The organism is Aquirufa ecclesiirivi (genome assembly GCF_011250515.1).
GTDB classification, from domain to species: domain Bacteria; phylum Bacteroidota; class Bacteroidia; order Cytophagales; family Spirosomataceae; genus Aquirufa; species Aquirufa ecclesiirivi.
Genome location: NZ_JAANOP010000001.1, coordinates 1 through 115,343, shown reverse-complemented (window position 1 = coordinate 115,343; position 115,343 = coordinate 1). Strand labels below are relative to the sequence as shown.

Below are 115,343 nucleotides of genomic sequence, written 5' to 3'. Positions count from 1 at the left end.
GAGATCAAATGGAGGTAAAGAAGGAAATTGGGGATCTGTTTCTGCATTTGGTTTTTTACAGTAAAATAGGTTCTGAAAGTCAAGCTTTTGATGTCAAAGATGTGTTAGACAGCATTGCTGAAAAGTTGATTTCCAGACATCCGCATATTTATGGAGATACTAAAGCTGAAACCGAGGAGGAAGTGAAAGCTAATTGGGAGGCTTTAAAGTTAAAAGAAGGAAATGAATCTGTATTATCAGGTGTTCCAGGGTCATTGCCTGCCTTAGTGAAAGCGATGCGTATTCAAGAAAAAGCTAGAGGAGCTGGTTTTGATTGGGAGGAAAAGGAACAAGTTTGGGCCAAAGTGGAAGAAGAATTAGGGGAGTTTAAAGAAGTATTTGTTGGGAAAGAATTGTCTTCAGGACAAAAAGAGGAGGCAGAAGGAGAGTTAGGTGATTTGATATTTAGTTTGGTCAATTTTGCTAGGTTTATTGACATCAATCCAGAAACGGCTGTTGAGCGAACCAATCGCAAGTTTATTTATCGGTTTCAATATTTGGAAAAGAAAGCAAAAGAAGCGGGTAAAAGCCTATCTGAAATGACACTGGCCGAGATGGATGTGTATTGGGAAGAGGCTAAAAAAAGCAACGCTGGCAAGGTTTAAAACCTTGACAGCGTTAAGCTAACGAATGAGATTCGTTAAATAGTATATCTTATTTATGAGTAAACTGATAAACTGTTTTACTCGCATAAGTTTGCCCAGGACGTAAAACAGTGCTAGGGAAACTAGGGTGATTAGGAGAATCTGGAAAATGCTCAGTTTCTAAACAAAAGCCCATTCTTTTGGTATAATTGACACCATATTTACCGCTGTAAGTACCATTTAAAAAGTTTCCTGTATAAAATTGCGTGGCTGGTTCTGAAGTGGATAATTCCACACTTCTGCCTGAAACAGGGTCGGTGACTTTTCCTACTTTGGCAAAAACACCTGGAGCTTTATCAAATACCACGCAGTGGTCATAACCTCCTCCTCGTTTAATTTGAATATCATCGGCATCTACACGTTCCGAAATAAGGTGTGGCTGTAAAAAATCAAATGCTCCACCTTTTACGTCCAATAGTTCGCCCGTTGGGATTAAGGTTTCATCCACAGCTACCAATTTGTTGGCATTTAATTGAACTTGATGTCCAGTAATGTCTCTTTTGGTATTACCTGATAAGTTAAAATAGGTATGATTGCTTAAATTAAGTACGGTGGCTTTGTCGGTGGTGGCTTTGTATTCAATCCCCAATTCATTGGCAGGACTTAAGGTATAAGTAACTTGAACTTGTAAATTACCAGGATAACCTTCCTCTCCGTCTTTTGAAAGGTATGACAAAACCAATTTGGAACCTTTGTCATCGCCTTCGGCTGCTAGGACTTTCCAGACTACTTTATCAAAGCCTACTTTACCGCCATGCAGGTGGTTTCCCATGTTTTGGGTGTAGAGTTCATAGTTTTTACCATCTAAACTGAATTTACCTTTGGCAATTCGATTCCCATATCTTCCAATGATGGCTCCAAAATAGGGTGAACCTTTTTCATATTCTTGAAGAGTTTCGTAGCCTAGGACAACATCTTCCATTTGATTGTTTTTATCAGGGCATAAAATTTTGGTGATGATGCCACCGTAATTCATGATCTGAACTTCCATGCCGGATGTGTTTTTTAAGGTATAAAGGGTAACAGGTTTTCCGGCTTGTGTTTTACCGAATGGTTTGGATGTAAGGGACATAGGGCCTTTAGTAGGTTTTGCGAATAAAGAAATAGATAAAATTTGAATACAAAGGAAGGCAATTGGGAGCCAAATGGCGAGTTTTTTCATGTTGTTATGGTCTTGAGGCTTCTAATTTAAGGAATTCAGTTGAAATTGAAATTATTTTATTTATCTTTGCACCCCGTTTAAAAATTAATTATTAATCTAAATTTCAACGTGTTAGCCCAGCATGTTGATGTACCTAGGGCAAAAATTATGTCTAATAAACAAAAAGATTTCGACTGGGATCAGATCGATGGTAAAGGTTTCGGTGGTAATTATACTGCTGAGCAAAAGAAACAAATGGAAGCAGCCATTGAGGCTACTTTGAATTCGGTGACTGAGAAGGAAGTGGTGAAAGGTATTGTTGTGAGCAAAACAGACCGTGAAGTTATTGTAAACATTGGATTCAAATCGGACGGTTTGGTATCTGCTTCTGAGTTTCGTGATATGCCGGATTTGAAGGCAGGTGACGAAGTAGAAGTATATATTGAAAACCAAGAAGATTCAAATGGCCAATTGATTCTATCTCGTAAGCTTGCGAAAGTAATGGGAGCTTGGATCAACATTGAGCGTGCTTTAGAAGAAGATACCATTATCAATGGTTTTGTAAAGCGTCGTACCAAAGGTGGTTTGATCGTGGATATTTTTGGAATCGAGGCTTTCTTGCCAGGTTCTCAAATTGACGTTAAGCCTATCCGTGATTTCGACATTTTTGTTGGAAAGAACATGGAGGTTAAAGTGGTTAAGATTAACCATACAAATGACAACGTAGTTGTTTCTCATAAAGTATTGATCGAAAAAGATCTTGAGGAGCAGCGTCAATTAATCTTGAACAACTTAGATAAGGGTCAAGTATTAGAAGGTGTGATCAAAAACATGACTAATTTCGGTGTGTTCATCGACTTAGGTGGTGTAGATGGTTTATTGCACATTACAGATATCTCATGGGGTCGTATCAACCACCCACAAGAGGTGTTGAAATTAGATCAGAAGATTCAAGTTGTCGTATTAGATTTCGACGAAAACAAGAAGCGTATTTCTTTAGGTATGAAGCAGTTACAAGCTCATCCTTGGGAAGCATTAGCTACTGATGTTGAAGTTGGTTCTAAAGTAAAAGGTAAAATCGTCAACGTAGCAGATTACGGTGCATTCTTAGAAGTGTTACCTGGTGTTGAAGGTTTAATCCACGTGTCAGAAATGTCATGGTCTCAGCACTTACGTAATCCACAAGATTTCTTGAAAGTAGGCGATGAAATGGAAGCAGTTGTGTTAACATTAGATCGTTCTGAACGCAAGATGTCTTTAGGTATCAAACAATTAACGGAAGATCCTTGGACTAAAACTGATTTATTGTCTAAATATGCAGTAGGTACTAAGCACAAAGGAACAGTTCGTAACTTGACTAACTTTGGTTTATTCCTTGAGTTAGAAGAAGGTATCGATGGTCTTGTTCACGTATCTGACTTATCTTGGACTAAGAAAATCAAACACCCATCTGAGTTTGTGAAAGTGGGAGATTCATTGGATGTTATCGTAATCGAATTAGATGCTGATAACCGTCGTTTGGCTCTTGGTCACAAACAATTAGAAGAAAACCCTTGGGATACATTTGAAAGTGTATTCACAGTAGGTTCTTCTCACAAAGCTACTATCATCTCTAAAAATGATAAAATGGCTGTGTTAGAATTGCCATACGGTATCGAAGGTTTATCTCCTTTGAAGCAATTGACTAAAGCAGATGAATCTGTAGCGGAAGTTGGTGAGGCTTTGGATTTCATCGTTACTGAATTCCAAAAAGATGATCGTAAGATTATTCTTTCTCACACACGTACTTTCACTGCACCAACTGCAGAGGAAACAGCTGCAGCTGCTAAGCCTGAAAAGAAAAAGGCAGCGGCTAAGTCTTCAGAAAAGACCACAGTAACAGCTGAGAAATCTACTATGGGTGATATCGGAGCTTTATCTGCCTTGAAAGAGCAGATGGAAGGTGCTGAGCGTGCTCAAGCGATCAAAAAATTGGAGAAAAAATCCAAGAAAGCTGAATAAGTAAATTAAGGTTTGCTTGAAGGGGTTTGCGAAAGCAAGCCCCTTTTTTTGTGCCAATGAATTTGATAGTCTAAATCAATTGATTGATAAAAGCATGGAATTAGTAAAATATCAAGAAATAGATTTGTCATTTGAAGTTTTTTTGACAATTTTACTAGGCTAAATGCAGATTTGTCAACGTTTCAAACGTTGACAAATCTTTGATAATTAATAACCTTTAAAACTAGCAAATACTATGAGTAATCATTCTAGGCGAGATTTTATAAAAAATGCGTCTGTCGCAGCTGCCTCGTTTTACATTGTCCCACGCCATGTACTTGGAAAAGGATATCAAGCACCATCCGATAAATTGAACATCATGGGTATTGGTGGAGGAGGAAAAGGATATAGTGATATCATGAACTCCTACAACAAAGGTGCTGAAAACATTGTAGCAGTCGTGGACGTAGATGATCGCCAGGTGGCTAGAATTAAGAAAGACTTACCTAAAGCGAATTTTTATAAAGACTTCCGCACGGCCTTAGACAAAGAAGGTAATAATATAGATGCAGTCATCGTATCTACTCCTGACCATACGCACGCTACCATAGCCATGGAGGCTATGCGCCGTAAGAAGCACGTATATGTTCAGAAGCCTTTGGCACATGACATTTATGAGGCACGTATTATCGCTGAAAAAGCTCGTGAAATGCAAGTGGTTACCCAAATGGGAAATCAAGGGTCATCAGGTGACGGTGTTAGAACCATGATTGAATGGTTCGACGGAGGTGTTATTGGTAAAGTTCACTCCGTACAAGTTTGGACCAACCGTCCCGTTTGGCCACAAGGAATTAAATACCCATCTGCTGGTTTTGAAGTGCCTAAAGAATTAGATTGGGACCTATGGTTAGGGCCAGCTAAATACCGTGAATATAATCCAGCTTTATTGCCATTTAAATGGAGAGGTTGGTGGGATTATGGTACTGGTGCTTTGGGAGATATGGGCTGCCACTTATTAGATCCTCCTTTTAAAGTATTAGGTATCCGTGATGCCATTGATGTGGAATGCTCCGTAGGATCCGTATTCCTGAATGATTGGGTTCCTGAGTGGATTCCAGAAGGATGCCCACCTTCGTCTATGGTGACTTTACATTATGGTGCTACCAAACGTAATCCTTCTCCTGTAACCTTAACTTGGTATGATGGTGGTTTACGTGCTCCTCATCCAGATGGTATTCCATCAACAGAGACCATCGGTGATCCTGATGGAAGTAATGGTGTCATCTTAATTGGTTCCAAAGGTATCATGACCTGTGGAACTTATGGTATGTATCCTAAAGTTTACAAAAACGGCAAGCAAGTGCCAGCGGAAGAACTTCCAAAAGCCAAATTACCTCGCGTAGTAGGTGGAGATGGTGGACATAATACCCAGTGGGTAGAAGCTTGTAAAGCAGGTTTTGGTAAAATGGAAGTTAGCTCTCCATTCGACTATGCTGGTCCATTTACTGAATCTGTTTTGATGGGTAACTTAGCGATTCGCTCTTATATGTTACGTGAAGGCGAAGGCCGTACAGCCAAATATATTGGTCGCCAAAAATTAAATTGGGATGCAACCAACATGCGCATTACCAATTTTGACCCAGCCAATCAATTCGTAAGAAGAGAGTATCGTGCTGGTTGGACGTTATAATAAGTTTTTAATAGGATAATGATGAAAGGACGGGTAAATCCCCGTCCTTTTTTTATTTTTGCCTAGCAAAATTCCACTCTATGAAATTCGATTCCAATTTACCCAAATTAGCTGTTTTACAAGAAGTTCAAGCTTACGTAGAAGAGGCGGGATATCGAATCGTAGATCAAGATTTTACCAGACCCTGGGGAGGTTTTTTTGTATTGGATGAAAGTCAAGTAGCAAAATTCGTATCTCAATATTTTCCTCAATTGAGCCTTGATGACATTCAAATTACCCAGAAACTAAGCCCTAAATTTCTAGTAGTCGCCCCACATCAACGCCTCTCTTGGCAATACCATTTTCGTCGGGCAGAAATTTGGACAGTTGTTCATGGGCCCATTGGCGTAGCCATTTCAACTACAGATGAACAAGGGGATTATGGCGTGTATGAAGAATCAGATGTTATTGTATTACCCACTGGTCGAAGACACCGACTGATTGGTTTGGATCAATGGGGTTTAGTAGCAGAAATTTGGCAACATACTGATTTGGCGAATCCATCCGATGAATCCGATATCGTTCGTTTGCAAGACGATTTTGGTCGGTAAACGGCATGCCGTTCATCATTTATCCAAACCGATAATCTAAAAATAATACAAAAAACTTTGTAGCATTCAAAAGTTTCCTTAGTTTTGTGCTCTCGATTTTAATTAAAATTACGAGCATGAAAGTTAGAATACTTGAAAAGGGGACAGAATTATACTTCAGATACGGGGTTAGATCCGTAACGATGGATACGATTGCTTCAGAATTGGGCATTTCTAAAAAAACGATTTATCAACATTTTCCTGATAAAGACGCCATGGTGTATCAGGTATTGGAATCATTCATTCAAAATGATTTTTGTAAATGGGAAGAGTTGAATAAAAGCTCGAAGGATGTGATACATAAAACGTTACAATCCTTGGAAATCATGAAGACCACTTTATCTGAAATGAACCCTCGTTTGTTGTTTGAAGTGAAGAAGTATTTTCCCAAAGCTTATGAATTGTTTACGAAGTACAAGGAAGATTGCATCATGAATAGCCTCAAGGTTGATTTGAAAACGGGGATCGAGCAAGGTTATTTCCGTCCTGAAATTGAGGTGGATTTAATTGCTCGCCTTCGTATGGGAGAAGTGGATTTGTCCTTTGACCCCAACTTTTACACGCATAGTAAACTTTCTTTTTTTGATACACAACAAATTTTATTGGACCATTTTATGCGAGGTATTCTCACAGAAAAGGGTCTCTCTCTCTATTTATCATACCAAAATAACAACTAACATGATTCGCCAAAAACTCTATTTTATCGGGCTATTTTGTTTCTTGTCATTGACGGGGATGGCTCAAAGTTTCAGTCTTAAAGAGGCTGTTGACTATGCTATCATCCACCATGTACAAGTGAAAAATAGCCAATTGGATTTGCAAAATGCGAGTGCAAAAATTAATGAAATTAAAGCTATCGGTTTGCCTCAAGTGAATGCAGGGGTTACGTATACCAATAACTTAATCATTCAAAGGATGTTTATCCCTGCCAAAACCTTTAATCCTAGTGCTGCTGATGGAGAAATCGTTGCTGCAGAATTTGGAGTGAAGAATTCAGGTATGGCCAATGTCGGCTTAAGCCAATTGGTTTTTGATGGTACATACTTACTTGGCTTAAAAGCATCGGAAGTATATAAAGAATTGTCGACCAAGAGCTTAGTCCAATCCAAACAACAAGTAGCAGAAGGTGTGATGAAAGCCTATTACGGTATTTTGGTTAACGAAAAGCGTCTTCAGATTTTACAAGCCAATGTGGGCCGGTTGGATTCTTTACTAAAAGAGACCAGAGCGCTAAATAAACAAGGCTTTGTGGAGAGAATTGATGTTCAACGTTTGGAAGTACAATCGAATAACTTAAAAACGGAATTGGACAATGTGATTCGTATTCAAGATTTGGGATATTCTCTCTTGAAATTTCAAATGGGCTATCCTATGGAAGAGCCGATTCGTTTGTCGCTAACCTTAGAACAAGTGGATTTGAAGTTTAACTCCATCGATGAAAACTTGCCTTTCAATTATGGTAACCGCATTGAATATTCCATCTTAAAAACACAAGAAGGATTAGCTGAATTAGATGTTCGTAGTCAAAAAGCTGGTTATTTACCACGATTGTTGTTCAATTTGAACTATGGCTTTACAAACGGTCGCAAAACATTTGGGGATTTAATTAGCCAATCTTGGTTTGATAATTCTACTTTAGGTTTTACGCTTCAGATTCCTATTTTTGATGGTTTCTCCAAGAAATACAAAACCATTCAATCGCAAAATAATCTTCAAAAGGTTCGTCAAAGCTATGATTTAGTGAAGTCTTCCATTGATTTACAGCGAAGCCAGTCCTTGATTACCTTGAAAAATTCTTTGGAATCCCTGAAGGAACAAAAATCTAATTTGGATTTAGCAAATGAAATTTCTCGCGTGACTCGTGTGAAATATCAACAAGGAGTGGGTTCTAATCTCGAAGTATTGAATGCAGAAACTTCGATCAAAGAATCTCAAGCTAACTACTTTACCTCTCTTTACAATGCCTTGATTGCTAAGGTAGAATTAGAAAAGGCCAACGGTACATTATATTCAGAATAACACGATTTTAACAAATATCTTATGAAAAATCTTACCATTTTATTAGCCGCCGTATTATTGGTAGCATCTTGCTCCAAGTCAGTAGATAAAAAACAAGAGTTAGCTGATTTGAAAAAGCAAGCTCAAGAAATTAATGCTCAAATCGTTGCCATCGAAAAGGAGATTGGCAAAGAGAATCCAAAAACCGCTGAAAAAGTAGTGGCCGTAGGAGTAAGCCCCATTCAAGCTCAAACATTCAATCACTTTGTAGAAGCACAGGGCTCTGTATTGGCAGAAAATACCGTTTTAGTAAGCCCTCAAACAGCTGGAGCTATCCTTACTTTACCCGTTGTGGCTGGACAAGCCATCAAAAAAGGGCAATTGATTGCCACCTTGGATAACAATATTTTGAAGGAATCCATGGAAGAAGTAAGACATCAATTGTCTTTGGCTAAGATACTTTTCGACAAACAAAAGTCTTTGTGGGATCAGCAGATTGGAACAGAAGTACAGTATTTGAGTGCTAAATCAAATAAGGAATCTTTGGAAAAACGCTTGGTTACTTTACAGGCTCAATTGGCCATGTCGAAAGTAATTGCACCTATTTCAGGAACCATTGAAATCGTGCGCCAAAAGGCAGGTGAAATGGCTTCTCCAGGTTTACCCATCGTTCAGATAGTAAATTTAGGCAACTTGAAAGTAGCAGCTAAAATTTCTGATACCTACGTGGGATCGGTCAAAGTGGGTGATCCTATCGTGATTAAATTTCCAGATATCAATAAAGAAGTGAAGGCTCGTATTACTTTGGTTTCTCAATTAGTGAATCCATTGTCTCGTACTTTTGATATCGAAGCCCGTATTCCCAATGTGGGAAATGAGTTGAAGCCCAATCAATTAGCCGTGATCAACATCAATGATGTTTCTAAGGCGAACGCCATTGTATTGGATGAAAATCTAATCCAAAAAACAGAAAAAGGAAACTTGATTTACGTGGCAGTTGATGAAGCTGGGAAGAAAGTAGCCCGTGCACGTCAAGTGTCAATTGGCTTATCTTATAACGGTCAAGCTGAAATCACTTCTGGCATTAAGGCTGGTGATCAAATCATCACCCAAGGTTACCAAGATTTAGTTGACGGTCAAGCCATTTCATTCTAATCTGAAAGAATCCACAACATGGAAAAAAATATAAAAAACGAGCAACTGCCCGAAGGAAAAGGACTAATCTATAATATGATAGAATGGTTGGGGCATAATCGTACGACCATTTACATCTTTACCTTCATTATTTTTGTGGCAGGTATGGGTATCTACAAACAATTGCCTAAAGAGCAATTTCCAGATATCGTAGTTCCACAAATGGTGGTACAAACGGTGTATGCAGGTACTACACCTACAGACATTGAAAACGTGATCAATAAACCCATTGAAAAGCAATTAAAAGCAGTAACAGGGGTTAAGAGTGTTAAATCGAATGCCTTACAAGATGTTTCAGTAATCATTGTAGAGTTCAATACGGATGTCACGGTACCAGTTGCGAAACAACGTGTACAAGATGCTGTAGATAAGTCCATTGCGGATTTGCCTAAAGATTTGACTAGACAACCCTCTGTGGCTGAGGTGAACTTCTCTGAGTTCCCTATCATGAACATCAACATAGCGGGAGATTATCCTTTGGATAAACTGAAAAAATATGCTGAAGATTTGCAAGATGAGATTGAGGGAATGCCTGAAATTAATCGTGTGGATATCATTGGAGCTTTAAAACGTGAGATTCAAATCAATTTGGATTTAGCGAAAATGCAGAGTTATGGCCTTACTTTCTTTGATATACAATCTGTTGTACAAGGAGAAAATGTGAATATATCGGGAGGAGAGCTTCCTGTCAATGGAGTAAGACGGTCATTGCGAGTAACTGGAGAGTTCAAAAGCATGGAGCAGTTGTCGAACATCATCATTCGTTCTAGTACAGGTGCTGTCGTTCGTTTAAAAGATGTAGCTGATGTACAAGATAGTTTTGAAGAGAAGCAAGATTTTGCACGTTTAAATAATAAGTCAGTAATTACCTTAAACGTGATCAAACGGGCTGGAGCTAACTTAATTGATGCTGCTGACCGTATTGAAACAACCATTGAGGATTATAAAGAAACACGTTTTCCTAGTGGTTTAACCGTCTCTATTACGGCAGATCAGTCTGAAAGAACTCGTGGAGATATTGCGGATTTGATTAATACGGTAATCTTGGGTTTCGTTTTCGTAGTAATCGTATTGATGTTCTTTATGGGTGTGCGTGATGCAGCATTTGTGGGATTATCTGTACCATTATCGGCCTTATTGACATTCTTGTTCATGCCGGGCTTTGATTTCACCCTGAATACCATTGTGCTTTTTGCTTTCTTATTGAGCTTAGGTATTGTGGTGGATGATGCCATTGTGGTGATTGAAAATGCTCACCGTTTGTTCAATAATTTCAAAAAATTGAGTATTGTGGAAGCCGTTAAATTAGCTGCTTCAGAAGTTTTTGTCCCAGTATTATCGGGTACATTAACTACGATTTCTCCATTTTTGCCATTATTATTCTGGCCGGGTATTGTGGGTGAATTCATGAAATTCTTGCCAATTACGTTGATCATTACCTTGTTTGCTTCCTTATTTGTGGCTTATGTGATGAATCCTGTATTTGCCATGTCATTCATGAAGCGTCACGATGAAGAGATGAATGATGTGAAGAATCCTAAATTTTCGGACATCCGCAAGACCGTATTTATACTACTGAGTCTGACAGTCGGGGGATATGTTTTAGGCTTCCAATTGGGCCATTTTGGGTTTGGAAATTTCTTCTTATTTGCGGTAATTATTTATGTGTTCAACCATTTTGTGGTAACACCGAAATGGATTGTGCCTTTTCAGGAAAAAACGTTACCTGCCTTTAAAAATGCTTACCGTAGAATAATTTCTTGGGTATTGGAAGGGGCTAGACCTATTTATGCTGTGTTAGCTTCTTTTGGTCTATTGGTATTCTCTTTTGTTTTATTTGGTATCGTAAAGCCAAAGGTGATTTTCTTCCCTTCGGGTGACCCAGATTATGTATATATCTATGCCAAAATGCCTATTGGGACGGATGCTGTCGTGACAGATTCCATGACTAAGGTCATCGAAGGACGTGTATTTTCTTTCTTGAAGAAAGAACAAGCGATGAAAATCGTCAATTCCGTGATATCCAATGTCGGTAAAAATGCGGGAGACCCAATGAACCCGGATCGCAGTGCTACTCCTCATAAAAGTAAAGTGACGATTGCGTTTGAGAAAGTTCAAATGCGCGGGGGCTTGTCAACACAAGATTTATTGACCAAACTTCAAAACTCGTTCAAGACAAATCCAATTCCTGGAGTGGAAATGGCGATTGAGCGTGAAAGAAATGGTCCTCCCACTGGTAAGCCTATCTCTATTGAGATTTCAGGGGATGATTTTGGGGTATTATTGGAATTAGAGAAAAAAGTGTTGAATGCAATTCAAAAAGCAGGTGTTCAAGGTATCCAGGAATTAAAGTCGGATTTGGTAACCAACAAGCCTGAAATTATTGTGGATGTGAATCGTGAAAAAGCTAGTAGAGAGGGGATTTCATCTGCTCAAGTGGCCATGGCTATTCGTGGAGCTTTGTTCGGTGTTGAAATTTCTAAATACCGTGATGTGAAAGATGAGTACCCTATACAATTACGATTGAAAGGTAACTCGAGAAATCAAATAGAAAAATTACTTTCCATGAACATCACTTACCGTGATATGAATTCTGGAGGATTGTTGCGACAAGTACCATTGAGCTCAGTAGCGGATATTCGTTATGCTTCTTCGTTTAGTCAGATCAACCGTAAAAACCAAGAGCGTGTAGTAACCCTAGGTTCCGATGTGATTGAAGGCTACAATGCCAATGAGATTGTGGCGGAATTGAATGGCTTATTTGAAACCATGGAATTACCGCAAGGCTACAAGATTAAAATGGGTGGAGAGCAAGAGCAACAGCAAGAAACAGGTGCATTCTTAGGAATTGCCTTTATTTCTGCCTTGATTTTGATATACTTAATCTTGGTGACTCAATTTAACTCAGCCGTGAAACCACTTATTATTTTCGCTACTATTTTACTTTCCTTGGTAGGGGTTATTTTAGGATTCTTAGCTTTTGGTATGACCTTCTCTGTATTGATGTCGGGAGTTGGTGTGATAGCCTTAGCAGGTATCGTGGTGAAAAACGGTATTCTTTTGATTGAGTTTATCGAGGAATTACGATTCAAACGAGGATATGATTTGAAAGAAGCCATCATTGAAGGAGGAGGCATTCGTTTAACACCAGTATTATTGACGGCATCAGCTGCGGTTTTAGGTTTGATACCATTAGCCTTAGGTTTGAGTATCGACTTTGCTGCCATGTTTACGGAATTGAATCCACATATTTTCTTTGGGTCGGATTCAGCTGTATTCTGGGGAATTTTAGCTTGGACTATTATTTTCGGTTTGACTTTCTCCACGGCATTAACATTGATAATCGTACCATGTATGTATTTCTTGTCGGAACGTATCAAACAAAAATTCCGTAAAACAGCATAAAACGATTTATTGTACATAACTATTTTGGGGATTAATAGAAAGACCTCGGACATTGTCCGAGGTCTTTTTGTTTCTTTATGCAAGTGAATTTTAGACGCATTCCTTATCGTGTAAATGGGCCAATGATACCTATTTTATTATCAATTTCTTGGACAATATAATTGAATTTTCAATCGTTAAAACGCAACGCTGTCAAGGTTTCGAACCTTGCCAGCGTTAAGGCTAGATACACCCACATAAATAATCAAATTAATCTCATTAAATTGAAAGACTTAAAAACGCTTTCATCATGAAAAAACTACTATTATTCCTTTTATTCCCTTTAAGTATCCTGGCCCAAGATCGGCCGTATGGTAAATTATGGGCGACTCGTTCTGAGGTCATTGCTCAAAACGGAATGGCAGCTACTTCCCATCCTTTATCTACGCAAGCGGCTTTAGATGTATTAAAAGCCGGAGGAAACGCCATTGATGCCGCCATTGCCGCCAATGCCATGGAAGGTGTCGTAGAACCACACGTTAACGGAATTGGTGGTGACTTATTTGCCATCGTTTGGGATGCTAAAACAAAAAAACTATATGGATTGAATGGTTCAGGTAGATCACCTAAATCCTTAACCTTGGCAGAATTGAAAAGGCGTGGTTTAAAACACATTCCCAGTGTAGGTCCTCTTCCAGTAAGTGTACCCGGTTGCGTGGATGCATGGTTTGAGCTACATAAGAAATTTGGTTCTATGCCCATGTCTAAAGTATTGGAAAAAGCAGTATCCTATGCTAGGAATGGCTTCCCCGTTCATGGGGAATTGGCATCAGCCTTGCTGCGCGTAGAGGCAAACTATGGACGCTTTCCTAATGTTGCACAGCATTACTATCCCAATGGCAAAGCACCTGTCCTAGGTGATGTATTCAAAAACCCTAACTTAGCCAATACCTTAGAGCGAATTGGAAAGGAAGGTCGAGATGCCTTTTACAAAGGTGACATGGCCAGAACCATGGATGCTTTCATGAAGAAAAATGGCGGTTTCTTGAGCTATGAAGATTTGGCGACTCATACCTCCACTTGGTTAGATCCCGTTTCAGTTAATTATCGCGGATATGATGTTTGGGAATTACCTCCAAATGGACAAGGTATAGCGGCATTGCAAATGTTGAATATTTTGGAAGGTTATGATTTCTCTAAAATCAAGCATGGTAGCGCAGAACATATTCATTTGTTTACCGAAGCCAAGAAATTGGTATTTGAAGATCGGGCTAAATACTATGCAGACCCTGAATTTGCCAAAATACCCGTGGCTAGTTTAATCTCAAAATCTTATGCGGCAGAGCGTAGAAAATTGATTCAAGCAAACCGTGCCGCTAAGCATTATGATGCCGGAAATCCAGCCTTGAAAGATGGGGATACGATTTATTTGACCATCGCCGATAAAGATGGAAATATGGTTTCTCTGATTCAAAGTAATTACCGAGGATTTGGTTCAGGCATGATGCCCGATGGTTTAGGTTTTATGTTTCAAGATCGTGGGGAAATGTACAGCTTAAATGAGGGAGAAAACAATACTTTTGCCCCAGGGAAACGTCCTTTTCATACCATTATCCCTGCCTTTGTCACGAAAGATGGACAGCCTTTCTTAAGCTTTGGTGTCATGGGTGGAGCTTTTCAGCCTATGGGTCACGTACAAATTGTGATGAATGTGGTCGACTTTGGTATGAATATCCAAGAAGCAGGAGATGCTCCCAGATTAAACCACGAAGGTTCTTCTGAGCCTACTGGAGAAGCGATGGAATTGACCGGAGGTACCATTACCTTGGAAAGTGGATATCCCTATGAAGTGATTCGGGAGTTATTGCAAAAAGGACATCAAGTAGGTTTTATGAATGGAATCTATGGTGGGTACCAAGCCATTCGTTGGGATCCAATAAGAAAAGTGTATTTTGGCGCGTCAGAATCTAGAAAAGATGGACAAGCCGCAGGTTATTAAATTAAGTCAATGGTTATTTTAGCAAAACGAGTTTTTACAGGCTACGAGTGGTTGGTAGATCAACAAATCCATGTTCATCAAGGCCGGATTCAGGAAATAAAATCAGTAGAGGGAGACCTTCAAGGAAGCGGCTTTATCTGCGCTGGTTTCATTGATTTACAGGTGTATGGGGGTGGAGAACTTTTGTTTTCTAACCATCCAACGGAAGCATCTATAGCTAAGACTTTTGAAGAACATCATCAAACAGGAACTACCCATTTTCAAATTACGTTGAATTGCTCTCCTAAAGAAACGATGTGGAGGGCGATTGACTCTTGTAAAGCTTATTTGGCACAAGGAGGAAAAGGTTTGATCGGATTGCATTTGGAAGGGCCATTTTTTAATCCTATTCGTAAGGGTGCTCATAAAGAGGAGTATGTCCAAAAGCCTAGTGTGGAGTACATTCAAGAAATTGTACAACGGGCTGGAGATTTGCCCATTTATATGACCATAGCTCCTGAAATGTTTTCTGAGGAGGAATTGGACTATATCATCAAAAGCCCCATTATGGTGTCTTTAGGGCATTCTGATGCGACTATTGACCAAGCCAATCAGGCATTAGCCAAAGGCGCAAATCGGATTACGCATCTATTTAATGCCATGTCTCAATGGCAAAGTAGGGCACTTGGTTTAGTGGGCGCGAGCTTGTCGAGTGAAGCTTGGACTAGCATCATAGTAGATGGTTTGCACTGTGATTTCCGTTCGGTGAAATTGGCCAAGGAATTGAAGAAACAACACTTATTTCTGATTACGGATGCAGTAACCCACGATGTGTCTGGGCCGTATTTATTTGAGAAAAAAGACGGCAAATTTACGAATGAGTCGGGGACCCTTTCAGGTTCTGCCTTGACCATGGAACAGGCTATTCAAAATTGTGTTTATCAGGTGGGAATGGATGTCGAAGAAGCGATTCGTATGGCCACACTTTATCCAGCTCAAGTAGCTAATTTAGAACAAGATTTAGGGACTGTTGAAGTGGGAAAAAAGGCCTGCCTGATTCATGTGAGTGATGATTTTAAAGTCCAACAAGTGTGGTTGGATGGTGAACCTTTGATGGATTAATATGATTCGTTTTCCTTCCAAACAAGCGCAAGTTCAAACCACTATTTTTACAAAAATGTCGGCTTTAGCGGCTGAACATGGGGCTTTGAACTTGTCTCAAGGCTTTCCTGGATTTGATTGTTCTGATGAACTTCAGACTCTATTGGCCTTTTATTCCAAAGGCCATAATCAATATGCTCCTATGGCTGGAGTGCCCGTTTTTAAGCAAAGTATTGCCGATAAAACCAGTCTTTTTTATGGTATTGATATCGATGCAAACAAAGAAGTCACCGTTGTTTCAGGTGCTACCGAGGCCTTATTTTGCGCCATACATTGTTGTGTGTTCCCGGGAGACGAAGTCATCATGTTTGACCCAAGTTATGATGCCTATGACCCAGCTGTTCGATTGGCGGGTGGAGTCCCCATTCATTTATCCATGGATGCCCAAAATGGCTTTCAGATTGATTGGGAAGAGTTAGCTCGTTCCATTACTCCTAAAACCCGGGCTATCATGGTGAATAGTCCACATAATCCCACAGGCTCCATTTGGACGGAGAATGATCTAGATGCTTTGGCCGAAATAGTGAAGGGTACCAACATCCTGATTATTTCAGATGAGGTGTATGAACACATCGTTTTTGATGGAAAAAAGCATTATTCGGTACTACTCCATCCTGAGTTACGTCAACGGAGTTTTGTTTGTGGCTCTTTTGGAAAAACCTATCATATTACAGGTTGGAAGATTGGCTATTGTTTAGCTCCTGAATATTTAACCAAGGAGTTTCAAAAATTACACCAATGGGTGACTTTTTCCAGTGCTACCCCTTTGCAGTATGCTTTGTCAGACTATTTAAAAGAACCAGCTCATTATTTAGGTCTTTCGAATTTTTACCAAAGAAAGCGGGATTTATTTGCCTCAGCTTTTGAGGGTAGTAAATGGAAATTATTACCCAGTCATGGGAGTTTTTTCCAATGCATGGATTATCGAGAAATTAGTGATGAAAAGGATGTGGATTTGGCAGAAAGGCTGACCAAAGAAATCAAAGTAGCCTCCATTCCCATTTCGGTATTTTATGAAAAAGCACCCGGAGATACCATCTTACGCTTTTGCTTTGCCAAATCAGATGAGGTTTTATTGGAAGCGGCACACCGACTGGTTCAATTATAGCATTATATTTTCCCCAATCCTTCTCAAATGTGATGCCGCTTGGCTAATTGCCTCCTCTAAACTCATCGGTGGAACCAAAATGGGATAAACCGGAATATGCTGCATGGATGTAGGTATTTTGTTTACATCTTGTAGTCCCCCACAAACCAGTATGATGGGTTTTTGAAGCACTTGGCTGCGTTGAATGACTGTAGAGATTAATTTCCCTTCCCAAGATTGTACGTCGATTTTCCCCTCACCACTGATGATGACGTCGGCTTGTGCAGCATGCTGATCGAATGAAACTAGATCCAAAATCCATTCCGATGCCAAATGTATACTAGCTTGAAGGAAGAACATCGCTCCAGCCCCTAATCCTCCTGCTGCTCCTGCTCCAGGGCTTTGGGCAATTTCTTTATTGGTGAAGAATGTTGATAAATTAATTAAACCATTGTCTAATTGTCTAATCATATCGTCGTCTGCTCCTTTTTGTTTAGCAAAAACATGGGCAGCACCCTGTGGCCCGTGCAGCACATGGCGTACATCGGTGGCAACTTGAAACTGGATTTCCCTTAATTTCGCTTCTATTGGACTAGGTATGATTTGACGGATATGTACCAAATTTTCACCTATGGCCACTAATTCATAGCCTTGTTCATCTAAGAAACGATAGCCTAAAGCTGCTGCCATTCCCATACCAGCATCGTTAGTAGCAGATCCCCCAACCGTTAATGTGATTCGTTTTGCTCCTTGATTTATGGCATCTAAAATGAGTTCACCCGTGCCCCAAGTGCTCGTTAATGCCGGATTTCGCTCCTCATTTGTGAGTAATTCGATTCCAGATGCTCGCGACATTTCGATGAAGGCCTGTCGACCTTCCTCTACCCATAAATAGGGTGCTTCTATCGGCCTAAAAAGGGGATCTTTTACCAATACCTTCACCCAATCTCCCCCAAATATTTCTCGAATAACATCCAAGGTCCCTTCTCCTCCATCAGCCAAAGGCAATGACTGTATGATAGCCTCGGGATGGGACTTTTTAATCCCTTGGGCTAAAGCATCACAGACTTCAGCAGCGGTAAGGGAATCTTTAAATTTATCGGGACAAAGTAGTACGCGCATCACTTGAATTTGATTTGAATTTACCAACAATTTGCCTAAATCCATGAATTTATTCCCCATAGCTTTCCTGTCGGGATTCCTTTCTGTATTTTTGGTTTTTCAAACAGAGCCCTATGTCTTCATCAATCCGTTTTTATAGTTTTTTTGTACTGTTAGGACTTTTGGCATCTTGTACCAAACAGCCCGATTTAACAGGTTTTGACGTAGAAAAATTTGTACAAGATGAAGCTGGCTGTCTAGGAAGTAGAATGTCTCAAGCGGCTTGGTTAAAGTCGCACAAGGAGAATTTAAAGGGGGTTAGTTCCAATGATATTGAGGATATATTAGGCAAACCCGATATCCAACAGTTGGCAGATCGAAATCAAGAATACTACGTGTATTTCTTGGAAAAAGGGCCGCATTGTGATAAAATCACGAATCCTTCGCAAGCTTATTGCATGGCTTTCCGATTCAGTGCCATAGGATTGGCTACAGAAATCACCTTTCAAAACGGTTTGCCTTGATTATTTGGTAAACCAACCCACCACGGTACTCGCGAAACTTACCAGAAAGCTGAAGATCAAAGGAGCCACAAAACCGCTCACCTGAAATCCAGGAACATAAAGTTCCGTTAAGTAGACTATCGCCACATTGATCACCAAGGAAAATAAACCCAATGTCATAAAGGTGATAGGGAAACTAATGATGTGTAGGAAGGGCTTAACAAAGGAGTTTAGGAATCCCATGACCAATGCCACGAGCAGTGCCGTAGTGAATCCATCCACGACTATCCCTTTTAAATACCGAGGAATGATTAAAATCACTCCTGCTATGATGATGTAACGAATGATGAATCCAATCATGTTATTTGGCGTGTCTTTGTTGTAGCAATTTAACAATTTCTTCTAAACCAATTCCTCGGTCTTCAAGCAATACCAATAAGTGAAAAACTAAATCAGCCGCTTCGCCTTTGAATAGTTCATCATTGTTGGACATGGCCTCAATCACCAATTCCACCGCTTCTTCACCTACTTTTTGAGCGACTTTATTGGTGCCTTTTTGGAAAAGAGATGCCGTATAGGACGTGTCTGCAGAAGCTCCTTTTCTTGAACGAATGATGTGTTTTAAATAATCCAACCAAGCCGCATTATCTTGATTGGAGGTATTGAAACAGGTATCTGCACCGGTATGACAAGCCGGTCCAACGGGATCTACTTGGATTAACAAGGTATCTTGGTCGCAATCCAATAAGATGTTTTTGACATGAAAGAAATTGCCAGAAGTTTCACCTTTTGTCCATAAGCGCTCTTTTGAACGGGAATAAAAAGTAACAATATTCTCTGCCTGTGTTTTCAAATAGGCTTCCTCGTTCATATATCCAAGCATTAATACTTGCAACGTGGAGGCATCCTGAATAACAGCAGGTAGTAATCCTTTAGAAAAATCGGGGCTTGAGTTCATTTTATCAAAAATTCTTGTGAATGTATTAAATACGCATCGGAATTCCTTTGCTGGCTAGGTAATTCTTTAAATCTAAAATGCCTATTTCTTTGAAGTGAAAAATACTGGCCGCTAAGCCAGCATCGGCTTTTCCTTCAGTGAAAACTTCATAAAAGTGTTCCATGCTACCCGCTCCACCTGAAGCAATGATGGGTATGGAAGAATTTGATGAAATAGTGGATGTTAAGGCATTGGCAAAACCGGCTTTGGTACCATCTGCATCCATGCTCGTCAATAGGATTTCTCCTGCTCCTCTATTCTCTACTTCTTTGGCCCAAGGAATGGTTTGAATATCCGTAATTTTTCTTCCTCCATGGGTATGTACCCAATCGGTTCCGTCTACCCAACGGGTATCAATGGCCACAATAATGCATTGTGATCCAAATTGTAAGGCTAATTCATCAATTAAATCTGGATTTCTAACCGCTGAAGAATTGATGGATACTTTGTCTGCACCCGCATTTAACAAGGCCGAAACATCTTGAATGGAAGATATACCTCCACCCACCGTGAATGGGATATTGACATGTCTAGCAACTTCTCGAACCAAATTAACCAAGGTTTTTCGGTCGTCTACCGTAGCCGTGATATCCAAAAACACCAATTCATCAGCCCCTTCTTGTGCATATAAGGCTCCCAATTCTACGGGATCTCCCGCATCACGCAAATCCACAAAGTTGGTCCCCTTAACGGTTCTCCCATCTTTGATGTCCAAACAAGGAATGATTCTTTTGGTTAACATGCAGATTCTTTGGCAAAGGTGGCTAATTCCGCTAAACTAATTCGCCCTTCATAAAAGGCTTTTCCAACAATCACGCCAAAAATATTCATGTCGCGCAGTCGGTATAAATCATCTAAACAAGCCACACCTCCACTCGCAATAAGCTGTAATCCGGGTTCTTGTGCTTGAATTTTTTCGTATAAATCAAAACTCGGTCCTTGTAAAAGTCCATCTTTGGCCACATCAGTCGAAATCACATATTTCACTCCAGCAGCACAGTAATCTTTTAAGAAATCATAAATGGAGATGTTGGAATTTTCCTGCCAGCCCGACACAGCAATTTGCTCGTTGTGGGCATCAGCTCCTAAAATGATTTTATCTGCACCATATTTTTTTAACCAAGCTCTGACTAATTCGGGTTGTCGAACGGCAATACTTCCTGCGGTAATTTGTTTGGCTCCAGCAGAAAAGGCGATATCAATCATTTCATCCGATTGAACCCCTCCTCCAAAGTCAATATGAAGGTTGGTTCCATGCGCAATTCTTTCCAATACATGCGCATTGACGATTTTTTTGGCTTTTGCCCCATCTAAATCCACCAAATGCAATCGCTGGATTCCTGCTCCCTCAAATTCTTTCGCAATCTCCAAAGGATCGGAATGGTATACTTTTTTCTGGGCATAATCACCCTGGGTCAAGCGTACACATTGGCCTCCTATTAAATCAATGGCTGGAATAAGTTGGAACATCATTTATAAAGCGAGAAAATTTTCAATAATTCGTTGGCCAGCCATTCCACTGATTTCTGCGTGGAATTGGGCAGCATAAAAATTGTCCTGATGAAGCATGGCAGAAAACGGCTGTACATAGTCACATACGGCCGTTGTCAAAGGATTTACTGGCACATAAAAGGAGTGTACAAAGTAGACAAACTCTTCTTTTTTTAGGCCTTCCATCAAAGGATTATCTTGACTTGCTTGGATGGAATTCCAACCGACATGCGGGATTTTTAATTCATGGGATTGAAAGCGTTTAACTTCCACATCAAATACGCCCATGCAGGTAGTATCATTCTCCTCTGAATGCTTACATAGTAATTGCATACCAATGCAGGTGGCCAAAACGGGTTGCTTTAATTGAGGGATAAGCAGGTCAAGTCCTTTTTCTTTCAAATGAGCCATCGCTGTACTGGCCTCACCCACCCCAGGAAAGATTATTTTATCTGCCTGACGTAGCACGGACTCATCGTCTGTCCAAGTATACGGCACTCCGATTCGATCGAGTGCGTACATCACGGAGGCAACATTCCCTGCATTGTATTTAACGATGGCAATTTCCATGGGCTTTCTTTCTGGGTAAATAGCCTTGCAAAGGTAGGCAAATAGGCTGGATTATGAAATTCCCCTATCTTTGATGTTATATCACTTTCCACATGCGCTTCCGTAAAAAACTCTTTTTAGAAATTGCTTACCTGCTGTGGATGGGTTTACTACCTTTTATTTCGAGCATTGCTTTGGGCTATTTGGCTGTTTCCAATCCGAGCTTTTTTCTACATTTGAGTCTTATCCAGCAAGTCTTTTTTTGGCTTGCCACGGTATTTGTGATGGGTTTAGCGCTATGCCCCACGACCTTTCTGGCTTTGTTTGTAGGCTACATTTGGGGTTTTCAAGGTATTTGGCCATTGATTGTGGCCTATAGCTTAGCTTCCATCTTGGGTTTTGGCATGGCTAAACTCTGGAAAGGTCAAGCAATGATTCGTTGGATTAAACGCACGAAAAAAGGAGCTCAGTTTTTGTCCAATGTTCAGGCACAATCATTTTCTTGGGTTTTTCTGGCCCGACTGTCGCCCATATTTCCCTTTGCCATCACGAATGCCATGATGTCCTTTTTAGGTGTTAGCTTCTTGGATTTTTGTTTGGCAGGTATGATAGGTATGCTACCTCGAACTGCCTTGGCTGTTTGGACAGGTACGCAAGCTAAGAGTTGGGAATACCTGTTGCATCATCCGGAATCATTTTCTTGGCAGGATGGAACTAGTGTCGTATTATTGATTTTTTCTGGGCTTGGGATGTATTTCCTAGCCAAAAGGCAGGTCAAAGCCTAGTCTATAGGGTCTCCATTCTTAAAAAGAAAGAAATGTGAGATTTAAGGCGTAAATTTGCCTTTCCAATTCCATCTTCGGAAGCGGCATCATTTTAATTATTCTATTTTGACATTTAAAGAATTAGGTCTGGCCGACAGCCTTTTAGCAGGAATTGATTCCATGGGCTACAAGACCGCTACCCCCGTTCAATCGCAAGTTATTAAACCGATTTTGGAAGGGAGAGATATGATTGCTTCAGCACAAACAGGTACAGGTAAAACGGCCGCATTTTTGCTGCCTATTGTGAATAAAATTATCACAGAACCACATGCTGAAAACAAAATCAATGCTTTAATCATCGTTCCTACCCGTGAATTGGCAATCCAAATTGCGGATAACATGGAAGGTCTAGGGTATTTTACCAATGTATCTTGCATTGCCGTATATGGTGGTGGAGATGGTCAATCTTTTACAACAGAGAAAACAGCCTTAACCAGTGGTTGCGATATTGTTGTTTGTACTCCTGGCCGAATGATTGCCCACTTAAATATGGGTTATGTCAATCTCAAAGAAGTCAAGTATCTCGTACTAGATGAAGCAGACCGAATGCTGGATATGGGATTCCAAGATGATTTAATCAAAATCACGTCTTTTTTAAGTCCAGAGCGTCAAAATCTCTTATTTTCAGCTACTATGCCGCATAAAATGCGAGAATTGGCTAGAAAACTATTGAAGAATCCGGTTGAAATTAATATAGCCGTTTCGAAACCCCCAGAGCAAATTGTTCAAGAGGCTTTTGTGGTATTTGAAGAACAAAAATCCCCTTTAATCAAGCATTTGCTACGTTTGAAGGACTATAGTCGGGTCATTATATTTTGTTCTCGAAAGCAAAATGTGAAAACGCTGACTACAGATTTAAAAAGAGCCAAATTTAAAGTAGAAGAGATTCACTCCGATTTGGAACAGGATGTTCGTGAGCAGGTATTACAAGATTTTAGAAATAAAAAGACAACGATTTTGGTGGCCACTGATATTTTAAGTCGGGGCATTGACATCGACGAAATAGAATTAGTTATCAATTACGATGTGCCCAATGATGGTGAAGATTACATCCACCGCATTGGTCGTACGGCTAGAGCAGAAAGTCAAGGTACAGCTTACACACTTATCAGCCCTGCTGAACAGCGGAAATTTGCTACTATTGAAAAACTACTAGAAAAAGAAGTCACGAAATCACCTATTCCGGAAGAATTTGGAGCTGGCCCCGCTTATGAGCCAGCCTTACAAAAGGCCGGCGATAAGGGGCGAAATTTTTCTGGTCCCAAAAAGGGTGGTAAGAAGTTCTGGGGCAAAAAGAAATAGAAACCTTATTTCTGTGCTTTTACTCCAGTCGTTCCTCCTTGAGCTAAGGTGATGTCAACGGGTGTATTGGACTTCCAACTGCCTCGTGTAAAATCAGGGACATTCATGGAGCGAGATCGGTTTTTAACGGACATTTCACTCAATGGTCCTATTGCACTCCAAGAAGCTGCATCATAGACGTTTTGATCTAAAGGCAATCCATTGCGCAAGCAATCGATCAAGCGCCAATCCATCATAAAGTCCATTCCACCATGTCCTCCAATTTGCTTGGCTAATTCACCAATCTTGGCTACAATGGGTGGCGCATATTTTTTCTCCAATTCAGCCATATCTGCTGCCGAAATCCAGTTGTGGTGGTGATCCGAAATTTTAGCATCTGGATATTTTACAGCCATGCCTTTGGTCCCACTCAATAAGTGAATGCGTGAATATGGGCGTGGAGTAGAAACGTCATGTTGTACCATCATCGTTTTACCTTTTACAGTTCGGATGGTGGTGGTATTCATGTTTCCACGGAAACTCTTATTGGTAAACTGTTGGTAGAAAGAGTCTTTCGCTGCCAATTCCACGGCACGTGCGTGCATGGAAAAATCATTTGTCGAAGTGGAAACCAAATAATCCATTTGATCCCCTCTATTGATATCCAATAATTGACAAATTGGACCTAAACCATGTGTTGGATATAAATTGCCATTGCGCAAGTTTTCTTTCAAACGCCAGCTTTGGTAATAGGTGCTTTGGGTAAAATTATGATCTAATAAATCATGTAAATAGGCTCCTTCTGCATGGATAATTTCTCCGAAATAACCTTGACGAGCCATGTTGAGCGTCAATAATTCAAAGAAGTCATAGCAACAGTTCTCCAGCATCATACAATGCTTTTTGGTCTTTTCTGAAGTCTCGACCAATTGCCAGCATTCTTCTAAGGTAGTGGCTGCCGGCACTTCTACGGCCACATGTTTTCCTTGTTTCATGGCATAAACGGCCATAGGAGTATGTAGATGCCATGGAGTAGCAATGTAGATTAAATCGATATCAGGACGGTCGCACATGGCTTTCCATGCTTCCTCTTTTTCGGTATATACGATGGGTTGAATACCCATTTTACCTAGGGCATTTAGAGCGGCGTCCGTTCTTTCTTTTCGAATATCACAAACAGCAACAGTCTTCACCCCATCTATTCGATTAACGCGTGTGATCGCTCCAGAACCACGGTTTCCTAAACCAATAAATCCGATGCGGACTGTTTCAATTTTAGGGGCAGCATAACCCGACATGTTAAAAGCTTGTTTGCCTTGCTCTACCCTCATGCTGGTAGCCAAGTCTTTGATTTCCCATTTGGCAGATCCACCTAATGCGGCTAATCCACTCAGTTTGAGGAAATCTCTTCGATTATTATTCATAGTTTGATAGGTTATAGGTCAAATTAAATAGCTTGAGAGTCAATTACTTGAACTTTCCCCCAAAGGTGCTTGTTGTCATCAATGAACTTCTTGTGCAAAGGATGGTATAAATATTCTTTTTCTTTTTCAGCATCAGCAAAAGTCAATACCACCGAAAAAGTATAACTTCCCTCAGTAACAGATTTATCGAAATCCGTAATGATGGGTTTGCCAACATGGGCAGTTTGAATCATAGGAAGACCTCCAAGAGATTTGAGGGCTTTAAACAGTTGGGTTTTTTCGGCCTCGTTGTTTGGGTTTTTAGCCCAAAACAATACGTGATGGATGAAGTTCATAGAAGGGGTAGCTACGGAACCTGTTAGTGCCGAACCAGCAGCTAAAAGTCCAGATTGTTGTAAAAATTCGCGACGATTGTTCATGTGTTCATTTAAATTTAAACTCGATTATTATAATTCAATTCTACCATGAAAAATTCAAAAATCAAAGTAATCGTAACGGGGGTTACCGGTATGGTGGGAGAGGGTGTCATGCACGAATGTCTACTTTCACCTCATGTGGAAGAAGTATTGGTCATTAGCCGTCGCCCTTCAGGTAAATCTCATCCCAAATTAAAAGAGATTATTTTGAATGATTTTTTTCAAACGGATGATCTAGTAGAGCAAGTCAAGGGCTATGATGCCTGTTATTTCTGCTTAGGAGTAACGTCCATAGGTAAAAATGAAGCAGTATATACTAAGTTGACCTACGACTTGACATTAGGCTTTGCTAAATCCCTTGAAAAAAATAATCCGCAACTAACCTTTGTATATGTTTCGGGGAAAAGTACGGATGAAACGGAAAAGGGGGCTTTGATGTGGGCGAGGGTCAAAGGAAAGACAGAAAATGACCTTAGAAAATTGAATTTTAAGGCTGCTTTTGCCTTTCGACCGGGAATGATACATCCTACGCCAGGTTTGCAACATGCTTTACCGTTTTATAAATACATCAATTGGATGTACCCATTTTTACGTTGGGCAGCACCGAATATGGTATGTACCTTGAAGGAACTAGGACAAGCTATGATTGCCGTTGCCATTCAAGGTTATGACAAAAGCGCCATTGAAGTGGCAGATATTGTTCATTTATCAAAAGTTCTCGAAGAAGAATAGCCAATATTTTCCCTGAATTTGGCTAATTTTATAGGAAATAAATGTAATACCGTGAATAAGAAAGTTGTACTGATGATATTAGATGGTTGGGGCATTGCTACCAACCCAAAGGTTTCTGCTATTGATGCAGCCAATACCCCCTTTGTTAATTCCTTATATACCCAATACCCACATTCCAAATTAGAGGCATCTGGTTTAGCTGTTGGCCTTCCAGAGGGTCAAATGGGAAACTCAGAAGTAGGCCACATGAATTTAGGGGCTGGTCGTATTGTCTACCAAAATCTGGTAAGAATTAATAAGGCAGTGACAGAAAATACGCTTGGGCAAGAGCCTGAATTAGCGAAAGCTTTTGACTATGCCAAAAAAGAAGACAAGGCAGTACATTTCATGGGTCTTGTATCTGATGGCGGTGTTCATGCCCATATTGAGCATTTAAAATCATTGTTGAGCACAGCACAAGAGGCGCAATTGCCAAAGGTTTTTGTTCATGCATTTACGGATGGACGTGATACAGACCCTAAATCTGGCTTGAAGTTCATGACAGATTTAGTTCAACATTGCGATAAAACGGGTGCTCATGTTGCTTCGGTGACTGGCCGTTATTTTGCTATGGATCGCGATAACCGTTGGGAGCGTGTGGCATTGGCTTACCATGCCATGGTGGATGCAGAAGGTCATTTGACACAAGATGTGATTCAGTCCATTAAGGATAGTTATGCGGCTGATGTAACGGATGAATTTATCAAGCCCATTATTGCAACAGATACCAATGGAACCCCATTAGCTAAAATAGCGGAAGGAGATGTCGTGATTTGTTTCAATTTCCGCACTGACCGTGGACGAGAAATAACCCAAGCTTTGACGCAGAAAGATTTCCATGAGGAAAATATGCATCGCTTGAATTTGTATTATTTGACGATGACGGAATACGACAAAGAGTTTAACAATGTACATGTCATATTCAATGATTCTAATTTACCGATGACATTAGGTGAGGTGTTGGAAGGAGCAGGTAAAAAGCAGATTCGTATCGCAGAAACCGAAAAGTATCCGCACGTAACCTTCTTCTTTTCAGGAGGTCGCGAGACACCTTTTGTGGGTCAAACGAATATCTTAAGAAGTTCTCCCAAGGTGGCTACTTATGATTTACAGCCTGAAATGTCTGCTGCGGATTTGAGGGATGCGTTGATTCCTGAATTGGAGAAAGAGGAAGTAGATTTTGTGTGTTTGAATTTTGCTAATCCTGACATGGTGGGCCATACAGGAGTTTTTCCAGCCGTAGTAAAAGCGGTAGAAACGGTAGACCAATGTGCGGAGGCAGTAGTGAAAGTTGGTTTAGCTCATGGATATAGCTTCATTATCATTGCTGACCATGGTAATGCAGATGTTATGATTAATGAAGATGGATCGCCTAATACGGCTCACTCCACCAATTTAGTACCATGTATTTTAGTAGATGCCCATGATCATCCAACCTTGTCGAACGGTAAATTAGGAGATATTGCACCCACCATCTTAAAGTTAATGGGGGTAGAACAACCTAAAGAAATGACAGGAGTAGCTTTATTTTAAATATTTTCTGTCACATTTACGTTTTGTGTTTGTATCATTGGATCGATTGAATATATGGGAAAGGTTATCATTTTTGGAAATACACAGTCAGCTGAATTAGCTTTATATTATTTGCAGAACGATAGTGAACATGAAGTAGCAGGTTTCACTGTGGAGGAACAGTATATCAAAGAGCCTGAGTTTCATGGATTGCCTTTGGTTCCATTTGAAACGGTGGAACAACTATTCCCTCCTTCGGACTATTTGTTTTTTGCGCCAATGACGGCGACTGGGATGAACCAAGTTCGGGCTAGGGTTTATGAGCAAGGTTTGGAGAAAGGCTATAAGTACATTTCATATATCAGTTCTCATGCCACCGTTTTAACGGATAAAATTGGAGAAAACTGCTTTATTCTAGAGGATAATACCATACAGCCTTATGTGCAGATTGGCAACAATTGTGTATTATGGTCGGGGAATCACATTGGTCATCATAGTCGAATTGGAAACCATGTATTTTTTACATCACAAGTAGTGCTTTCTGGTAATTGCCAAGTAAACGACTATTGTTTCTTTGGAGTTAATGCCACTATCCGCGATAGCTCCGTGATTGGCGAAGGAACCTTTGTTAGCATGGGTGCTACGGTCATGAAACAAAGAACAGAACCATGGAGTGTGTGGAAAGGAAATGCGGCAGAGAAATCAACCATTTCCAGCAAGGATTTGAAGTTTTAATTTCCTAACGCTGGCAAGGTTCCAAACCTTGACAGCGTTGTGGAAAACGATTAAAATTTCGCCTTATTGTCCAAGAAATTGATAATCAAATTCAACGAATTTTAGGTAGAGATAAATTAAAAGACATAAAAAAAGCTCCCATCAAATGGGAGCTTTTTTATTAGGGTTCCAAAGGTTTATTTTCCTCATCGACGATGACAAAAATATCTTCATTGGGTCGTTTCATTAAATACTTTTCACGCGCATATTTTTCCAACAAGGCTGGATTTCCGACCACCATACGGCGCTCTTTTTCCAGTTCTTTTAATTTTTGTTGGTAAAAAGCTTTTTCATTCTTCATTACTCTAAGCTCGTTCCAAAGTCGATATTGTACCCGAAGGTCATTGGTATCTAAAAAGAACATCCATACCAACATAATGCACGTTGAAATGACATAGAAGCGATGTTTTCCAATAAAAAGCTCTTTAACGCGATCCATGATCTTAGAAATTCAAACCTGGGAAATAAGCGTTAGCGCCCAATTCCTCCTCTATACGAAGCAATTGGTTGTATTTAGCCATACGGTCAGAACGTGAAGCTGAACCAGTTTTGATTTGACCTGTATTTAAAGCTACAGCCAAGTCAGCGATAGTTGCATCTTCTGTCTCTCCTGAACGGTGCGACATGATGTTTTTGTATGAATTACGTTTCGCCAAGTTTACTGTATCAATTGTTTCAGTTAATGAACCGATTTGGTTTACTTTCACCAAAACAGCATTAGCGACACCTTGCTCAATACCTTGTTGTAAACGCTTTACATTGGTTACAAATAAATCGTCACCAACTAATTGACATTTAGAACCGATCAATTTAGTTTGCTCAGCCCAACCTGCCCAATCATCTTCTGCCATACCATCTTCAATCGAAATGATTGGGTATTTGTTCACCCAAGTCTGCCAATAAGCGGCCATTTCCATGTTGTTCAATTGTTTTCCGTCAGACTTTTTGAAGGTATACAATCCTGTTTTCTCATCAAAGAATTCAGAAGAAGCGGCATCCATTGCGATGAAGATTTCCTCACCTGGTTTGTAACCTGCTTTTTCGATGGATTGTAATACAATTTCTATGGCCTCTTCGTTCGACTTGATGTTTGGTGCAAAACCACCTTCATCACCTACGTTAGTTGAATATCCTTTGCTTTTCAATACTCCTTTCAAAGCATGGAAAACTTCTGTACCCATACGTAATGCATGTGAGAAACTTTCGGCCTTAGCTGGCATTACCATGAACTCTTGGAAGTCGATGCTATTGTCTGCGTGTGAACCACCATTTAAGATGTTCATCATAGGCACAGGAAGCGTGTTCGCGTTTACTCCACCGATATAACGGTAAAGAGGAAGACCAGCTTCTTGAGCTGCTGCTTTAGCAACGGCCATTGAAACACCTAAAATAGCATTAGCTCCTAATTTACCTTTGTTATGTGTACCGTCTAATTCGATCATCAAACGGTCGATCATGTTCTGCTCAGATACCTCTAGGCCCCATAATTCCTCAGCGATAGTTGTGTTTACGTTTTCTACGGCTTTTAAAACGCCTTTTCCTACATAAACAGATTTATCATCATCGCGTAATTCCACTGCTTCATGGATACCTGTTGAGGCTCCAGAAGGAACGGCTGCACGACCGAAAGCGCCATCTTCTGTCTTGATGTCTACCTCGATTGTGGGATTTCCACGTGAATCTAAAATTTGTCTTGCGTGAACGTACTGTATTGCACTCATCGTATAATTATTATTGTGAATAAATGGATTACGTTGTAATTGATTAAATTGCCCTGCAAAATAACGTAATTTTTAGATAAAATCACTGATTTACCGAAAGTCGGCTGCTTAAATCGCTGATAATTAATGAAATAATAATGAAAGCTAAATTCCTTTTTTCCTCACTTTTCACTTTTTCACTTCTTTTTTCATCGCAGATTAATGCGCAGACAGCAGAAGTAGAGGTCTTTGAAAAAAAGATTCAAGAGACTCCTAATGCCATATTGTTGGATGTGCGCACAACTGGCGAATTTGGTGGAGGCCATTTGCCCAAGGCATTGAATATCGATTTTCGTGCTGCCGATTTTGCAGAACAAATCAAAAAATTACCTAAAGAAAAGCCAGTTCTTATATATTGTCTCTCCGGTGGGCGCTCAGCACAAGCTGCTGAATTAATGCGTAAAGAAGGATTTCAAGTGACTGAATTGAAGGGAGGGTATTTGAAATGGACAACCAAATTGAAACCTTTGGAAGGTGTGCCCAATGTAGCTCATGACAAAGGTTGGGATCTAGCCGAATTTACCAAGAAAGTACAAAGTGAAAAGGCGGTTGTCGTGGATTTTTATGCCAAATGGTGTGCTCCTTGTTTGAAAATGATGCCTACTGTTGACAAACTTACCCAAGATTATTCAGGTAAAGTGACGGTGTTGAAAGTGGAAGCTGATGGCAACCAAGCCATTTTACAATCTTTTGGAATAGACGAAATCCCGAGCTTTTTGGTTTTCCAAGGTGGAAAATTACTCCAAAAAACTTCGGGATTCCGAGAAGAAGCTCAATTAAAAGAGCTCTTTGATCAATCTATTGGGACCACTCGGTAGGCTGTCTTTCCCAACGGTGTTGTTTTAGTTCTTCCAATAGGTTTGGTGCAAGACCTTGTCCGTCAGAAGTACCAATGTTACTTTTCACGTGCTTGATTTTTCTCATTCCTGGAATAATCGTCCCCACGGCTGGATTCGACAAGATAAAGCGTAGAGCCATCTCGGGCATATCCATGTTCGCTGGAACTAATGGTTTTAATGCATTCGCATGGTCCACACTAGAGGTTAAATTTTCCGGTACGAAATAAGTGGAACGCCAATCGTCGGCAGGGAAAGTAGTAGTATAATCCAATAAGCCAGTTAAGCTTCCTTCATCTAAAGGTACACGAGCGATGACGCCGATGTCTAATTTTTGACAAAGTGGGAACAATTGATCTTCTGGGTTTTGGTCAAAGATGTTGTATATCACTTGAACAGAAGAAAACAAGTTAGTCTCTAATGAACGAAGGCAATTATTGGGTTCCCAACGGTTAACAGAAATTCCCCAATGCTTTACTTTACCTTCTTGCGTTAATTTTTGAACAGCCTCTTTCCAATCATCATTGTTTGCCCAAGCATCTTCCCAAACGTGGAATTGTTGCAAATCAATTTGCTCCACGCCCAAGTTTTTCAAGCTTTTTTCCGTGTATTCAATGATATGTTGAGCAGGGAAGCAATCCTTTAATTCAAAATGCGATTTGGAAGGCCAAATGAAATTTTTGGGTGGAATTTTCGTAGCAGCATATAACTGTTTGTCGGCATGCTTTTTTAAAAGCTTACCTAAAATTTGTTCTGATAAGCCTTCACCATAGCCCCAAGCCGTATCGAAGAAATTACAGCCTAATTCAACGGATAATTCTAAGGATTTTTGAACTTCATTATCGTCGGAACCAGTCCAACCAGCTAGGCCCCACATACCATAACCCACTTCACTTATTTGCCAATTTGTTTTGCCAAAACGTCTGTATTTCATGTTCTTTTTTTTCTTAAAGGTAAGGATTTTCTCAAAGCTCCTTGACCTGTAAATTAGTATTTGGGTTTATTTTATCGAGTAAACAAATCAAGTTTAGAGGAAAATGTTCTATGATTTATGTTTGAACAGATTATGAAATATGAAATAATTGTTAAAATAAAATAGCCTATATGTTATTTAAAAGCGTTAATAACACAAATAACGTGAATTATGGATTTTTATTTAAGAACAATGGCTAGTTTTGTATTGTAAATGTTCCCTGTGTCCGATTAATCTAATCAATTTATGAAAAATGTTAAACCTGTTTCTAGCGACGAAAAGCTGCTGATAAATTTAGGAACCTTCAAAGTTTGTCCTACTTGTATTTTGTTTATCCGCGGAGAAGGCAATTATTCCAATATTTTTTTGAAAGATGGTCGCAAGGTTCTTTCCTGTCGGACTTTGAAATTCTTTGAAACGCTATTGCAAGATTATGGATTTATTCGCCCTTCCAAATCGGCTTTAGTTAATCCCACCTATATATCGTCTATTGATTTAAAAATTGCGAAAGTCATTAAGTTGAACAATGATGTCAACATCTCGATCTCCCGTCGCCAAGTAAGACCTTTGCGCGATTTTTTTAGTAATAAGCATGCTTTGGTGGGAGTGTCCTAAAGCGATTTAATCCACAAAAGTTTCCTGTACTATTTTTTTTAGTTGGATAATTTCATTGACTTCTAGAAATTCCATTGTTTTGATGATACGCTTTCTATCAATAGTGCGGATTTGATCCAATACGATCCAGCCTGGAGTACCTTGGTGCTTGATTTTGACACGAGTGGGATATTTTTCAGGCTTGGAATTAAGTATTTGCTAGCATTTATATCATCTATATTGATTTGACTATTGACTTCGGCAAATCATCATAAAGCAATAGTTACATAGTCATCTTCTAGTTTAACATTAAAGTTGATTTCTGCTTTTAGTGCTTTGAATACTTTGATAACGGTGTCAATCGTGGCACTATTCGCACTGCTTTCGAGTTTTGAAATTTGCGCTTTCTGAACGCCAATCAACTTACCAAGTTCTTCCTGTGTCAAGTGTCGCTCTATTCGCGCGGTTTTAATCATTTTGCCTAATAGGTCCATTCGAAGTTCATATTCAAAGTCGTCACGTTTTTTAGTCCCAACTTTACCGATATACTTATCTTTCATTTCGGAAAGCGAATAAGTTTTCATTTTTTCAGTTGCCATGTGATTATTTTTTTGTTTGCCTCCTCCATAAATCGCATCTCGAAAAATCTCATGATAGTTTAGCGGCTAGACTATTCATCTTGGACAAAAGTAACAAAAGTTTCTATATTTAGATACTTGATTTCGAAGTGCTTAGATTTAATCCACAAAAGTTTCCTGTACTATTTTTTTTATTTGGGCAATTTGATCGACTTCTAGAAATTCCATTGTTTTGATGATACGCTTTCTATCAATAGTGCGGATTTGATCCAATACGATCCAGCCTGGAGTACCTTGGTGCTTGATTTTGACACGAGTGGGGTAAGCTTTGCTTTGACTGGTCATGGGTGCTATGACGATAGTCTGCAAATATTGATTCATCTCATTCGGAGAAATAACAACACAGGGACGTGTTTTTTTCATTTCACTTCCTTGGGTGGGGTCCAGGTTGACAAGCACGATTTGGTATTGCTTTATTTCCATTCTTCTAGGGATTCATCTTCGAATACATCAGGTATCAGTAAATGATCTTCTTGGTTTTCGCTCATTTGTTGGAATGCCTCAGCCCAGCCTTTTCTGGCTTTTTGAATAGGTTTTAAAACAATGCAATCTTCCTGTAAAATGAGTTCAATGCTGTCTTCTATTTGATATTTTTCGAGCATTGTTTTTGAAAGACGTATGCCTTTTGAGTTTCCGATAGCTATGATGGAGATTTTCATATAAATGTATTTGTAATTACAAAGTTATTACAAAAATGAATATTCCAATGTATTGAGCTAGAACATTCGGAGTATGAATTAAAGCTTACTAGCATTTACATGATCTATATTGATTCGAATTTGAGCATTGAAAGTGACAAAATCTAGCTGTTAGGAAAATAAACAGTTTGTTGATAATTGGGTCTGATTAAAACTCTTTTAATAGTCCCTTTGGAAAAATTATATAGCTTGTTCTTATTTGAATAACTCCTTTAGCGTTTTCATCGTAATGAACATTTTTCCACTATCAGGTAATGTAATAAAGCCATATTGTTCATAGAAAACACGGGCGTCTGAATCGATGGGATCTACTGCGACGGCAAATGAACCCATTTGAAGAGATGCTTTAAAACTTCTTTTGAGGGCATCAATGAGTAAGATTTTACCTAAACCTTTTCCCTGAAATTTTTTATCAACAACTAATCTTCCTAGAAGACTAATGGGAATGGAGGAATACGATGGAGGTAGTTTCTTTTAGATGGACTCGGGGAAATGATGTAATGGAATACTGTAATTAGAAAGTGTATAGAAGCCTTGAATCGGGCTAGAAGAGGGTTTCGTCAGCACAAAACATGCGGCAAGTTTTCTTTTTACATCTTGGGAAGCTTGTGTTTTTACATACTTGTTTAGTAAGTCTTCCCCACAATCAAAGTCTGCTCGTTCGTGTTTGGAATCCAATAATTCGATCATGTCTAAATCTTAGCTGACCATTGTTGGTATTCTTGAAAGGCCTTTTTCAAACCTTCTGAGGGTTCATTAGCATGCGTTAAAGCATCAAAAAATAGTTGAGCATCCTTTTCACTGGCAAGAATCAACTCTTGTTGCTGGATAATCTCTTGAGCTTTTTCTTGTGTAGATTGAAATACAAAATCACTGAGGTTTCTGTAGCCACCTAGTGTAGCGGCTTTTTCAAACAATTGCTTTTGCTCTTTGGGAAGTCTAGCATCAAATCGACTTTGCTCTTTTACGCTGCTTTTTATTCTTTCCATTTTTCGTAAATACACGTATTTTGTACGTACAAATTGTGGTTTTAAATTGATTTATTCTGCTGATTATATAGCAAAATAGTCAGATTGAATGATTCAATCTAGCATATCAAGAAGATAATCAGTTAGAAGATATGTGCTTTAAATCATTTGATTGTAGTTTTCAAATTAAATCATTTCAAATATCTAGGATGAAAGCAGGGGTAAATGGTTTTGTTTTATTAGCAATTACTTTCCTACCCCCCAAAACTTATTCCCTCCATTCATTTCATTTATTTCTCGGAATAGTTAAATTCGTGGATATCTATTTTATCACATTAATACAATGGAAAGAAGAATATTTTTAAAAGGCTTAGCCTTAGGAGTTTCGGGCCTATACGCTCACTCCAGCCTTGCTGCCAACCCTTATGTAGGGCCTTTGGGTGTGCAATTATATACTGTCCGTGACGCTGTAGCCAAAGACCTGGAAGGTTCCTTGGAGAAATTGGCCGGCCTAGGATATAAAAACCTAGAAATCTACGGATACAATGGTACTTTCTTTGGCAAAACTGCCCATGAATTTAAAACCATCCTAGAACGCGTGGGCTTAAAAGTGGTTAGCTCTCACCATACCTCAGGTATCGCCATCAAATCCAAAGGTACTTTGTCGGACGGATGGCAAAAGGCCGTGGAAGATTTACACCATGTAGGTGCTGAATTCATGGTGTGTGCCTTCTTATTCCCAAACGAGCGTAGCACAGATCATTACAAGGCCCTACCAAGCCTGTTGACTAGTTCGGCTGAAGCCACTAAATCGGCAGGTATTCAATTTGCCTACCATAACCATGATTTTGAATTTGAGAAGTCGGCAGATTTTATTCCTTACGATTTCATCTTACAAAATACATCGCCTGACTTGGTGAAAATGGAAGCTGACTTATATTGGTTTGGTCGTGCAGGGATAGATCCAGTGGCTTATTTTGAGAAACACCCAGGTCGTTTCCCACTTTGGCACGTCAAAGATATGGAAGCAGGAACTAAGGTATTTACTGAGGTAGGAAACGGTACCATTGATTTTGACCGCATCTTTGCTGCTAGAAAAGCTGCAGGTTTGAAATACTGGTTCGTAGAGCAAGACATGAGTAAGCGTGATCCTTTTGAAAGCTTAAAAATTAGTCGCGATTATTTAGCAAAGAAGAATTACTAGGATTCTTTATCTTCCATATAAGGTTCCCAAAAGCTAGGATTGTATTTTTCCCAAGCATGGCAACCAAAGGGTAATTTCCCGGCATTAAGCTGAAGGCTGATTTGCGGGTTTTGTTCAAAGGCGAAGGCCAAGGCCTCTTTCCAAGTAGGTAATTTGAGCAAAAAGCGAAGTGGAAAGGCTCTTTTATGGTAGACTGAAAAAAGCGAATCTTCATTGGCTGGCCAAGTGCCAAATAGCCGATGATACCAGTTTAAAAATTTGATAATGGGGGCCACTTTTCGTAAGGATAGGCCCCCATTCATCATGATAGGCTCGATCAAAGGCCATTGGAAAGCATCTTTATTTTCCCAATGCTTCTTCTTCAATTTGGGCGCTCCTATATAATCATAGCCTTTTTGGCACCAAGCCACCAAATCATCTTGGAATACATAGGCATCCAATTGATAAATTAGAATAAATTCATGTTGGCTAAAACGCTCATAAAAAGCAGGGTCAATCAATAAATGATTGTAGGATTTGGTACTGGTAAAAAAAGAAGGTGGAAAATAAGCCAAATTGGCCTCAGGAAAATGTTCTTGTACATAAGGGGCATTCAAACCCTCAGGCAGCACAAAATGAATGGGGTAGTGGCCTAATATTTTTTTACACTGGAGCAAAGACTTTTGTTCCAATGCCGAAATGGATTCTTTATAAATAGGAATAACGATCCCCACCAATGTTTGCATGTTATTCAACGATATCGCCTAAAACAGGATGCCACCACTTGCCTCCGTCATGCAATTTATAACCTCCTTGCAAAACTCCTTTCAAAACCGGCCAAATTCTTAGCAATCGGTTGTTGGCTAAGCTAGCGCGCATCTGGTAATGTAACATCCGACTAGCTACTTTTTTCAAAGCATTTTCTGGAGCTTTTCCAGTGGCTTTCAAGTAATTATATAGGGCTGCGGAATCCGTTGCTTTCTTCTCGATCTGGGCTAATTTAGCTTCTCTAGAACGCTTGAAGCGGTCTAAGAGCGAGACTGCCTTTTTTTCGCTTTTGAGGCCCACCTGTTGGCTATCATGTTCTCTATATTGGATCAAAGGCTCTTTGACAAAAGCGATGCGATTGGTCATGGACAAATACAAGGCGATCCAACCATCGTGAATGAGTTCAGGAATGATGTGGGGGGTTGGGAATACTTCTTTTTTTACTTGAGAGCGGATGGCTAATGCAGCACCCGTTACGACATAGCCTTTCAATAAGATGTCAAAGGAATGTCCTGCCTTCCAGGCCTCTTGTAATGATTCAATGAATTCAATTTGTTCAAAGCTAGTTTTTCCGGTGGGTTTCCCAGCACGGTCGATCATGATGGCATTGGAAAAAACCGCATCTTTATCGGGATATTGTTCGAAGTAGCGGACCAAAGTCTCTACTTTATGTGGTAACCAAAGGTCGTCCTGATCACTAAAAAAGATGATGTCCCCACGACATGCTTGAACACACATTTCGAAGTTTTTACTACTTCCTACATTCTTTTCATTATGGTGAATGTGGACCTTAAAAGGGACTTTTTCTTTGAAAGCTTCTAGAATTTCGATGCTTTTGTCGCTCGAACCATCGTCAAAAATAACCAATTCATGGATAGCCTGTGTTTGTGAAGCTATACTTTCCAGTTGGTATGGGAGGTATTTTTCGCCGTTATAGGTACAAAGAGCAACTGAAATATGGGGCATTCAAACAGATTAAAAATTCAAGATAAGGAATTAACGCTGTTTACATGGGTACGTAAACAACTTTTTTAGTCTCAAAAAATTCTTCGTTGAAGATTTCTCCCAACTCAAAAACTTTATGTTTTTTGCCAAACTCGGCCAACTCTTCGGTTAGATCACCTCCTTTTAAATACAGAATGCCATTTCTTTGGGTATGAAAATGGTTAGGACTGATCTTATTTTTGACCCAATAATAAAAGGGAGTAATGCGGGTAACAGCTCTACTCACAATAAATTCAAAGTCCTGATCCAAATCTTCAACTCGTGTATGTAATGCCGTAACATTTTCTAAACCGAGGGATGAAGCGACACCTTCGACTACTTTGATTTTTTTACCAATGCTATCCACTAAAGTAAAGGTACATTGGGGAAATAAAATAGCCAATGGGATGCCCGGAAAGCCCCCACCTGTTCCTACATCTAGGATTTCAGTACCTGGTCGAAAATTGATAATCTTGGCTATCCCTAAGGAATGAAGCACATGATGTAACATCAGGTTATCGATATCCTTTCTGGAAATGACATTGATTTTTTCATTCCATTCTTGGTACAAAGGATAGAGCATTTCGAATTGCTCCAATTGTTTGGACGTCAGTTCTGGAAAATAATTTTTGATGATATCGGCTTTCATTTCTTTTTCAAAGTGCAAAGATACGCAAATGCCTTGTTTAAAAGAATGTTTCGAAATTCGATATCGCTAGATTTACTTGAAGGATGTTATTGATTTCCACATTATTTTTTGTGGCATTGTTAAAACGGAAGATGCTTTGTTGCATATATCCCATTTCTACTGAAAGATTGGCGTTAATTCGATAGCCTAAACCAAGTAATACGCGGTTTTGGTCAAAAATATTCAGGTTGGGCACATTTTCACCCATGTTGATCATTAATTCATTGTAAGCTTGAAGGTACCAGGTTTTGTCTTCCATGTTGGCTTTTCCTAAAGGCATACTTCCTTTGATTTGATAACGAAATCTTTTTCTATAAGAGCTGCTAGAAAAATCACCTCCATAAATGAAGCTTTTATCATCCACAGCTTGGTTAGCACCTAGCCAACGGAACTCATAACGTAAGCGGTGATCAATGCGCAAGCGATTCAATTGCTGCGTTAAAATGACTTGCGGAGAGACCCGTAATTCAGAAAAGAAAGCGGATGGTTCACCAAGGCTAAACCGGTTGGTTCCTATCCACCCTAAGGGCATTAAGGAGAAGCGAATGGCAGGACTCATTTGATAGTGGATGTAGGGCCTGAACACATGTTGGTTCAAATTATGGTAGGGATTCCCCGTGGTGGTCGCAGGATTGTAATCTCCTTGTTGGTCTTGCCTTCTTTGTTGGTTTTCTAATTGCCAACTGAATTTGCCAGCTATTTTACCCGAAATGTTTAGGTCAGTCCAGCCATTTGCAATGTGATTATAATACCTGGGGGATTGTGCTTTTGTGCCTAGGGCACAAAAAAGAAGCACAAGCTTTAGGCTTAGGCTTACCTGTTTCATGGATTATATTGGTGCGTAAAAAAAAGGGAAGCTTTTGGCTTCCCTCAAAATTACGAGCTTTTATCCCGTAATCCAACGGAAAAAGACAAACAAACCAGCGGCTAGGATAATGGTTACTGGGAGGGTTAATACCCAAGCCATCACAATATTTTTGACTGTTCCACCTTGCAGGTTTTTGATACCTTTAGAGGCTACCATCGTGCCGGCAATACCTGAACTTAATACGTGCGTGGTACTTACGGGCCATTTATAGGCGGTTGCCAATCCAATGGTCACTGATGCAATTAACTCGGCCGAAGCTCCTTGAGCGTAGGTTAAATGGTGTTTACCTATCTTCTCTCCGATTGTCACGACGATTCTTTTCCAACCTACCATGGTTCCTAGACCTAAAGAAAGAGCAACCATCCACATGACCCAATTTGGAGCAAAATCAGTCACAGCGGCAATACCCGTTCCTGAGGTAGCCCCAAAGGCAAAAAAGGCAGCTTTATCGCCAGCAGTAGCTTTTTTGAAAGCTTTTTTATCGGCTTCAGATAAGGCAACGGATTCGCTTTCGATTAATTTTTTGGCATGTTTGTTGATATTCAATGCCGCTTTTCTAATCTCAAACTTTTGCTTAGTAGTTAGGTTACTTGTTTGAATGTTTTTTGTTAAAAGTAGTTCGTGCAATGCCTTAGAAGAGCTGGTAACAACACGGAAACTTTCTTGTTCTTTAATGGAAAGTGTTGTGGTGTCAATTTTAGCTGAAATGATTTCTACTTGAGTTAAGTCTTTTTGTAAGCGGCTCAAATCTAAAGTAGAATTAATAGCAAAATAACCTGGTAAAAAGGCAATTAAAATCACCATGACAAGACCGATTCCTTTTTGTCCATCATTTCGACCATGGAAAAAAGACACCAAGGTACAAGTCGTAATTAGAATAGCACGAATCCAAAGCGGGGGAGGTGAATTCTTTTTAGGCTCTTTAAAAATCTCTTTATTTTTAATCGTCTTTTTTAAGATGTACATCAAAACGATGGCCAATGCAAAACCAAAGAGTGGTGAAAGTAATAAGGCTTGTCCAATTTCTTGGGCTTTATCCCAGTTAACGGCGCTGACATTGGTTTGATTTTCTGGTAAAATAGCATGACCAACACCAATACCGATGATCGAACCGATTAGGGTATGTGAACTAGAGGCTGGAATTCCAAAGTACCAAGTACCTAAATTCCATAAAATAGCGGAAAACAGGAGGGAAAGAGCCATGGCCATGGAATGGTACACATTGGTATCAATGAGTAGTTCCGTGGGGAGAAGCCCAATGATACTCATGGTAACACCGACACCACCGGTTAATAGCCCCACAAAATTCATGAAACCAGACCAAACAACTGCTTGGGTGGGTTTTAATGAATGGGTGTAGATAACTGTCGCTACGGCATTGGCAGTATCATGAAATCCGTTTACGAATTCAAATGCACAGGCAGCAAATAGACAGAAAAATAGTAGGAAGAATAAGGTAGGATCTAACCCAAACATATAATATTATTTAAGGTATATTGGTGCAAATATGGTCGCAAAATTACGCTTTACCCATGAAGCCCATGTTAAGTAATTGTTAAATTCTTTATTTCTTTTTTCTTCGTGCTTTTTTGGCCTCAGAAAGCAGTTTTTTCGCCTCGGTATATTGACTTGTTTTTTTGTCGGCCTTATCCATGACTTCTTTGCAATGGTCAACTGCCTTGTCATAATCACCTTCTTGATAGGCGATGCGAGCAAGACCCAAAACGGAAGCCCAATAGTATCCAGACTCTAAGGAAGCTGTTTGAATGGAGAAATCCATGCATTTTTTGAAATAGATTTTTGCTTCAGTATGATTTTTGAAAATGTATAATTGGTAGTATCCCAAAATATATGAGGCATAACGGCCTGATACGCCCTCATAGCCTACTTGCTTATTATCTATTTTGTTTAAAATACTTTTAGCAACTTCCATGGCCTCATCCAATTTCCCTAACATGAAGGCCGAGCGGGCATGATAACGTTCGAAGAAAGGATTATCTGGATAATTCTGATGTGTATATTTGGCTAATTCGTAGCTCTTTTCTGACATGTTTTCCATGGCATAAATTTGCAAGAGGAAATAGCGGGCTTCGGTACGGGTATAAAAGGCTTGGTAGCTAACTTTTTCTAATTGTTCTATACCTTGTTGCTTATTGGCTTTAGGGAAAAGCCAAAGTACAGGACGTAGCAGTTTAAAATTTTGCTTAATAAAATGGTAGTAGTAATTGTAAAGGCCATCACCAAACATCAGTTCGGGACTGAAATCGGCAAATTCCCGAGAATATTCTAAGTATTTTAAGGCATTTTTCGCTGCCAGTGTCGCACGAGCCCAGTGTTTGCGCTCGGCATGTAAACGGCCTTTGAAGCCATAGGCGGCAGCCATAAAGAAGGCGGCTTCGGGGTTTTCCGTATCATCCCAAATTTTCTCTGCTTTGGAAATACTTCGATCCATGTATTCCAGCAGTCGATCATCATAGACCTCATTTTGGGTATTGGGAACCATTTTCCACCATTGTACCAGTCCTAATAGGAAGTCGGGCAGTGGATGATCTGGATGTTTGACTTTGAGGTAATTGAATTCCCTTTCGGCTTCGGGGAATTTGAAATTGTACATTTGATTGATGGCATTGGTAGCTTCAATTTGTACTTCAGATGTGAATAAAAGCATTCCTTTGGAACGCTCCTTTTCTGCTTCTTCGGTTTTCTTCCACCATTGACCCAAGCTTAGGAAAGATAGTGAAAGAAAACTTAGAAGTAGTAAATATGATCTAAGACGATATCTCGATCTCATCTCCATTATGGTTCAAAAACTTAAAGTCAGTAATACCTAGGGATGAATCCTCCGTAATGTGAATCCAAGACTTAAACGTCATGAACCATTTCATTCGTATAGAAGGGAATCCTTTAGTAAAGTAAGCACTTAAGAAAGGATGAACCAATAAAGTGAGTTTTTTCTCATTTTGTTTGGTAATCAAATGTTCCACATGCTGCGCAATGGTCTCAGAAACAGCGATGCTAGCGGTGATGGTACCGGTACCTCCACAACTAGGGCAAGTTTCATGCGTGGCCACATTCATTTCTGGGCGGACACGTTGGCGAGTGATTTGCATCAAACCGAATTTGGTCAGCGGCAGAATGGTGTATTTTGAACGGTCCGTTCTCATTTCATCACGCATGATGTCCTGAATCAACTTACGGTTGTCCGCTTTTTTCATGTCGATGAAATCGATCACAATGATACCACCCATATCACGCAAGCGTAATTGACGGGCAATTTCCTTAGCGGCCTCACGGTTAACACTTAAGGCAGTAGCCTCTTGATCGTCTTCAGAATTGGATTTATTTCCTGAATTCACGTCGATCACGTGCAAAGCTTCCGTGTGTTCTATGATGAGGTAACCGCCAGCAGGTAAAGAAACGGATCTTCCGAAAAGCATTTTTAATTGTTTTTCGATACCCACTTGTTCAAATAACTTGGTTTTACCCGTGTGTAATTTGACAATCTTTTCTTTTTCTGGAGCTACTTGATGCACATAACCTTTGGCTTCGTTGTACAAATCTTGGTTATCGACGATGACATTGTCAAAGTCGTTGTTTAGCAAGTCTCTTAACATAGAAGTGGCACGGCTCATTTCACCAATGACACGGTCTCTGGGTTTGGCATCGACTAATTTGGCGATTCCGTCTTCCCATTTGGAAATAGAATCACGTAGGTCGCGCTCCATTTCTTCTACGGCTTTTCCTTCGGCTACAGTTCTGACGATGACACCGAAGTTTTTCGGTTTGATGGATGACATCAATTTCATCAATCGACTTCTTTCGGCTTTGGACGTAATTTTCTTAGAAATATTAACGCCATTGGAGAAAGGGACTAACACGAGGAATCTTCCTGCGATGGATATATCGCAAGAAAGACGAGGGCCTTTGGTGGAAATAGGTTCTTTCACTACTTGAACCAAGATGAGTTGATTACGGGTTAAAACCTTATCGATTTTACCTAATTTATCAATTTCTTCTTCTATTTTGTAGTTCTCCAACTTGATGTTTTTGCCCTTTTTGTTCATAACATCACGCGAGAATTTCTGCAGTGAGTTCAAGTTAGGGCCTAAATCATGGTAATGAAGGAATGCATCCTTTTCATAACCTATATCAATGAAGGCAGCGTTAAGACCAGAGACTAATTTTTTGACAGTACCAAGATAGATATCACCCACGGAAAATTGAGGTTCCGACTGTTCAATGTGATATTCTACTATCCTTTTGTCTTGCAAAAGGGCAATTCTATCCCCTTTGGGGGTAGAATTAATGATTAATTCATTACTCACAATATATCACGAGAAGAATGTTAGACGGGACAGACTTATCCCTACGCTAATATATATAACAAACACCAAAAACAGGCCATTTGGGATGGTCTGTTTTTGGGTTACCTAATTACGCTACCAAAAGGAGGTAATTATACTAACTATTTCTTCTTGTGACGATTCTTACGAAGACGTTTTTTTCTTTTGTGTGTTGAAATCTTATGACGTTTTCTTTTCTTTCCGCAAGGCATACCTGTTAGCGTTTAAATTTTGAATAATGTAAGAAGTTGATTTTCAACCTCAATGTTTTTGCATTTCTGCGAGCAACTCTTGGGCAGCTTTGGTTTCTTCAGGGTCTTTGCTCTTGTCAAGTACCATCCGAAGCACTTTCTTTGCCTCATCTAATTTATCTAACTGGGCCAAGCAAAAACCGAGGTTTAAGGCGGCTTTGTAATTCGTTGGTTCCAGCTTCAATATCTGAGTGAATCGTTCTTGGCCTTTGCCAAATTGATTCGATTTAATGGATAAAATCCCCAGGTTAAATAAAGCAGGCACGAATGTCGGCTCTTGTTCAATCACTTCCCTCAGTAAGGTAATCCCTTTCATTGGGGTGGGAGTGTCCACATAAGTCATCGCTAAATTCGTTTTTACCAAGAGGTTAGACGGATCTTTCGATAATACTTGTTCAAAGTATACACGTGCTTTTTCTCCCATGGCCTTACCCTTTGTCGGGTTCAGTGCATAAGTTTGGGCTTCAAAATACAATTGGCCCGCACGTAAGAAGTTGTTTAAAGCAGGATGCTGATCGGCGAATTGTCCTGCAAAATAAGCAGCACTATCGTAATGACTAGCTCCAACAAATGTGTTGATTAATTTATCTAACACACTCGACTTGGCAACCTCTGTTTTTGCTTGACTCAATTCAGATTTTAATTTAGAAACAGCCGCTTGTTGAGCTTTTGTCAAGGGGGCAGCATGCGTTTCTTCTGATTTTGTCGCGCTTTCTTCTGTATGTTCATCCTGGTGATCGTCGCCTTTCGCATCGCGATTGGCTCCTCCAGCAGGAGCATTACTCGTGGTATTACTCACATTTCCCTTAGGTAATTGAAATATGAGGGCAGTCAACCCAAGGCCAATAATCAGAATGATCACATAGGATTTCTTCATTTTTCTAGACCTGAGGCATTAAGCCTTATTTAGCAGGGTCAGTGCTGGTTTTAACTTGTTCAATGAACACTTTAGCTGGTTTAAAGCTAGGTACATAGTGTTCGTCAATGGTAATTGCCGTGTTTTTTGAAATATTTCTAGCAATCTTTTTTGCTCTCTTTTTGTTGATAAAACTTCCAAAACCACGAACATAAATGTTCTCTTGTTTGGATAAATTATCTTTTACAACTTCGAAAAACTTTTCTAACGTTTCAGAAACATCTTTTTTGTCAATCCCTGTTTTGCTGGAAATTTCAGCAATTACATCTGCCTTGGTCACGGTAATTAATGCTTTAAATTATCAATTTTGTTCTAATCGCTTTCCCTTTCTTTAAAAGGGACACAAAAGTAATGTTTTTCTCGAAGAATAGAAATGGTTGTCAATGATTTAATTGATTTTTTTAGTAAATGCTTGTCAAATAGCTCCCTTCTTTCTTCGTATCTTTGATTCATCCCATGCAATCTACAAATCATCACCCTTTTACAAAAGGCCTATTATCTTGGTATCGGCAACATGCTCGAGCATTACCTTGGCGACAAACCCAAGACCCTTATGCGATTTGGTTGTCGGAGGTAGTTCTGCAACAAACCCGTGTAGCACAAGGATTGCCATATTATCTAAAATTACTTGAGGTTTTTCCTACAGTGGAATCGCTTGCTCAAGCGGAGGAATCTGTTTTGTTTCGACATTGGCAGGGATTAGGTTATTATTCTAGAGCTAGAAACTTGCATAAAACAGCGAAATTGGTGGTATCTGATTATCATGGACAATTTCCTGCTACATATAATGATTTAATTCAATTACCAGGCGTGGGACCCTACACCGCTGCTGCTATTGCCTCTTTTGCTTTTGGGGAGGCTAAACCCGTTGTAGATGGTAATGTCTTTCGAATATTAGCGCGTTATTTTGGCATAGAAACGGATATCCTTCATAGTTCGGCACGAAAAGAATTTACGGATGTGGCCATGGAATTAATTCCTCAGGATCAGCCCGCTGAATTTAATCAAGCCATCATGGATTTTGGCTCCTTGCAATGTAGTCCAGCACCTTTATGCGCTAGTTGTCCTTTAAGTTTGACTTGTTTTGCATTTCAACAGAAGCGAATTCAGGATTTCCCTGTGAAGCAAAAGAAAGCAAAACAAAAGAATCGATATTTCAACTACTTTATCTTGGAACAGGGAGGGCAGGTACTCGTTCGAGAAAGAAAAGAAAGGGATATCTGGTCGGGCTTATGGGAGTTTTATTTGGTAGAATCAGCTCAAGAGGAAGAACTTGAAAGTTTAGTAGAGATGGATGATAATTTATCCACCATGTTCTCAAACGCTACTGTACAGTTCTTGAAATCGCCCAAATTACATATACTCAGCCACCAAAAGATACATTGTCGGGCTTGGCATGTCCAAGTTCCTGATAATCTTGATATTAGCAATTTGGCAGGATTTCAATGGATACAGCCCGAGGACTTTGAAAAGCTGGGAAAATCGGTCTTGCTTTTGAATCTGATAACTGATAATTTGCATCTGAAGATTTTTAATGATTCAATGCCAAGATAATTTTGTTTTGGCAAAGGGTTTGCCGATAATCATTTAAAACAAACACATTATGGCAGGAGTAAACAAAGTAATTTTATTAGGCAATTTGGGGGGAGACCCAGAAGTAAGGGCCTTACCAAGTGGGATTAAGGTGGCTAATATCAATATTGCTACCTCTGAATCTTATCCAGGAAAAGATGGACAGCGGGTTGAGCAAACGGAATGGCACCGCGTGGAGCTATGGGATAATTTAGCCAACATCGCGGAACAATATCTTCGAAAAGGGAATCAGGTGTATATCGAAGGAAAAATACGGTCAGAGGAGTGGCAAGATAAAAATGGAGCCACGGTACGTGGATACCGTATTCGGGCTACGTCCATCAACTTGATTGGAGGTAGAAATGATCGTCCTGCTCAAGACGCTCCTGAAGCGAGACCTAGACCTGAGGCCTTACCTACTTCAGATAAATCAGCCTCATCGGCTCCGAATTTTCCACAGGTTGCAGATTCCGGAGATGATGATCTTCCGTTTTAATATTCTGGTCTAGAAGGGAATACTTAATAAAAGCTATTCCCTTTTTTATAAATTTGCATAAATTTAGCATTACCCTATGGAGGCCGATCCCTATTCGAATATCTTGTTGATTGCTTTTGAACCCAACATCAGCGCGCCTTCCATCATTTTTATCAGCCTTGTATTAGTCGCTTTAATTCTGCTTTCTGCTTTACTTTCTGGTTCCGAAGTAGCCTTTTTTTCCCTAAATGCCGAGCAGCGGATAGCACTCAAAGAAAGTGTTACAAAAAGTGAAAAGACGCTAAGCCGATTGTTAGATCAACCCCAGCTTCTTCTCGCGACACTCTTGATTGCCATCAATTTTGTCAATATCATTTTCATTACCTTAGCCAATTACCTTACCCAATTATTGATTGGAGAAGAATCGGTTAATACCTTGATTGTCACCTTGTTTTTGTTGTTTGGGGTAACTTTCATCATTGCCTTTTTCGGGGAATTGATTCCTAAGGTATGGGCTCAACAGAATAATTTGATTTTTGCTCGATATACTGCTCCATTGATTGATTTTTTCACTTTTACCTTTAAACCACTATCTAAGGTTTTGTTGGGAATATCGAATTTGATTGAAAATCGGATTGAGAAGAAATCATATTATTTGACCACTCATGAGTTGAATCAGGCATTAGAAATAACGACGGATGAGAATACGACGGAAAGGGAAAAAGATATTTTACGGGGTATTTTGAATTTTGGGAATACCTCAGTGAAAGGCGTCATGAAGGCGAGAAGGGATATTGTGGCTTTTGATACCGAGATGGATTTCCATGAATTGATGGATAAAATCAATAAAAACGGATATTCTCGTGTTCCTGTATACGCCGAAACTATCGATAAAATAGAAGGGATTTTGTACATCAAGGATTTATTGGAACATATTGATCAAAATGAAAAATTTGATTGGTTGTCACTTTTGCATCAACCCTTTTTTGTTCCAGAAAATAAGAAAATTGATGATTTGCTCTATGATTTTCAAGAAAAACGGGTACACATGGCCATTGTAGTGAATGAATATGGAGAGACAGAAGGCTTAGTGACCATGGAAGATATCATTGAGGAGATTGTAGGGGATATCAACGATGAGTTTGATGAAGAGGAATTAGACTATAAAAAACTAGATGATCATACGTATTTGTTTGAAGCAAAAATTTCTTTGAATGATTTTTGTCGTGTTTTTGATGTAGATGTCTCTATTTTTGAAAAAGTAAAAGGGGAAAGCGAGACCTTAGCAGGTTTGTGTATCGAGTTATTTTCTCGTATTCCACATGCTGGTGAGGAAATAGTTTGTGAACCTTTTATCTTTAAAATTCAATCGGTGGATACCCGCCGAATTAAAAAAATTAAGGTTAGCCTGAATGCCGCTCCTTTGCCCCCTGAATCTGATGAAAAAACTGTATAGTTCATATAAACGCTTACTTTTTTTACTACCCCTAAGTTTATTGCTGACTGCTTGTCCTGGACCGGCACCTACGCCTGAACCAGGTGTAACGGAGTCAAGTTATGAAGATGGAGTGGATCGTGGAATCATCGAAAACCCTGAATTGGATGAGGCCTCGGGAATGGTGTCAAGTAAAAAGAATGAAGGTTTTTTATGGGCGCATAATGATTCCGGGGATGGCAATCGACTGTTTTTGATCGATACTTTTGGGAAAGGGATGAAGCAATTTGTTATCCAAGGGGCCGAAAATCGAGATTGGGAAGACATCGCCTTGATATCGGATAGTAACGGAAGTGCGGTTGTTTATATTGCCGACTTTGGGGATAATAGTGCGAGCCATGCTTCTTATGCCATTTATTGGTTTAATGAACCCAATGTCACTTCCATCAATAATGCGACCATTACGGGAGTTCAAAAATTAACCTTTACTCTTCCTGATGGATCTCGGGATATGGAATGTCTGTTGGTTGACCAAAAGACCAAGGACGTTTTTATTGTTTCAAAAAGAGAAACAAAGAAGAGATTATATAAAATACCAGCAGCAAGCTTTACCAATCAGGCCAATGTTAAGGCTGAATTTGTGCAGGAATTGAATGTTTCGGTGCCTTTTTCTACCTTAGGACAGATTGTGACAGCATATTATATTACGTCTGGGGATGTTTCGCCAGATAATACCGAGATATTGATTAAGAATTATTTTGAATGCTATTATTGGAAGAGAAAAACCAATGAAACGATCCCAGAAGCTTTAGCAAGGGCGGCCAAACAAGTTCCTTATGTGGGGAATCCAACTGAACCACAGGGAGAAGGAATCACCTTTGCGGCAGATGGAGGAGGGTATTATACCATTTCTGAAAAAGGAAGTACGCCGGTTCATTTATATTTTTATAAGCGAAAGTGAAAACAACTCACTGGTTTCGTTTAGGAATTCTAGCCTTGATTGTCTGGGCTTGCCAATCGCTCTATATCATTGATGCACAAATGGCTAAAACCAATTTTTCGGCCACAGTCGATGAAGGGGTTTTAGAAAACATTGAAATCGATGAAGCTTCGGGCATGGTGGCCAGTAGACTAAACCCGGAACTTTTCTGGGTTGTCAATGACTCGCAAGATTTAAATCGTATTTTTTTGATTGATCGCTATGGAACGGGTAAAGTGGAGTTTTTACTTCAAGGAGCTCAGAATAGAGATTGGGAAGATTTGGCTTATTGGTATAAAAATCCGAATGAATCTTATGTATATGTGGCGGATACGGGCGACAATAAACAAGAGTATGGTTCTTATTTTATTTATCGATTCAAGGAGTTTGACATTCGTTCATCCAATATGGTCACTCGAATTATCAAGCAGGTAGAGAAATTGGAATTTAAATTACCAGAAGGTTCCAAGGATATGGAGTGCTTGTTGGTAGACCAGCTGAATGGGGATATGTATTTGGTGAGTAAGCAGGATGATCGCAAAAGCCTGTATCGCATTAAGGGGGAGAGCTTTATGGAGAACAAAGTGGTGGAGGCCGAGTTTGTTAGGAAATTGAATTTTTCTGAGCCAAGTTCTGACCTGGCAATCTTGAAACAATTGTATAATGTTACAGCTGGTGATGTTGCAAATAATAATCAAGAAGTGGTTATTCGGAATTATTTGGAGGTGTATTATTGGAAGAAAGGGAAACATGAAACCCTAGGAGAAGCCTTAAAACGTCCGCCTAAAATAGTACCCAGTAAACTGGAACCTCAAGGGGAGGCTCTCGCTTTTTCTCATGGGGCAAATGGTTTTTATACTATTTCCGAGGTAGCTAGTTCCCCTGGACCTGTCCATGTATATTTTACTCCCAAGAAATAATTAAACTTTCACCATTAGTTTGGCGAAACTCAATAACAAGGTTTTTTCACCTACTCCTTTTTCAAAATCAATCACGGCTTTTCTTTCGGCACCGTTGACTTCTATTTTTTTGATTAATCCAAAACCAAATTTTTGATGCTCGACTTGTTGGCCTGCCTCTAATTTTAATGGATCGGTAGGGGCAAAATGGCTGGATGCAACGTGCTGGTAATTCGTATTTTGTTTGGGTTTTTGGATTAATTGAGCAGCTGACGGGCTAGTGGAACTGGATACAAATCCTGTTTTCTGAACGGGTCTGAAGGCTTGAACTTCTTTTTTGCCAGGTGTTTTTGCCATTTTCAAATAGGCACTGTCAATTTCATCGAGGAAACGACTTGGCTCACATGATTTTAATCGACCAAATTGATAGCGTGATTCCGCATAGGAAATCATCAATTTCTTTTCGGCACGGGTGACGGCCACATAAAAAAGTCGACGTTCTTCTTCCAAATCTGCTTGGCTTTGTAGCATCATTTGGCTGGGGAATAAATCTTCTTCTAATCCTACTAAAAACACGTGTTTGAATTCCAGGCCTTTCGCTGAGTGAACTGTCATTAAGGTCACTTTGTCGCGATCATTGGGGTCTTCTTGCGTGTCGGCATTGGTTAATAAGGAGACAGACTGCAAAAATGTAGCGAGGGATTTGTCTTCATTTTCTGGGTCATCTACAAATTGCTTGATGGCATTGAGTAATTCTTGTAAGTTTTGATAGCGGGCTAGGCCTTCTACCGTTTTATCTTCATAAAGTTCGCGTAAAAGTCCAGAAGCTTTAGCTACGTGGTTGGCGATTTCATAAGCATCTTTATGTTCAACTTCAGCCATTAATTTGAATGACTTAATGAGATCCGCAAAATTTTCAATGGAGGCGGTTCCTCTTGCTCCTTGAAAGGTCTGAATGTTGGAAATGACATCCCAAATGGAGCAATTATTTTCAGCTGCTGTAACTGCAATTTTTGCAATAGTGGTATCCCCAATGCCTCTTTTAGGCAGGTTGATGATGCGTTTAAATGCTTCTTCATCGTTTTGGTTGACCACAAAACGAAGGTAAGCCAGGACATCTTTGATTTCTTTTCTTTGGTAGAAAGACAATCCACCAATGATGCGATATTTGATGTTTAATCGGCGCAAGGATTCCTCAAAAGAGCGTGATTGAGCGTTGGTTCGATATAAAATAGCAAAATCTGACCAATGTAATCCTTCTTTTTGTTTGGTTTCAAAGATGGAGGAGGCAATCATCCGCCCCTCTTCATTGTCACTTCCAGCACGGATAATTTCTATTTGATCCCCTACTTCATTGGACGTAAAAACGTTTTTTTCGAGTTGGTTTTTATTTCTTGAAATGATGGAATTAGCGACAGCCACAATATTTTTGGTAGAACGGTAGTTCTCTTCCAATTTGATGGTTGTTAGGTCGGAATAATCCCTTTCAAAATTCAAGATGTTTTGAATATCAGCTCCGCGAAAAGCATAGATGCTTTGGGCATCATCGCCTACCACGCAAATGTTACGGTGTACGGCAGCCAGTTTTTTCGTTAATAAATATTGAGAAACGTTGGTATCTTGAAACTCATCCACCATGACGTGTTTGAATTTGTGTTGGTATTTGTTCAATACGTCCAAATGATCTCTAAAAAGGATATTGGTTTGGTATAATAAATCATCAAAGTCCATGGCATTGGCTTGAAAGCAACGAATGCAATAGGTTCGGTAGATTTCACCCATTTTGGGAATGCGGGCCATGCGGTCTTCTTCTCCCAGAATGGCGCTATTTAGGTATTGTTCAGGACTAATTAATCTATTTTTTGCACCTGAAATTCGGTTTAAGACCAAATTGACTTTATAGACCTTATCATCTAGGTTTTGTTCTTTGATGATGGCACGTAATAGGGACTTGGAGTCGTCAGTATCATAAATGGAAAAGTTGGAAGTATAGCCCAATTTTTCACCTTCAAAGCGTAGGATTTTAGCAAATACGGAGTGGAAAGTCCCCATCCAGATGTTTTTTGCCTCTTTTCCGATGACGGATTCGATACGATGGCGCATTTCGCCAGCGGCTTTATTGGTAAAAGTTAATAGTAAAATTTGGAATGGATCGATACCGTGTTGAATCAGGTAAGCCGTGCGATAAGTTAGCACGCGTGTTTTGCCAGAGCCAGCTCCAGCAATAATCATTAAAGGGCCTTCAGTATGTAAAACAGCTTGTCGTTGGGGCTCGTTCAAGCCAGCCAAATAATCCATAAGGGGAAATTAATTGATGGGAAAAAATAGAGATTAAAATTACGAATTTTTGAGCAGGGGCTGGGTATTCTAACTTATATTTTAGGATAGTATTTTTTTTGGGCAAAAAAAAAGGCGCTTCTGGCGCCTTTTTCGTGTTGGATTTAATCGATTACTGTACAGCCACTAAATCTCTTTTCGTTTCTGTTAAAATACTGAAAGTCTTAGATTTGATGACGTTTTTACGTGAATCAAAAATAACCATTTTATAGCGACCATCATTTAGGTTAGAGAAATTGAATAATTTCTTTGTACTAAGTGTTTCGCGGGTAATTTGGTTATTGTCTTCATCATAAATAACCACGTACAAGGGTGATGATGTATCCGAGCTAACTAGGAATTTCATTTTACCTACTTGGTCAATGTTTACAGGAAGAGCGAATTCTGCGGCATGTGCAGAAGAGACAGACAAGATAGCGGCTACGACAAGAGCGGCTAAAGCGTTTTTTGTGATGAAATTTTTCATAATGTTGATAATTGATAAATGCTTGATTAATAAAATCTTAGGCGGAAGCTTTCCGTTTGTTTGCTCAAAACTAGCCTTTTCATGTTAACTCCAAATTAAATACGCAAAAAATTTCACTTTTTTAAGAATATTCCTCTTAAAAAAATTATATTTCTTCGAATAATTCAATTTTTATTTTCATGTTACGAAATGGTTAAATTTTTTTGAATTATTTAACATTCAGGAAACATATAGATAATAGCGTGTTAACCGTGAGGCTATTGATTGCAGGTAATTTTGTGCCGTAATCAATATAAACACAAATGAATACACACCAATTATTTAGAAGTTTATTAATCGTTTTAGTATCCATAGCGTCATTTGGTCATGCTATGGGCCAAGTTGGGAAAGTTAAAGGAACTATTTCCGATCCGGTAACTAAAGAGCCAGTTATTGGGGCAACCATTCGTTTAGAAGGTTTGACAATCGGAGCAAGCACAGGAATTGAAGGTACATTTGAATTGGCTAGTGTGCCAGCAGGAATCTACAAATTGGTTGTTAGTTCGGTAGGTTATCAATCACAGCAAATTCCAAATGTTAGAGTGGAGTCAGGTAAAGAAACCATTGTTACCGTATCATTGCAAGAGGATAACAAGACCTTAGCCAATGTGGTGGTGAAGGCTCAAAAAATCACGACATCTGAGGTGGCGGTATTGACGGAGACAAGGCAGCTACAACAAATTGCTGTGGGTATATCGGGACAGCAGATTCAGAAGACTCAAGATAGAGATGCTTCTGCTGTGGTACGTAGAATTCCAGGAGTTTCCATTTTTGATGAGAGATTTGTGGTGGTGAGAGGTTTAAATGAGCGTTATAATACGGTATTGGTAAATGATATCATTACGCCATCTACGGAGGTTGATTCAAAAGCATTTTCATTTGATTTAATTCCTAGTTCCATTATAGATCGTATGTTGATTTTTAAATCAGCCTCTTCTGATTTACCGGGCGATTTAGGTGGAGGAGCTATTAAGATTTATACCAAGACAGTACCAGATGGAAATACATTTTCAGCTAGTTTTTCTACGAGCTACCGTTCAGGAACGACGGCTCAAAAGGCGATGTCCTATGTAGGTGGTAAGACGGATTGGTTGGGTTTTGATGATGGTGGACGTCAATTGCCATCAGGTTTTCCTTCTAGAAATAGCATTGCTACCGCAGGAAATACCGAAGCCGTGATTTCTCACTTTAGAAATTTGCCGGCATTTTACCATGTAGAAGACAAAAACGTTTTACCTGATTTCAGGGGTAATTTGAATTTTGCCCACCGTTGGTTTATGGGAGATAAAGAGCTGACGAACTTTTCGTATGTGAATTATTCCAATACGAATCAGGCGTTTCAAATGCAGCAAAGAAGATTTACTTTTTTGGGAGACACGGAGAAATATTATCAAGATCAATCTTTATCTCAAAATGTGCGCATCGGTATCATGTCGAACTGGGCTTTGATTTTGAATCCGAATAATAAGTTAGAATTTAGAAACTTGTTCAATCAAATTGGTATTAAAGAAACCGTTTTTCGTAACGGATATAATGAGAACGTGGATTTAAACAATGCTTCTTTCCGTTATGAGCAGCGTTCTATTTATTCAGGTCAGTTTAGTGGAACACACGAATTGTCGGCAGTAAGTAAGTTAAAATGGGTGACAGGTTTAGGATATACTTTCAGAACGGAGCCAGATTATAGAAGATATACTCGAAGTAGAGAGAGAAATTCTACAGGTGTATTTACTTTTGATTTACAGCAATCAGATAGTCCAACTTTACAGCAGTCGGCGCGTTCTTTTTCACATGTAGAGGAGTTTATTTACACGACAAGAGCTGATTTTGATCATATTCTTAAGGAGAATGAAGATGAGAAATTAAGAACGACCTTCCGTGCAGGAATTTACACGGAGTACAAGGAACGTGCATTTTCAAATCGTTGGTATGGAATCACAAATCCCAATCGATTGTCATCAGACAACTCTTTGTTAAAACAGGATCCTGCTAATTTCTTCAACCCAACTAATTTGGGAGGCAACTCGATATATTATGGAGTAGGGACCAACTTTGAAGATAAGTACACCGCTCAAAATACCTTTGGCGCAGCCTATGTGCAGATGTATTTGCCTATTGGAACCAAGTTGAATGCTACAATTGGTTTAAGAGGAGAGTATAATAATCAAGAATTACAAAGTAAGGAAAGAGGTTCTGGAGCAGCCATTAAGGTAACGAATCCTGTATTAAGTCCACTTCCTTCGTTGAATTTGGCATATAATTTCACAACAAAAAACTTATTGCGCTTTGCATATAGTTCTACCGTCAACCGACCTGAGTTTCGTGAATTAGCTCCTTTCACGTATTATGACTTCGTATATGATGTGACACGTACTGGTTTTATTCCAAGAGCGGATAAACCAAAATTATTGAATGCTACGATTAACAATTTTGATTTGAGATATGAATTATATCCTTCTAAATCAGAATTGATTTCCTTGGCTGTATTTTATAAGAAATTCTTAAATCCAATTGAATCCAAAGTGTTTTACAATGGTAGTACAGTCGCTTTTACTGTTGACAATGCTACGGAAGCAACTAGCACGGGAGTGGAATTAGAAATCAGAAAGCAAATTGCTCCTAATTGGGTGGCATTATTCAATGCGGCATTGATTAGTAGTAATGTGCGTGCGGGACAATCCGATAATATGTTGAATCGTAATCTTCAGGGTCAATCACCTTATTTGATCAATGCAGGTATATTTTATGAAAATTCCGACAAAGGATGGCAGGCAAATGTTTTATATAATGTGATCGGGAAAAGAATCTTTGTGATTGGAGATAGCCAGTTGTCGGCAGATATCTACGAGATGCCAAGAAATGTGGTGGATATCAATATCACGAAGGCCTTGACGAAGAGAATAGATTTCAAATTAGCAATACAAGATTTATTAAACCAGAAGTTTTCTTTAGTGCAGGATACGAACCGTGACGGTGAAATTTCTGATAAGGATGGTGTGTACCAGGAGTATCACCGCGGAAGTTATTTTACCATGGGAATTACGATGAAGTTTTAGTGCAGGCCTAAAGAAAAATGATAAGTAGTAACAATTAAAAACATATAAAAAACAAATTCATGCAACAATTACGTGTCATTTTCGCTTGTTTGCTTACGGCTGCCATAGGTTTGTCAGCTTGTACGAAAAACGATTCAGAGGTAGAAATTACGGTACCAGCGCCAGCTAATCGTACAGTAAAAGAGGTTTCTGGAAAAATCACTGCCAACACTACTTGGAAGGAGTCTGAAAAGTATTTGTTAAAAGGATTCGTCTATGTAGAGTCTGGAGCTACTTTAACTGTAGAACCAGGAACAATCATTTTGGGTGATAAAATCACCAAAGGTACCTTAATTATTAAGCCAGGTGGTAAATTAATAGCACGTGGAACGGCTGCTAAACCGATTGTATTTACTTCTGCTCAGGCGAAAGGATCTAGAAATTATGGCGACTGGGGTGGATTAATTATGTTGGGTAATGCTCGCGTAAATAAGACTCCAGCAACGATTGAGGGAGAGAACGTTTCTACTTTTGGAGGTTCTAATGATTCGGATAATTCAGGTGTATTGAAATATGTACGTATTGAGTTTGCGGGTATTGCCTTTGAGACGGATAAGGAAATTAACGGATTGACTTTAGGAGGTGTGGGATCAGGTACAGAAATTGATTATGTACAGGTTTCATACAATGGAGATGATGCTTATGAGTGGTTCGGAGGAAATGTAAATGCGAAGCACTTGGTATCCTACAGAAATATGGATGATGATTTTGACACGGATTGGGGTTACAGTGGTAATGTTCAATTTGCATTGTCGATCCGTGACCCACAAGTAGCTGACCAATGTTCATGTTCAGACAGCAACGCCTTTGAATCGGATAACGATGCAGCAGGTTCAGATGCTTCACCACAGACTAGTGCGAAGTTTGCCAATGTAAGTGCTTTTATCGCAGACGGAACAGTGGATAAAAAATACCGTTCGGCTATGCGTATCCGTCGTAATTCAGCCATTTCGGTCATCAACAGTTTATTTGTTGGAGGTTGGGTTGCTAAGGGAGGTTTAGAATTAGAGGGTACAGCATCACAAAATAATTTTGTAACAGGTAAAAATATTTTATCAGGATTAGCGGTAACAGGAATGTTGAAGCCAATCGTAACAGGAGATGAAACGATGTTAAAAGATGCTACTCGTAAAAATCAGTTTGGAGTAGCTGCGGAGACATTAGGTTTAACGGCTGGTTATAATCGATTACAAGGTAAGCCAAGTTTAGCTTTAACTAGTACATCTAAATTATTGGGTGGAGGAGTTAGTTTACCAGCTGGATTTGAAGCGAATACAAATATTGGTGCTTTTGGAACTACGGATTGGACAGAAGGCTGGACAAACTGGGATCCACAAAACACGGATTACTAAGATTTTATATTGGTGTAATTCAGAAAATGCCGGAAGGATTCCTTTCGGCATTTCTTGTTTTAATGCCTGCGCTTTCTAACGCTGTCAAGGTTTGGAACCTTGCCAGCGTTGCGTAGCTGGGCGCAGACAGAACGTTTCCAAAATAGCCTTATTGTATCAATTTCTTGGTAAATAAGAGGCTTATATGTTCTTATTTAGTATGATTTTGTAGCATTTTCCGTGTTGCTGTAATTAGTTATAGGAAAAATATTGGGGGAGCAATTGGTGCGCTTTCTAACGCTGTCAAGGTTTGGAACCTTGCCAGCGTTGCGTAGCTGGGCGCAGACAGAACGTTTCCAAAATAGCCATATTGTATCAATTTCTTGGTAAATAAGAGACTTATATGTTCTTATCTCGTATGATTTTGTAGCATTTTCCGTGTTGCTGTAATTGGTTATAAGAAAAATATTGGGGGAGCAATTGGAGGTAAAAAATGCCTGCGCTTTCTAACGCTGTCAAGGTTTGGAACCTTGCCAGCGTTGTGAGCTGGGCGCAGACAGAACGTTTCCGAAATAGCCTTATTGTATCAATTTCTTGGTAAAATAGAACACGCAAGAAAGGGAAATGCCAATTCCAGCGATACCCAATAGGATAATCCATTCAAAAAATAAATGGGCTAAATTCCACTGAGGGAAAATGAATCCACTGCACAAAAGAAGCAAATTGTATCCGACATAGCCTGTCGAATCAACGATATACATAAGAAAGCCTATATTCGCTTTGTGCTTACTTATTGCCAGCATTCGTTCAAATATTGATGTAGTGATGGTTAAGTAAGGTAGATAAATACCAAAGCCTGTAAGTACAATTAGCCAAAAAGGGTTTAAATAGTGAAGGCCAAGGGTACCACTGATAATTAGCAAAATAAATCCAAGCATGATGATTCCCATACTTAGGAAAAAGGCACGTACATTGTTTTTGATAAATACTAAGCTGCCATTAATCACTAAAATGCCGACAGTAACCCATATCTCCGTTTGTGTAAATAAGGATGGAATACTTTGAAAACCCAAATATTCCCAGATTTCAGGGGCAAAGTCGGACCGAATACCCCGTAATAGTGATGCAAACAAGTACAATAAACTAATTCCGAGTATTCCTGGACCCAATGATTTAATGATTCGATTTCTATCTAAGGATGACATGGGTGTTCTTTCTGAGCGATCTGCCATGTCCTCTTTTGTCGGTTTCGGGATTTGCTGGAGCATCCAAACAAAGAACAGAAATGGTAAGCTAAATAGTAAGCCTGCTGTACATGGCATCCAGGTCTCTGATACGCCTGTATTCAGTAAAAATTTCCCCACTGATTTTGAAACTCCGTCGGCTAAAATGAAACTTGCCCCTAAACTGGCGATGAATAATTCCGTATTTTTTTTCCCCTCTAGAAATCCTTGAATATAGCCAAAAATCATCCCTAGTGGGAGGCCGTTTATCACCAAAAAAAGAATGCTCCAGGGTCTGGGAGCCAGTCCGAATCCCAATAAGGCTAGTTCGGCGATAAAAACACTTAATACGATAGCTTGAATTCTTTTAGACCAAGCTATGGACGAAACAAAAAAGATTCCCCCACATTTGGACAACATGTATCCTGCAATTTGGGATGATATTAATACCGATTTCCAAGGTATACCAAACCAAAATTGTGCTTCATAGAGTCCTGCCGTAAATGGTTTTCTAAATCCATATACGCAAAAGTAACAACCAAATGCAGCCACCATAGACCACAGCGGATGAGTGAACCACTGTGATATGAATGAGTTTTTTTCGGATCTAGATGAAGAAGGGAATATCACAAAGATGTGTTTTCGATTAAATCCAGGTAATGTTCCAAGGGAAGAACTTTTAGGCCAGGAATCTTGGCAGCATCATCATATTTTCTTAATTGAATAGATGCATGAAAGTGTGAATTTTGCTCAAAAATTAAACACTCCTCTTCAGTCATAGGACCACCTTGAAGTGCTAGGCTAATTAGAGAAGGTTCGCTTAAGAGTGCTTGGTATCCCGCTTCTCTGTTACATAAATAGCGTTTGGCATTTACATGTAAATGAATGGGTTCTGTAACATCCTCATTAAAATATCGATCTAAAAATTCCTTAGCCAAATTTTCATGCATGTCGTCAATGCCAATTTCTGGGGCATCGTTTGGAAGCGCATGCAAAAGGTGTCCTATATCATGTAATAAACTTGCTACAATCAACTCCGCAGATACACCTTCATCAGTGGCTAATTGGGCACATTGTAAGGCATGTTCTAACTGGCTTACAGCCTCGCCACCATATTGAGAATCTCCCAATTCGGCAAACATGTGTTGGACTTTCTGAGTAATCTCTTTCATCGGCTTTTTTTCAAGTATTTTATGTAATTTAAGCCCATTGAAATGCGCAAAAAATACCCTAGAAGCGATTTAAAATAGATTTCACATAGCCGTAACAAATCCGTAAAATGGACCCAAATTATACCATTCGCCAAGCTAAATTAGATGATGGAAAAGCTGTATTGGAACTTGTCAATGAGCTAGAAAACAGAGAGTCTGACCCACAAATTTTTGCTCAAATTTGGGCGGAGTATTTGGGGCATATGCATACCCATGTTTGGGTCGCAGAAAATATGGAAAATCAAGTAGTTGGTTTTTTGAGTGTGGTAGGTCAAAACCTATTGCATCACGAGGGAATGGTTTACGAGATTCAAGAATTAATGGTTACGGCCTCTTGTCAAAGGAAAGGCCTCGGTAGAAAATTAATTGAAGCGCTTAAAAATGAGCTTAAGGAAAAGGATGTGAAATCAATCGAAGTGACTTCGAACAAACGAAGAAAAGAAGCCCATGCTTTTTATGAAGCGATGGGCTTTACTAATTCACATGAAAAATTTACAATCTATTTTTGAGATAATCTTAGGGCCGCTTTCAATTTGTCGAAAATGGCGGTATTTTGGTATATTCCTTGAAAAGCTTCCGAGCCTGGTCCATAAGCAAAAACGGGAACCATTTGTCCTGTGTGTCCTTTGGTAATAAATGAAGCTTTTACTTCGCCTGTTGTCATATCTCCTCCCAATAAAGCCATACCTCCCGTTTCGTGATCAGCCGTAATTAGAACCAATGTTTCTTTATCTTTTTCAGCAAAATTTAAGGCAGCGTCTATACTTTTATTGAAATCCACCATTTCAGACACGGCATAGTTGGTATCATTCGCATGTCCACCCCAGTCAATTTGTCCTCCTTCAATCATGACAAAGAAGCCTTTTTTATTCTTGGAAAGTAATTCCATTGATTTGTTCGTTGCATCAAGTAAAATATCCCCTCTGCCTTCACTCATTTTAATGGGGTCTCCTGGTGCATATAAATAGATAAATTTCCCTTGCTTCATGGCATTCATTTCAGCTAGGGATTCAACTACTTGATATTTTTTTGATTTAAGAGAATCCAATAAATTTTGACCATCTTTTCGTTGGTCAAAGCTTTTTCTTCCACCTCCCACAACAATATCTACGTCTGTTTTGAGAAAATCTTTGGCTATCTCATCATGCATGTTGCGCTTGATCTGATGGGCAATAAAAGCAGCAGGTGTAGCATCTGTTATATCAGCGGTACTGACTAAACCCGTAGCCATACCTTTTTTCTCGGCCAATTCTAAAAGGGTAACTTGTGGAGTTTGTGTGGCATCTACCCCTATGGCTCCATTGTAGGTTTTTTTACCTGTAGAAAATGCCGTGGCTCCTGCCGCTGAATCTGTTACATAATTATCAGATGCTTGATTTTTATGAAAGCCAATGTGACGAATTCTTTCTAAGGCTAGATGTCCTTTATTGGCTGTTAGGCCAGCATAAATTTGACTGACTCCCATACCATCACCAATTAAAAAGATGATATTTTTCGGGTATTTAATGGTAGAACTTTGTCCAAAAGCGGTAATTGCAAGTAAGTAAAGAAAACTGATGGAAATGACATTTTTCATAGAAGGTTAATAAAGTTTTTGAATGTATTCTGCTGTAAATCCGGGACTTGTAGTCATTCCTTTGCCACCAATTCCATTGATCACATGAATGACATCGTCCAATGTTTTGGTAAAGATATCTGATTTGTTGGCTTGTAAATAATATCCTGCCCAGGTGGAATCTACATCCCAACTTTCAAGATGCAGAATTCTCTTGGCTTCATTCAGCATCATTTCGTTGATTTCTGTAGCTATTTCAAAACCAAAATTGGCTTGTTGGTGCGCTGGAACATAAGCATGAGAATCACCTAAAATAATGGAGCCATCGGCTGCTTGTTTGAATAGAATATGAATACCCTGCTCCTGTAAAAGTTTTTGGTCGACACTTGCTTCTAGCTTGTGAAAAGAGGGACAAGAGTGAAAACTTTCATAACGACGAATCGTTAAACCCGTTAAAATATTGGCACCAAATGCCCGTTTTTGTGGCTTTAAACGCATCATTTGAAGCTTACTGATTTTTAAGTCGGCCTGAGCAAATAAGTCTGGGAATAGAAATTGGGTATCTCTACCACTGGCTAAAATGACCTTATCAGACCAAAAAGCTTGTCCATGTGCGCTATGAATCTTAGCAATGCCTCGCTTTTTTTCAATGGAAATCACAGAGCATAAAGGCTGGTAATGTAATCCCATATACTGGATAAGAAATTCTCTGACCCGATGTACCATCACCAAAGGATTGAGTGATGCTTCTTCGGGAAAAAATAGGCCTCCTTTTACATACTCTTTCTTTAAGGAGGGATTTATTTCCAGGCATTCGTGAGCCGAGTAGAGTTTATTGGTATAATTTCTTTCCGTAAAAAGTTGATGTATTTCTTCTAGCAGCGTCATTTCTTGTTCGTCTGAAGCATAATACCAGGACCCATTTTTGACGAGAGAAATATCAGTGTTTTCTTGTAAGTCCTTATAAATTTTTAAGGATTTACGGCCATATTCAAACCATTGAGGAAGCGATTGGCCCGATGGAACAGCCTGTCCAAAATTACGGAAACTGGCCTCAAAAGGTTGTGCGTCTTTTTCTAATAATAAGACAGTTTTTCCTTTTTTTAAGGCGTGATAAGCACAAAAGGTCCCGATGATGCCTGCGCCTACAATGATTAAATCATATTTTTTCATGATTCACTTTTTCAATAATGGGTATTAAATCAGCAATATTATTCAGTAGGCCATCATTTGGATAAGCTTCTAGTTGCTCTCTTGAGTGAGTGCCATTACAAACTCCAAGTGCAAGACGAATTCCTGCATTTTTACCAAAGGCTAAGTCAACGGGCGTATCACCCACATTGATGACCCGACTTTTATCCGTAATACCAAAACGAGACATGGCAAGTTCAATCATATTGGGAGCTGGTCGGCCTATTCCATGTACTTCATCTGGACAAACAGAAAGGTGTATGCCCGCCTTGTTTTGGATATTCATGTAATTCTGGTTGAGGTTTTTTCCCCATCCTATTTTATCTAAAATGATATTAGCGACTTTGCGATAAAAACCTGTTGTTAAGGCTATATAAATACCTTGTTGATGTAAATAATGGAATAATTCAAGGCAACCTTCCGTAGGTTTAACTTCAGATTTTAGGTAATGTTCTTCTAAAATTTGAGTAAAATCTTGATAAGAAGTTTGGGCTTTTTGTTCCACCATGGGATCTCCTTCTCCCAATTGTTCTGTCCAAAGAGTTTGAAAAACATAAAGTTTGGCATAGCCCTGTAAGGCTAATATGCGGTCATCGCTAGACAATAAACCATTTTTTAGAGCGGCTTTTTTGAAACAGTGCTCCACTTCATGCTCATCTAAGATGCTTGTTCCAGCCATATCTAATACGACTAATTGAATGTTTTTTGTGGACATGATAGAGTAGTTTGAGTGCGAATTTCCAGTTTTTAAATTAGCAATGGATTAGTTGGATGTGAAATAATTGTAAAGAATAAATTGGTATTATTTTAAGTTTATTTGATATCCAGCAAAGTGCTAACCATGTCTTAATTGTTTGTCAACAATTTCGTAACAAAGGACTATTTTTCTTAACAATTTCTTGTTCTATGGCACACAGTTAGCTTACCTGCTAGGAATACTTTTGTGTGAAAATTTAAGGGATTAGAAAAAGGTAAAACTCTCCAAGGACATTGACTATATGTAGTAGAATTAGTACATTCTATCAGATATTCTAGTAAACTAATTCATTATGAGCATTTTGGCTCTTAATTGTTTATTTATTGGAAAACAGAATTAATCGTTTTGGTTCGTTTTGTACATCTAAACCTAAAATTCTTTTTTAACATTCTTTAAAAACAAAAAACTTTATGAAAAACTTTTTACAAAAAATGTCTCGAAGAAAGATTGCGCATAAGTCGGCTTGGCTTATGATGGTCTTTTTTCAATTGACGACTATGTTGGCAATGGGCCAATCTAGAAGTATCAGTGGACGGGTAATCTCCAAAGAGGATAATTCTGGGATACCTGGTGTTTCCATCCAAGTAAAAGGCACCAATATGGGAACGAATACGAATGCGGAGGGACGTTTCTCTCTTTCGGTGAATGCCAATGCTGTTTTGCAGGTTTCTATGATTGGATACAAAAAGCAAGAAGTAGCCGTTGGAGCTCAAACCGAACTTTCAATTGTCCTAGTAGGCGATGATAAGCAGCTTCAAGAAGTAGTTGTTACAGCCTTAGGTATCAAAAAAGAGGTAAGAAAAATTGGTGTATCTATTCAGTCTTTGGATGGAGCAGCTGTAGTGAAAGCTCGTGAGCCTAATGCGATCAATGCTTTGGTAGGAAAGGTAGCAGGTTTAACGGTGGGTGCACAGCCAGAACTTTTAAGAAAACCTACTATCTCATTACGTGGTAACTCCACCGTTCTATATGTAGTAGATGGTGTACCTATTAACTCGGATACTTGGAACATTTCTCCAGATGATATTGAAACATATTCCGTGTTAAAGGGAGCATCTGCTTCGGCATTATATGGTTTCCGTGGTAAAAATGGAGCTATATTAATTACAACAAAACGAGGTTCAAAAGATAAAAGAGGATTTTCTGTGGAGGCAAATTCATCAACTATGATGGAAAATGGATTTTATGCCATTCCAGAAGTTCAAGATGAATATGGCCCTGGTGATCACGGTCGTTATGCTTTTGGAGATGGTAAAGGTGGTGGATTAAATGATGGTGATTACGATGGTGGTTGGGGTCCAAAATTCAATGGACAGTTAATCCCACAATATGATTCACCTGTGGATCCAATTACGGGAGTTCGTGCGGGGACTCCTTGGATTAACCGAGGAAAAGATAACTTGAAACGTTTTTTAGAAACAGGTATTTTATCAACCAACAACGTTTCTGTTTCTGCTACTGGCGACAAGTATAATTTGCGTTTTTCTACTTCTCACATTTATCAAAAAGGTATTGTTCCAAATACGAAAATGAACATTACCAATTTCAATATCGTAGCTGATTACAAGTTTTCTGATAAGTTGAAATTTGAGTCTAATTTGCAATATAACCGTCAATATACTCCCAACATTCCCGATGTGAATTATGGTCCTAACTCCATCATTTATAATATTGTCTATTGGGCAGGTGCTGACTGGAACGTGGATGATATGCGTAATTACTGGCAAAAAGGTAAAGAAGGTATTCAGCAGATTTATGCAGAATATCAGCGTTACAATAACCCATACTTTATGTCATATGAGTGGTTACGTGGTCATTACAAAAATGATGTGGTAGGTCAAGCAGCATTGCGTTATCAATTAGCAGATGGCTTAGAGGTTTTGGGACGTACGCAAGTAACAACTTGGGACATGGTAAGAACGGAAAAATTCCCTTATTCTGCTGGTTCATATGGACGTGATGAGCGTCGCGGGGATTACCGCGAGGACCGTCGTTCTTTATTTGAAAATAATACAGAATTATTGGTTTCTTACGATAAGGATATCACAAGTGGATTGAATACAAAAATCACCGCGGGTGGTAGCATGAGAACTTTCCAGTATAAATCAATGTACGGAACTACGGATTACTTAAACGTGCCAGGTTTATACAATTTCGCGAACTCTTCGAACCCTGTGAAACTATTTAACTTTGGTTCAGAAATGAGAGTATTGTCTGCTTATTATTCTGCTGACTTTTCATACAAGAACTTTATTACCGTTTCTACTACAGGTCGTTTAGATAAGTTGTCTACTTTGCCAGCTGGAAATAATGCATTCTTCTATCCTTCGGTTTCTGCTGCAACGGTATTATCTGATTACATCAAACTTCCAGAGGTCATTTCATTCTTGAAGTTTAGAGCTTCTTATGCCAATGTAAAAGATGGTTTAACGGCCTCTACTATTGGAACAACACCTTCGATAGGTGGAGGTAACCCAATCGGATATGGCGAGCAATATCAATCACCTTATGATGGTCCAGCGTATACCAATTCAGCGGCATATTCTACGTTCCCATTGTACAATAATCAAACGGCAGCATCTTATACGAACACCTTGAATAATCCGAACCTAAATCCAAGTTCTACTACTCAGAAAGAAATTGGTATGGATTTACGTATTGTTAAAAATCGTTTAGGTTTGGATGTTACTTATTGGAATTCATTAGATGGTCCTTCTATCTTCTCTTTACCAATTTCTACTACCTCAGGATATAGTTCAGCTTTGGTGAATGGTATTAAAACAGAGAAAAATGGTTTTGATATTTCGCTTACAGGAACTCCAATTAAAACAGAAAGCGGGTTTACATGGGATGTAGTCGCAAACTATGGTTCATATATTGAGACATTGAAAGAGATTTACCCAGGAGTGAATAGCTTAAATACCTTCTTGAAAGTGGGTGATCGCTTAGATAAAATGTATGGTAGAGCTTTTGTTCGTACACCGGAAGGAAAAATCATTAATGATGCTTCTGGACGCCCTATTTATAATCCAGTATCTCAGCATTTAGGCAATATCAATTCGGATTTCGTATATGGTATCAACAATAAGTTCACGTATAAAAATGTGAGTTTAAGTTTTCAATTTGATGGACGTATTGGAGGGGTAATTTCAAACTATACCCAAAGACAAACGTACCGTGGTGGTCGTCATATTGGTACTACTACCGGCATTTTTGCGGAGGCTCGTCCACAGGATTTTGTGGGTGTGAAAGCTTTTGTTGGAGAAGGGGTACAGGTTAGTAATGGAGTAGCTATTGCCTATGATGTGGATGGTAAAGTAACCAACTACTCGGCTTTACAGTATACCCCAAATACCACCAAACAATTTGTTCAAGATTATGTTTCTAGGTATTATAATTCAGATGAAGGAAACTTAATGAGTAGAACATTTAGTATGTTACGTGAGGTGAATTTGACTTTCAACTTACCTTCAGCATGGTTCGGAAAATTTGTACATCAAGCCAATGTTTCTTTGGTAGGACGTAACTTATTTTATTTCGCGGAGAAAACAGACATTGATTTAAACCAATATGTTTTTGATGGTGGATCAGGTCCACAAACTCCTTCGGTTCGTCGCTACGGTGTGAATTTTAACGTTACTTTTTAATCCATCGAATTATCGATTTAAATGATAAAGCATATGAAAATGAATAAATATATCCTTGCTCTTTTTGGCCTTTTGATGGTCACGTTGAGTAGTTGTGAAAAACCTTTTGATCAGTTGGAAATTGATTCCAACAAACCTGTGCATGTGCCTGCTTCTTTGGTATTCCAAGGAGTAGCGTATAGTATGTTCAATGATAATGGTCGTCCATTTAGTGCGGAGATGCGCTGGAACCAGTTTTATTGCTCGAACTACAATTATTATGCAAATAATGAATACACTTTTGGACAAATGCCAAACCAGTTTACTACCTTAAAAAATGTGGTGAAAATGGAAGAAGAAGCTAAACGTGCTGGATTGGCAGACGTGAATGGTTATGCTGCTTTAGGTAAATTCTTTAGAGCCTATTTCTATGATCAAATGTCGAAACGTGTCGGTGATTTACCTTTGACAGAGGCTTTGAAGGGAATCGAAGGAGTTTCTCCTAAGTATGATTCTCAAAAGGCCATCTACATTCAAATCTTGAAGTGGTTGGATGATGCCAATACGGATTTAACGAGCTTAATTGCCAAGGGGGAAACCGTTTCTGGAGATATCTATTACAATGGTGATTTGAAGAAATGGCAAAAGGCCGTTAATGCCTATCGTTTACGTGTATTGGTCACTTTATCTAAGAAAGATACGGATGCTGAATTGGGGGTAAAGGCCAAATTCGCAGAAATGATCAGTAATCCGACGAAGTATCCTATGATGACTTCCATGGCGGATAACTTGGAGTTTAAATGGAATAACTTCAACAAGTATCCATCTAATCCAGACAACTTTGGTTTTGATGCTACTCGTCAAAATATGGCAGCAGCTTATGTCAATTTGCTATCAGGTTTAAAGGACCCACGTGTGATGGTTACTTGTGAGCCAGCTGGATTTGAATTGAAATCAGGCAAATTACCGTCAGATTATTCAGCCTTCTTAGGTGCAAGCTCTGCGGAAGATTTGGCGGATATGTCAGATAAGGCCGGTATCAATAATGGTGCAGGTTTTGCTCCGGGTAAATACTCTTTCCAAAATAGAAACCGTTACTATAAAAATTATACGGCAGAAAATACGTTCATCGTAGGATATCCAGAATTATGTTTCAACATGGCGGAAGGTATCGCTAGAGGATGGGCAACAGGTTCTGCGGAAGATTGGTATAAGAAAGGTATTCAAGCTTCTCAAGCATTTTATGGAGTGAAAGATGGAGTGAATACCATGACATATTCTAGAACAGGTTCAATGGCAGCAGCGGATCAGGTTAATTATACGATTGACTTCTCTTTTGCTGATTATTATGCCCAAGCTGGTGTGAAATATGATGCTTCTAAAGCCATTCAACAAATTGTTTCTCAGAAATACTTGGCGTTCTTTATGAACTCGGGTATGGAGGCTTATTTCAACTGGAGAAGAACTGGATTCCCTAAATTTGATGTAGGTGTGGGTAATGGTAATTCCAATAGAATTGCCGTTCGATGGATATATCCTACAACAGAAAGAACGACGAATGCAACTAATTATAAAGCAGCAATTCAAAGTCAATTCAACGGCACAGATGATATTAATGATTTGATGTGGTTGATCAAATAGTTAATGGTTAAAATGAGAAATAAGTTACCTAAAAAGCCAGGCATTGCCTGGCTTTTTGTTTTTGTAATATTATGAGAATATGTGATTTGTGTTATGCAATTGGATAATATTGAGTGATTTGAATACCCAATATTATGCTTGTTTTTTTAAACTATTACATAATTATTAAATCGGATTTTTGCCTCAAATTAAACCAAGTTAGCTACCTAAATTTACTTTACAGTTAGGTTATACATGGCTAATAGAAAGAAGATATTGTTTTTAACAGGTTCCATGAATCAAACCATTCAGATGCATAAGATTTCTATGTACCTGTCTGAATATGATTGTTACTTTAGTCAATTTTTTAGTGATGATCAATTCATATCCCTTGCTATAAAATGGGGGATTCTAAATGGGACTATCATGGGTCGACCATTAAAAAGAATTGCAGAAAATTACTTACTATCGCAAGGCTTGAAAATCGATGATAAAGCCGAATTGCATCACTATGATTTAGTGGTTTTTTGTTCAGATTTATTATTCCCTAAGAAGTTTAAAGGCGTAAAAACGATTTGGGTTCAAGAAGGCATGATTGACCCCTTTACAACTTGGAGTGGGATCATTCAAAAGTTAAAATTGCCGCGGTATTGGACCATGGGAACATCACTGAATGGGACGTCAAATTTATGTGACATTTATTGTGCTGCGTCGGAGGGATATAAAAATTACATAACAGAAAAAGGGACAAATCCCGACAAGGTCGTTGTGACGGGAATTCCCAATTATGATCATTTGAAACTATTTCTAGATAATGATTTTCCTTATTCAGATTATGTGATGGTGGCAACTTCTGACATAAGAGAAACATTCCGCTTTGAAAACCGAACGAAGTTTTTAAAGAAATGTGTGGAAATAGCAGGAGAAAAAAGGTTGTTGTTTAAACTTCATCCCAATGAAAATAAATCAAGAGCCATGGAAGAAATCAAACGCATTTGTCCTGAAAATACCTTGATTTTTACGGATGGACCGACCAATGAAATGATTGCCAATTGCAGTGAGTTAATTACTCAATATTCAACCGTAGTTTATACAGGTATAGCACTGGGAAAAAAAGTATATTCTTATTTTAATATTGATGAATTGAATCAATTAATGCCCATTCAAAATGAAGGAAGCTCGGCGGAAAATATATCAACTATTTGTCGTGAGTATATCGAATTTACGGGTAAAAGAAATCAATTTATAGATCAATATTCTTCTAGTTTTGAAAAATGTGTCAAAGGCTATGGAGAATAGCAAGTTGCTGATTTTGGTTCAAGCCAGAACAGGTTCAAGTAGATTTCCGAATAAGGTATTGAAACCTGTTTTGGATAAACCTATATTAATTCATCAACTTGAGCGTATCCAATCGATTCAAAGAAAAGTAGAGATTGTGGTCATCACATCCTTAGAGCCAGAGGATGCTTCCATCGTAGAAATTTCTAAAAAATATGGATTCAACGTATTTAGAGGATCTCTCAACGATCTGTTGGATAGGCACTATCAAGCAGCTAAAGCTTATGACGCCGATTGGATTGTTAAAATTCCATCTGATTGCCCATTGATAGATCCACAAATCATCGATGATGTTTTTGATTATTGTTTCTTACATGAAGGGGAATTTGACTTTGTGAGTAACCTTCATCCTGCTTCGTATCCAGACGGAAATGATGTTGAAATGATGACCTTTTCTGCTTTAGAAAAAGCATGGAAGGAGGCAAAACGCCCTTTTGAAAGAGAACATACGACACCCTATTTTTGGGAAAATCCAAGTCTATTTAGCATAGGAAATTGGGAATGGAAAAGTGGTTTAAAGTATGATATGAGTCACCGATTTACCTTAGATTACCCAGAAGATTTAACCTTTATAGATCAGGTCTACCAGCATTTGTATTTCTCTAAGCCACTTTTTGGCTTAGATGATATTCTCTCCTTGTTACAAGCTCATCCTAAAATATACCAGATTAATTCTTCCTATGCTGGGGTGAATTGGTACAGAAATCATTTACATGAATTAAGAACGATTGGTGTTGAACAAACAAACATGTACCATGAAATTAGAAAAACGAATTGAACTACAAGAATTTGCCTTACGCGTAAGGGAGCGAATTGTGCCTTTGGCGAGTGAAGGAGGTTGCTTTTTAGGCGCATCTTTGTCGGCAGTTGATATGTTAACCTATCTCTACACGTCCTTTTTGAAGATAGATGCACAGCATTTAGATGATGAAAATAGAGATTATTTGTTTTTATCGAAAGGCCATGATGTTCCTGCCTTATATGGAATTTTTGTAGAATTAGGATGGCTTGAGCCCGAAAGATTGAAAAATCATTTATCTGTCAATGACCATATTTACTGGCATCCTAACCAACATATTCCAGGAGTGGAATTTCATGCAGGCTCATTGGGCCAGCTTCCTGCGGTGGCTATTGGGGTAGCCTTGGAGATTCGTCTAAGAAAAGGAAATAACCGAGTGGTATGTATTCTAGGCGATGGAGAATTAAATGAAGGTTCATGTTGGGAAGCATTTTTAGTAGCCCAAGCCAAACAATTATCCAATTTAATTTTTGTTGTTGATAGGAATCATTTTCAAGCCAATATGGCTACAGAAGAATTAATTCCTCTAGAACCTCTCCAAGATAAATGCCAGGCTTTTGGTTTACAAACCTATCGGATTAATGGCCATGACTTTGACCAATTAGAGGAAGTTTTTACTCAATTGGAATTAAATCAAGGGCCATCCATGATCATTTGTGATACAATACGCGGCAAAGGATTACCCTCTATTGAAGCACGCGCTGACCGCTGGTTTTGCAATTTTAATTCACAGGAAATAGCCGATTTATTGGATGAATTACATCAAATTAAACAAGCTGATATTACCTCTCAAACGATTGTAGCTAGATAATAGGAGCACCATGACTTACGAACAATTATTACAAGAAATAGCCACTCATGATCAGAGATATGTGGTCATGACGGCAGAAAATAGGGCTTTGGTTCGGAATTTACCAGGCATTTTGGGTGACAGGTTTATTGATACAGGAATTACAGAGCAAACCATGATGGGAGCTGCTGCAGGCTTAGCTTTGCGTGGCAGGAAACCAATTGTGCATGCTTTGGCAGCCTTTCTTACCATGAGGGCATTTGAATTTACCCGAACCTCCATAGGTATTCCCAATTTACCTGTCAAAATGAGCAGTTTCATTCCAGGTTTTTTGTCGGACGGTAACGGACCTACGCACCAGGCCATTGAGGATGTAGCCATTATGAGGAGCATACCTGGGATGGAAGTGTTTGCTCCCGCTGATGAGGACGATTTAGTGAAGATGTTACCAGCCATTTGGGAGACCGAAAATCCAAGTTATGTGCGAATCAACACCACATCTAATCAATACAAACATACTAATTACGAGCTAGGTAAGGCAGAGATTGTTGCAGAAGGTAAAGATGTGACCATTTTGACCTACGGTTTTATGTTTGAGAACAGTTATCATGCCATGTTATCCTTGGAAGAAGCGGGGTATGATGTTGGATTGGTGAACGTTAGAAGCCTAAAGCCATTTGATGTGGATATGCTAAAGGCCTTAATTGGGAAAACACAATTACTGGTCACCATCGAGGATCATTTTTTAACTGGGGGATTATTTAGTATCGTGGCGGAGAATTTAGTTAGCAACCAATGGTCTATTCCTGTGAAGCCTATGGCATTAGATGCTCATTGGTTTCGACCTGCTCGTTTACAAGAAGTGGTTGAATATGAGGGCTTTGATGTCCCTAATTTAGTATTACGTATTTCGAAATTTATTCAAGAAAATCAATAAGTTATGCCTAACTCGGTTCAGTTTAATGCTGCATTACCCCCTATTTCTGTTTCTCAATCTTGGTACCACCGAGGGCTGGAGGTACAAAAACCCATTACTCAGACATTGGCAAAAGGTCCAGGTCAATTCTCCAAAGGGGTAGCACCCATTTACCTACAAAAGGGGAAGGGTTCGCATGTATGGGATGTGGACGGGAATGAATACATTGATTACAATATGGGGATTGGTCCTTTATCTCTAGGATATGGGATATCTGAAATTGATCAAGCGATCATCGAACAATTGAAAGACGGCATCACTTTTTCATTAATGCATCCATTGGAGGTTGAAGTTGCCGAAATAATTTCCGAAATCATCCCCCATGCAGAGGCTGTAAAATTTAGTAAAACAGGAGCCGATGTCACATCTGCGGCGATTCGTGTGGCTAGGGCATTTACCGGTAGAGATAAAGTGTTTTGTTGTGGTTATCACGGCTGGCATGATTGGTATATAGGGATTACTTCTAGAGGAAAAGGTATACCAGAAAGTATTAAAAATTTGTCCTTTACATTCGGGTTTAATGATATAGAAAGTATCCGTGAAGCTTTGGATGAATCGGTGGCTTGTGTTATTCTTGAGCCATTTATATTTGAAAAACCGCAGGAAGGATTTTTGAAGGAGTTAGCAGCAATATGTCGTGCTAATGGCACATTACTCATTTTTGATGAGATGTGGACTGGATTTAGGATTGCGTTGGGTGGAGCTCAGGAATATTTTGGAGTTAAAGCTGATTTAGCTACTTTTTCTAAAGCATGCGCTAATGGAATGCCATTAGCTATTTTAACGGGGAGGAAGGATGTGATGCAATTGTTCGATGAGGATGTGTTTTCTTATACGACATTCGGAGGAGAGGCTTTGTCTTTAGCTGCCGCAAAAGCAACTATTTCATTTATGAAAGAACATGCTGTTCCAAAAGTCTTGGAAGAAAAGGGATTATGGCTTCAAAACGCCTATAATCAATTGACCTCTGATTTAGGGATGAGCCATATAAGTGCTTGTGTGGGTTATCCATGTCGGACCATGCTAACCTATGCTGCAGAAGGTCAGGATTCCCTAGTTTTGAAGACATTTATGCAGCAGGAATTATTGCAAAAGGGGATTTTGTGGGGCGGCTTTCATAATATGTCATATAGCCATAGTCAGGAAGATTTAGCCTATACCATGGAAGCATATTCAGATATTTTACCTAGGTTAAAATCGGCCATAGAGTCGAATACGGTTAAATCATTGTTAAAAGGGGAGGTATTAGAGGCGGTTTTTAGAAAAGTTACGGATCATAATATTAAGCCTAAAGTTAACTAGATGGACTTATTTGAATTAAATGACAAAGTAGCCTTGGTTACGGGTGCTTTAGGTTTGATTGGAAAAGAGCATTGCAAGGCATTGGCTCATGCAGGAGCTACGGTTATTGTGGCGGATTTAAATGAGTCAGCATGCCATGAATTTGCCCAAACACTAGGGAATGGATCCATGGGAATAGGCATGGATATTAGTTTCGAGCCATCGGTTCAATTAGCTGCTAGTTGGGTGAAAAGCCAATTTGGGCATGTAGATATTTTGGTGAATAATGCAGCTATTAACGACCATTTTCAAGATTCAGCTAATGTATTAGCATTATCATCCTTTGAAAATTATCCACTGTCTATGTTTAAAAAATCATGGGAGGTGAATGTCATGGGCATGTTTTTAGTTTCACAAAAAATGGGGCAATTAATGTTAGAAAAGGGAGGAAGTATCATCAATATTGCTTCTACATATGGCATGGTAGGTCCAGATCAAGGGCTTTATAAAGATGAAACAGGTAAACAAGTCTTTTATAAAACTCCGGCATATCCTACTACGAAAGGAGCTGTTATAAACTTCACTCGATATTTGGCGGCCTATTGGGGAGATAAAGGAATTCGGGTAAATACATTGTCGCCAGGAGGTGTAGAGAATGGGCAGTCTGATTATTTTATACAACAATATATTCAAAAAACTCCACTGAAAAGAATGGCAAAAGCATCCGATTATGCAGGCGCCTTACTTTTTTTAGCTAGCGATGCCTCTGCCTATATGACTGGGGCAAATTTGGTTGTTGATGGTGGTTTTACAGCGATTTAAACCAAAATATCATGCAGTTAGATAGTATTAAGTTAGTTTTGACGGATTGCGACGGAGTCTTGACAGATGGAGGGGTATATTATGGAGAGGCTGGTGAAGCATGGAAGAAATTCAATATTAGGGATGGTATGGGAGTTGAGCGATTGCGTAAATTAAGAGGAATCCAAACAGGAATTATTACGGGTGAAGTATCAGCTTCCTTAGTGAAAAGAGCTGAGAAACTCCAAATATCAGAATTGCACTTAGGGATTAAGGATAAGGAAAGAGTATTGGCTGAAATGTTAAAAAAGTACGATTTGCAAGCTTCGCAAATTGCTTATATCGGGGATGATGTCAATGATTTGGTTGTTTTGCCTTTTGTAGGGGCATTTTTTTGTCCAGCAGATGCTGTAGAACAAGTTAAAAAAGTAGCGACCATGGTGCTCAACACAAAAGGAGGAGAAGGATGCTTTAGAGAAATGGCTGAGCTTATTCTCCAGGCTCAGGGGATAAATTAATTGGAAGCAGAAAATTGTTTTAGTCCAATTATTCCAATAACAATCAAACTTAAAAAGGCGATTTCTAGGAAATTTGTAGGTGTTTTAAAATAGAAAACATCGGTTATTTTGATGAGAACCAAAGAAAAGGCTGTCCAAACGGCTATGGCAGTGGCTGTAGGGATATCTTTCAATGAAATAGACAGAAAATAGATGTTGGCAATTCCAAAAACTATATATCCTAAAAAAGGGGAAAGCTCTGTTAAAAATGCCATGGAAAAAGGAGAATGTTGATTCCATGAGAGTTTGAATTTTTCAAAATTCATGTATTTCAAAGAATAGGTCCAGCCTGTTTCAAAGATGGATGCAATGAATAAATACAGCCAAGGTTTAATCATAAGTTTTCTTGCTTTTTTTCCCTAGGTTCAAATGTCCATCGGTAAAATGCATACCAATGCTGGGCGAAATAATTTTCAGGAAATTTATAGTATAGGCCCCAAGAACTTGGTTGATTTGGGCTCTCATATAAAGTTCTAAAAATCACATCCCAAAAGCTAAATTTAGTTGAAAAATTTGCGTGAAAGACTTCATGATGATTGGCATGGTGCCAAAGGTGAAACTCTGGGCCATTGATGATGTACTTTAGTTTTCCAAGACTAACTCGAATGTTAGCATGAATGAACATTCCCCATAATCCATCTATTAATCCTTTGATAGGAATAATGATAGGGTCTGCTCCAAGTAAAATGATGGGTAGGAACTCAATGGTTTGGTTGATAATAATTTCTAGAGAATGAGATCTAGCTCCTGCGATCCAATCAATTTTTTGATTGGAATGATGCGCTTCATGAGTTCTCCATAATATTTTATTGGCATGTTGCCAGCGATGAAACCAATAAATATATAGATCATGCGTAATCAAAAAGAAGAGCAGTTGACATGCTATTGGCCAACTGCCCACTGAAATCATATACTTTATTGGAATAAAAAGTTGAATTGGGGCAATGATATAATCAAATATCAAAATTTTAAGTAGAAAGCTTTGTACAATCGCATATGCCAGTAAATCGGTCCAGAATCCTTCTCTAAAAAAGGAAATACCCTTACGATAAGGGTATTTCCTCTCAAACCAGATTAAAAGTATAACTCCTACAATGAGTACAATAAAGCAAATTATATGGACGTCATGTAATTTCATTTATTAAAGCATATCCACTAACCTGTTTTCCGTGATATTAACACGCAGTTTTTTCATAGGTCCAATTTCACTTTCATATACTTGTTTGATTCCATTTCCTAGGGATAATTCCGTATCATGTATATCTTTTACCAAACGTACAAAGCCTTGTGGCTCCACCGATGCAGCATGGTCAGATCCCCACATGGCCCGATCCAGGGTAAAATGACGTTCTACAAATTGAGCTCCTATGGCTACTGCAGAAACTGTTGTACTTAATCCTGTTTCATGCCCTGAATACCCGATAATGTATTCTGGATACATATTTTTAAGAGTTTTAATCATTCGTAAGTTTAACTCCTCTGGCTTGCAAGGATAGGCAGAGGTAGCATGAGCAATCATTAAAGGATAATCACCATATTCTCTAATTAAATCCACGGCAAAACTTATTTCATCCATGCGAGACATCCCTGTGGAAATCATGATGGGTCTGCCAGTAGCACATATTTTACGAATTAGAGAATCGTCGGTTAATGAAGCAGACGCTAATTTGTACATCACAGGATTGAATTGTTCCATGAAATCTACCGAAGGTTCATCCCATGCGGAAGCAAACCAATCGATACCTTTCGATTTGCAATAATTATCAATTTCGGAGTATTCTAAAATCCCAAATTCTGTTTTTCTTTTATAATCGATGTAAGTCATTTTACCCCAAGGTGTATCTCTTACAATTTCCCATTGATCTTTAGGAACGCAGATTTCTGGAGTACGTTTCTGAAATTTGACAGCGCTCACTTTTGCTTCAACAGCAGCATCAATTAACTGTTTTGCTATTTCCAAGGAGCCATTATGATTGATTCCAATCTCAGCTATGACATAACAAGGACTACCTTCTCCAATCGTTTTTCCAGTATTTAACGTAATTTGTTTCATAAGGTCTATTTAAGATTTATATGTTGTGTAAGTATTCGTGAAACTGCCATCTGGATATAGGTCAATAATGGCATATCCAGGTTTTGTTTGTTGATAATCCCCTGACCACCAGGCACCACTTACTGCTCCATTGCAGCAGTAGCTTACTCCATTGTATTCTACACGATCGAGTAAATGAATATGCCCACTGATAGCTAATTTGACATTAGGGTATTTTAGGAATAAATCCTTTAGTTCACTGGCATCTTCGTGCATCCATTTCCCAGGTACATTCCATTGATTTTTTTCAAATCTTTTTCCATCAAAAAATATACATGCTGATAGAATAGGAATATGAGAGACAATCATGACAGGCTTCAATGGAGGAATATGGGCTAATTCATTTTTTAGCCATTCCATTTGCTCTTCATCGATTTTCCCCGTGTACCATTGACCATCTTGGTTGGGACTAATACTATCTAAGCTAATTAAGTGCCAATGACCTAGGTCTTTTGACGTGTAGCATTTATCCTCTTTTAATTCATCTAGTGCCCATTTTTTTCCATCTACGATGCTTTGTGGATTTTCATTTTTGCACCAAATATCATGGTTACCGATGGACTGAATAATAGGTGTAGAAAGTGAATGAGTTAATACATCGTTCCAAAGTCTCCATTGCTTTTCGGCAACTCCACGCCCACCTCGATGAGCGTCCATAATGGCATCTCCGCTATTGATAATTAAATCAGGCTTAGAGGGTAAATTTTGGATGTGACTAAGGCATTTTTCTAGCCCTTTGGCAGCACCTATCAGAGGCATCATGTGCACATCCGTGATATGTGCAATGCGATAAGGTTTAGAATTTTGGGGGGATGACGATTTTGCCATTCCCATGGAAGGCAAACTAATTGAACTTGCAACTAAACCTAAGGTGTGTAGTAAAGACCTTCTATTCATAGGATGGTTGAGTCATGATTTCTACCCAAATTTCCTATTTTAGTTTTACCTTAGTTTTTCCTGAAAATCATATAATTGTGTTTTTTTTAGGGCAAATAATAAGGAAATGTTGCCTCTTGATAACTAAATGATAAAGGCTAAGCTATCAGGGAATGATCCAACAAGTAGTAGGTGTAAATTATATTTTTGGAATGGATAAGCCGCCATTATTTTTAGGCAATGTCCAATGGATTCGCTTGGTAAATAGCGACTTCCAGCTACTTTTTTTCTTCCGTTCTGGTTGAATTAGTTCTCGTAAGTGAATATCCATTAATCGAGAAGATTCCTGAATCCAATGGTGGTAGGTAGAATAATCCGTTACGTGGTCTTTTTGGTAGACTTTGAAAAGATTTAAATCAAAAGTACTTGCGGCTAAACCTGCGCCCGACTGAGCTCCATCGAATGCATTGATCATTTGTTCGATGTGGTTGGGAACAGGAACCATCATCGTTGGTTTGGCCAAATACATGGCTTCTGCAATGGACTCAAATCCAGCTGTGGAAATTAAGCCGGCACATTGTGACATTTTTTCCAAATAAAGTTCTGCATGAATGGGATGGAAAGTCAAATTAGCAGAATAGTGAAAGATTTCTTTGTGGCTAGGGTGGTCCCAAAAACAGTCGAGTTGAATATCTGGATTGAGTGTAGACCATGCCATGATATCTTCGGCTAGTCGAAAGTGCGTTAAATAAGCTAACCAACTTTTACCAGCTGTGGATTTCAATTCTTTTACCTCTTTTCTTAATAAGGGAGGAATCACATCGATATTCCGTTTTGTGTCATTTTCCAAAGGCAAAAAGGAGAGGCCTAGTTTTTTCTTAGAACCAATCGCTGTGATTTGCGTATTTAGATTGAGGAAAAATTGATCAATTTTCTTTTCAGGAATGGTCTGAAAGTGTTTGTTTAACAAAAGATATTGATGTCCTATGGATATGCATGGAATTTTAGCGCCAGTTCTCCATTGGTGGAGGCCAGTAATGGATTCATAGAAATTAATGATTCCATCAGGTCTATTTTCATCAATAAATGAAGCTAACTCGGAGGCACTATTCCAGTAAGTTTTAAATTTGGAGAATGCTTGTAAGGCCGTTTTGCCTACTTGAACAGCCTTCCCATTGCCATAACAAAGCGATGGGCTTTCGTATTGTAAAAGAGGTTTATCTCCGATATAATCAGTAAAAAAGCTAGGAATTTTGCGATTATTGGTGGAACCAACAGCATACCCTACGACTTCGTGCCCTGCTTCCTCTGCTAATTGACTAAGGGAAATAGCTTGGGTCAAATGCCCTCTTCCCTCTCCTTGAATCGTATATATAAACTTTCCCATATTAGAGGGTCATTTGGTCGCTTAAAATTTCTTTTAATTCTTTTTTTAAATCAAAATCAGGATACTGAAGAATTTGCCATTCACCTTGATGTGTTTCTACCAAGGCAGTTAATGATTCTACCCAATCACCTGAGTTCATGTAGGAAATCCCTCGAATCTCTTTAATTTCAGCTTTATGAATGTGGCCACAGATGATGCCATCTGCTTCTTGAGCAATAGCTAGTTCAACTAGTTTTTCTTCAAAATCAGAGATGAAATTGACGGCTGCTTTAACTTTTTGTTTGATGGTTTGAGAAAGGGAATAATAAGGTTTTCCTTGTCTTTCACGATGGTAATTATACCATTTATTCACCCACAATAAGAAAGTATAACCGATGTCACCTAGATAAGCTAACCACTTCATTTGACTAGTAATACTATCAAATATGTCGCCATGGGTGATAAAATATTTCTTACCGAATGTCTTTAAAGTATAATCTCTTCGGATAGAAAACTGTTTACCTATTTTTAATGGAATGATTTGATCCAGAAAATCATCGTGATTACCACGTAAATAAATCACTTCAGTATCCCAGCGATCCATCATTTTTAAGACAGCACGAAAGAATCCTGTGTGTTTTTTCTTCCATTCGCCTCCCTTTTTTAATTGCCATCCGTCGATGATATCCCCATTTAGAATGAGTTGATGGCAGGAATAAGCTTTCAGAAATTCATTAACTTCTTTGGCTTTGGCACCTTTACTTCCTAAATGCAAATCGGAAATAACGATGGTTTTGTAAGTGGGTTGGTAGTTAACGCTCATGTTGCGTAGTTTTTCTTGATCCAAAACTACGTTGATTGTCAGTTGATTGTGTTAGGAGGGCGTTAAGGGATGGTTAAATTTTAACTTGAAAATTCCTTAACGCTGTCAAGGTTTTAAACCTTGACAGCGTTGGTAAAATTGGTCTTTTTAGCCCGTTAAATCAATCACTTTCTTGGTAATTTTTTGTTAAAATCAGCTTACTGATATAATGAAAATATATCAGTTTTTTGATGAATATAGAATGGGAAAATTGATAGATTTGCCTAACGCTGGCAAGGTTTTAAACCTTGACAGCGTTGTTAATTGTTAATTTAACTTCGCCAATCCTGCTAAACCTTTCCAAATTAAGTCAGGTTCAAATTGTATGTCCCATCCATTTAATTGGGACGTAAAATATGGAGCATCCCCGCCACATAAAATAATAACTACATAAGGATCCAGTTTTCTCAATTCCGTTATATATCCTTGTACCTCCAACAATATTCCAGACATGGTTCCAGCCAATAAATTACTGGTAGTAGATTGTCCTAATAAAGGAAAATGCATCTGAGGAGAAATTACTGGTAAATGGGCCGTATAATCATGCATGGATTTCGTTCGCATCATAAGTCCAGGACTAATTGCACCGCCTTTAAAATAGCCATTCTCTATCCAATTATACGTAATGCATGTTCCCAAACAAATACTTAAATGATTGCTTGTAGGATATAAAATTTGAGCCCCTTCGGCTATAGCTAATCGGTCTACTCCTAATGTCGATTTATCATATTGCGCATAATCTACATGAGTCAAAGAAGTGGAACTTAGTTGATATAATGGTGCTAAAACTTTTAAGGCAAAAATTAACTCAGATGGAACATCTATTACGCTACTAAGAATGATGGAATCAATTTGTTTATTTTGGCAGATTTGAATGATTGAATCAATATTTACCTGATTTAATATACCAAAATCAACGATTCGATCGGCCTCTACCCAAGCATATTTTAATTGAGAATTTCCGAAATCCAAGCAAAATACCATCATTCATTCGATTTGTTAACAAAGTTAACTATTTCTTTTTCGTAAATTTGTGCACTCTCAAAAACGAAAATTGTGTATCAGATACAAATATTAAAATCAAAGGTGCATCGCGCCACAGTCACGGAAGCAAATATTGATTATGTAGGAAGCTTAACCATGGATGAAGATTTGATGGATGCTGCCAACATGTTAGAACATGAAAAAATTCAGGTAGTCAATGTGAATAATGGGGAACGAATAGAAACCTATTTAATCAAAGGGGAACGTGGATCAGGCATCATTTGCCTCAATGGTCCTGCTGCAAGAAAAGCCGTAGTTGGCGATATTGTTATCATTATTTCCTACGCCCTCATGGACTTTGAAATGGCTAAAACGTTTAAGCCAACCGTCGTATTTCCAAATGCAGCCAACCGCCTTGTCTAATAAGATTCTTCCTCATTGGGGAAATCTTGTTGCTTGACATCTGCCACATAATTTTTTACTGCTAAGGGAATCAATTCCCCTAAATTCAAATAGCGACGCAAAAACCTAGGTTTAAACTCTGTGTTTATACCCAACATATCATGCATCACTAAAACTTGCCCATCGCAATGTTTTCCAGCCCCTATGCCTATACTTGGGATAAGTAAACTTTCACTCACTTTTTTAGCTAAATCAGCCGGGATTTTTTCCAAAACTATTCCAAAACAACCAGCTGCCTCCAACATCTTGGCTTCCTCTACCAATAAATTAGCTTCTTCCTCTTCCTTGGCCCTTACACCATATGATCCAAATTGATAAATACTTTGTGGGGTCAACCCCAAATGCCCCATAACTGGAATCCCTGCTTTCACAATTTTTTTGATACTATCAATCACCTCTTGCCCACCTTCTAACTTGATGGCATGTGCCCCCGTTTCTTTCATGATTCGAATGGCAGAAGATAAAGCAATCTCACTATTGGATTGATAGGAGCCAAAAGGTAAATCCACAATGACCAAGGCTCGGTCCGTTCCTCTAACCACGCATTGTGCATGGTAAATCATTTGTTCTAACGTAATGGGCAGCGTGGTTTCATGGCCTGCCATCACATTACTAGCACTATCACCCACCAGCAAAACATCTACACCAGATTGGTCCAATAATTTCGCCATCGAATAATCATAACAAGTCAGCATGGAGATTTTTTCTCCTTGCTTTTTCATGATTTGTAAGCTCTGTGTCGTGATTTTTTTAAACTCTTTTAAATAGCTCATGTGGAAATAATTGATTGTCGATCAGTCGAACCCCACCTATACTTGCGGCCACTAATACAACAAATGTTTGAGAGAGATCAGTAATAGGTTCTAAGCTAAATGGATCTGCAAAAGCAATATAATCCACGGATTCAAAGCCTGCATCCAATAATTGTTGAGCAAATTGTTGCTCTAATACCTCGGTTTCCCTAGTTTTTTGTTCAAATATAGCCATTCGTATCATATCAAAACCATGATAAATGGCTAAGGCTTGTATTTTTTGTTCAGGACTAAGTCGAACATTTCTACTGCTCATAGCTAATCCACTTGCCTCACGAATGGTCTCACAAGAGATCAATTCCATGTTGGGTTCAAATGAATAATGAGCTAATAAATATCGAATGACGGCGACCTGTTGGAAATCTTTAGAACCCATCAATAATAAATCCGGACGGACGGCCTCCAATAATCGATGCACAATCACACATACTCCCTGAAAATGACCGGGCCTATGCGCACCTTCCCAAAGTTCCTCCAATCGTCCTAGGGAATAATGAGGTAATTGTTGCATTCCTTCTGGATACATCTCTTCTACAGACGGAAGAAAAAGAGCCTCACAGCCAGCTAATTCAAGTTTTTGTATGTCTTCCTCTAAGGTTTTTGGATATTTTTCAAAATCCTTAGGATCATTGAATTGGGTCGGATTAACAAAAATACTACAGACTGTCGCTGCCCCATGTTGTTTGGATTTTTCTATGAGCGACAAATGCCCCTCATGCAAAGCTCCCATGGTAGGAACAAATCCAATCAGGGTGTTTTTCGACCGATGTTCATCGATGAAATCTTGCAATGCCTGTTTTGTTTCAAATATCTTCATGGTCGAAATTGGGCCTAAAATTACCTTATTTTAAGCAAATTTCGTTACTTGCCGACCTTTTCTAATGCTATGTTACAGGGTAAAAAAATCGTCGTAGGAATTAGTGCCAGTATTGCGGCTTATAAAGCGATACTTTTGGTTCGTCTATTGAAAAAAAATGGAGCAGAGGTACGTGTTATTATGACCCAGGCTGCCAAAGATTTCGTCTCTCCACTAGTGCTTTCGACCTTTTCTAATTACCCAGTTTGGATCGATTTCCATGAAAATAATGTTTGGAATAACCATGTAGAATTAGGCCTTTGGGCAGATGCTTTTATTATCGCTCCAGCTACATGCAATACCCTAAGTAAAATGGCTAATGGCTTGTGCGACAACATCGTAATTGCCACCTATTTGTCGGCTCGTTGCCCAACCTTTATCGCCCCAGCCATGGATGAGGACATGTATAAACATCCCTCTACTCAGCAAAATTTGGCCAAATTACAGTCTTATGGAAATCATATTTTATCGGTAAATACCGGGTTTTTAGCGAGTGGTTTACACGGAGAAGGACGTATGGCTGAACCAGAGGAAATGCTGCTAGCGCTCGTCGAAAATATAGGTAGAGGGAATAAATGGCAGGGGACAAAAGTGTTGATTAGTGCAGGGCCAACCCAAGAGGCTTTAGACCCCGTTCGCTATATTTCTAATCATTCTTCGGGTAAAATGGGCATTTCTTTAGCGGAGGCCTTTTATTTGCAAGGCGCTGAAGTTACTGTCATTGCGGGTCCTATGGCTTTGAAACCAGCCTTTTCGGGTATTCATTGGAATAAAGTTGTTTCTGCCAAAGAAATGGAAGAAGCTTGTCTTCGCGAATTTTCAAATTCGGATTGGACCATCATGGCTGCCGCCGTGGCAGATTATCGACCAGCCAAAGTGGCCAGTGAAAAAATCAAGAAGAAGGAAAATACACTAGAAATTAGTCTAGAAAAAACCACAGATATTTTAGCCAATTTGGGTTCACAAAAAAGAAGCCATCAAAAACTGATAGGTTTTGCTTTGGAAACTGAGAATGAAGAAGTTCATGCCTTGGATAAATTACAAAGAAAAAAACTGGATGCGATTGTCCTGAATTCCTTAAAAGAACCAGGTGCAGGTTTTGGTTTAGATACCAATCAAGTTCAAGTCTTTCATGCTTCCGGAGAGCGACATGCTTTTAGCCTGAAATCAAAAGAAGCCATTGCTCAAGAACTGCTTGATTTATTTCAGTCTTGGAAATAAAAAAAGCGTGCTGATTGCTCAACACGCCTAATTCAAATAGAGTATGTTTAATCAATTTTTGCGATCTCCAATTTAGGAGCCAAGGAATATATAATCAACCAAGCTAACACATAGGCACTTCCGCAAAGCAAGAAGATGATGTTATAACCATCATTGATATTCCCCAAAAGTTTATATTTATCTAATAGGGATCCCACAATCATAGGAAAGAAAATACCACCTACAGAACCAGCCATTCCTCCAATTCCAATGACGGAACTAACTGCTTTCTTAGGGAACATGTCCGTCGCTATGGAATAAATATTAGCACTCCAGGCCTGGTGAGAGGCAGCTGCCAAAGAGATCAATGCTACAGCTTGCCAAATATTATCACAATAACGGGCTAACATGATGGGAACTACTGCCAAGGCAAAACCTAACATGGTGATTTTTCTAGCCTTAAAAGAAGGCCAGCCTAGGTTAATTAATTTACCTGATAACCAACCTCCACCAATACTTCCTACGGTCGTGGCAGTATAAACGATAATCAATTCCAAGCTCGGTTTTTTCAAATCCAATTGGAAACGCTCAGAGAAATAAGAGGGTAACCAGAAAAGGAAAAACCACCAAATAGGATCGGTCAGCATTTTCCCAAAGAAAAAAGCCCAAGTTTGGCGGAAGCCAAATAATTTAGCCCATTTAACAGGCTCTTGGTTTTCATCTTTTTCTTCTTTATCCGCATGGATGTATTCAAATTCAGCTGGAGATAATTCCTTGTGTTTAGATGGAACTTCATAATATAACCACCAGAAAATCAACCAAATAAAACCAATGGCGCCAGTCGCAATAAAGGCCATTTCCCAACCATAAACACCTAAGATCCAAGGAACTAAAATAGGGGCAGCAACAGCTCCAATGTTGGCACCAGAATTAAAAATACCTGTAGCTAAGGCCCTTTCATTTTTTGGAAACCATTCCGCTACAGTCTTAATCGCTGCGGGAAAGTTACCAGCTTCACCCAAACCCAATAAACCACGCATGAATGCGAAGCTCAAGGTACCTGTTGCCAAAGCATGCAGCATAGCCGCAATACTCCAAACAACGATGGAAATGGAATAACCTAATTTGGTTCCGATTCGATCAATAATTCCTCCAAAACCTAATAAACTAATGGCATAGGCAGCCTGAAAGGTGATGACAATGTTGGAATAATCTGTTTCAGTCCAATTAAATTGGTCTTCTAAAACCGGTTTTAATAAACCAATCACTTGCCTATCTAGGTAGTTGATGGTGGTGGCAAAAAATAGCAATGCGCAAATTTTCCAACGATATTTTCCTATTTCCATAGTATGAGGTTTTGTTTGGGTTACAGTTCCCGGTAAGTTGTTATTAATTCGGCAATCATTTGTTCAATAGCATGATAATCTTTTTTAGCAATCAAATCTGCAGGGAACAATTGTGAACCCATACCTACCGCAGCAGCACCTGCTTTAAACCAAGTACTCAAACTCTCTTTGTTTGGTTCTACTCCACCAGTCACCATAATTTGTGTATTGGGCATAGGTCCTTTTAATGCTTTCACAAAAGCCGGCCCCACCACATTCCCAGGAAATATCTTGACAATCTTTGCACCCCAAATTTCGGCCTGACGAATTTCGGTCAAGGTCATCGCTCCTGGCATCCAAGGTATATCATATTTACCACAAATCTCCCCAACTGCTTCCGTAGTGAAAGGCTGTAGCATAAAATCAGCTCCCATTTGAATGAATTCATGGGCTTGTTTGGCATCATAAATAGTACCAATCCCTAATACCAAATCAGGACATTCTTTCTCCACATATTCCATCGCTTTCGCAAAAATATAGGGAGCCTCTTTACCTCGATTCGTAAATTCAAAAACACGGATTCCTCCATCATAACAAGCTTTTAATACGCTTGTAGCAATGGATAAATCAGCATTAAAAAACAATGGGACGATCGGTGTTTCTTGAATGCGTTGATATACAACTTCGGAAGAATTTCTTGCCATAATTATCGTTTTAAGCGTCCTGTCAGGTCTCCCTTCATGACGGTTTCTATTTCATCTAGGTTGGCTAAATTAATATCCCCCTCGATCGTGTGTTTTAATGCGGATGCCGCTACAGCAAATGATAATGACTGAGCTTCATCTTTCAGAATTAAATTCCCATAGATGTATCCAGCCATAAAAGCATCTCCTCCGCCAATTCTATCTACTATTTGACTAATTTCTACCGTTTCCGACTTCAATACTTGCTTGCCATTGAATGATGTGGCCGACAAAGTGTTTTGTGAAGCCGAAATTTGACCTCTTTTGGTATTGATGATTTTTTTAATTCGAGGAAACTTCACCATGATTTGCTTGCAAACTGATTCCCAACCGCTTTTGGTACTACCGTCTGGAACGATGTTCAGAATATCTTCAGCATCTCCTTTTCCACAAACAATGATATCACAACCAGCAATTAAATCAGGCATAACCTCTTGCACCGATTTGCCATATTGCCACAAGTTTTTTCGGTAATTGACATCGGCAGAAACGGTGATTCCTAAGTCGTTGGCAACCTTGATAGCTTCTTTACACGCTTGAGCAGCCGATTCAGAAATAGCGGGACTAATGCCCGTCCAATGAAACCATTGGGCATCTTTTAAGATTTCTTTCCAATTAAATTCTTTTGGATCTAAATGGGCAAAGGAAGAATCTGCTCGGTCATAAACCACCTTACTCGGGCGCATAGCGGCGCCAAATTCAGTGAAGTATAAGCCTAAACGATTGCCACCATATTGAACATACTGCATGTCAACACCCACTTTTCTGAAATAAGAAGTAGCCGCATGCCCCATTTCATGATCTGGAAATTTAGTGACATGGGCTGCCGGAATTCCCAAATGTGCCAAAGCAGCAGAAACATTGGCTTCTCCTCCTCCAAAAGTCAAATTGAGCGATTGTGCCTGTACTATTCTCCCATAACCTGGAGGGCTTAAACGCCCCATGATTTCTCCAAACGTAACTACTTTTTTCATGCTTTATTCGAAATTAAAAAATTGGGATGCATTGGTATACGAAATGTCTTTGACCAATTTCCCTAACCAATCTATATCTGCTGGCAATTCGCCATTTTCCACATCTTGACCAATCAAATTACAAAGTATTCTTCTAAAATACTCATGCCTTGGGAAAGATAAGAAACTGCGGGAATCAGTTAACATACCCACAAAATGACTTAACATTCCCATATTTGACAAAGCATTGATTTGCTTTTCCATGCCATCTTTTTGATCCAAAAACCACCATCCTGAGCCAAATTGAATCTTTCCGACGATACTTCCATCCTGAAAATTTCCCGTCATAGTCGCAAACAATTCATTATCTCGAGGATTCAAATTATATAAAATCGTCTTCGCTAATTGGTTCGTACTATCCAATGTATTTAAAAATTTGGACAAAGGTTTAGCTTGTTCAAAATCTCCAATGGAATCAAAACCCGTATCAGGTCCTAAACTACTTAAAAGTCGATTGTTATTATTTCTCAAGGCTCCCAAATGAAACTGCTGTGTCCATCCTTTGGCATGATCTAAATGAGCAAAAAATACCAACATCGCAGTTTTAAACTGCCATTTTTCTCTTTTATTGATGGTTTTACCTGAATGCAATCGAGTGAAAATAAGCTCAATTTCTTCCTCGGTATAGTCCTCTGCATAGATATGCTCTAATCCATGATCACTCAATCGACAACCCACAGCATGGAAAAAGTCGTGACGCTCTTGTATCGCATCTTTAAAATCTTGCAGGTGATTAATTTGCTTGCCCGTCACCTCGCTTAAGGCATTCACATATTCAATGAAAGTCAATTCATCATCCACCGCCATGGCTTTATCTGGACGGAAAGTAGGTAACACGTTAATCTCAAAACCACTAGCCGCGATCGCTTGGTGATATGCCAAATTGTCGATAGGGTCGTCTGTCGTACAAAGCGCTTTGACATTCATTTTTCTCAACAAATTCCGAACAGAATATTCTTTGCTACGTAATAAAGCAGAGCAATGATCATAAATACGCTTTCCAGATTCGGCATTGAGCACTTCAGTTACCCCAAAATAACGTTGTAGTTCCAAATGAGTCCAATGGTACAAAGGGTTACGCATGGTATAAGGAACCGTTTCTGCCCACTTCATGAACTTTTCTTCGTCAGTAGCATCTCCTGTAATGTATTTTTCATTGACACCATGAGCCCGCATCGCCCTCCATTTGTAATGGTCGCCATACAGCCAAATTTGAGTGATATTGTCAAACTGCTTGTCTTCCGCAATCTGTTGAGGAACCAAATGGTTGTGGTAATCAATGATCGGCATTTGAGCCGCATATTGATGGTATAAAGTCTGAGCGGTGCCCGACTGCAATAAAAAATCTTCGTTTAAAAAAGCCTTCATCGTGTTTTAATTAATGGTAGAATGAAGAATGTAGAATGTAGAATGTAGAATGAAGAATCAATTCTTATTACAAGTGTTCAATTTTAGGGTAGTAAGCCAAAGGAATTATTGTTTACTATTTTAATTCTTCACTCTACATTCTTCATTCTACATTCTTCATTCTACATTCTTCATTCTACATTCTTCACTCTACATTCTTCATTTAGCACGCATTACAAATATTTCTTCACTGCATCTTCAAAGCCAGGCAAAGCACTTAAATCATGCCCCCAGACCTTCTCATCAGCCAATAGTTTTGTTAAGTTTAAGTCTTTCCACGCTTCATAAAAATATTCAGCATAATCACATTGAATGGGGTAGAATTCACCATTACATTCCCCAAAATATTTTCCATCTTCTACTTTCACGGCATGCATAAACTGTAAATAAGCGGCAAAACCCATGGCAAAAAGCTCAGGAGCTTTCCCGAAAATCTGGTAATAATTCACCAATAGAGGAATATTTCGCATTCTCATTTTGGTCGTATACTGAACCGTAATATCAATCAATTTATGGTTGATAAACGGGTTTTTAAAGCGATCCAAAACCGAACGACCAAAGCGATCGGCAATTTTGAAATCCATTTTATATGGAATGGAGTGGGCTAATTCGGTCAGCATCAGGTTCATGACCAATTTGCTCAAATAAGAATTGCTCATGACATCCTTTACTAAACGGAAGCCTAAAAGATAAGACATACCACACATGAGGGTATGTGTTCCGTTCAATAGGCGCAATTTCAACTCACGATAAATCTCAATGTCTTCGGCAATCACCACACCCGAATCAACCGAAGCAAAGCTCAAGATTTTCTTTACTTCAGAACTCCCTTGAATGGCCCATAGACGATACACTTCGGAAATAATCACTAAGGAGTCTTCATAACCTAATTGCTCACAAATGGCAGTTCTAGTTGTCGTATCTGGCGCTCCAGGCACAATGCGATCAACCAAAGAATTACAAAAATGGTTAGCAGATTGTAGCCATTGAATGAAGTCGGCAGGTAGCTGATGATCATGAGCTAATTTCAAGACAATATCCTTTAATACATCGCCATTATTGATGATCAATTCCGTGGGGATGATGACCATGCCAGATTCTTTGCTTCCTCCAAAATGCTGCCAACGGGCATGAAGAAAGGCTACTAATTTAGCAGGGAAAGATGCTGGGCATCCACCACTGATGGCATCATTCGCTACATATTGTATGCCTACCTCGGTGGTGTTGGAGATGATAATTCGCATATCCGGACTGCTTGCGCAGGCCAAAATGGCATCCCATTCTTTGGAGGCAGTTAATGTTCTGGAAATGGATGAATTGATCAAATATTCCTCTACCTCTTTGCCCTCATCAATGCCTTTGATGCAATGAGTAAACAAACCATCTTGTGCTTCGAAGGCATCTGCTCCACCTTTGGCAGTTGATTTAACTAAGACGACCCGACCTTTGAAAACGCCTTGACGGTTGGCTTTATCCACAAAGTAATCGCAGAGACCTCTTAACAGGACACCAGTTCCAAATTGCAGGATTTTCTCAGGGTAAGTAAATACTTCTGGAGAGGGATATTGAAGGGCTAAAGTGGTGTTCAATGCACCTTCGCTAAAAATTTTTTGATTCAGAATGGGCATGGCCATTAATATAAAAAAGGTTAATATACCTTTCTAAAGTAGAAAAGTAAGGGTATTTACCCAATGGTTTCGTAAAATTTTAGGCCTATTTTAATGGAATGAAATTGCAAACGTTTACGCTTCACCTATGGGGCCATTATAGTTCATAGGAAATTGAAAACCAGGGTTATCCAAGTCCTTGGCAATCGGTCCAAAAGCTTCTTCGTAGCGTTGAATGTTTTCCTGAAGGGCCATCAATAAACGTTGGGCATGATCGGGAGTCATGACAATCCGCGACTTCACCTTTCCTTTGGGAATCCCAGGTAAAATTCGAATAAAGTCCATGACAAACTCGGAGGGAGAATGGGCTATTAGAGCCAGGTTCACATAAGCACCCTCTGCTATCTCTTCGGGCAATTCTATGTTTAACTGGTTTTCTTCTGGATTTGGATTTTTCATAGCATAAAAATAGGAAGCTTAAATTTAAAGAAATATTGGGAATAATGCGTGTATAAGCGTCTTTTTCCAGAGCTAATTTGAGGATTAATCATTTCCCAAATGGGAGACAAAGTGTTGACTTCAGTAATTTTGATTGAATTCAACTGTGATATATAAGGGGCAACATTTATTTCTTGCGTTTTCGCAAGAATCATTCGTGACTTATTAGCCATATTTGCTCAGGCTTTTTTCGTCAGCATACGGTATAATCAGCCCAACAGTCCTGTTACCTAACCAATAATAACATGAAATATTTCGTTCGCAAAATGCTGTTCCTAGCATTCTTATGTTTGGCATTTTTGATTGCCATCAATTTCAAAGAGATAAAAAAAGGATATCTCGAAGGGTATAATCAAGCTTCTTCTAAGAAAATAAAATGAAGATGCTTAATTCCTGGAGCTTGGATTTGATCATGATCAACCTGGCTATTTTTCTCTATTTTTCTGATAGTACCACGCATGCCCCGAAATTGGTCGTACCTAGTCCAATTCCCAAATTGAAAATCAATAAAAGGCATCAAGACGGGGATTTATTTAGCCCCATACTACACCAGTCGGGCTATATGATCATTGATAAAAAGTCGGGTAAAGCTAAGGTGTATGAACGAAAGCGACTGAATGGACAGCGCTTAAATTCTTCAGAATAGTTAAATCAACTCATTCAATTTGTAATGTATGGAAAATCTACTTTCCTTTCGTTGGACTTCTTGGTATGTCAATATCTTCATCGTGATGACTTCGCTAGTGATTCCTATAGTGGATTATATTAAAACTTGGGACTGGATTCCTTTTACCTATTTCATTGTGGACACACGTTATGTTTTGGTTGGCTTAATTATCCTCGTGCTGTATTTGTTGTTCAGTATGTTCATAGATCAAAGTCGGTATCCACTTCTTTTTGAGGAATCTCGCTTAGCTACCTTGGCTGTCATTTTGTATGGGATATTTCTTTGGATCGAAAGGCCCTTTGGGTTGGAGGGGGTGGGGTTGGTAAGTTTTGGAAAATGATAAGACCTTAATTGGGCCTAACTTGTTTATGTATTAAATAAGTTAACTACTTTATCATAATGTATCTCAGAAATCAAATAAATGGAAAAACGTTTATCATGAGGCGCAGGTTTTCGAGTGATAACTTCTTCCATTTGATGATGAACTTTAAAATAGGCATTTATTGCTTTTATTAATTTTGAACGTATTTGCCTCTGGGTTTCATAGGAATAATTAGAATAGCCCATATATTCCGTAAAATTTTGGGATGAAAACTCAAATCCTTTCGGGTGTTCTATGCATAATTTTAAAAAGTGATAAGCTCCATCCGGCAACATCATTTCAAGAGATTGGTCTCTCTCATGTTCAATTATTTCTTCATTCCTTCTTTTAGTATTTAGTTTACGCCTTACAATCCCCAAGGTTAAAAATAATAGGACAACCAAAATTCCAACAATTCCCAATAATTCCAATTGTGAAAATTCTTGAGTGTAAAATTTGCCCTTTATCACCCTTTTGGATTTTAATTTAGTAAATGACATAGAATCTATCTTTATTGGATTTCCCTCCTGAAGTACTTTTTGTTTAATATAAGAGTATAGAATCCCATTCTTTTCACTCAATTCAAAATTAGCATTCAAAATATTTTGGGTATTTTCAAATTGAAAAATTTCGTTTTTCTCAGGATCTCCTATAGCCACAGTATGTCCATCCATAAAGAAAAAAAGTCCATTAAAATATTGTGAACGAATATTATTTAGTCCAATAGTCATTAATAAATCAATATTTAGGTGTCCTTTAAGCTCCCATTTTTTCAAAGTCATATTTTTTTCAAAATACTTGTATTTGAATGGCTTATTGGTTGAACTATATAAAGCTGGAAATTCAATAACCGATATTACATCTCTTTTTGAATCATATCCACCAAAGGAATCCCTAATTCGCATGGGACCATTGTCAGAAGGATTATCACTTAATTCCCATTCTAAGGATTTTGTAGAAAAGTACGTTTCTACATTATTTGCATGCCAAAAACCAACACCTCCAAAACTAAATAATGTGTCATTTCTTAAAAATTTAATTGATTCAAAATTATAACCTCGATGGAAGGTTTTATCCATACGATAAAATCGTTTTTCTAATAGATTTAAATTATAAACTTGCCCTGTTCCATCTAGAAATAGAAATATTTGCCCCTTTGAATAAAAAGAATAAAACGTCGGGTTGATAGGTAATTGATTTGAATCTATTTTACCTAAGTATAGTTTTCCATAATTAATCCAATTCCCTTTATTAGTTTCTTTCCAAAGTTCCTTAGAATGAATATTGATCTTATAATGCAAAGGTGATAAAGGGTCCTTAAACTCTATTTGACCCGATGTAGGGCTTTGTCCCATAAAAAATAGAGTAATTATCAGATATAAAAATCGCATAAATCAAGATTGAGTACTTGAGTTAAGTTACAAAAATGCTTTTTTAAAGCAATTTCTATTTGGTCATATTCAATGAAAATATATGTGTATTGTGTATTTAACATAAAACCTCTTTATAATAATTTAATAATAAACCAATATTGGCCAAGAAGTCATGATTTGGAAATACGCATCATGAACTTTGATAATTATTTAGCTAGTTATTCTCGTTCAGCTTATGAGACAAATTGTATTTACTTTACTTTCTTTCTGTTTGTTATTTTCTTGTAAAACAGAAGAGCCTCAGACACCTCCAGTGGTAATCACATCTCCAGCAACTGAAATTACCTTAACGAAAGCCAAAATCAATGGTGAAGTAACGAATGAAGGATTTTCAGCTGCCTCGGAAAGAGGATTTGTCATGAGTGAAACAAATCCTAAGCCATCTGTTAGCGATACAAAATATGCTGTTGGTTATGGGAAAGGAACATTTTTCAAAGAACTTGATAACTTAAAGGTTAATACCAAATATTATTTTTCAGCCTTTGCTACTAATACTAAAGGGACTGCCTACGGAGAAATTCTAAATTTCACTACGGCAGATTATAAATTGGCTACGTTGACCTTGGAAGAGCCTAAAAACATTACCTACACTACAGTTCAACTTTCAGGGGCAGTAGCAGAGGATGGTGGGGTTGAGGTTTCAGAAAGAGGTTTTTGTCTTAATATTTCTCCCAATCCAACCACAGCAAACATTAAAATCATCAATGGGAAGGGATTGGGAACATATTCTACCCTTGTGACGGATTTAAAAGATGAAACTACTTATTATGTTAGAGCATATGCAATAAATGGTAAAGGAATTTCTTACGGAACGGAATTTAATTTCAAAACTTTAAATTATAGTATTCCATCAATAGAAACAGGTAGTGCAAAATCAATTGGAAATACATTTTCAACAGTTCTCGGTACTGTAAAAAGTGATGGTGGAACAGAATTAATCGAAAAGGGATTTGTTTTAAGTACTAAGCCCAATACTACTATTGAAAATCTAAAAGTTATTTCATCATCAAAGGAAATTGGCAAATATGAAATTATTTTGACAGAATTAAAAGCCAACACAGCTTATTATTATAAAGCGTATGCCATAAATAAGAAAGGCACTATTTTGGGTTCAGAGGAAACATTTACGACCCTGGCAGCTACTATTCCAAAGATTGGTACAAATGATTTGGCTGATATAACTGAAACCTCAGTAAGGGCAGGTTTAGAGATTGACAGTGATGGCGGCAGTCCCATAACAGAATATGGAGTTTGCTATTCTTCATCAAATTCTAATCCCTCAATTAGTGATAAGAAAGTTGTTTTTGGGTATTCGGTTAAACCTTGGTTTGGAGTGATGAATACGATTACTGGATTAACTAATTCAACTTCATATTATTTAAGAGGATATGCAATTAATGGAATTGGTATATCATACGGACCTGCAAGAATGTTTAAAACTAAATCTAATATAAATAACATTTTAAAAAATGGATTAGTTGCATATTATCCTTTTAATGGTAATACTTTTGATGTTAGTAATAATATCAATGGAGTTGTATATGGCTCAAATTTGACTTCCGATAGATTCAATAATGTTAATTCAGCATATTTATTTAATAATTCTTACATTTTAATTCCTTTTGATGAAAAAATAAGAACTAATAAATTAAGTGTCTCTATTTGGTTAAATCCTAGTGTGAGCCCTAGTTATTCAGTGCTAGCAAATAGGTTTGATCAAGGGTATAATAATCCAGGTGGTGAAACTTGGCAAGTTATTCTAACAAAAGACGAAGTTTGGTTTCAGATAATTGGAGTTGGGACCTCTCCAAACCTTAATAATACCATTTTGAAAGCGCCTAAAATATTTCCACTTAACCAATGGAGCTTTGTTACTTGTACTTACGACGGAAGTATTATGAAAATTTATATTAATGGATTAGAATATAAAAGAAATTCACATTCAACTTCAATAAATACCTATGGAACATCGGGAATTTCTGTTGGAAAGTCTAAACAAGCAAATGGTTTTTTTCATGAGTTTTATGGAAAATTAGATGATTTTGGTATTTGGAATCGTGATCTAACTGACACCGAAATTCAATATTTATATCAAAACAATTTTCAACCATAATATTATAAATATGCAAATGCTTTAGTTTAAAAGCTTTAATCCATATAATTATGCAATTTACTTTACGATTGTGGATAATATCTATATTATTTAATTTTTGTACCCATAGCTTTTTGGGCCAGGAAAAAAATGTATTTTCAAAGCTATTGGAGCCTCCAATTATATTAACTAATGATATTCAATTAAAATATGTTGGAGCAACATCAGGCAATATCGTAAGAATAGTATACGATTCTACCAACAATGTATTTTATACAAATACATTTAACGGTGATGTTTACAGAGTCTCTATTGCCAATGATGGGTCTTTCAATAGCCGAATTTTTATTCAAGCCTCAACAACACACAAGATTGGAAGAGCTCAAGGATTATTATGGTTTAAGAATATGCTTTATTTGGCAGGAAATGAAGTAGATGACTTAAATAAGAGAAGTAAAGGGCGTGTTATTAAGTTTCCCATCAACAAAGACGGAAATTGGGAGTCACCTCAAAATATTTTAACAACGGAATATTACTCTAGTTCAAATGTTTTATTTGATCATAATTTTTCAGCCCTTTGTCTTAATAAAACGAAAGACAGCTTATTGATTGCCAGTGGATCAAGAACAGACCATGGGGAAGTTAAAGATGTCAATGGGAAATATCCTAATTTGAGAGAAGACGCATTAACCAGTAAAATATTTATAATTCCATTAAACTCAACTAAAGAAATCATTTTAAAAAATGACTATAATGATCTTAAATCATCAGGTTATATTTTCAGTGAGGGAGTAAGAAATGAATTTGATATTGCGTATAATTCAAAAGGTGAAATCTTTGGAGTTGAAAATAATGGTGATAGAGACGACCCTGAAGAGTTAAATTTATTAAAAAAGGGGAAGCATTATGGTTTTCCATGGGTAATGGGGGGCAATACCAATCCTCAACAACTTTCCTCCTATAATCCCAATACCGATTTATTATTACCCAATAACCTATATAACAGAGCTATTTTTTATAATGATCCAACTTTTCCAATTATCCCCAAAGACATAAAATTCGAGGAGCCTATTATTAATATAGGTCCTGATGCTAATTGGGTTAGAGATCCCCAAACTGGCAAATTTTATCAAATCAAAAATATAGCTTCATTTACATCACATCGTTCTCCTTTAGGTCTATTATTTGATTCAAAAAATCAACTCGCTTCTCCATATACTAGTGATGGGTTTGTCTTAGCATATTCTACTGGAGGAGGCGCATCAGGTTACCTAAATGCCGTAGATCAAGGTGCAGATTTATGCCAAATAGAGTTTATTAAAACTGCAGGGTCTTCAACTTATCAAATTAGTGTTAAGCGTATCGCAAGCGGTTTCAAAGATTTAGTAGATGCTGTATTAGTTGATAATAAAATGTATTTACTTCAAAATGATGGTGGAATTTACGAGGTTACATTCCCTCTTAATCGGGCAAAACCTACTATAAGTATAGCTTCATCATCCAATTCAATTGTAATTGGAGACAAGGTAGAATTCTCCGCCATAGTGAAAGATAATTGGGAAATACCTGAATATTCATGGAGTGTTAATGGGAAAGAAATTAATAATTATACTTCGAATTTTTCAAGTACAAGTCTCGCAAATGGTGATGTAGTTACTTGTAGTATTAAGAATTATTTTGAAGATGGGAATCAAATTAACATTTTAAGTAATTCTATTTCATTAGTAGTTAAACCTCTATTTATTCAACCTTCTTTAGTCAAATCTGGCAATTGTATAGGTAGTAGGCTTTCAGTTAATAGTAATTCAATTCTGAAGTTAATTTGGAAAAAAGACGGGAAAGAGATTTATAACTCGGCTAATTTAGATCCTGCTAAAATTGAAAATTTTATTTTAGCACAAGCTGCTGGTGTATACATGGCAGAAATTACTACTGTATATGGAAGTTATTCAACAAACTCCATTGAAATTCTTGATATACCCAAGGCGCCAATTATTTCAAATGAATCAGACTTAATCTTAGTTTCATCAGAAAAATGGGGGAATCAATGGTATTATGAAAATTCAATCTTAAATGGAGATACTCTCCAAAAGTATAAAGTTTTGAAATCAGGAAATTATAAATTGAAATACAAAAATACTTTAGGTTGCACCTCTGATTTCTCAAAGGAAAAGAATATTTTAATTTTAGGAGTCAATAAAGAGAAAAATGAATATTTAGTTATTTCTCCAAACCCATTTAATAGTTTCTTTAAAATTGAATTCAAGGAAATTGAAAGTATAAAGTATGATTTGTTGCTTTTTGATTTAACTGGAAAATTGATTTTAACCAAAAAGTTTGTTAGAAGTGGAGATATAATAGATCTATCTTATATTCCATCTGGCAACTTCATTTTAAGATTGAAAAATGAATTAGATGGTTCTATAGAAGTCAAATTAACTAAAAATTAATTTAATGAGTTTGAAATTAATCTTTGTGATTCCTAAAAAATCGAACAAGTCAAAATGAAAATTGCACTCAATTCAGGAATTATTTTTTCAATTATTACCTTTTCATTAGTATCTCGTTTGATTTTGGCCCAAGACTTGCCGAAGGTTAAAATTCAAATTGGGAACAATGGTATAGGTGAGCAATATGGAAAAACGTTAATTACAGCTGAATTAAGTACCCCATCTGCAAAAGATGTCATTATAGATTTTAATGTTACTGGTACAGCAACATATGATAAAGATTATTCGATCAATTTCCTTACTAAAAATCAAGTTAAAATTGTCGCTGGAGGAAATGGAATTGGTAATAATAGCAATCAATTACCATATGGGGGTAAAATGTTTATAGATGATGAGAAAACAATATATGTCTCTGATACTAGAAATCAAAGAGTCCAAAAGTGGACATATGGATCAACAGCTGGTTCAACTATTGCAGGTGGGAATATTTATGGTGGTACACCATTTGGAAGTAGACCAGATCAGTTTAATGGATTAGGAGGAATTTATGTGGATTCTGAAAAAAATCTTTATGCTTGTGACGCAAGTAATTTCAGAATTCAAAAGTGGTCACCTGGGGCAACAAGCGGAATCACTATAGCAGGAGGAAATGGTTCTGGATATGGGTCTAATCAAATAAGACCATCGGATTTAAAATTAGACTCAGAAGGAAACTTAATTATTTTAGACAGGATCTTGGGAACTGCAGATTTTAGAATTCAAAAATGGAATAAGAATGCAACTTCGGCTACTACTTTAGTAGATTTTACCAATAACAATAAATTTTATGTTACAGGATTTTATTATGATGAATCTACAGGTGATATTTATTTAACGGGGGATTTAGCCCCTGTTATTAATTATGCGGTTATTCGGTGTCCCAAAAATAATCCACAAAACTGGGAAGTCGTAGCTGGGGGTAATGGCTTTGGTAATGACTTGAATCAGTTGAATTTGGCAATTGGAGTACAATTATCTCGAAATAATTTATTCATTTCTGACTTCAGAGGACATAGCGTTATAAAATGGGCTCTTGGAGCAAAAATAGGAGAAGTCGTTATGGGTACCAGAGGTGTATCAGGGAAAACTCTAGGATTTTTATCCTTGCCTAATGGAATATTTATTGACAAGTATGAAAACATATACATTGGAGATGAAGGAAGTAATAGTATTCAAGTGAAACAAATCCAACCTCAAATAGTAATTCCTGCAGGTAAAACCTCAGCAAGTATCGAATTATTTTCAATTGATGATACAAGTATTGAGGGACCTGATGAAATAATCAAATTAAATATTTCCTCATTTTTAAATTGTCAAATTGAAAATGATTCTCTTTTCAAAATTACTATTCAAGAAAATGATTTCCCCGATACGGATAAAGATCAAATTTCGGACCACCTAGATAATTGTCCAACAATTTATAATCCAGATCAGAAAGATGTAGATAAAGATAGTATTGGGGATGTTTGTGATGATTCAGATGGGGATGGTATAACAGATGATAAAGACGATTGTCCAAATACTGAAAAAGGAAAACCAGTTGACAAAAATGGATGTTCGATTTCGCAAAGAGATTCTGATGAAGATGGTTTTATGGACGACAAAGATCTATGTCCTAATACTATTAAAGGACAATCAGTAGACAAAAATGGATGTGCTCTTTCACAAAAAGATACAGATGGAGATGGGGTTTTTGATGACAAAGATAAATGTTCAGAAACTCAAACTGGTAAAAAAGTAGATTTGGATGGGTGTGCTGATTACCAAAGAGATACCGATGGAGATGGCATAACTGATGATAAAGACGATTGTCCAACAATAAAAAACCCATCTAAACCATTAATTAATAAGTTAACTGATTTAGAACTTGCATCTAGTGCTGGTAATGCATACCAGTGGTACTTAGATGGCAAATTAATTGCAGGTGCAGATAAAGCATTTTTAAAAGTTTCATCTGCTGGTGTTTATAGTGTTCAATTGAAAGATGAAAAGGGATGCAAAAGTCCTATGTCAGATTCAGTTATTATATTGATTACTGGAACTGAGGAAGAAAATAAAGGAATTTCAATCTATCCAAATCCTACAGATGGTGTTATCAATATTCAAACTACTTTTAATTTTGAGAATATTGGTTCAATACAAATTTCTGATATTCGAGGTTCCATAATAAAACAATTTAAACTAAATTCTAAAAATCAAGTAATGGATCTATCTGATTATCCAATAGGAGTTTATCTATTAGTGGTAACCATTAATGGAGAAAAGCATATCTATAAAATTCAAAAACGTTAATTATGAAAGGAACTTTTAAATTCTCAATTTTAGCCTTTTACCTTTTTTTAAATGGTTGTAAATCAGATTCTGTTAGTCCATCAAATCCAACTCCTGTAACTCCAGCTCCAACAGTGGCTGAAATTATTAAGAAAAATTGGAGCGCTAATACAGTATTATGGGACGGGGTAAGTCAATTTGATAAATCAAGTGCCTCTAATTTAATTCAAGGATATAATCAATATAAACTAGATTTAAGCAATCCTTCATCTTTGTCTATTATTGAGTTTGATGGGAAAAAATTTACAGGTAAATATTCACTCTCTTCGGATAATCAAAAATTGATAATTTCAGATTTATCTGGTGCAGATGGCGCCCCTTCTGGAACAAATGGAACAGTTGAATTTAAAGTTATTTCAACACCTACAACTAATTTACTCGTTATAGAGACTTCTTCTCCTTATGTAAAAGCTAGCAATAAAGTTGTTAGACTTAGTTTAATTCCATAAATAGTAAAATAACAGTTCTTTATTTCCTTCTAGGCTTTTTAGTTTTATCAGATAGTTTTTAAATATACAGTTAGAATTTGTCTTACACAAAAAAGCCCCCTCAGTTTCCTGAGAGGGCTTTTAATTCAATCTAAATCAGACTAGTTTTCAACCGAAACCTTGGCCGCAACTTCTGCTTCGCTAGCTGCTACTTTAGCTTCTAATTGCTTCAACTCATCTACTGGAGTCACAATGAAGTCCTTGTATCTGCGAACTCCCGTTCCCGCAGGAATCAAGTGTCCAACAATCACGTTCTCCTTCAAGCCTTCCAATGTGTCTACTTTAGCACGTATCGATGCCTCAGATAATACCTTCGTTGTTTCCTGGAAGGATGCCGCCGATATAAATGATTCAGTACCCAAAGATGCCTGCGTAATACCCTGCAAATTAGCAGAAGATACCGCCGCATGCGCATCACGTACTTTCATTACTTTCATATCTCTACGCTTCAATGAGGAGTTCTCATCACGTAAAGCACGAGCAGAAATAATCATACCTGGCTTGTACTTCTCTGAATCACCTGATTCTGTGATTACTTTCTTGTCCATGATCTGATCATTCTCCTCACGGAAAGCAAAACGATCTACGTTTTGACCCTGTAAGAATTGTGTATCACCTGGATCCAAGATTTCAACCTTTTGCATCATCTGACGAACGATACACTCAATATGCTTATCGTTGATTTTTACCCCTTGTAAGCGGTATACATCTTGGATTTCATTCACTAAGTATTCTTGTACCGCTGTTGGTCCTTTGATCGATAAGATATCCGATGGTGTAATAGCTCCATCAGATAATGGCGTTCCAGCACGTACGAAGTCATTGTTTTGTACCAAGATAAACTTAGTCAATGGCACCAAGTACTTACGCTCTGTTCCTTCTTTCGGAGTAACAATGATCTCACGGTTACCACGCTTAATGATACCATAAGAAATAACACCGTCAATCTCAGAAACTACCGCTGGGTTAGATGGATTACGTGCTTCAAATAATTCCGTTACACGTGGAAGACCTCCCGTAATGTCACGAGTTTTACCCGCTGCACGTGGAATCTTCGCAATGATCTGTCCTGCTTTGATTTTGTCTCCTTCATCAATCGCCAAACGAGCACCTACTGGTACGTTATATACCAAATCCTCTTTTCCTTTAGCCACAACCAATACCGATGGGTTCTTTGTCTTATCCTTAGATTCGATAATTACCTTCTCACGTAAACCTGTTTGCTCATCTGCCTCCTCTTTGTAGGTATTGTTTTCCTCAATCGATTCAAACGCTACTTTACCTTCAGCTTCAGATAAAATGACCGCATTGTATGGATCCCATGCACAAATCTCATCGCCTTTCTTGATGGTTTGACCATCTTTCACGCGAATCACAGAACCGTATGGAATGTTGCTAGAAATCAACAACTGCTTGTTAGCAGGGTTGATGATCTGAACCTCACCCGAACGACCCATCACGATTTCTACTGGATTTCCTTCTGAATCCGTCGAACTTACCGTACGAACCTCCTCAAAATTAATCACACCGTCAAACTTCGCTTTTACACTCGCATCTAAAGATACGTTTTGTGCTGTACCACCGACGTGGAATGTACGTAATGTCAACTGTGTACCTGGCTCACCGATCGACTGAGATGCAATCACACCTACAGCTTCTCCTTGACCCACCATGTGGCCTGTAGATAAGTTACGTCCGTAACATTTCGCACAAACACCATTTCTAGTTTCACAAGTTAATACCGAACGAATCTCAACCGATTCAATCGCCGTTTCATCAATTTTGTTTGCCGCAATCTCTGTGATTTCATCACCAGAAGCTACAATTAACTCATTGCTAATCGGATCATACACATCATGTACGGACACACGACCCAAAATACGCTCAGATAATGGCTCAATGATCTCCTCATTATCTTTCAATGGGAATACCTGAATACCACGTAAGGTACCACAATCTTCTTCATTCACAATCACATCTTGAGCTACGTCATGTAAACGACGAGTCAAATAACCCGCATCGGCTGTTTTCAAGGCAGTATCTGCCAAACCTTTACGAGCACCGTGTGTAGAAATAAAGTATTCTAATACGTCTAGACCTTCTTTAAAGTTAGAAAGGATTGGGTTTTCGATGATTTCACCGACCGAACCTTGTAAGTTCTTTTGTGGCTTAGCCATCAAACCACGCATACCACCCAACTGACGGATTTGCTCACGAGAACCACGGGCTCCCGAGTGCATCATCATGTAGATGGCATTGAATCCTTGGTTATCCTCTTCCATCTGCTTCATCAATGTCTCGGTAATTTTCGAGTTCACTTTTGTCCAGATGTCAATAACTGCATTGTAACGCTCGTTATCTGTGATTAAACCCATTAAATAGTTATCCCAAACTGCTTGTACATCTTCCTGAGCTTTCTTCACTAAATGTGCTTTCTCCTCTGGAATCTGAACATCACCAATACCCATCGACAATCCGCCGTGGAAGGCTTGTTGGAATCCTAAATCTTTGATATCATCCAAGAATTGAGCTGTACGAGCCATTCCACAAATCTTGTGAACTTGAGAAATGATCTGCTGCAATTTCTTTTTAGTCAATAATTCATTGATGTAACCTACTTGCTCTGGTACGCAAAGATTGAATAATACGCGTCCTGCAACAGTTTCCACCATTTCGCTTACTAAAGAACCATCTTCCTTACGTACATTCGCTTTTACCACGATATTCGCATGTTTCGATAATTTCTTTTCGTTTAAAGCAATCACCACTTCTTCAAAACCATAGAAGCGACGACCTTCACCATCTACTTTATGTGTTTCTGTCGACTTTCTTCCCTTGGTTACATAATATAATCCAAGAACCATGTCTTGTGAAGGTACCGTAATCGGCGCTCCGTTAGCAGGGTTAAGGATGTTATGTGAGGCCAACATCAACAAAGAGGCTTCCAAAATCGCTTCATGTCCTAGTGGAACGTGAACCGCCATCTGGTCACCGTCAAAGTCGGCGTTAAATGCCGTACAAGTCAATGGGTGTAATTGAATCGCTTTTCCTTCAATTAATTTAGGCTGGAACGCTTGGATACCCAAACGGTGCAAAGTAGGAGCACGGTTTAATAATACCGGGTGACCCTTCATGACATTTTCCAAAATATCCCAAACTACAGGATCTTTACGGTCCACAATTTTCTTCGCAGATTTAACTGTTTTAACGATACCACGCTCGATCAACTTACGGATAACAAACGGCTTGAAAAGCTCAGCTGCCATGTCTTTTGGAAGACCACACTCATGCATTTTCAATTCTGGTCCAACCACAATTACCGAACGACCTGAGTAGTCAACACGCTTTCCTAATAAGTTTTGACGGAAACGACCTTGCTTTCCTTTCAACATATCAGAAAGAGATTTCAAGGCACGGTTACCTTCAGAACGAACTGCGTTTACCTTACGAGAGTTGTCGAACAAGGAGTCAACAGCCTCTTGCAACATACGCTTCTCATTACGTAAAATTACCTCTGGAGCTTTGATCTCAATCAAACGCTTCAAACGGTTGTTACGGATGATCACACGACGATATAAATCGTTCAAGTCAGAAGTCGCAAAACGACCTCCATCCAATGGTACTAATGGACGCAACTCTGGTGGAATAACTGGAACCATCTTAATAATCATCCATTCCGGACGGTTATCAATACGGCCAATCGATTCACGGAATGCTTCTACTACCTTCAAACGCTTTAAAGCTTCCGCTTTACGTTGTTGTGAAGATTCTGTATCTGCCGAGTGACGCAAGTCAGCCGATAATTCGTGTAAGTTGATACGAGATAACAACATGTTTAATGCATCAGCACCCATCTTAGCGATGAATTTCTGTGGATCCTCATCCGGCAAATGTTGGTTCTCACGTGGCAACTTATCCAAGATATCCAAGTATTCATCTTCAGTCAAGAAATCAAGGTATTGAGAACCAATCTTTCCTTCTTCCGCATACATACCAGCCTGAACGACCACATATCTTTCATAATAGATCACTTGATCTAATTTCTTAGTTGATAAACCGAGCATGTATCCAATTTTGTTGGGTAAGCTACGGAAGTACCAAATATGCGCTACAGGAACCACCAATTCGATGTGTCCCATACGCTCACGACGTACCTTTTTCTCAGTTACTTCAACACCACAGCGGTCGCAAATGATGCCCTTGTAACGAATACGCTTATATTTTCCACAGTGACATTCCCAATCTTTGGTTGGTCCAAAGATTCTCTCACAGAACAATCCACCCATCTCAGGCTTGTATGTTCTATAGTTGATGGTTTCCGGTTGGGTTACTTCACCATTTGAACCTTCTAAGATCGACTCAGGAGAGGCCAATGAAATGGTCACCTTTTGGAAGTCGCTATTCAGCTTTCTAGTCTTTTTAAATGACATTTTCGTTTAATTTTTTTGGAAAATGATGTTAGTTAAGGGCCGTTGCCAGCCCTAATGTATGTTTACTCTAGGGTGATTTCTAAGGCTAAACCACGTAATTCATGAATCAATACGTTGAATGATTCTGGAATATTTGGTTTTGGCATGTTCTCACCTTTTACGATGGCTTCGTATGCTTTAGCACGGCCGATAACGTCATCGGATTTAACAGTCAAAATCTCTTGCAAGATATTTGCTGCTCCGAAGGCCTCAAGCGCCCATACTTCCATCTCTCCGAAACGCTGACCTCCAAATTGAGCTTTACCTCCCAAAGGTTGTTGCGTAATCAATGAGTATGGTCCAATCGAACGAGCGTGCATCTTATCATCCACTAAGTGGCCCAATTTCAGCATGTAAATAATACCTACTGTTACTGGTTGATCAAATTTATCACCCGTTAAACCATTGTATAAATACGTACGGCCCCAATCTGGTAAACCCGCTAGCGTTAACTCAGCAGCTACTTCTGCCTCTGTTCCACCGTCAAAGATTGGTGTCGCATAACGCTTACCTAATTTTTGTCCAGCCCAACCTAATACAGTTTCGTAAATCTGACCTAAGTTCATACGAGAAGGTACCCCTAGTGGATTCAATACGATATCTACCGGTGTTCCATCTTCCAAGAACGGCATGTCTTCCTCACGTACAATACGGGCTACAACACCCTTATTACCGTGACGACCCGCCATTTTATCTCCTACTTTCAACTTACGTTTCTTAGCTACATATACCTTCGCTAATTTCACGATACCGGCAGGTAATTCATCACCCACCTCTAACACGAAACGCTCACGCTTGAATCGACCCGCGATTTCATTACGACGAATGTTGTAGTTTTTGATTAATTGTAAGAAACGAGCATTTAACTCAGCATCAGCTGTTGCTTCTTCTACGATCAAATCAGAAAGTAAATTAGCTTCCTCTGGTACAGCATAAGTACTTTCATCACGGTACAAGTTCTTGTCTGGGAATAATAATTCTTCAATGTTTTTCGCACTGAATTTTACACCCTTCTCCACAATCACCGTTCCGAATTTATGCTTGATTCCGTTCGATGTCTTACCGTTCAACAAGGCTACTGTCTTGTCGATCATGATACGACGAATATCTAACAAATCTCGACCATATTGCTTCATCACTTTTTTCAACTCAGCTTTCGACTTCTCACGTTCTTCTTTATCCTTTTTAGGACGAGCGAACAATTTCGTGTCGATTACCACACCTTTAAGTGATGGAGGTGCTTTCTTAGAAGCATCTTTCACGTCACCGGCTTTGTCACCAAAGATGGCACGCAATAATTTTTCTTCTGGAGTTGGATCTGATTCTCCTTTAGGAGTAATCTTACCAATTAAAATATCTCCTTCTTTTACATCAGAACCTACACGTACAACTCCGTTTTCATCCAAGTTACGAACGGTCTCTTCCGATACGTTCGGGATTTCAGAAGTTAATTCCTCTTCTCCACGCTTAGTATCACGAACTTCCAATTCAAACTCTTCAATGTGGATCGATGTAAAGATGTCATCACGAACTACTTTCTCTGAGATGACAATCGCATCCTCAAAGTTATAACCTTGCCATGGCATGAATGCCACTTTCATGTTACGTCCTAAAGCTAATTCACCACCTTGAGTAGCATATCCTTCGCAAAGTGCTTGTCCTTTTGAAACACGCTCACCTTTGAAAACAATCGGCTTCAAGTTGATGGTGGTATCTTGGTTCGTTCTACGGAACTTGATCAATTTATATGACTTGGAAGGGCCATCAAAGCTGATAACTTTTTCATCTTCCGTTTGATCATATTTAACTACAATTTTCAATGCATCCACATACTCAATAACTCCATCCCCTTCAGCTACTACTAAAGTTCTGGAGTCAATCGCCACACGGTGCTCTAAACCTGTACCAACAATCGGCGCTTCAGGTCTTAATAAAGGTACCGCTTGACGTTGCATGTTGGATCCCATCAAGGCACGGTTAGCATCATCATGCTCTAAGAATGGAATCATAGATGCCGCCACCGAAACAATCTGGTTAGGAGCTACGTCCATATACTGCGCTTCGGATGGATTAACCAATGGGAAGTCACCTTCAAAACGAGCCTTGACACGATCAGATAAGAATTTACCCGACTTAATATCAATAGGAGCATTAGCTTGAACAATGTTCTTGCCATCTTCTTCCTCTGCAGTCAAATATTGAACATGGCTACTTACATCCACCTTGCCACCGTCAATGATACGGTATGGAGTTTCTATAAAGCCCATGGAATTCACTTTGGCATGTACACAAAGTGAGGAAATCAAACCAATGTTTGGACCCTCTGGAGTTTCAATCGTACACAAACGACCGTAGTGCGTATAGTGAACGTCACGAACCTCAAAACCAGCTCTTTCACGAGAAAGACCGCCTGGTCCTAGGGCAGACATACGTCTTTTGTGCGTAATCTCTGCCAATGGATTTGTTTGGTCCATGAACTGAGATAGCTGATTCGTTCCAAAGAATGAATTAATAACCGAAGACAAAGTACGCGCGTTGATCAAATCAACTGGCTTGAAATCTTCATTATCACGTACGTTCATACGCTCCTTGATGGTACGAGCCATACGAGCAAGACCCACACCGAACTGAGCATATAATTGCTCACCTACAGTACGAACACGACGGTTTGATAAGTGGTCAATATCATCGACTACCGCACGTGAGTTGATCAATCCGATCAAATACTTCACGATGGAGATGATATCTTCCTTCGTTAATACCTTTACATCCATTGGGATGTCATGGCCTAACTTTTTATTGATACGGTAACGACCAACCTCTCCTAAATCATAACGTTTGTCAGAGAAGAATAAGTTTTGGATGATGTCACGAGCAGTTTGCTCATCCGGCGCATCTGTGTTACGTAATTGCTTATAAATAACTTCAACAGCCTCTTTCTCTGAGTTTGAAGTATCTTTTTGTAAAGTATTATAAATGATGTTATAGTCAGAAACGTTCACATCATCTTTGTGAAGAATAACGGTAGAAGAACCTGATTCTAAAATCGTTTCTACTTCATTCTCCGTAATCACCGTATCACGCTCGATTAAGATTTCGTTACGGTCGATTGAAACTACCTCACCAGTATCTTCATCTACGAAGTCTTCCTGCCAAGTTTTCAAAACCCTCGCAGCCAAACGACGGCCTACGATGCCTTTGATGATTTTTTTATCAACTTTAATTTCTTCAGCTAAACCGAATAAATCTAAGATGTCTTTATCATTTCCGTAACCAATGGCACGAAGCAATACAGTTACAGGAAACTTCTTCTTACGGTCAATGTATGCGTACATCACATTGTTTACGTCCGTAGCAAATTCAATCCAAGAACCCTTGAATGGAATAATACGAGCCGAATACAATTTCGTTCCATTGGTATGCTTCGATTGCGCGAAGAATACACCTGGTGAACGGTGTAATTGCGATACAATAACACGCTCAGCACCGTTGATCACAAAGGATCCACGTTCTGTCATGTAAGGAATATTTCCCAAGAAAACCTCTTGTTCGATGGTTTGGAAATCTTCGTTGTCTGTGTCATTACAGATCAATCGCAACTTGGCTTTTAAAGGTACTGAATAGGTTAATCCACGGTCAATACACTCATCTACCGAATATTTCGGCGGATCTACAGAGTAATCAACGAATGAAAGAACGAAATTTTCACGCGAATCCGCGATAGGAAAATTTTCAGCAAATACTTTAAATAAACCCTCGTCCGTGCGATTTTCAGCTGCTGTTTCTAGCTGGAAGAAATCTTGGAAGGATTGGATTTGGATATCCAGAAAATCTGGATAATTGATCACACTCTGCGTTTTCGCAAAGCTGTGTCTTCCGGTGGCAGTGATGTTACTCAAGGCTTTATACGTTTTAATTAATGTGAATAATGGCCCTAGGGGCACAAATTCTCCTCCTTTTGGAAGAGATTAATCAAGCTGAACGCCTCGTAGATGAAAAGATGTGGTGTCCCTTGACCATTTCCCTACGAAAAGAAAAGTTGCTTCGGAACCACTCCTCGGATTTGCCCAGAGGGCTTTAATCCTAAAATAGCCTGCAAAATTACTGATAATTTTCTAATAAACAATAGCTTAGCTAGAAGGCGCCACAAAAAAATACTATTCTTGCCATTATGATGTTCTGAACATGTGGAAAAACAAAGTGCATTATTACCTCCGTTTTATTTTAGGCATGACACGCTCCGAATTGCTGGGCTTGTTGAGTCTGTTTATTTTTTTATTACTGGCCGACATCTTTTCCCGTTGGATGGAATACCAAAGTCGACAGCAAGTAATGGATTCTTTTCAACCTACCTATTGGACCAAGACGTTGATTGAAATGGAAAAATCGAATCAGCCAGAATATACTTATTCTAAAAGCAAATTTTCTTCTACTCATCATGGAGACGATCTATCTCATAAATCCAAATTCCCTACTCGAGAAGTGAAACGAGAAAAAAAGCAAGCTTGGCAAATCAATATCAATCAAGCCGATTCTTTAGCATGGATAGCTTTGCCGGGTATTGGGCCTGCCTTTGCTAAAAGAATTTTAGCCTATCGAGAGAAATTGGGAGGTTTTCATCGAGCGGCTCAATTGAAAGAAGTCTATGGTTTGGATACCCTTTGGGTCAATGAACACATCACTCAGTTTCAAGTTGGTAAAGGGGTGTTTCGCTACCTGTACATTAATAAGGCCGATTGGAAAGAATTTAGGCATCCTTATTTGCCTTATCGACAAGCCAATTTGGTGTTGAATTATCGTAAGCAACACGGGGCATTTCAAAACTGGGAAGATTTGAAAAAAGTACAGCAGCTAGACGAAGTGGTTTGGCAAAAGCTAAGTCCCTACCTTTCATTTGAACCTTGAGAAATATGCTGTACTTTTGTTTCAAATTAACACTTCATTATATATAAAGATATGTCAACTGGATTTTTCAAGGTACCACAACCTACCAACGAACCCATTTACTCCTATGCTGTAGGTAGTTCGGAGCGCCAATTATTACAAGATACACTTCACACGTTGCGAAATAAACAAGTGGAAGTTTCTATGCGTATTCATGGAAAATCCGTTCAAGGGTCAAATAAGGTGGTCATGACATGTCCACACGATCATCAGCATATCTTGGGGTATTATTATGAAGGTGGGAAAAAAGAAATAGCAGATGCTATAGAATCAGCTTTATCAGCTAAAGCAGCTTGGGCAGCATTGACTTGGCAAGAACGGGTATCCATCTTTTTGAAGGCCGCTGATTTATCGGCCAATAAATACCGCATGGAACTAAATGCCAGAACCATGTTAGGTCAATCCAAGAATGCTTATCAAGCTGAGATTGATTCAGCTTGTGAATGGGTAGATTTCTTGCGCTTTAACGCCCATTATGCGGCACAAATATATGCGGATCAACCGATTTCATCCCCTGGAGTTTGGAATCGATTGGAATATAGGCCATTAGAAGGATTTATATATGCATTAACCCCCTTTAATTTTACGGCCATTGCAGGTAATTTGCCAGCAGCACCAGCCATGATGGGGAATACGGTAGTTTGGAAGCCTTCACCTCAGCAGATTTATTCCGCTGCCTTATTGATGCAAATATTGGAAGAAGCGGGTTTGCCAGCAGGTGTTATTAATTTGGTATTTGCTGATGGTCCAGAAGCAGGGGAGGTCGTATTCTCACATCGTGATTTTGCGGGGATTCACTTTACGGGGTCTACTAAAGTATTTCAAACCATTTGGCAGAATATTGGAAATAATATTGCCAACTATAAATCGTATCCGCGTATTGTAGGAGAAACAGGAGGGAAGGATTTTGTGCTAGCTCATGCTTCGGCAGATGTGAAAGCATTGGTAACAGGATTAATTCGCGGGGCCTTTGAGTACCAAGGTCAGAAATGTTCAGCCGCTTCAAGAGCCTATGTGCCGGCCAGTTTATGGCCTGCGGTAAAAAGTCAATTACAGTCAGATTTGGCTAAGATCAAAGTGGGAGGGACTGAGGATTTCGGCAATTTTGTGAATGCGGTGATTGATCAAAAAGCGTTTGATAAGATTACTTCCTATATACAGGAAGCTAAAAATTCGAAAGAAGTAGAAGTCATTGCTGGAGGAGGCTTTGACGCTAGTCGGGGATATTTCGTGGAGCCGACTGTCTTATTGACCACCAACCCACATTATCGTACCATGGAAGAGGAGATTTTCGGACCTGTATTGTCGATTTATGTGTATCCAGATCAAGATTGGAAGGCAACTTTAAACCTGGTAGACCAAACCTCGGCTTATGCCTTAACGGGTGCTATTTTCTCTCAAGATGCCTATGCATTGTCGGAGGCGGCTAAAGCTTTAGAAAATGCCGCAGGAAATTTATATTTAAATGATAAATGTACTGGAGCTGTAGTGGGTCAGCAGCCTTTTGGTGGAGCTCGCGCATCTGGTACGAATGATAAGGCAGGTTCTTATTTGAACTTATTACGTTGGGTTTCCCCACGTACGGTCAAGGAAGTGTTTTCATCGCCTACGGATTTTAAGTATCCGTTTTTGGGGTGATTAAGTTAATGATTTAGTTATTAATGTGTATTCTTTATAATACTCCCCACATTTGAACCACTGGGTTTGTAAATAATTGTTTGAAAAAATACCCTGAACAAGAACTTTAATCGGGGCTCTTTTTGCTAAAGACTAACATTTTTCTTTTAGTAAAATATACAAAAAGTGCAGAAATGATTGAATAAATAAAAATATCCACAAACGCGCTTTTTAAGATACCATTTACTTCATATTTAGCTTTAATTCTATCATAAATCTTTTTATACTCCTTGCTTTTATCTGTGTCGATTTTAATATTATTTTCTCTTTCAATCGACTCCATTCTAGCTACCACTCCTGATGCAATTCTGTCAGCGATAATGCTAGAACGTTTAGGATCTATATATTGATAAATAAATATTTTTACGAACAAATGACTTAAAGCACACAGTGAAACAGCCAATAAACATGAAAAATATAGGGATTTAACATGGGATATCTTTTGTTTAAAGAAATAATAAAACAAACAGAATGGAATCGAAATTTCAATAATTAGAAAGAGTAAATTCGCTAAGGTATTATTTGAATCTTCATTTTCACTAAAGTATGAAATGATGTAAACTAACAAATAATACAATATCATTAGAGTTGCAATTTTAAAATATTCGATTTTCATTAAAATTGATATTTATTCTTTTCCACAACTATTTTTGGGATACACCAAGCTTGGCCAACTTGATGTAAAGTTCTTGGATGCTGATTTAAATATTGTGGTACATGAACTACCATTTTTCTACCATTTTATATAATTATAGTTATGTCAAATGGTAATATTTCAGTCTTGATTCGCAAGCGGGAAGTTTTTAATGAATTTTCTAAAACTACTTTTCCCCGAGGTACCAGCTTTCCAGGCAATGTTCTGTCGATGGCGCCTAACGGTATTTTCAGATACAAATAACTGATCCGCTATCTCTTTGGAGCTAAGTCCTTTTTTAATTAGTTCAATAATTTGGATTTCCTTGTTGGTAAAATCATGGGGATGAGTCGTGGCGAGCATCATTGGAGTAGATTGGGTATAATTAGAACATTCTTTTTTCTTCGACGTTTAATCCTATTGTTTTTTGTAATGGTAAAAATCATGAAAATGGCAATCAAGCTACCAATTCTAGGGGCGACCCAAATCAAAATGAACAAGTAATTTATCAGTTAGTGGTAGTTCATTTTTTATGAAAGTGATGATGGTGACGATGATAGAAGTGATCATCAAAAAAACAGGAAAGAGCCGATGAAGTAGAATATGGGTAAGAAGAATTCCAATATCATTGGTTTATAAAGTTGATTATTAATGGGTCGTCGATATTTTAAACATCATGCTTACTTTTTTGGAATATTTCTTTTGATAGGGTTGATATATGGGAAATTCCACCCATTCACTCTTATGCATCAGAAAAGATTGTTTATTGGTGGTATAGACGCCTAATCCAATAGAATTTACTTGATGCATCCAATCCGTTTCCCGTTTTTTGTATCGAAAGGCTAGTATGACACCATTTTCTGGAACTTCTATTGGTGCCGGTATTTCAAATTCGTTCCACGCTTTTTTATATAGTCTGAATGCTAAAGGAGCGCTAGTTAATTTCTTGTCAGGAAGTCCATTACTTCCAAGAGTATAGAATTCGATTTCAAAGTCATGGTAATTTTGTTTTTTGCTAGTGACATGCATGGAAAAGCTTTTCATCCTTTTATGCCATAATATGGGATCGTCAATGAGGACACCTATCCAATTGATCATTGAACCTTGAATCCTGCTTATTTTTTTGGGTGTTTCAGAAGATAAAGTCTTAGCTTGTTTTGTAGTATCAAAGAGAATAATAGAGTCCTTTAAGGGAATGGCATTTGTATTGGCGAGTTTTTTGGCATGTTTGTAGTACTCTCCTTTCGCAGAAATAGACGAAAATGTTAAAAAGAATAGTATGTATAGTAAATATTTCAAATGACAACTGCTTATAAAAAGGGTTTATTGGGTTAATAATCCTTTCTCTTCAATTATAAAATTCAATTACCTGATTAGTGAAACGGGTTATTTCGATTTTTTGCTTGATAGATAAACCCAATTTCCCAATTGATCGTAAAGTTCATTTTAAATGATTGAATTTGAAATACGACAAGAAGTCCTATTTTACTCCTATTAATCAGTATGTTATTGATTTTTCATTAAAGAAATTGAAGCCAGATTCAGGTTTTAAAATTCCTGATAAACCTTCGAAATTCTTTTTTTCCATGGCTTCCGATTTTCCTTCCGATGTTTTCTCGGTGTTTTTTGATGGTAAATTGGGAGAGGTGGAGTTTTTCGGCAATTTCTTGTGAGGTATTACCTTGTTGGATTTGGGAAATAACTTCGAGCTCACGGAGGGTAAAATCTACTATAGTGATATGAGATGACATGCAGGTATTGAATTAGGGTTAGGTACTGACTAGGGCCAATAATGCTGTAAATTATGAAATAAGTAAATGAAGATATATTTTTTCAAAATTTTTCTCTTTGATATTCAGCGAATTACCAGGAAGTTGATAATAAAAGTTAATTTTTTTTGATCAATGATTTGGAATAAGGAAAATAAACCTACATCTTTGCACTCCGATTTAGCGACTACAACGGCAGTCGTTCGAAGTACAGAGGCCTTAGGGCTTAAAAAAGAGCAGGAATAAAAAGAGGCGAACTTGAAAACGAGTTCAATTTTTTTTGCCTGAGATTTTTTAAGGAATTAAGGAGAGAAGTACAAAGAGTTCTTTGACGTGTTGATAAAAGGAAAAAGTTTTTAATCATTTAAAGTGGTTAAGAAGAGAAAAATAGCATTCAAGACAAGGATAATGACAATTCTTATTTTAATAGTAAGAGCAAAGTCAAACATCCAAAGAATATTTACAATGGAGAGTTTGATCCTGGCTCAGGATGAACG

The 115,343-nt window shown here is 38.5% G+C and carries 104 protein-coding genes (1 of these 104 running past the window's edge); 47 read left to right on the top strand and 57 right to left on the bottom strand.

Annotated features, from left to right (window positions below):
• Window positions 1-644: the 3' portion of a nucleoside triphosphate pyrophosphohydrolase gene (mazG, locus tag G9H65_RS00515; RefSeq protein WP_235927423.1), read on the top strand. It extends 157 nt beyond the left edge of the window; the window shows 644 of its 801 coding nt (coding positions 158-801); its start codon lies beyond the left edge, outside the window; it ends in the stop codon at window positions 642-644.
• 49 nt (window positions 645-693) lie between these two features.
• On the opposite strand, the gene G9H65_RS00510 is transcribed toward mazG, so the two are convergent.
• A complete protein-coding gene (locus G9H65_RS00510; RefSeq protein WP_235927422.1) occupies window positions 694-1,755 on the bottom strand; it encodes an aldose epimerase family protein in 1,062 nt (353 codons plus the stop codon).
• Between the two features lie 237 nt (window positions 1,756-1,992).
• On the opposite strand from G9H65_RS00510, the gene rpsA reads away from it, so the two are divergent.
• The 10 genes from rpsA to G9H65_RS00460 all read left to right on the top strand — a co-directional run bounded on the left by rpsA (window position 1,993) and on the right by G9H65_RS00460 (window position 16,946).
• Window positions 1,993-3,825 carry a 30S ribosomal protein S1 gene (gene rpsA, locus G9H65_RS00505; protein ID WP_166373396.1) on the top strand — a complete coding sequence of 611 codons (1,833 nt, stop codon included), beginning with the start codon at window positions 1,993-1,995 and terminating at the stop codon, window positions 3,823-3,825.
• Window positions 3,826-4,060: 235 nt separating this feature from the next.
• Window positions 4,061-5,494: a Gfo/Idh/MocA family protein gene (locus tag G9H65_RS00500; protein ID WP_166373394.1), complete on the top strand. Its 1,434-nt coding sequence runs from the start codon at window positions 4,061-4,063 to the stop codon at window positions 5,492-5,494.
• An 80-nt stretch (window positions 5,495-5,574) separates the two neighbouring features.
• Window positions 5,575-6,084, top strand: a complete 510-nt coding sequence (locus G9H65_RS00495) for a cupin domain-containing protein (protein ID WP_166373392.1) — start codon at window positions 5,575-5,577, stop codon at window positions 6,082-6,084.
• A gap of 116 nt (window positions 6,085-6,200) precedes the next feature.
• On the top strand, window positions 6,201-6,800 hold the full coding sequence (locus tag G9H65_RS00490; RefSeq protein ID WP_166373390.1) for a TetR/AcrR family transcriptional regulator: 600 nt from the start codon (window positions 6,201-6,203) through the stop codon (window positions 6,798-6,800).
• Between the two features lies 1 nt (window position 6,801).
• Entirely contained in the window at window positions 6,802-8,142 is a 1,341-nt protein-coding gene (locus tag G9H65_RS00485) for a TolC family protein (protein WP_235927421.1), read from the top strand.
• A gap of 21 nt (window positions 8,143-8,163) precedes the next feature.
• Window positions 8,164-9,276, top strand: coding sequence for an efflux RND transporter periplasmic adaptor subunit (locus G9H65_RS00480; protein ID WP_166373388.1), 1,113 nt, complete (start codon window positions 8,164-8,166; stop codon window positions 9,274-9,276).
• 75 nt (window positions 9,277-9,351) lie between these two features.
• Window positions 9,352-12,720, top strand: coding sequence for an efflux RND transporter permease subunit (locus G9H65_RS00475; protein WP_235927449.1), 3,369 nt, complete (start codon window positions 9,352-9,354; stop codon window positions 12,718-12,720).
• Between the two features lie 289 nt (window positions 12,721-13,009).
• On the top strand, window positions 13,010-14,698 hold the full coding sequence (gene ggt / locus G9H65_RS00470; protein WP_166373384.1) for a gamma-glutamyltransferase: 1,689 nt from the start codon (window positions 13,010-13,012) through the stop codon (window positions 14,696-14,698).
• Window positions 14,699-14,707: 9 nt separating this feature from the next.
• Window positions 14,708-15,799, top strand: coding sequence for an N-acetylglucosamine-6-phosphate deacetylase (gene nagA, locus G9H65_RS00465; protein ID WP_166373382.1), 1,092 nt, complete (start codon window positions 14,708-14,710; stop codon window positions 15,797-15,799).
• Window position 15,800: 1 nt separating this feature from the next.
• Window positions 15,801-16,946, top strand: coding sequence for a methionine aminotransferase (locus tag G9H65_RS00460; RefSeq protein WP_166373380.1), 1,146 nt, complete (start codon window positions 15,801-15,803; stop codon window positions 16,944-16,946).
• On the opposite strand, the gene G9H65_RS00455 is transcribed toward G9H65_RS00460, so the two are convergent.
• Window positions 16,941-18,107 carry a glycerate kinase gene (locus tag G9H65_RS00455; protein WP_166373378.1) on the bottom strand — a complete coding sequence of 389 codons (1,167 nt, stop codon included), beginning with the start codon at window positions 18,105-18,107 and terminating at the stop codon, window positions 16,941-16,943. The genes G9H65_RS00460 and G9H65_RS00455 overlap by 6 nt on opposite strands.
• Window positions 18,108-18,160: 53 nt before the next feature.
• Between G9H65_RS00455 and G9H65_RS00450 the strand changes: the two genes are divergently transcribed.
• The gene (locus G9H65_RS00450) at window positions 18,161-18,550 is read left to right on the top strand and encodes a hypothetical protein (RefSeq protein WP_166373376.1); all 390 of its coding nucleotides are present in this window, start codon (window positions 18,161-18,163) and stop codon (window positions 18,548-18,550) included.
• Here the strand turns inward: G9H65_RS00450 and G9H65_RS00445 are convergent, their stop codons facing one another.
• From G9H65_RS00445 to hisH, 5 genes are read right to left on the bottom strand one after another with little or no spacing between them, the layout of a single operon-like run.
• Entirely contained in the window at window positions 18,551-18,889 is a 339-nt protein-coding gene (locus tag G9H65_RS00445; RefSeq protein ID WP_166373374.1) for a phage holin family protein, read from the bottom strand.
• Window position 18,890: 1 nt separating this feature from the next.
• Window positions 18,891-19,487 carry a bifunctional phosphoribosyl-AMP cyclohydrolase/phosphoribosyl-ATP diphosphatase HisIE gene (gene hisIE / locus G9H65_RS00440; RefSeq protein WP_166373372.1) on the bottom strand — a complete coding sequence of 199 codons (597 nt, stop codon included), beginning with the start codon at window positions 19,485-19,487 and terminating at the stop codon, window positions 18,891-18,893.
• A 25-nt stretch (window positions 19,488-19,512) separates the two neighbouring features.
• Window positions 19,513-20,268 carry an imidazole glycerol phosphate synthase subunit HisF gene (gene hisF, locus G9H65_RS00435; RefSeq protein WP_166373370.1) on the bottom strand — a complete coding sequence of 252 codons (756 nt, stop codon included), beginning with the start codon at window positions 20,266-20,268 and terminating at the stop codon, window positions 19,513-19,515.
• Window positions 20,262-20,996 carry a 1-(5-phosphoribosyl)-5-[(5-phosphoribosylamino)methylideneamino]imidazole-4-carboxamide isomerase gene (gene hisA, locus G9H65_RS00430; RefSeq protein WP_166373899.1) on the bottom strand — a complete coding sequence of 245 codons (735 nt, stop codon included), beginning with the start codon at window positions 20,994-20,996 and terminating at the stop codon, window positions 20,262-20,264. Before hisA ends, hisF begins: the two co-directional genes overlap by 7 nt.
• A 3-nt stretch (window positions 20,997-20,999) precedes the next feature.
• The gene (hisH, locus tag G9H65_RS00425; protein ID WP_166373368.1) at window positions 21,000-21,587 is read right to left on the bottom strand and encodes an imidazole glycerol phosphate synthase subunit HisH; all 588 of its coding nucleotides are present in this window, start codon (window positions 21,585-21,587) and stop codon (window positions 21,000-21,002) included.
• 92 nt (window positions 21,588-21,679) lie between these two features.
• On the opposite strand from hisH, the gene G9H65_RS00420 reads away from it, so the two are divergent.
• Both G9H65_RS00420 and G9H65_RS00415 read left to right on the top strand, forming a co-directional pair.
• Window positions 21,680-22,351, top strand: coding sequence for a TVP38/TMEM64 family protein (locus tag G9H65_RS00420; protein WP_166373366.1), 672 nt, complete (start codon window positions 21,680-21,682; stop codon window positions 22,349-22,351).
• A 105-nt stretch (window positions 22,352-22,456) separates the two neighbouring features.
• The gene (locus tag G9H65_RS00415; RefSeq protein WP_205753207.1) at window positions 22,457-23,692 is read left to right on the top strand and encodes a DEAD/DEAH box helicase; all 1,236 of its coding nucleotides are present in this window, start codon (window positions 22,457-22,459) and stop codon (window positions 23,690-23,692) included.
• A gap of 5 nt (window positions 23,693-23,697) precedes the next feature.
• On the opposite strand, the gene G9H65_RS00410 is transcribed toward G9H65_RS00415, so the two are convergent.
• A complete protein-coding gene (locus G9H65_RS00410; protein WP_166373364.1) occupies window positions 23,698-25,095 on the bottom strand; it encodes a Gfo/Idh/MocA family protein in 1,398 nt (465 codons plus the stop codon).
• Between the two features lie 23 nt (window positions 25,096-25,118).
• Window positions 25,119-25,514, bottom strand: a complete 396-nt coding sequence (locus G9H65_RS00405; RefSeq protein WP_166373362.1) for a Dabb family protein — start codon at window positions 25,512-25,514, stop codon at window positions 25,119-25,121.
• Window positions 25,515-25,559: 45 nt separating this feature from the next.
• Between G9H65_RS00405 and G9H65_RS00400 the strand changes: the two genes are divergently transcribed.
• The 3 genes from G9H65_RS00400 to G9H65_RS00390 are packed head-to-tail and all read left to right on the top strand — an operon-like array spanning window position 25,560 to window position 28,529.
• On the top strand, window positions 25,560-26,243 hold the full coding sequence (locus G9H65_RS00400; protein WP_166373360.1) for an NAD-dependent epimerase/dehydratase family protein: 684 nt from the start codon (window positions 25,560-25,562) through the stop codon (window positions 26,241-26,243).
• A gap of 51 nt (window positions 26,244-26,294) precedes the next feature.
• A complete protein-coding gene (gpmI, locus tag G9H65_RS00395) occupies window positions 26,295-27,815 on the top strand; it encodes a 2,3-bisphosphoglycerate-independent phosphoglycerate mutase (protein ID WP_166373358.1) in 1,521 nt (506 codons plus the stop codon).
• Window positions 27,816-27,869: 54 nt separating this feature from the next.
• Complete coding sequence (locus G9H65_RS00390) at window positions 27,870-28,529, top strand: acetyltransferase (protein ID WP_166373356.1); 660 nt, start codon at window positions 27,870-27,872, stop codon at window positions 28,527-28,529.
• Window positions 28,530-28,689: 160 nt separating this feature from the next.
• On the opposite strand, the gene G9H65_RS00385 is transcribed toward G9H65_RS00390, so the two are convergent.
• Window positions 28,690-29,007: an FtsB family cell division protein gene (locus G9H65_RS00385; RefSeq protein WP_166373354.1), complete on the bottom strand. Its 318-nt coding sequence runs from the start codon at window positions 29,005-29,007 to the stop codon at window positions 28,690-28,692.
• Window positions 29,008-29,011: 4 nt separating this feature from the next.
• Complete coding sequence (eno, locus tag G9H65_RS00380) at window positions 29,012-30,289, bottom strand: phosphopyruvate hydratase (RefSeq protein WP_166373352.1); 1,278 nt, start codon at window positions 30,287-30,289, stop codon at window positions 29,012-29,014.
• Between the two features lie 137 nt (window positions 30,290-30,426).
• Here eno and G9H65_RS00375 point away from each other — a divergent pair, with 137 nt between their 5' ends.
• Window positions 30,427-31,146 (top strand): thioredoxin domain-containing protein, encoded by a 720-nt coding sequence (locus tag G9H65_RS00375; protein ID WP_166373350.1) that lies wholly within the window; start codon window positions 30,427-30,429, stop codon window positions 31,144-31,146.
• Here G9H65_RS00375 and G9H65_RS00370 read toward each other — a convergent pair.
• A complete protein-coding gene (locus G9H65_RS00370) occupies window positions 31,127-32,098 on the bottom strand; it encodes an aldo/keto reductase (protein ID WP_166373348.1) in 972 nt (323 codons plus the stop codon). The two genes, G9H65_RS00375 and G9H65_RS00370, sit on opposite strands and share 20 nt — an antisense overlap.
• A gap of 285 nt (window positions 32,099-32,383) precedes the next feature.
• Here G9H65_RS00370 and G9H65_RS00365 point away from each other — a divergent pair, with 285 nt between their 5' ends.
• Window positions 32,384-32,752, top strand: coding sequence for a LytR/AlgR family response regulator transcription factor (locus G9H65_RS00365; RefSeq protein WP_166373346.1), 369 nt, complete (start codon window positions 32,384-32,386; stop codon window positions 32,750-32,752).
• A 6-nt stretch (window positions 32,753-32,758) separates the two neighbouring features.
• On the opposite strand, the gene G9H65_RS00360 is transcribed toward G9H65_RS00365, so the two are convergent.
• The 7 genes from G9H65_RS00360 to G9H65_RS00335 all read right to left on the bottom strand — a co-directional run bounded on the left by G9H65_RS00360 (window position 32,759) and on the right by G9H65_RS00335 (window position 35,056).
• Window positions 32,759-32,947 carry a type II toxin-antitoxin system PemK/MazF family toxin gene (locus tag G9H65_RS00360; protein WP_166373897.1) on the bottom strand — a complete coding sequence of 63 codons (189 nt, stop codon included), beginning with the start codon at window positions 32,945-32,947 and terminating at the stop codon, window positions 32,759-32,761.
• A gap of 53 nt (window positions 32,948-33,000) precedes the next feature.
• Entirely contained in the window at window positions 33,001-33,315 is a 315-nt protein-coding gene (locus tag G9H65_RS00355) for a helix-turn-helix domain-containing protein (RefSeq protein WP_205753226.1), read from the bottom strand.
• 153 nt (window positions 33,316-33,468) lie between these two features.
• Window positions 33,469-33,792, bottom strand: a complete 324-nt coding sequence (locus G9H65_RS00350; RefSeq protein ID WP_166373342.1) for a type II toxin-antitoxin system PemK/MazF family toxin — start codon at window positions 33,790-33,792, stop codon at window positions 33,469-33,471.
• Complete coding sequence (locus G9H65_RS00345; RefSeq protein ID WP_166373340.1) at window positions 33,783-34,028, bottom strand: AbrB/MazE/SpoVT family DNA-binding domain-containing protein; 246 nt, start codon at window positions 34,026-34,028, stop codon at window positions 33,783-33,785. Before G9H65_RS00345 ends, G9H65_RS00350 begins: the two co-directional genes overlap by 10 nt.
• A gap of 234 nt (window positions 34,029-34,262) precedes the next feature.
• Window positions 34,263-34,508: a GNAT family N-acetyltransferase gene (locus G9H65_RS13370; protein WP_317164399.1), complete on the bottom strand. Its 246-nt coding sequence runs from the start codon at window positions 34,506-34,508 to the stop codon at window positions 34,263-34,265.
• A gap of 33 nt (window positions 34,509-34,541) precedes the next feature.
• Complete coding sequence (locus tag G9H65_RS13365) at window positions 34,542-34,757, bottom strand: hypothetical protein (RefSeq protein WP_205753206.1); 216 nt, start codon at window positions 34,755-34,757, stop codon at window positions 34,542-34,544.
• A 2-nt stretch (window positions 34,758-34,759) separates the two neighbouring features.
• Window positions 34,760-35,056, bottom strand: coding sequence for a type II toxin-antitoxin system TacA family antitoxin (locus G9H65_RS00335; RefSeq protein ID WP_205753205.1), 297 nt, complete (start codon window positions 35,054-35,056; stop codon window positions 34,760-34,762).
• A 322-nt stretch (window positions 35,057-35,378) separates the two neighbouring features.
• Here G9H65_RS00335 and G9H65_RS00330 point away from each other — a divergent pair, with 322 nt between their 5' ends.
• A complete protein-coding gene (locus tag G9H65_RS00330; RefSeq protein ID WP_166373338.1) occupies window positions 35,379-36,239 on the top strand; it encodes a sugar phosphate isomerase/epimerase family protein in 861 nt (286 codons plus the stop codon).
• Here G9H65_RS00330 and G9H65_RS00325 read toward each other — a convergent pair.
• The 9 genes from G9H65_RS00325 to G9H65_RS00285 form a co-directional block, all read right to left on the bottom strand.
• Window positions 36,236-36,964 carry a DUF5672 family protein gene (locus G9H65_RS00325; RefSeq protein WP_166373336.1) on the bottom strand — a complete coding sequence of 243 codons (729 nt, stop codon included), beginning with the start codon at window positions 36,962-36,964 and terminating at the stop codon, window positions 36,236-36,238. The genes G9H65_RS00330 and G9H65_RS00325 overlap by 4 nt on opposite strands.
• A gap of 1 nt (window position 36,965) precedes the next feature.
• Window positions 36,966-37,952 (bottom strand): glycosyltransferase family 2 protein, encoded by a 987-nt coding sequence (locus tag G9H65_RS00320; RefSeq protein WP_166373334.1) that lies wholly within the window; start codon window positions 37,950-37,952, stop codon window positions 36,966-36,968.
• 40 nt (window positions 37,953-37,992) lie between these two features.
• Entirely contained in the window at window positions 37,993-38,619 is a 627-nt protein-coding gene (gene rsmG, locus G9H65_RS00315) for a 16S rRNA (guanine(527)-N(7))-methyltransferase RsmG (RefSeq protein WP_166373332.1), read from the bottom strand.
• A 37-nt stretch (window positions 38,620-38,656) separates the two neighbouring features.
• Window positions 38,657-39,484, bottom strand: coding sequence for a DUF2490 domain-containing protein (locus tag G9H65_RS00310; RefSeq protein ID WP_166373330.1), 828 nt, complete (start codon window positions 39,482-39,484; stop codon window positions 38,657-38,659).
• 60 nt (window positions 39,485-39,544) lie between these two features.
• Window positions 39,545-41,002 (bottom strand): inorganic phosphate transporter, encoded by a 1,458-nt coding sequence (locus G9H65_RS00305; protein WP_166373328.1) that lies wholly within the window; start codon window positions 41,000-41,002, stop codon window positions 39,545-39,547.
• An 88-nt stretch (window positions 41,003-41,090) separates the two neighbouring features.
• Window positions 41,091-42,248 (bottom strand): tetratricopeptide repeat protein, encoded by a 1,158-nt coding sequence (locus G9H65_RS00300; RefSeq protein ID WP_235927419.1) that lies wholly within the window; start codon window positions 42,246-42,248, stop codon window positions 41,091-41,093.
• 46 nt (window positions 42,249-42,294) lie between these two features.
• Window positions 42,295-43,851 carry an Rne/Rng family ribonuclease gene (locus tag G9H65_RS00295; protein WP_166373326.1) on the bottom strand — a complete coding sequence of 519 codons (1,557 nt, stop codon included), beginning with the start codon at window positions 43,849-43,851 and terminating at the stop codon, window positions 42,295-42,297.
• A gap of 279 nt (window positions 43,852-44,130) precedes the next feature.
• Window positions 44,131-44,997, bottom strand: coding sequence for a tetratricopeptide repeat protein (locus G9H65_RS00290; RefSeq protein WP_166373324.1), 867 nt, complete (start codon window positions 44,995-44,997; stop codon window positions 44,131-44,133).
• Between the two features lie 25 nt (window positions 44,998-45,022).
• On the bottom strand, window positions 45,023-45,316 hold the full coding sequence (locus G9H65_RS00285; RefSeq protein WP_109321911.1) for an HU family DNA-binding protein: 294 nt from the start codon (window positions 45,314-45,316) through the stop codon (window positions 45,023-45,025).
• A gap of 176 nt (window positions 45,317-45,492) precedes the next feature.
• On the opposite strand from G9H65_RS00285, the gene mutY reads away from it, so the two are divergent.
• The 5 genes from mutY (at window position 45,493) to G9H65_RS00260 (ending at window position 50,417) form a co-directional block, all read left to right on the top strand.
• Window positions 45,493-46,590, top strand: a complete 1,098-nt coding sequence (gene mutY, locus G9H65_RS00280) for an A/G-specific adenine glycosylase (protein WP_166373322.1) — start codon at window positions 45,493-45,495, stop codon at window positions 46,588-46,590.
• Between the two features lie 49 nt (window positions 46,591-46,639).
• Window positions 46,640-47,104 carry a single-stranded DNA-binding protein gene (locus G9H65_RS00275; RefSeq protein WP_166373320.1) on the top strand — a complete coding sequence of 155 codons (465 nt, stop codon included), beginning with the start codon at window positions 46,640-46,642 and terminating at the stop codon, window positions 47,102-47,104.
• A 76-nt stretch (window positions 47,105-47,180) separates the two neighbouring features.
• Complete coding sequence (gene gldE / locus G9H65_RS00270; protein WP_166373318.1) at window positions 47,181-48,539, top strand: gliding motility-associated protein GldE; 1,359 nt, start codon at window positions 47,181-47,183, stop codon at window positions 48,537-48,539.
• Window positions 48,523-49,479, top strand: a complete 957-nt coding sequence (locus G9H65_RS00265; protein ID WP_166373316.1) for a hypothetical protein — start codon at window positions 48,523-48,525, stop codon at window positions 49,477-49,479. The genes gldE and G9H65_RS00265 overlap by 17 nt, the downstream gene beginning before the upstream one ends.
• Window positions 49,476-50,417, top strand: a complete 942-nt coding sequence (locus G9H65_RS00260; protein WP_166373314.1) for a hypothetical protein — start codon at window positions 49,476-49,478, stop codon at window positions 50,415-50,417. Before G9H65_RS00265 ends, G9H65_RS00260 begins: the two co-directional genes overlap by 4 nt.
• Here the strand turns inward: G9H65_RS00260 and G9H65_RS00255 are convergent, their stop codons facing one another.
• Window positions 50,418-52,694: an ATP-dependent helicase gene (locus G9H65_RS00255; protein WP_166373312.1), complete on the bottom strand. Its 2,277-nt coding sequence runs from the start codon at window positions 52,692-52,694 to the stop codon at window positions 50,418-50,420.
• A 151-nt stretch (window positions 52,695-52,845) separates the two neighbouring features.
• Window positions 52,846-53,199, bottom strand: coding sequence for a hypothetical protein (locus G9H65_RS00250; RefSeq protein ID WP_166373310.1), 354 nt, complete (start codon window positions 53,197-53,199; stop codon window positions 52,846-52,848).
• Window positions 53,200-53,501: 302 nt separating this feature from the next.
• Between G9H65_RS00250 and G9H65_RS00245 the strand changes: the two genes are divergently transcribed.
• Both G9H65_RS00245 and G9H65_RS00240 read left to right on the top strand, forming a co-directional pair.
• The gene (locus G9H65_RS00245) at window positions 53,502-56,294 is read left to right on the top strand and encodes a TonB-dependent receptor (protein WP_166373308.1); all 2,793 of its coding nucleotides are present in this window, start codon (window positions 53,502-53,504) and stop codon (window positions 56,292-56,294) included.
• A gap of 59 nt (window positions 56,295-56,353) precedes the next feature.
• On the top strand, window positions 56,354-57,685 hold the full coding sequence (locus tag G9H65_RS00240; protein ID WP_166373306.1) for a T9SS C-terminal target domain-containing protein: 1,332 nt from the start codon (window positions 56,354-56,356) through the stop codon (window positions 57,683-57,685).
• 557 nt (window positions 57,686-58,242) lie between these two features.
• Here the strand turns inward: G9H65_RS00240 and G9H65_RS00235 are convergent.
• Window positions 58,243-59,442 (bottom strand): DUF5690 family protein, encoded by a 1,200-nt coding sequence (locus tag G9H65_RS00235; protein ID WP_166373304.1) that lies wholly within the window; start codon window positions 59,440-59,442, stop codon window positions 58,243-58,245.
• Between the two features lie 71 nt (window positions 59,443-59,513).
• The gene (locus G9H65_RS00230; protein WP_166373302.1) at window positions 59,514-60,059 is read right to left on the bottom strand and encodes a phosphonate degradation HD-domain oxygenase; all 546 of its coding nucleotides are present in this window, start codon (window positions 60,057-60,059) and stop codon (window positions 59,514-59,516) included.
• Between the two features lie 107 nt (window positions 60,060-60,166).
• Here G9H65_RS00230 and G9H65_RS00225 point away from each other — a divergent pair, with 107 nt between their 5' ends.
• Complete coding sequence (locus G9H65_RS00225) at window positions 60,167-60,607, top strand: GNAT family N-acetyltransferase (RefSeq protein ID WP_166373300.1); 441 nt, start codon at window positions 60,167-60,169, stop codon at window positions 60,605-60,607.
• Here G9H65_RS00225 and G9H65_RS00220 read toward each other — a convergent pair.
• The 3 genes from G9H65_RS00220 to G9H65_RS00210 are packed head-to-tail and all read right to left on the bottom strand — an operon-like array spanning window position 60,598 to window position 63,559.
• Entirely contained in the window at window positions 60,598-61,674 is a 1,077-nt protein-coding gene (locus tag G9H65_RS00220) for an alkaline phosphatase (RefSeq protein ID WP_166373298.1), read from the bottom strand. The two genes, G9H65_RS00225 and G9H65_RS00220, sit on opposite strands and share 10 nt — an antisense overlap.
• A gap of 6 nt (window positions 61,675-61,680) precedes the next feature.
• The gene (locus G9H65_RS00215; protein ID WP_166373296.1) at window positions 61,681-62,826 is read right to left on the bottom strand and encodes a TIGR03364 family FAD-dependent oxidoreductase; all 1,146 of its coding nucleotides are present in this window, start codon (window positions 62,824-62,826) and stop codon (window positions 61,681-61,683) included.
• Entirely contained in the window at window positions 62,813-63,559 is a 747-nt protein-coding gene (locus tag G9H65_RS00210) for an HAD family hydrolase (protein WP_166373294.1), read from the bottom strand. Before G9H65_RS00210 ends, G9H65_RS00215 begins: the two co-directional genes overlap by 14 nt.
• A gap of 452 nt (window positions 63,560-64,011) precedes the next feature.
• Here G9H65_RS00210 and G9H65_RS00205 point away from each other — a divergent pair, with 452 nt between their 5' ends.
• The 9 genes from G9H65_RS00205 to G9H65_RS00165 all read left to right on the top strand — a co-directional run bounded on the left by G9H65_RS00205 (window position 64,012) and on the right by G9H65_RS00165 (window position 75,350).
• Complete coding sequence (locus G9H65_RS00205; protein ID WP_317164392.1) at window positions 64,012-67,248, top strand: SusC/RagA family TonB-linked outer membrane protein; 3,237 nt, start codon at window positions 64,012-64,014, stop codon at window positions 67,246-67,248.
• A gap of 39 nt (window positions 67,249-67,287) precedes the next feature.
• A complete protein-coding gene (locus tag G9H65_RS00200) occupies window positions 67,288-68,868 on the top strand; it encodes a SusD/RagB family nutrient-binding outer membrane lipoprotein (protein ID WP_317164391.1) in 1,581 nt (526 codons plus the stop codon).
• 234 nt (window positions 68,869-69,102) lie between these two features.
• On the top strand, window positions 69,103-70,146 hold the full coding sequence (locus tag G9H65_RS00195) for a hypothetical protein (protein WP_166373290.1): 1,044 nt from the start codon (window positions 69,103-69,105) through the stop codon (window positions 70,144-70,146).
• Window positions 70,136-70,963 (top strand): cytidylyltransferase domain-containing protein, encoded by an 828-nt coding sequence (locus G9H65_RS00190; protein WP_166373288.1) that lies wholly within the window; start codon window positions 70,136-70,138, stop codon window positions 70,961-70,963. Before G9H65_RS00195 ends, G9H65_RS00190 begins: the two co-directional genes overlap by 11 nt.
• On the top strand, window positions 70,941-71,795 hold the full coding sequence (locus G9H65_RS00185) for a transketolase (protein ID WP_166373286.1): 855 nt from the start codon (window positions 70,941-70,943) through the stop codon (window positions 71,793-71,795). The genes G9H65_RS00190 and G9H65_RS00185 overlap by 23 nt, the downstream gene beginning before the upstream one ends.
• Before the next feature lie 10 nt (window positions 71,796-71,805).
• Window positions 71,806-72,711: a transketolase family protein gene (locus G9H65_RS00180; protein WP_166373284.1), complete on the top strand. Its 906-nt coding sequence runs from the start codon at window positions 71,806-71,808 to the stop codon at window positions 72,709-72,711.
• A gap of 3 nt (window positions 72,712-72,714) precedes the next feature.
• Window positions 72,715-74,052, top strand: a complete 1,338-nt coding sequence (locus G9H65_RS00175) for an aminotransferase class III-fold pyridoxal phosphate-dependent enzyme (RefSeq protein WP_166373282.1) — start codon at window positions 72,715-72,717, stop codon at window positions 74,050-74,052.
• On the top strand, window positions 74,053-74,853 hold the full coding sequence (locus tag G9H65_RS00170) for an SDR family oxidoreductase (protein ID WP_166373280.1): 801 nt from the start codon (window positions 74,053-74,055) through the stop codon (window positions 74,851-74,853). It abuts the gene before it with no gap.
• Window positions 74,854-74,864: 11 nt separating this feature from the next.
• Window positions 74,865-75,350 (top strand): KdsC family phosphatase, encoded by a 486-nt coding sequence (locus tag G9H65_RS00165; RefSeq protein WP_166373278.1) that lies wholly within the window; start codon window positions 74,865-74,867, stop codon window positions 75,348-75,350.
• Here G9H65_RS00165 and G9H65_RS00160 read toward each other — a convergent pair.
• The 7 genes from G9H65_RS00160 to G9H65_RS00130 form a co-directional block, all read right to left on the bottom strand.
• Window positions 75,347-75,727 carry a DMT family transporter gene (locus G9H65_RS00160; RefSeq protein WP_205753204.1) on the bottom strand — a complete coding sequence of 127 codons (381 nt, stop codon included), beginning with the start codon at window positions 75,725-75,727 and terminating at the stop codon, window positions 75,347-75,349. The two genes, G9H65_RS00165 and G9H65_RS00160, sit on opposite strands and share 4 nt — an antisense overlap.
• Window positions 75,724-76,527, bottom strand: coding sequence for a sterol desaturase family protein (locus G9H65_RS00155; RefSeq protein ID WP_166373276.1), 804 nt, complete (start codon window positions 76,525-76,527; stop codon window positions 75,724-75,726). Before G9H65_RS00155 ends, G9H65_RS00160 begins: the two co-directional genes overlap by 4 nt.
• Window positions 76,528-76,530: 3 nt before the next feature.
• Window positions 76,531-77,442: an N-acetylneuraminate synthase family protein gene (locus tag G9H65_RS00150; RefSeq protein WP_166373274.1), complete on the bottom strand. Its 912-nt coding sequence runs from the start codon at window positions 77,440-77,442 to the stop codon at window positions 76,531-76,533.
• Window positions 77,443-77,451: 9 nt separating this feature from the next.
• Window positions 77,452-78,378 (bottom strand): metallophosphoesterase family protein, encoded by a 927-nt coding sequence (locus tag G9H65_RS00145; protein ID WP_166373272.1) that lies wholly within the window; start codon window positions 78,376-78,378, stop codon window positions 77,452-77,454.
• A 178-nt stretch (window positions 78,379-78,556) separates the two neighbouring features.
• On the bottom strand, window positions 78,557-79,744 hold the full coding sequence (locus G9H65_RS00140) for a glycosyltransferase family protein (RefSeq protein ID WP_166373270.1): 1,188 nt from the start codon (window positions 79,742-79,744) through the stop codon (window positions 78,557-78,559).
• Window position 79,745: 1 nt separating this feature from the next.
• On the bottom strand, window positions 79,746-80,546 hold the full coding sequence (locus G9H65_RS00135; RefSeq protein ID WP_166373268.1) for a UDP-2,3-diacylglucosamine diphosphatase: 801 nt from the start codon (window positions 80,544-80,546) through the stop codon (window positions 79,746-79,748).
• Between the two features lie 306 nt (window positions 80,547-80,852).
• Entirely contained in the window at window positions 80,853-81,572 is a 720-nt protein-coding gene (locus G9H65_RS00130) for a type III pantothenate kinase (protein WP_166373266.1), read from the bottom strand.
• 69 nt (window positions 81,573-81,641) lie between these two features.
• Between G9H65_RS00130 and panD the strand changes: the two genes are divergently transcribed.
• Complete coding sequence (gene panD / locus G9H65_RS00125; RefSeq protein WP_166373264.1) at window positions 81,642-81,992, top strand: aspartate 1-decarboxylase; 351 nt, start codon at window positions 81,642-81,644, stop codon at window positions 81,990-81,992.
• Here the strand turns inward: panD and panB are convergent.
• Window positions 81,989-82,804, bottom strand: a complete 816-nt coding sequence (gene panB / locus G9H65_RS00120) for a 3-methyl-2-oxobutanoate hydroxymethyltransferase (protein ID WP_166373262.1) — start codon at window positions 82,802-82,804, stop codon at window positions 81,989-81,991. The genes panD and panB overlap by 4 nt on opposite strands.
• Window positions 82,782-83,660 (bottom strand): pantoate--beta-alanine ligase, encoded by an 879-nt coding sequence (gene panC, locus G9H65_RS00115; RefSeq protein WP_166373260.1) that lies wholly within the window; start codon window positions 83,658-83,660, stop codon window positions 82,782-82,784. Before panC ends, panB begins: the two co-directional genes overlap by 23 nt.
• 69 nt (window positions 83,661-83,729) lie before the next feature.
• On the opposite strand from panC, the gene coaBC reads away from it, so the two are divergent.
• On the top strand, window positions 83,730-84,920 hold the full coding sequence (gene coaBC / locus G9H65_RS00110; RefSeq protein ID WP_166373257.1) for a bifunctional phosphopantothenoylcysteine decarboxylase/phosphopantothenate--cysteine ligase CoaBC: 1,191 nt from the start codon (window positions 83,730-83,732) through the stop codon (window positions 84,918-84,920).
• Between the two features lie 47 nt (window positions 84,921-84,967).
• On the opposite strand, the gene G9H65_RS00105 is transcribed toward coaBC, so the two are convergent.
• The 6 genes from G9H65_RS00105 to G9H65_RS00080 all read right to left on the bottom strand — a co-directional run bounded on the left by G9H65_RS00105 (window position 84,968) and on the right by G9H65_RS00080 (window position 91,453).
• Complete coding sequence (locus tag G9H65_RS00105) at window positions 84,968-86,245, bottom strand: MFS transporter (protein WP_166373255.1); 1,278 nt, start codon at window positions 86,243-86,245, stop codon at window positions 84,968-84,970.
• A 20-nt stretch (window positions 86,246-86,265) separates the two neighbouring features.
• Window positions 86,266-86,928 carry a bifunctional 4-hydroxy-2-oxoglutarate aldolase/2-dehydro-3-deoxy-phosphogluconate aldolase gene (locus G9H65_RS00100; RefSeq protein WP_166373253.1) on the bottom strand — a complete coding sequence of 221 codons (663 nt, stop codon included), beginning with the start codon at window positions 86,926-86,928 and terminating at the stop codon, window positions 86,266-86,268.
• A gap of 2 nt (window positions 86,929-86,930) precedes the next feature.
• Window positions 86,931-87,941, bottom strand: coding sequence for a sugar kinase (locus G9H65_RS00095; RefSeq protein WP_166373251.1), 1,011 nt, complete (start codon window positions 87,939-87,941; stop codon window positions 86,931-86,933).
• A 3-nt stretch (window positions 87,942-87,944) separates the two neighbouring features.
• Complete coding sequence (uxaC, locus tag G9H65_RS00090) at window positions 87,945-89,348, bottom strand: glucuronate isomerase (RefSeq protein ID WP_166373249.1); 1,404 nt, start codon at window positions 89,346-89,348, stop codon at window positions 87,945-87,947.
• Window positions 89,349-89,560: 212 nt separating this feature from the next.
• Window positions 89,561-91,015 carry a tagaturonate reductase gene (locus G9H65_RS00085; RefSeq protein WP_166373247.1) on the bottom strand — a complete coding sequence of 485 codons (1,455 nt, stop codon included), beginning with the start codon at window positions 91,013-91,015 and terminating at the stop codon, window positions 89,561-89,563.
• Window positions 91,016-91,129: 114 nt separating this feature from the next.
• Window positions 91,130-91,453 (bottom strand): DUF3467 domain-containing protein, encoded by a 324-nt coding sequence (locus tag G9H65_RS00080; RefSeq protein ID WP_130924388.1) that lies wholly within the window; start codon window positions 91,451-91,453, stop codon window positions 91,130-91,132.
• 421 nt (window positions 91,454-91,874) lie between these two features.
• Here G9H65_RS00080 and G9H65_RS00075 point away from each other — a divergent pair, with 421 nt between their 5' ends.
• Entirely contained in the window at window positions 91,875-92,138 is a 264-nt protein-coding gene (locus G9H65_RS00075; RefSeq protein ID WP_166373245.1) for a hypothetical protein, read from the top strand.
• 28 nt (window positions 92,139-92,166) lie between these two features.
• Window positions 92,167-92,499, top strand: a complete 333-nt coding sequence (locus G9H65_RS00070) for a hypothetical protein (RefSeq protein ID WP_166373243.1) — start codon at window positions 92,167-92,169, stop codon at window positions 92,497-92,499.
• A 26-nt stretch (window positions 92,500-92,525) separates the two neighbouring features.
• Here G9H65_RS00070 and G9H65_RS00065 read toward each other — a convergent pair whose 3' ends face one another.
• Window positions 92,526-93,875, bottom strand: coding sequence for a hypothetical protein (locus G9H65_RS00065; protein WP_166373241.1), 1,350 nt, complete (start codon window positions 93,873-93,875; stop codon window positions 92,526-92,528).
• Window positions 93,876-94,128: 253 nt separating this feature from the next.
• On the opposite strand from G9H65_RS00065, the gene G9H65_RS00060 reads away from it, so the two are divergent.
• Genes G9H65_RS00060 through G9H65_RS00045 form a run of 4 tightly spaced genes read left to right on the top strand, consistent with a single transcriptional unit; the run spans window position 94,129 to window position 101,314 of the window.
• Entirely contained in the window at window positions 94,129-96,066 is a 1,938-nt protein-coding gene (locus tag G9H65_RS00060; RefSeq protein ID WP_166373239.1) for a LamG domain-containing protein, read from the top strand.
• A 50-nt stretch (window positions 96,067-96,116) separates the two neighbouring features.
• The gene (locus G9H65_RS00055) at window positions 96,117-98,495 is read left to right on the top strand and encodes a PQQ-dependent sugar dehydrogenase (protein ID WP_166373237.1); all 2,379 of its coding nucleotides are present in this window, start codon (window positions 96,117-96,119) and stop codon (window positions 98,493-98,495) included.
• A gap of 54 nt (window positions 98,496-98,549) precedes the next feature.
• Window positions 98,550-100,826, top strand: coding sequence for a thrombospondin type 3 repeat-containing protein (locus G9H65_RS00050; protein WP_166373235.1), 2,277 nt, complete (start codon window positions 98,550-98,552; stop codon window positions 100,824-100,826).
• Between the two features lie 2 nt (window positions 100,827-100,828).
• Entirely contained in the window at window positions 100,829-101,314 is a 486-nt protein-coding gene (locus G9H65_RS00045; RefSeq protein ID WP_166373233.1) for a hypothetical protein, read from the top strand.
• Window positions 101,315-101,454: 140 nt separating this feature from the next.
• Here G9H65_RS00045 and rpoC read toward each other — a convergent pair whose 3' ends face one another.
• Together rpoC and rpoB are read right to left on the bottom strand one after the other, a co-directional pair.
• Window positions 101,455-105,783 carry a DNA-directed RNA polymerase subunit beta' gene (gene rpoC, locus G9H65_RS00040; RefSeq protein WP_166373231.1) on the bottom strand — a complete coding sequence of 1,443 codons (4,329 nt, stop codon included), beginning with the start codon at window positions 105,781-105,783 and terminating at the stop codon, window positions 101,455-101,457.
• Window positions 105,784-105,845: 62 nt separating this feature from the next.
• Entirely contained in the window at window positions 105,846-109,721 is a 3,876-nt protein-coding gene (gene rpoB, locus G9H65_RS00035) for a DNA-directed RNA polymerase subunit beta (RefSeq protein ID WP_166373229.1), read from the bottom strand.
• 286 nt (window positions 109,722-110,007) lie between these two features.
• On the opposite strand from rpoB, the gene G9H65_RS00030 reads away from it, so the two are divergent.
• Entirely contained in the window at window positions 110,008-110,727 is a 720-nt protein-coding gene (locus tag G9H65_RS00030) for a ComEA family DNA-binding protein (protein ID WP_166373227.1), read from the top strand.
• Window positions 110,728-110,778: 51 nt separating this feature from the next.
• Complete coding sequence (pruA, locus tag G9H65_RS00025; RefSeq protein WP_166373225.1) at window positions 110,779-112,404, top strand: L-glutamate gamma-semialdehyde dehydrogenase; 1,626 nt, start codon at window positions 110,779-110,781, stop codon at window positions 112,402-112,404.
• A 106-nt stretch (window positions 112,405-112,510) separates the two neighbouring features.
• Here the strand turns inward: pruA and G9H65_RS00020 are convergent, their stop codons facing one another.
• The 4 genes from G9H65_RS00020 to G9H65_RS13540 form a co-directional block, all read right to left on the bottom strand.
• Complete coding sequence (locus G9H65_RS00020) at window positions 112,511-113,059, bottom strand: DUF4199 family protein (protein ID WP_166373223.1); 549 nt, start codon at window positions 113,057-113,059, stop codon at window positions 112,511-112,513.
• Window positions 113,060-113,218: 159 nt separating this feature from the next.
• Window positions 113,219-113,443, bottom strand: a complete 225-nt coding sequence (locus tag G9H65_RS00015; RefSeq protein WP_166373221.1) for a LuxR C-terminal-related transcriptional regulator — start codon at window positions 113,441-113,443, stop codon at window positions 113,219-113,221.
• 282 nt (window positions 113,444-113,725) lie between these two features.
• Entirely contained in the window at window positions 113,726-114,376 is a 651-nt protein-coding gene (locus G9H65_RS00010; RefSeq protein ID WP_166373219.1) for a hypothetical protein, read from the bottom strand.
• Between the two features lie 242 nt (window positions 114,377-114,618).
• Complete coding sequence (locus G9H65_RS13540; protein WP_166373217.1) at window positions 114,619-114,828, bottom strand: response regulator transcription factor; 210 nt, start codon at window positions 114,826-114,828, stop codon at window positions 114,619-114,621.
• Between the last annotated feature and the right edge of the window lie 515 nt (window positions 114,829-115,343).

Coding starts and splice junctions, on each gene's coding strand:
- G9H65_RS00510 (WP_235927422.1), bottom strand. CDS start 1,755: ATGTCCCTTACATCCAAACCATTCGGTAAAACACAAGCCGGAAAACCT.
- rpsA (WP_166373396.1), top strand. CDS start 1,993: ATGTCTAATAAACAAAAAGATTTCGACTGGGATCAGATCGATGGTAAA.
- G9H65_RS00500 (WP_166373394.1), top strand. CDS start 4,061: ATGAGTAATCATTCTAGGCGAGATTTTATAAAAAATGCGTCTGTCGCA.
- G9H65_RS00495 (WP_166373392.1), top strand. CDS start 5,575: ATGAAATTCGATTCCAATTTACCCAAATTAGCTGTTTTACAAGAAGTT.
- G9H65_RS00490 (WP_166373390.1), top strand. CDS start 6,201: ATGAAAGTTAGAATACTTGAAAAGGGGACAGAATTATACTTCAGATAC.
- G9H65_RS00485 (WP_235927421.1), top strand. CDS start 6,802: ATGATTCGCCAAAAACTCTATTTTATCGGGCTATTTTGTTTCTTGTCA.
- G9H65_RS00480 (WP_166373388.1), top strand. CDS start 8,164: ATGAAAAATCTTACCATTTTATTAGCCGCCGTATTATTGGTAGCATCT.
- G9H65_RS00475 (WP_235927449.1), top strand. CDS start 9,352: ATGATAGAATGGTTGGGGCATAATCGTACGACCATTTACATCTTTACC.
- ggt (WP_166373384.1), top strand. CDS start 13,010: ATGAAAAAACTACTATTATTCCTTTTATTCCCTTTAAGTATCCTGGCC.
- nagA (WP_166373382.1), top strand. CDS start 14,708: ATGGTTATTTTAGCAAAACGAGTTTTTACAGGCTACGAGTGGTTGGTA.
- G9H65_RS00460 (WP_166373380.1), top strand. CDS start 15,801: ATGATTCGTTTTCCTTCCAAACAAGCGCAAGTTCAAACCACTATTTTT.
- G9H65_RS00455 (WP_166373378.1), bottom strand. CDS start 18,107: ATGGGGAATAAATTCATGGATTTAGGCAAATTGTTGGTAAATTCAAAT.
- G9H65_RS00450 (WP_166373376.1), top strand. CDS start 18,161: ATGTCTTCATCAATCCGTTTTTATAGTTTTTTTGTACTGTTAGGACTT.
- G9H65_RS00445 (WP_166373374.1), bottom strand. CDS start 18,889: ATGATTGGATTCATCATTCGTTACATCATCATAGCAGGAGTGATTTTA.
- hisIE (WP_166373372.1), bottom strand. CDS start 19,487: ATGAACTCAAGCCCCGATTTTTCTAAAGGATTACTACCTGCTGTTATT.
- hisF (WP_166373370.1), bottom strand. CDS start 20,268: ATGTTAACCAAAAGAATCATTCCTTGTTTGGACATCAAAGATGGGAGA.
- hisA (WP_166373899.1), bottom strand. CDS start 20,996: ATGTTCCAACTTATTCCAGCCATTGATTTAATAGGAGGCCAATGTGTA.
- hisH (WP_166373368.1), bottom strand. CDS start 21,587: ATGGAAATTGCCATCGTTAAATACAATGCAGGGAATGTTGCCTCCGTG.
- G9H65_RS00420 (WP_166373366.1), top strand. CDS start 21,680: ATGCGCTTCCGTAAAAAACTCTTTTTAGAAATTGCTTACCTGCTGTGG.
- G9H65_RS00410 (WP_166373364.1), bottom strand. CDS start 25,095: ATGAATAATAATCGAAGAGATTTCCTCAAACTGAGTGGATTAGCCGCA.
- G9H65_RS00405 (WP_166373362.1), bottom strand. CDS start 25,514: ATGAACAATCGTCGCGAATTTTTACAACAATCTGGACTTTTAGCTGCT.
- G9H65_RS00400 (WP_166373360.1), top strand. CDS start 25,560: ATGAAAAATTCAAAAATCAAAGTAATCGTAACGGGGGTTACCGGTATG.
- G9H65_RS00390 (WP_166373356.1), top strand. CDS start 27,870: ATGGGAAAGGTTATCATTTTTGGAAATACACAGTCAGCTGAATTAGCT.
- G9H65_RS00385 (WP_166373354.1), bottom strand. CDS start 29,007: ATGGATCGCGTTAAAGAGCTTTTTATTGGAAAACATCGCTTCTATGTC.
- eno (WP_166373352.1), bottom strand. CDS start 30,289: ATGAGTGCAATACAGTACGTTCACGCAAGACAAATTTTAGATTCACGT.
- G9H65_RS00375 (WP_166373350.1), top strand. CDS start 30,427: ATGAAAGCTAAATTCCTTTTTTCCTCACTTTTCACTTTTTCACTTCTT.
- G9H65_RS00370 (WP_166373348.1), bottom strand. CDS start 32,098: ATGAAATACAGACGTTTTGGCAAAACAAATTGGCAAATAAGTGAAGTG.
- G9H65_RS00365 (WP_166373346.1), top strand. CDS start 32,384: ATGAAAAATGTTAAACCTGTTTCTAGCGACGAAAAGCTGCTGATAAAT.
- G9H65_RS00355 (WP_205753226.1), bottom strand. CDS start 33,315: ATGAAAACTTATTCGCTTTCCGAAATGAAAGATAAGTATATCGGTAAA.
- G9H65_RS00350 (WP_166373342.1), bottom strand. CDS start 33,792: ATGGAAATAAAGCAATACCAAATCGTGCTTGTCAACCTGGACCCCACC.
- G9H65_RS00345 (WP_166373340.1), bottom strand. CDS start 34,028: ATGAAAATCTCCATCATAGCTATCGGAAACTCAAAAGGCATACGTCTT.
- G9H65_RS13365 (WP_205753206.1), bottom strand. CDS start 34,757: ATGATCGAATTATTGGATTCCAAACACGAACGAGCAGACTTTGATTGT.
- G9H65_RS00335 (WP_205753205.1), bottom strand. CDS start 35,056: ATGGAAAGAATAAAAAGCAGCGTAAAAGAGCAAAGTCGATTTGATGCT.
- G9H65_RS00330 (WP_166373338.1), top strand. CDS start 35,379: ATGGAAAGAAGAATATTTTTAAAAGGCTTAGCCTTAGGAGTTTCGGGC.
- G9H65_RS00325 (WP_166373336.1), bottom strand. CDS start 36,964: ATGCAAACATTGGTGGGGATCGTTATTCCTATTTATAAAGAATCCATT.
- G9H65_RS00320 (WP_166373334.1), bottom strand. CDS start 37,952: ATGCCCCATATTTCAGTTGCTCTTTGTACCTATAACGGCGAAAAATAC.
- rsmG (WP_166373332.1), bottom strand. CDS start 38,619: ATGAAAGCCGATATCATCAAAAATTATTTTCCAGAACTGACGTCCAAA.
- G9H65_RS00310 (WP_166373330.1), bottom strand. CDS start 39,484: ATGAAACAGGTAAGCCTAAGCCTAAAGCTTGTGCTTCTTTTTTGTGCC.
- G9H65_RS00305 (WP_166373328.1), bottom strand. CDS start 41,002: ATGTTTGGGTTAGATCCTACCTTATTCTTCCTACTATTTTTCTGTCTA.
- G9H65_RS00290 (WP_166373324.1), bottom strand. CDS start 44,997: ATGAAGAAATCCTATGTGATCATTCTGATTATTGGCCTTGGGTTGACT.
- mutY (WP_166373322.1), top strand. CDS start 45,493: ATGCAATCTACAAATCATCACCCTTTTACAAAAGGCCTATTATCTTGG.
- G9H65_RS00275 (WP_166373320.1), top strand. CDS start 46,640: ATGGCAGGAGTAAACAAAGTAATTTTATTAGGCAATTTGGGGGGAGAC.
- gldE (WP_166373318.1), top strand. CDS start 47,181: ATGGAGGCCGATCCCTATTCGAATATCTTGTTGATTGCTTTTGAACCC.
- G9H65_RS00265 (WP_166373316.1), top strand. CDS start 48,523: ATGAAAAAACTGTATAGTTCATATAAACGCTTACTTTTTTTACTACCC.
- G9H65_RS00255 (WP_166373312.1), bottom strand. CDS start 52,694: ATGGATTATTTGGCTGGCTTGAACGAGCCCCAACGACAAGCTGTTTTA.
- G9H65_RS00250 (WP_166373310.1), bottom strand. CDS start 53,199: ATGAAAAATTTCATCACAAAAAACGCTTTAGCCGCTCTTGTCGTAGCC.
- G9H65_RS00245 (WP_166373308.1), top strand. CDS start 53,502: ATGAATACACACCAATTATTTAGAAGTTTATTAATCGTTTTAGTATCC.
- G9H65_RS00240 (WP_166373306.1), top strand. CDS start 56,354: ATGCAACAATTACGTGTCATTTTCGCTTGTTTGCTTACGGCTGCCATA.
- G9H65_RS00235 (WP_166373304.1), bottom strand. CDS start 59,442: ATGGTGGCTGCATTTGGTTGTTACTTTTGCGTATATGGATTTAGAAAA.
- G9H65_RS00230 (WP_166373302.1), bottom strand. CDS start 60,059: ATGAAAGAGATTACTCAGAAAGTCCAACACATGTTTGCCGAATTGGGA.
- G9H65_RS00225 (WP_166373300.1), top strand. CDS start 60,167: ATGGACCCAAATTATACCATTCGCCAAGCTAAATTAGATGATGGAAAA.
- G9H65_RS00220 (WP_166373298.1), bottom strand. CDS start 61,674: ATGAAAAATGTCATTTCCATCAGTTTTCTTTACTTACTTGCAATTACC.
- G9H65_RS00215 (WP_166373296.1), bottom strand. CDS start 62,826: ATGAAAAAATATGATTTAATCATTGTAGGCGCAGGCATCATCGGGACC.
- G9H65_RS00210 (WP_166373294.1), bottom strand. CDS start 63,559: ATGTCCACAAAAAACATTCAATTAGTCGTATTAGATATGGCTGGAACA.
- G9H65_RS00205 (WP_317164392.1), top strand. CDS start 64,012: ATGAAAAACTTTTTACAAAAAATGTCTCGAAGAAAGATTGCGCATAAG.
- G9H65_RS00200 (WP_317164391.1), top strand. CDS start 67,288: ATGAATAAATATATCCTTGCTCTTTTTGGCCTTTTGATGGTCACGTTG.
- G9H65_RS00195 (WP_166373290.1), top strand. CDS start 69,103: ATGGCTAATAGAAAGAAGATATTGTTTTTAACAGGTTCCATGAATCAA.
- G9H65_RS00190 (WP_166373288.1), top strand. CDS start 70,136: ATGGAGAATAGCAAGTTGCTGATTTTGGTTCAAGCCAGAACAGGTTCA.
- G9H65_RS00185 (WP_166373286.1), top strand. CDS start 70,941: ATGAAATTAGAAAAACGAATTGAACTACAAGAATTTGCCTTACGCGTA.
- G9H65_RS00180 (WP_166373284.1), top strand. CDS start 71,806: ATGACTTACGAACAATTATTACAAGAAATAGCCACTCATGATCAGAGA.
- G9H65_RS00175 (WP_166373282.1), top strand. CDS start 72,715: ATGCCTAACTCGGTTCAGTTTAATGCTGCATTACCCCCTATTTCTGTT.
- G9H65_RS00170 (WP_166373280.1), top strand. CDS start 74,053: ATGGACTTATTTGAATTAAATGACAAAGTAGCCTTGGTTACGGGTGCT.
- G9H65_RS00165 (WP_166373278.1), top strand. CDS start 74,865: ATGCAGTTAGATAGTATTAAGTTAGTTTTGACGGATTGCGACGGAGTC.
- G9H65_RS00160 (WP_205753204.1), bottom strand. CDS start 75,727: ATGATTAAACCTTGGCTGTATTTATTCATTGCATCCATCTTTGAAACA.
- G9H65_RS00155 (WP_166373276.1), bottom strand. CDS start 76,527: ATGAAATTACATGACGTCCATATAATTTGCTTTATTGTACTCATTGTA.
- G9H65_RS00150 (WP_166373274.1), bottom strand. CDS start 77,442: ATGAAACAAATTACGTTAAATACTGGAAAAACGATTGGAGAAGGTAGT.
- G9H65_RS00145 (WP_166373272.1), bottom strand. CDS start 78,378: ATGAATAGAAGGTCTTTACTACACACCTTAGGTTTAGTTGCAAGTTCA.
- G9H65_RS00140 (WP_166373270.1), bottom strand. CDS start 79,744: ATGGGAAAGTTTATATATACGATTCAAGGAGAGGGAAGAGGGCATTTG.
- G9H65_RS00135 (WP_166373268.1), bottom strand. CDS start 80,546: ATGAGCGTTAACTACCAACCCACTTACAAAACCATCGTTATTTCCGAT.
- G9H65_RS00130 (WP_166373266.1), bottom strand. CDS start 81,572: ATGATGGTATTTTGCTTGGATTTCGGAAATTCTCAATTAAAATATGCT.
- panB (WP_166373262.1), bottom strand. CDS start 82,804: ATGAGCTATTTAAAAGAGTTTAAAAAAATCACGACACAGAGCTTACAA.
- panC (WP_166373260.1), bottom strand. CDS start 83,660: ATGAAGATATTTGAAACAAAACAGGCATTGCAAGATTTCATCGATGAA.
- coaBC (WP_166373257.1), top strand. CDS start 83,730: ATGTTACAGGGTAAAAAAATCGTCGTAGGAATTAGTGCCAGTATTGCG.
- G9H65_RS00105 (WP_166373255.1), bottom strand. CDS start 86,245: ATGGAAATAGGAAAATATCGTTGGAAAATTTGCGCATTGCTATTTTTT.
- G9H65_RS00100 (WP_166373253.1), bottom strand. CDS start 86,928: ATGGCAAGAAATTCTTCCGAAGTTGTATATCAACGCATTCAAGAAACA.
- G9H65_RS00095 (WP_166373251.1), bottom strand. CDS start 87,941: ATGAAAAAAGTAGTTACGTTTGGAGAAATCATGGGGCGTTTAAGCCCT.
- uxaC (WP_166373249.1), bottom strand. CDS start 89,348: ATGAAGGCTTTTTTAAACGAAGATTTTTTATTGCAGTCGGGCACCGCT.
- G9H65_RS00085 (WP_166373247.1), bottom strand. CDS start 91,015: ATGCCCATTCTGAATCAAAAAATTTTTAGCGAAGGTGCATTGAACACC.
- G9H65_RS00080 (WP_130924388.1), bottom strand. CDS start 91,453: ATGAAAAATCCAAATCCAGAAGAAAACCAGTTAAACATAGAATTGCCC.
- G9H65_RS00075 (WP_166373245.1), top strand. CDS start 91,875: ATGCTTAATTCCTGGAGCTTGGATTTGATCATGATCAACCTGGCTATT.
- G9H65_RS00070 (WP_166373243.1), top strand. CDS start 92,167: ATGGAAAATCTACTTTCCTTTCGTTGGACTTCTTGGTATGTCAATATC.
- G9H65_RS00065 (WP_166373241.1), bottom strand. CDS start 93,875: ATGGGACAAAGCCCTACATCGGGTCAAATAGAGTTTAAGGACCCTTTA.
- G9H65_RS00060 (WP_166373239.1), top strand. CDS start 94,129: ATGAGACAAATTGTATTTACTTTACTTTCTTTCTGTTTGTTATTTTCT.
- G9H65_RS00055 (WP_166373237.1), top strand. CDS start 96,117: ATGCAATTTACTTTACGATTGTGGATAATATCTATATTATTTAATTTT.
- G9H65_RS00050 (WP_166373235.1), top strand. CDS start 98,550: ATGAAAATTGCACTCAATTCAGGAATTATTTTTTCAATTATTACCTTT.
- G9H65_RS00045 (WP_166373233.1), top strand. CDS start 100,829: ATGAAAGGAACTTTTAAATTCTCAATTTTAGCCTTTTACCTTTTTTTA.
- rpoC (WP_166373231.1), bottom strand. CDS start 105,783: ATGTCATTTAAAAAGACTAGAAAGCTGAATAGCGACTTCCAAAAGGTG.
- G9H65_RS00030 (WP_166373227.1), top strand. CDS start 110,008: ATGTGGAAAAACAAAGTGCATTATTACCTCCGTTTTATTTTAGGCATG.
- pruA (WP_166373225.1), top strand. CDS start 110,779: ATGTCAACTGGATTTTTCAAGGTACCACAACCTACCAACGAACCCATT.
- G9H65_RS00020 (WP_166373223.1), bottom strand. CDS start 113,059: ATGAAAATCGAATATTTTAAAATTGCAACTCTAATGATATTGTATTAT.
- G9H65_RS00015 (WP_166373221.1), bottom strand. CDS start 113,443: ATGATGCTCGCCACGACTCATCCCCATGATTTTACCAACAAGGAAATC.
- G9H65_RS13540 (WP_166373217.1), bottom strand. CDS start 114,828: ATGTCATCTCATATCACTATAGTAGATTTTACCCTCCGTGAGCTCGAA.